We start from the raw sequence: 105415 nt of genomic DNA, 5'->3' as shown, positions 1-105415 counted from the left end.
CCCCAACGCCGCGCAACCCATGCGCGGCACCCCCTCTTTGCTGTCTCCGGCCACCTGACGCGGGTGGTGTTCGCGGCCCCCTCCTCCCCGGTACCTTAGCGCCATACCAGTGGCCGCATACCTTGGCCGAGGCAACCTCCCGCAGACCGATATCCGGAGTCACCCAATGGAAATCAACCGCACCATCTATCGTGACGACCACGAGATGTTCCGTACCACCGTACGCCGCTTCCTGGAACGCGAATGCCTGCCCAGGCAAGCCGAATGGGACAAGGCCGGCAAGGTCGACCGCGAGACCTGGCTCAAGGCCGGCCGCGAAGGCCTGCTGTGCGTGACGCTGCCGACCGAGTACGGCGGCGGCGGCGGTGACTTCGGCCACTGCGCGGTGTTCGCCGAGGAATACGCCCGCGTCGGCCTGAGCGGCGTCGGCTTCGGCGTGCACTCGGACATCATCGCGCCATACATCGCCCGCCTCGGCAATGAAGAGCAGAAGCAACGCTGGCTGCCCAAGGTCTGCTCCGGCGAATACATCCTGGCCATCGGCATGACCGAGCCGGGCACCGGCAGCGACCTCAAGGCGATCCGCACCACCGCTACCCGCGACGGTGACGAATACGTGATCAACGGCAGCAAGACCTTCATCAGCAACGGGCTCAACGCCGACCTGATCATCATGGTCTGCAAGACCGACCCCGCCGCCGGCGCGCGCGGCGTCAGCCTGATCGTGGTGGAAGCCGACCGCGAAGGCTTCCGCCGCGGCCGCAAGCTGGACAAGGTCGGCCAGCACGCGCAGGACACCGCCGAGCTGTTCTTCGACAACGTGCGCGTGCCGGTGGCCAACCTGCTGGGCGAGGAAGGCAAGGGCTTTGCCTACCTGATGACCGAGCTGCCGCAGGAGCGGCTGTCGATCGCCGTCAGCGCCGCCGCCAAGCTGGAGGTCTGCCTGGAGCACACGCTGGCCTACGTCAAGGACCGCAAAGCCTTCAACCAGACCGTGTGGGACTTCCAGAACACCAAGTTCAAGCTGGCCGACATCAAGACGCAGGCCATCTCCGTGCGCCTGATGATCGACCACTACATCGGCGAGCACGTCCGCCGCCGGCTGACGCTGGAAGAAGCCGCCATCGCCAAGCTGCATTCGACCGAAGTGCTGGGCATCGCGCTGGATCAGATGGTGCAGTTGCACGGTGGCTACGGCTACATGATGGAGTACCCGGTGGCGCGCGCCTTTGCCGACATGCGCGTGACCCGCATCTACGGCGGCACCAGCGAAGTGATGCGCGAACTAATCGCCCGCAAGCTGTAAGCACCGCCCACCCACAGACATTCTTCGGAGCACACACATGACTCGCAAGGTATTCGTCGCCGGCGCCGGCATGATCCCGTTCAAGAAGCCGGGCAGCAGCGACACCTATGACGTGATGGGCGCAACGGCCGTGCGCCAGGCGCTGGAAGACGCCGGCCTCGGCTATGAGGACGTGCAGCAGGCCTACGCCGGCTACGTGTATGGCGATTCGACCTGCGGCCAGAAGGCGCTGTACCAGGTCGGCATGACCGGCATCCCCGTCATCAACGTGAACAACAACTGCGCCACCGGCTCGTCGGCGCTGTTCCTGGCGCGCCAGGCGGTGCAGAGCGGCGCGGTGGACTGCGCGCTCGCCGTCGGCTTCGAGTTCATGCAGCCCGGCGCGCTCAAGTCGCGCTGGGACGACCGCGCCCCAGCGCTGGAGCACGCCCTCAACCTGGTGGACGACCTCGTCGACCGCAAGGACCTGCCCAATGCCATCCGCCAGTTCTCCGGCGCCGGCAAGGCCCATATGGACAAATACGGCACCAGGCTGGAAACCTTCGCCAGGATTCGCGCCAAGGCCAGCCGCCACGCCGCCAACAACCCGCTGGCCGTGTTCCGCAACGTGCTGACCACCGAGGACGTGCTGGCCGCGCCGGCACTGTGGGAAGGCGTGCTGACGCGCCTGATGGCCTGCCCGCCGACCTGCGGCGCAGCCGCCGCCATCGTGGTGTCGGAGGAATTCGCCCGCAAGAAGGGCCTGAAGACCGACGTGCTGATCGCCGGCCAGGCGCTGACCACCGACCGCCCCAGCACCTACGACGCTCGCGACATGATCCGCGTGGTCGGCTTCGACATGACGCGCGAAGGCGCGCAGCAGGTGTATGAGCAGGCCGGTGTCGGCCCGCAGGACATCGACGTGATCGAGCTGCACGACTGCTTCGCGCAGAACGAGCTGCTGACCTATGAAGGCCTCGGCCTGTGCCCGGAAGGCGGCGCCGAGAAGCTGGTCAACGACGGCGACAACACCTATGGCGGCAAGTGGGTGGTCAACCCGTCGGGCGGCCTGCTGTCCAAGGGCCATCCGCTGGGCGCCACCGGCCTGGCGCAATGCTACGAGATGGTCCGGCAGCTGCGCGGCACCGCCGACCAGCGCCAGGTCGAAGGCGCACGCCTGGCCCTGACGCATAACCTCGGCCTGGGCGGCGCCTGCGTGGTCACGCTGTACCAGAAGCACGCCTGAGTACACACACACACAGGAGCCCATCCATGATCGACAAGAAACATATCGGCCGGGTGATTGCGGACTTCCGCACCTCCGCGCCGGCCAGCCAGCTGCGCTTTTTCGCCAAGGCCACCGGCCAGACCGATCCGGTCTATATCGACGAGGCCGCCGCGCGCGACGCCGGCCACCCGGGCCTGCCGCTGCCGCCGACCTTCCTGTTTTCGCTGGAACTGGTCAACCCGCCAACTGGCTGGCGCGACGAGCTCGGCATCAAGGTCGAGCGCATCCTGCACGGCGAGCAGTCCTTCACCTACCACCGCATGGCGTATGCCGGCGACACGTTGCACTTCAAGACCACCATCACCGACATCTACGACAAGAAGGGCGGCGCACTGGATTTCGTCGTGCGCGAGACGCGCGTGACCAACCAGAATGGCGAGCACGTGGCAGACCTGCGCGGCGTGCTGGTCCAACGCAACGGCTGAACCGGAGACATCGAATGAGCAACCTGAGCTTTGACCAGATCCAGGTCGGCGACACCCTGCCCCCGCTGACGCTGGAGCCGATCAACCGCACCACGCTGGCGCTGTTTGCCGGCGCCTCGAACGATCACAACGCCATCCACATCGACACCGACTTCGCCCGCAAGGCCGGCATGCCCGACGTGTTCGCGCACGGCATGTTGTCGATGGCCTACCTGGGCCGCCTGCTGACGCTGTGGGTGGACCAGCGCCAGCTGCGCCAGTTCGGCGTGCGCTTTGTCGGCATCACCCACCTGGGCCATCGCATCACCTGCACCGGCCGCGTGGTGGAGAAGCTGGAAGTCGACGGCGAGAAGCGCGTCAAGCTGGAAATCCAGACCGCCAACCAGTATGGCGAAAGCAAGATCCTCGGCGACGCCGTCGTCGCACTGTAAATCTCAATCGAGCGCAACGTCGCACACAAAGGAGTCAAGCATGGGAGCACTTGAAGGCAAGGTGGCACTGGTCACCGGTTCGGGCCGCGGCATCGGCAACGCCATCGCCATGCGTCTGGCACGCGAAGGCGCGCGCCTGGTCATCAATGACCTGGACGCCGAGCCGGCGCAACAGACCGTCGAGGAACTGAAGGCAATGGGCGTTGAAGCCGTAGCCTGCGTGGGCAATGTGTCCGCACCGGACTTTGCCGACCGCTTCATCAACACCGCGATGAGCAACTTCAAGAGCATCGACATCATCGTCAACAACGCCGGCTTTACCTGGGACGACGTGGTGCAGAAGATGAGCGACGAGCAGTGGTACGCCATCCTGGACTGCCACATGACCGCGCCGTTCCGCATCCTGCGCGCCGCTTATCCGCACATCAAGGCACTGGCCGCCGCCGACAAGGAAGCCGGCCGCGAGGTGTACCGCAAGATCGTCAATATCTCGTCGACCTCGGGCCTGAACGGCAATGCCGGCCAGATCAACTACTCCGGCGCCAAGGCCGGCGTGATCGGCATGACCCGCGCCATGGCGCGCGAGTGGGGCCGCTTCAACGTCAACGTGAATGCGGTGGCGTTCGGGCTGATCCACACCCGCATGACCTCGGCCGACGCCAAGGCCGGCGCCACGGTCAATATCGAAGGCCGTGAAATCCGCGTCGGGCTGAATCCCGAGATGCTGAAGTCGCACGCCCAGCGCAATCCGCTTGGCCGCGGGGGCACCCCGGAAGAAGCCGCGGGCGGCGTGTACCTGTTCTGCTCGCCGGATTCCAACTACATCACCGGCCAGGTGATCGCGGTCGCCGGCAACGTGCAGTAAATCCAGCCGCACCGGAACGGGGGCTCGCATTGGCGAGCCCCCGTTTTCTTTTGTGCTTCGCGGGCAGCGTGCCTGCGCCGCGCCTCGCTTGAACGCGTCCCGCTTTCATGCTGAAACGCATTCCAAGTCAATAGGGGCTCTCCTCCTGCCATCAACCGTGCGGCATTGCAACACCCGGCCCCCGATTCACTCCTTTTAGGAGGGGGCCTGACACCACGCGCAAAGGTCTAATGGAACAGAGCCGGGCGTAGCAACCGGCCAGCGCCTTCCATAAAAAACCGACAGGAGACGACTTAGCATGAAGAAATCGATAATCACGCTGGCTGTACTGGGCGCGGCTGCAGGCAGCGCCAATGCACAGTCCGGCGTGACGCTGTATGGGGTCATCGACGGATCGATCGAGTATGTCAACCGCGTGGCCGCATCCGCCGCCACGCCCACGCAGGGCGGCAAGCGCATCGGCATGCCGCAGATCGGCGGCCTGTCCGCCTCGCGCTGGGGCCTGCGCGGCGTGGAAGACCTTGGCGCCGGCAACCAGGCGCTGTTCGTGCTGGAAAGCGGCTTCCAGTGGGACAGCGGCAACCTGCAGAGCGCGCCGCTGTTCAATCGCCAGTCCTATGTCGGGCTGCAGAACAAGAGCATCGGCAAGCTGACCTTCGGGCGCCAGTACACGTCGTTCTTCGACGGCATGGCCAACTTCGCGCCGATGCGCTTTGCCGCCACCTATGAGCCGGGCATCTGGTGGATGGGCCTGAACTACCGCGAAGACAACATGGTCAAGTACACCGGCCAGTTCGGTCCGCTGCAGGCGGCGGCGCACTTCTCGTTCGGCGCCGGCGTGGCGGTGCAGAATGCCGCCATCCTGCTGGCCAACGGCGGCGCGGGCGAGGTGCCGGGGCACTTCAGCGACAACATCGCCTATGGCGGCTCGCTGATGTACCTGAACAGCAGCGGCTTCGGCGCCTCGATCGGTGCCGACGTCTGGCGCCCTGCCGCGGTCACCGGCCAGCCCGGGACCATGACCAAGCTGGGCGCGGCGGCGCTGTATAACACCGGCCCATTCAAGTTCACGCTCGGTTACCGCTACAACAAGGCAGAGTTCGCCAGCGGCGACACGCTGCTGCGCGACGACTACTGGTGGGCCGGCGTCAATTACCAGGCCACGCCCGCGCTGGGCCTGTCGCTGGCCTACTACTACGCCGACGTGAAGGGCGCGCGCGCCACCGCCACGGCCGCCGAAACCAACCCGTCCAACCTGCAGCAGGTCAGCTTCATCGCCGACTATAACTTCAGCAAGCGCACCGACGTGTACCTGTCGGCCGGCTATGCGCGCAACGGCGGCCTGAGCTTCGACGGCGCGGCCACCGCCTTTGCCTTCAGGTACCCGACCATGGCCGGGCAAAAGAGCATGGTGGGCGTGACCGTGGGGATCCGGCAGATCTTCTGATGCCGGAACGGGGCGAGCCGCAAGGCTCCCCCCCGTTGCTGCAGCAGGCGCCTAGCGGCCGCCCGCCGCGATGCTGCCGAAGTGGCCGCTGCTGAAGTCGCGGAAGGCATCGGCGATCTGCTCTTCAGTGTTCATCACGAACGGGCCATGGCCGACGATCGGCTCGTCGATCGGCTCGCCGCTGAGCAGCAGCACCACCGCGTCGGTGCTGGCTTCGATGTTCACATCCTCGCCGGCACCGTCCAGCACCACCATCTCGGCATCCCGCACCGTCGCCTCCGCGTTGACGGTGATCTTGCCGCGCAGCACCACCAGCGCGGTATGCCAGCCCTCCGGCAGCGCCAGCCGCGTGCTGGCCCCCTGGTTCAGGCGCATATCCCACACATGCATCGGCGTGAAGGTGCGCGCCGGACCGGCCTTGCCCGCGTACTCGCCGGCGATCACGCGCGCCGTGCCGGCGCCATCGGGCATCGGCACCACCGGGATATCGCGGTCGACGATGGCCTGGTAGCCGGGCGTGGTCATCTTGTCGCGCGCCGGCAGGTTGACCCACAGCTGCACCATTTCCAGCGCGCCGCCGCTTTGCGTAAAGGCCGGCGAGTGGAATTCCTCATGCAGGATGCCGGCGCCCGCCGTCATCCACTGCACGTCGCCGGGACCGATCACGCCGCCCTGCCCGGTCGAGTCGCGATGCGCGACCTCGCCCTTGTAGACGATGGTCACGGTCTCGAAACCGCGGTGCGGATGCTGGCCAACCCCGCGCGGGCGCTGCGTCGGCGTGAAATCGGCCGGCCCGGCGTAGTCCAGCAGCAGAAACGGGCTCAGCTGCTTGCCGTGGCTCATGTAAGAAAACATCGAGCGCACCGGAAAGCCATCGCCGACCCAGTGCTGACGCGGTGCGCTGTAGACACCCAGAATGCGCTTCATGTCTGATCTCCGAGTATGCCGACCGATAGTGGCAGGCAATGATCCATGGAGCAATGATAGGTGGCGCAGACGATGCGCGGTAGGCGGTGGGATTGCGATGCAGTGTCCTGCGGCTGGAACGATGCCCGGCCGCCCCCCCGTCAGAAGCGGTAGCGCACGTAGCCCATGCTGAAGTTGGTGCCGGGATTGGGGTGCTTGATGCCGGCATTGGACAGGTGCTGGAAGCGGTAGCCGATGGCGAGCCGCTGCGCCTTGCCGAAGGCAATGCCCACGCCAACCATGTCGGAAAACTGGAAAGCCGAGCCCATGCGATGGCCGTCGGCGATCTCGGTATGGCTGAGCACGCGCAAACCCACTGAGGCTTCAACAAACGGCGTCGCGTATTCGCCCGCATAGCTGAGCCGGAAGATCGGTGACACGCCGAACTCCGTCAACTGGCTCGACGGCCGGGACGACAGCGCCCGCCAGTTCGCGACATTGACCTCGCCGTCCAGGGACAGCGCAAGGCGGCTGGACCACTGCCACTGCACGATATCGTCCCAGCGCGCGGCCACTTCGTATTTTTCAACACCGTGGCGGTTGTCGCGGCCATAGCCGCCCTGCATCGAGAAAGTTGCCGCGTCGGCTGCGGCCGGCAGCGCGCACAGCCAGGCCGCAAAGGGAACGGCGGCAGCAAGGTGCGCCAGCCGGCTTGATGAGATTGCCTTCTTCACTGACATCCGCGGATTTCGGGCAGCGTCGGCGTGTATCGCGGCGCTGCCACTTTGTTCTGATCACGGCGCTCGAAGATAGCAGCCCTTCAGATTTGCGGAAGCCTGCCAGAAGCAAACACAGTGTTCCAATGCCGGAACAATGCGCAGTCACGGCTAAAGAATTGGCAAAGCCACGCACAATTGTCGAAACTTGGTAGTACGCGGCGGTCACAGGGCCGCCCACCAGCGGAAGGAAGCCATCATGCGCGCCTGCCGACAAGCCCGCCCTGCCGCCAAAGCCGCCGCAGTCTGGCTGCTGGTGGCGGCCATGGCCACCGCGGCCTGGCTGCTGCCGCGCCTCGCGCAGCCGCCGCAATACCATCGTTATGCCGACCCTTACGTCTGCTTCGGCGCGCCCCACTGCCTCGACATCGGCTCCAATCTGCTGTTCCTGCTCGCGGGCGCGGCCGGCCTGCGCTATCTGGGCACCACGGCCGCCAGCCGCGCCTTTATCGCGCCAGCGGAGGCCTGGCCTTACCGGCTGCTTTTCTTCGCCGTCTTCCTGGTGGGCCTGGGCTCCGCCTATTACCACCTTGCACCGGACAACCAGCGGCTGGTATGGGACAGGGCCCCGCTTGCGTTCGCGCTGATGTGCTGGCTGGGCGCCAATGTGTGCGAGCGGGTCAGCCTCAGGGCCGGCTTGCGGCTGCTGCCGCTGCTGCTGATCGCGGGGCCGGCCAGCGTCGGCTACTGGGCCTGGAGCGAAACCCGCGGCATCGGCGACCTGCGTCCTTACCTGCTGGTTCAGGCATGGGCCATGCTGGTGGTGCCGCTGCTGCTCTGCCTCTATGCGCCGCGCTACACTGGCGACCGGGAGGTGCTGGCCATCACCGGCTGCTATGTGCTGGCCCTGGCTTGCGATGTGCTGGACCACCAGGTCGCCGCGCTCACCGGGCTGGTCAGCGGGCACACGCTCAAGCACGTGTTCGCGGCACTGGCCGTCTATGGCGTCCTGCTTCGGCTGAAGCGGCGCCGCATCGTGGAGGAAGGAACATGACCGTGCCCCAACCGGGTAGCCACGCTCGCGCGCCCCGCATGCCCTCTGCCCTGGGCGTCGATGTACGGCCACGCGAAGTGTGGGCATGGGCCATGTACGACTTTGCCAACTCCGGCTACACCACGGTGGTCATCACCGCGCTGTTCAATGCCTACTTCGTCGCCGTGGTGGCCGGCAATGCGCCCTGGGCCACGCTGGCGTGGACCGCGGCGCTTTCGCTCTCCTATGCGCTGGTGGTGCTCAGCGCGCCGCTGGTCGGTGCCTACGCCGACCTGCGCGCAGCCAAGAAGCCGCTGCTTGCGGTGACGACGGCGGGTTGCGTGGTGTTCACCGCCCTGCTCTATTTTGCGCAGCCCGGCACCCTTGGCCTGGCCATCCTGTGCGTGGTCCTGTCCAACTTCTTCTTCGGCAGCGGCGAAAACCTGATCGCGGCCTTCCTGCCGTCGCTCTCCACCTCCCGCGCCCTGGGCAGGGTATCGGGATGGGGCTGGAGCCTTGGCTATATCGGTGGCCTGGTCACGCTGGGCGCATGCCTGCTCTATGTCAACTGGGCCAGCGCACGCGGCCACGTCGCCAGCCAGTTCGTTCCCGTCACCATGCTGATCACGGCGGCCATCTTTGCCCTGGCGAGCCTGCCGACCTTCCTGCTGCTGCGCGACCGCGGCGCGCCACGGATCGCTGCGTCCGCGCCGGCTGGCGAACCGGTCCGCGGCACGGCCTGGGCCAGGGTATGGCAACGCCTGGGCCAGCTGCGCCAGTTCAGGGACCTGCGCCGCTTCCTGCTGTGCACCCTGTTCTACCAGGCCGGCATCCAGGCGGTGATCACGCTGACCGCAATCTACGCCAACCAGGCCATGGGCTTCACCATGCAGCAGACCCTGATCCTGGTGCTGGTGGTCAACCTGACGGCGGCGGCCGGCGCCTTCCTGTTCGGCCCGGTGCAGGACCGCATCGGACACGTGCGCGCCATTGCCCTGACGCTGCTGGGCTGGATCCTGACCATCCTGCTGGCGCACGCCGCGCGCGAAGCGCCGCTGTTCTGGCTTGCCGCCAACGTGGCCGGCCTGTGCCTGGGCGCCGCCCAGTCCGCGGGACGGGCCATGGTGGGGCTGCTGGCCCCGCCCTCGCGCGCGGCCGAGTTCTTCGGTCTGTGGGGCCTGGCGGTCAAGCTGGCCTCGATCGCCGGGCCGCTGACCTATGGCATGGCAAGCTGGCTGACGGGCGGCGATCACCGGCAGGCGCTGCTGGTCACCGGCAGCTACTTCGTGGTCGGGCTGGGCCTGCTGTGCGGGGTCAACACCGTGCGGGGCCGGCGGACTGCCTTGCGCGCCGAGCGCATGGTCAGGCTCGAGACCGGGTACGGCGCCGCCACTGCCAGCCCTGCTTGCCATTAGCAGCGCGGATGATAGGCTAATGAAACTGCCCTTTGGCGATTGGATCGCCCTTTCGGCTTCCGGACGCTGAAACTCTGGCGACAGCCCATGCCAGCAAACCTCACCCCAGAGTACAAGCAGGCCGAACAAGCCTATCGGCAGGCACGCCAGCCGCGCGAGCAGCTCGAATGCCTGAAGGAAATGCTCCGTGTCATCCCGAAACACAAAGGGACGGAGCATCTGCAGGCCGATATCAAGTCGCGGATCAGGGAACTCACCCAGGCATCTGCGGGCCACGGGAAGGGCGCGCACAGAGGGCCGGCACATGCGGTGCATCCCGAAGGCGCGGCCCAGCTCTGCCTGATCGGCCCGCCCGGCGCGGGAAAATCCAGCCTGCACGCGAGGCTGACAGGATCGGGCAGCGGGGCCGGGCCCTACCCCCACTCTACGCAGGTGCCGGTCCCCGCCATGTTGCCGCTCGACGACATTGCTTTTCAGCTGGTGGATCTGCCACCGGTATCCGTCGACTTCATGCAACCCGGGCTCACTGACATGTTGCGCGCGACAGACGGCGTACTGCTGGTGGTCGACCTGAGCGCGCCAGACTGTACAGAACAGTTGGCATTGATTCTGCGGCGGCTCGCCGAGGCGAAGATCATCCTGTCGGAGCGCTGGCCGGGTCAGGCCGACAGCCCTGGGACGACGGCGGAACCGGTGGCTGACCCGTTCAGTGTTCACCTCCCCGCGCTGCTGCTGGCCAACAAGACTGATCTCGCCAACCCGGAAGACGCGGCCGTGCTCGAAGACCTGCTCGGTGTACGCTTTCCGGCGCTCGCAACCTCGGCAACCGACGGGCGCGGACTGGCCGCGGTCGGTCCGTTCCTTTTCAAGGCCCTGGGGATCGTGCGTGTCTACACCAAGGCACCCGGGAAACCCGTCGACCAGCGTCGGCCTTTTACGATGCGCCGCGGCGACACCGTGCTCGATGTCGCCTTGCGCGTGCACCCCGATCTCGCGCGTACATTCAAGTTCGCCCGCATCTGGGGCAGTGGCAAGTTCAGCGGCCAGCAGGTGGGCGCCGATCATCCGGTAGCCGATCATGACGTGGTGGAACTGCATTCGCAGGCGCATGGCTGACCAAAGCCATGGCGCGAGCGCCGATGGCATAGACTGAAAGACCTGCGGCCGGTTGTTCCCGCATGACTGCCGTGCCGGTTTGTGGAGCAATTTCTTGCACGGAGGTATGCCATGACTACATACGTCATCCTCAGCCGTCTCGCTCCTGATGCGTTCACGGATCCCAGGGACATGAAGCAGCTCGCCGCCACGGTGGCCGAGAAAATCAAGGCCGAATGCCCTGCCGTCACCTGGAAGGACAGCTATCTGACACTCGGGCGCTTTGACGTGGTGGACATTGTCGAGACGGACGACCTGAAGCAGCTCGAGCGTGCGGCGTTGATCATCCGCGGCTATGGACACGCCGCGACCGAGACGCTGCAAGCAACGCCGTGGGACGAGTTCATCGCGGCCCTGTAGCGCCGATCGACGGACCAGGCCGCGCACGCGGCGGCGCAGCCAGATTCAGGTTGACCTGACCGTCGGCTACCCTATACTGAAAGTGCTGACTGAGACACGCTTGAGTAAAGCGAAGGTAGGTCGGCGAAACGATCATGTTTCCTGGCTGATCTGCCAGATGAAGCGTGATCGTGCAGGCGACATATGCCTGCAAGTCCGAACCGGATCATAAGTTGCTGACCCGGTTCGGACGCACCCCGATTGAAGCGCTGGGCACCTGCAGAAGGTGCTCTTTTTATTGGTGGCATGGGGCGATGTTGACCACTCGCCTCGCGTGCGCCGCCATCGAGCGATCGGGTAATGCAAAAGTGGACGGATCGGATCAGAGCCGTACCTGATCCGAACTGAAACAAGGAGTCGCATGCGCGCCCGCTCACGCCCTCCGAACGCCGGCTACCGCTGGCTCTGGCAGCTGTCTGCCGCCGGCTGGGGGCACTGCGGCCTGGCCTATGTCAGCGGCGCGCTGCTTGCACCGCGCTGGTGGCCCGCAAGGGAGGCCATGCCCCTGCGGGACCGGTATTCTTCGCGGCGCACGGCGCTGCTGCTGTACACCTTTGCCTATCGTGGCGGTGGGGCACCCGCCAGCGCCATGCCACCGCGCGATGGCTTTACCTGGCGATACCAGTGCTGGTCCCAAGGGGTTGGGGTGGCCTGATGCCGGAAGCCAGCCACGCGCTTGTCGCCGGCACCGACGATGGCCCATGAGCGGACAAAAAAAATGAGGAGGCTTGCCTTGGCTCATGCCGAGCCCAGGCAAGCCTCCCCAAAGCGCTCCCTCGATCGTCAGGGCGCCATCAGCGCTGCAGGTTGCTGCGCTCGGTCGGCGTCAACTGGCTCAACTGCGCCTCGCTCAACGCCATCTGCCCCAATACCTGCACCGGCCCCTTCGGATCGTAGCTGGCCGGCGCCGCGCTCGCGCCTTCGCGCGGGCGCGGCGTGCCTTCGGCCGGCTCGGTGCCGGTGCCCAGCACCCGCACCGTAAACACCGACGGCAGTGCCTGGCGCGCCGCAGCCCGGTCGCGCTGCACCGCGTCCTGCGCGGCGCTGGCTGCCTGAGAGGCGGCGGCGCTGGCATTGGTCAGGGCGCCGACGTTGACCGCCGCCACCACCGGGATGCCGGTCGACTTGCCCTGCACCTGGATGTTCTCGGCATTGACCACCCGCAGCGCGGCCAGGTTGACGTTGCCCGATACCCGGATGCCGGCCTCGCCCGCGTCGATGGTGCCCAGCGGTGCGATCAGGTCGATGTCGCCGGGCGGAACCTCGGCAATCGGGTTGAGCGTGGCGATGCCAGCGCCGGTGTTCGGCGTGGTCGGCGACAGCGTGACCAGGCCCATCTCGTCGTACACGCGGCGCTGCGGCGTGTAGACCACGGTGGACTTGGAGCCGCGCCCGGCGTTGATGTCGCCCTGCGCCGACCAGCCCAGGATATTGCCGCCGAAGGTGGTGAAGATGCGGCTCTGGCCCAGCAGGATGCTGTCCTTCGCGTACATCTGCACCTCGCCCGCGCCCTGGGTCAGCATCCCCGAGCCCTCGCCCGGAACGAAGCCGCCGTCCACGCCGACCAGGGTGCGCCCGCCCGGCGTCAGCACGCTGATGTCGCCGCCGAAGTTGGTGTGGATGCCGGCGTCGAGCACATCGTAGAAGGGCACCTCGTAGCTTGGGCTGCCCGCGGCCACCCACTCGGCCTTGGTCAGGTACTTCACGCCCGCCCTGGGACGGGTGGTGAAAATGCCGTCCTGGCTGGTGATGCCGCTCATGTAGTACCGCGCGCTGCTGAACATGGTCAGGTCGCCCCGGTAGTCGCGCTTCTCGCCCTGCTGGTCCTGGCCGGGAATCAGCGTGGCGATGGCCTCGCGGCCGCGCAGGTAGCTGCCGGCGCGCGGGCCGCCGGCATCGTTGTATTCACGGCCCGATGCCTTGAGCTCGGCGAAGTACACGTTGCGCAGGTAGGCGCGCTGCTGCTCGGGCGGCAGGGCCGCAAGGAACTGACGCGCATCCATGGTGGCCGGGTCGAAATGCACACCCAGGCCATTGCTGCCGCCGAAGCGGTCGGTCAGCCAGTTGACCAGATACAGCTGGCTGGCCAGCCCGAACTCGCGCGTCAGATCGCGGTTGGCCGCGCTCTCGCCGCTGGACAGCGCCCCTTGCCGCGCCTGGTCCAGCGTGGCCTGCCGGGCGGCCAGGAAGGCCGGCGCGCCGGCCTCGTTACCGTCATAGCCAAACTCCGTGCGCAGCCAGTCGGCCAGCGTCAGCTTGCCGCCGTAGATGGTCACCGCCTTGCCCGGCTGCCCGGCCAGCGCGCGGCCGGCGTCGGCCTGGTTGGCCGGGTCCAGGTAGCGCGCGGCGAAAGCCTGGAAGCCGAGGCCGTCGAGGCCCCTGGCGCCCACCCCGGCGGCCACAGCGATGCCGGCGCCGCTGGAACGGTCGCCCGGCGTCACATTGGCCACCGCGCCGAGGCTCTTGAGCTCGCCCTTGTCGGCCAGGTAAAGATCGCGCCCGGCGGTCACTTCCAGCAGGCCGGATCCGGCCACGTAGAAACTGCCGCCGCGGACATCGCGGCCGGCCGAGACCACCGAGACATCGTCCGCGTTGTTGTGCACTATCAGGTTGCCGCGCGCGCTGCCGGCCGAGATCCGGGTGGGCCGCAGCGGCGCGTCAGGCTCGCCGCTGTAGAACATACCGAACCAGCCCAGCGCCTCTTCCGGCGCCAGCTCGAAGCTGCCCAGGGGCGTGCCGGCATTGACGATATCGCGCCCGGCGCGGATCGCCACCGGGCCGCTGCCCTCGTACCAGGTTTCGTGGCTGCCCGGCGCGCCATTCAAATTGCCGCGGTAGACGATGGTGCCGGTGCGCAGCCCGACGATATCGCCGTCGCTCGCATAGAAGCGCGCGGGCGGCTGGCCGACGCGTGCGTAGCCGGATGCCGTCGGCGGGGTGAGGCTGAACAGCGGGTAGAGCTGCCCGCTCTCCAACGCCTTCACGAACATCAGGCTGGGCGCCAGCGCCTGCGGGTCGAGGTTGCCGACATTGTGCGCCCCGAACCAGGCCTTGCCCACGACGCCGACAAAGGCCGGGTTGAACGGGCTGGGCAATGCGGTGGGATCGGCGCCGGACTGCGTCACCGCATAGCCGGCGGCATAGATGGAATCGCCCGCCAGCAGTTCGAGCGCGCCGGTGCCCTGCACGGCGAAGCGCGGGCTCACCGGCGACGGCGCCAGCACCAGCCCGAGCGGAGACTGGTCCGGGCGGCCGTTGTTCAACCGGCCCGAACTCGCGTTGCCGTAGTAGAGGCTGCCGCTGGGCGCCGCCGCGCGCAGGATAGCCGGCATCACGAAGCGCCCGTCGGTGGCGCTGTGGTTGCTGCGCGTGCGCTGGTCCATCCAGGCCATCGATGGCGTCAGGTTGCCGCCCGCGCTGAACAGGTCGATGGCGGTTGCCGGCGTCCACAGCGAGAACCAGCTCCAGCCTTCGCCATCGTGGGCGGTGCCGCTGAGCGTGAAGGGGGTGCCGTTGTGGAACTGTGGCACGCGGCCGGGATCGCCCACGCCGCCGAGCGCCAGGTCGCCGCGCGCGTCGATGCGCACGCCGGCGTCGCCCGGCACCAGCACCGGCCCGCCGCCCGCGATCGCCGAGGTCGCGACATAAGGCTGGTAGGCGCGCGACTCCATCGGATCGGCACGGTCGTAGCGCAACTCGATGCCGCCCACCGCGCCGGCTTCGAGGCGCATCGCCCCGCGCAGGTTGACAAAGGTGCTGTTCAGGTCCAGCCGCGGGTTCTGGAAGCGGGTCTCGGGCCGGATTTCGCCACCGGAATCGGGCTGGGCGCGGACTTCCGCCACCGGGTTCAGGCCGCCGCCGATGCGGATGTCCAGGTCGCCGCCGCCGGTCAGCGTCAGCTGGCTGCCATCTGCCGAAACGCGGCCGGTGCTGGCCACGGCCAGGTTCAGGCCCTGGCTGCGCGACAGGAAGCCGGCGCCATTGCCCATGCGCGACTCCAGCATGCCGGCATTGCCGCCGGCTTCCAGCACGAGGTTGCCGCCGCCGAGTGTGCCGATGCCGGTGAAGCCCACCAGGAACGGCGCGGTGCCATGCAGCCCACTGGGGTCCGGAATCGCCTCCACATAGCTGCCGAAGTTGATCCACCACGCCGTGGGCACGCCCTCGCCCGCCGCCGCAGCGCTGCCGGTACCCTGGCGCCACAGCCATCCGCCCACGGCGGAGTTGTCGAAGTTGCCGCGCATCACGCCCAGCGCATCGTCCATGCGTTGCGAACCGGGCTTGGTGCCGATCACATCGCCGCGCACGTCCCCCTGGGCCCGCACCAGCACGTTGCCGCCATGCTCGGGATACCAGGCCCGGTAGAGGCTCTGGCTGCCGCCGTCGATAAAGGGTTCGAGGAAGCCGCCGTGGGCGCCCAGCAGCGTGCCCCCGTAGCCGACCGCGCGGCGCTGGTTGTAGGCGGCGTCGACGCCTGTGGCCTGGGTGCCGGCGGTATAGACGCCGAACGGCGAAGTCATGGTGAAGTCGCCGGCGGCGAGCAGGTCCAGGTCGCCGGTGCCGGTGCGCAGCACGCTGAACAGCTGCTGGCGCGCGGGCGTCATCTTGTCGTCGTATTCGGGCGGCGTGCCGTCGGCCACCTTGACCACGAGCACCCCCATTCCCGCGTTGTTAAATTCGGCCACCGACGCCTCGCCGCCCCAGTCGTCGAGGTTGATCGGCGTGCCCGCGGGCTCGCCAAAAAAGGGTTCGGCGTCCGGCCCCCAGACGTACTGGCCCGGCAAGCCGGTGCCCGGCCTGAGGACCCGTTCCGGCCCGGGGCCGTAGTGCGTATCGGCCAGCAGGATCTGCCCGCGCGTGCTGCGAGGCAGCAGCGCGCGCGTATCGGCCGCCGCCGTGTCGGCGCCGCCCACCAGCCGCATCGACCACGATTGCGAGCCCTCGGCCAGCATCGGCGCCAGCGCCCAGGTGCGGCCCTGGTTGCCGCTGGCATCGGCGGGGCGCAGCAGCACGCTCTGGGCATCGCCCGGCAGTTTCACCACGGTTTCGCTGGGGATCATCGCGCCCTTGCGCAGCGGCAGGTCGCCCGCCAGCACCACGCCGTTGACGGGAATCCAGCCGCCCATATCGTTCACGGCGCCGTCGGGGAACGGCAGCGGCACACCGGCCGGCCAGGTCATTGCGGCCACCCTGGCCGCGCCCGGCAGGCGGTTGCCAGCGTCGAGCTGCATGCCATTCGTGAGCGTGAGCGCCGCGGACAATACCGTGCCGGCGGCGTGGATCACATTGCCCGCCGCATCGCGGATGGCGCCGCCCAGCACCGTGCCGGCCGGCAGCAGCAGGTCCGCCGTGAGCGTGGCGCGCGTGGCCAGCTCGGTGCCGGCGCGCAGGCTCATGGCCTGCATCGGCAAGGCGTAGTTGAGTGCGCGGCCGGGATTGAAGAAGGTGCCGTCGGCAAGCGTGACGGTGCCGTCGACCGGCACCACCACGTCGCCGCCCCAGGGCACGCGGCCCTTGAGCAGCATCCAGCCCTGGTCGTCCGGCGTGACCGGCAGCGCCGCGCCGTCGAAGCCGTCCGACACGCTGCCGAAGACCTTGAGGTCGCCGCCGGCGCGCAGCACCAGCGCGCCCGCCTCGCCCGAGCCGCGCGCGGCGCCTTGTTGCGTATGCGGATTGATGCTGGCGTAGCGGAAGCCCGACAGGTCGATATCGCCGTCAAGATGCAGGTCGCCGTCCGGCGTGGCGCTGACGATCTCGACGCCGGGGCGCAGATGGAAGGCGTCCGCGTAGCGGCGCAGGCCGGCCAGCCTGCGGCCCATCAGGTCGCCGTTGGCCAGCGCGTGGGCCATGAAGCCGACGCTGTCGTCGTGCTTCTCGTTCAGGTAGGCCTGGGTGACGGACTGGTAGCCGCGTCCGTCGGCGGTGCCGCCGGTGACCAGCGGCGCATCGTTGTAGGTATGGAAGGCGTTGACCGTGACCGCGCGCGCGCCGTCGATCCGCACCGTGCCGGCCGCGTCGATGTCGATATCGTTGCCGGTAGCGCCGCCCAGGCGGCGCGCGCTCAGCTCCACCGTGCCCAGCGACTGCGCCGCGCCGTCGGTGCCGGCACGCACATCCATGCGCGCGCCGTCTGCCAGCAGCAGCCGCCCGTGGCCGGCGTTGATGTCGATCACGGCGCGGTTGGGCGCCTCGATCAGCTTGCCGTAGCTGTCCACGCGCAGCACGCGGCCGTGCGCGTCGAGCAGCGCCGCGCCACCGATGGTGACGCCGTCGCGCGCGGCCAGGCGGATGCTGCCGACCTGCTCGCCGCCGGCGTCGACCGTGCCGTTCACCACCAGGCTGCCGCCGTCCACCGAGATGCTGATCTCGCGCGCCTTCAGCTCGTCGCCCACCGTCAGGTCGCCCTGCTTGAGCTGGAAGCTGCGGCTGCCGTGCACCTTGCCCTCGTTCAGGCGCTGGTTGAGCCCGGCGAAGTCGGCGATATGCTGGCCGCGGATATCGGCGCCGCCGGCCGCGAACGGCACCAGCGTGCCGCCGGCATCGTAGTGGCCCGTGCTGGCGCCCGCGATGGCGCCTTGCAGGTCCACCGTGCCGGCGCCGCTGCCCACCGCCACGGCGGTGAGCTTGCCGGCGCGGTTCTCCTGCGCGGACAGGTCGATGCGCGAGCCCGCCGCCTGGCGGATATCGCCGGCCCGGCTTTCCAGCACCACGTCGCCGCCCCAGCTGTACTTGCTGACATCGAAGAAATCGATCCTGCGTCCGGCGAGGTCGAGCTGCGCGCGCTCGCCAAGCAGCACGTCGCCCGTGGCCGACAGCGTGAGCTTGCCGCTGGGCAGCGCCACCGCCGTGTCCAGCGCCACGCTGCGCCCCTCGAGCGCCACCTCGGCGCCCAGCGCCGCCGCCAGTTCCTGGCTGGACAGCGGCGCCGCGGCCGCGCCGGCCGGCGCTGCGACACGGATATCCCCGCCCGCGCGAAGCTTGCTGACCGAGCCGGCCTGGCCGGTCAGGAGCGGCGTGCTGACCTGCAGGTTGCCGCCGCTGTACTGGTAGCCATTGGTGGCCGCATCCCATGCGCCGCGCGCCTGGTAGACCGAGAGCGAGCCCTTCTGGTTGGCCGTGATGCGGTCGCTGGCATTGAGCTCCACCTGGCCGAAGCCGAGCACCAGCCGGTCCATGTCATGGATGGTATCGGGCCGCGAGCCCGGACCGTAGCCGAATTCGATCCGGCGGGCGTCGATGGCAAGACGCCCGCTGCCGGTGCCGGCACCGCCGGCTGCGACCTGGCCTGGCGCGCTATTGGCGCCGTTCCAGACCAGCACGTCGGTGCGGATGCGCGCCTGCGCATCGGCATCGCCCAGGCCATAGATGGCCGGCGAGGTCAGCACCAGCCGCTCCAGCGAGGACTTGCCCGTGGCCGCATCGATGGTGGACAGCTCGATCGAATCGTAGAAGTTGACGGCATCGCGCGCGGTCAGCACCAGGTTTTCCAGCGCCGGCGCGCCCGTGCTGGTGTCGCCGCGCAGCAGCCGGTCCAGCACGCCCTGGTTGAGCGTGAGCCCGGGCGCGAGGGCATTGCGCGCCGCCACCGCGGCCAGCGAGGCCTCGCTGCCGACATTGATGCCGCCAACCGCCAGCGTCAGATTGCGCGTGCCATAGCGCGCCGTGTCGCGCAAGTCGAAGCTCTGGTCGGTGACGGCGGCGATGGTGCCTTCGGAGTACAACTGCGTGGTGCCGTTGCACACGGCTCCGGGCTTGCAGGCGCCGATGTCGATGCGGCCCGGGCCACGGTCCGGATCGTTGGAGGCCGTGGGCGCCAGCACGTCCAGCCAGCCGTTGGATACCGCCAGCACCGAAACCAGCCCGGGCTCGTACACATAGCCATTGGTGGAATCCCAGGCTGCCTTGCCCTGGCCCAGCGTATTGATGCCCGCCCCCTGCTCGATGACGATGCCGCCGTGCTTGTTGCTGGTGACCAGGAACACCTCGCCCGCCCTGAGCACCGCGCCTTCGCGCAGCATGATGTTCCTGCTGTTGCTGGAGAAGACCGCAACGTTGTCGCGCTGCGTGCTGCCGGTGGCGCTGACGGCCACCGCGGGCAGGCCGCCGATGCCCAGGCGGTTCGCGCCGATGGCGTTGAGGTCGTCCGCGCGCAGCGAAATCAGGCTCATCAGGCCGGTGCCGGCCACCGGGGTGGGCGCGGCGCCCGCGGCCAGGATCTCGTAGTTGCCGCTGTCGCTCAGGACCACCGCGCTGCCGCCGTGGCCGCCCTGCGGCGTGCCGTAGTCGGTCGAGCCAGCGAAGCGCAGCGGCGGCGCGTCGCCAAGCTTGCCCTTCGACGTATCGGGAATGAAGTCCAGCCTGAGCGTCTTGGCGTCGCGCTCCAGCATGCTGCGCGGCACGCCGTCGCGCTCGGCCCGGGCCAGGCCGAAATCGGCGTAGCTCATCTCGTTGTATTGCGAATACCGGCGCAGCACATCGGCGGACGTCACCAGCGCCTGTGTCGGCAGGGCGTCGCGGATGCCGGTGTTGACCGTGCCGAGTTGCGCGCCGGTGGCATACGAGCCATTGCGCAGGGCCAACGCCTGGCCTGGCGGCACGGCCTTGCTGCCGATGCCGTTGAGCTCGACGCGGAACGCGCCCGGCAACAGGGCGAAGGTCGAGGGCAGCAGGGTATAAGTGCCGGCGGGCAGGCCCGGCACGCCCGCGCCGATGGTGATCTGCCGGCCGATGGCCGGATCGCTGGCGCCCTTCTCCACCACGATCGGCGCATAGCCTGCCTGCACCCCCGGCACGATGGCATAGACCGGATTGGTGGCCAGCCCCGGCAGCGTGAAGCCGCCCTTGCGCGACACCTGCGCCAGCGGATGCAGGCGCGCGTCGGTGGAGCCGCCCCGGCCCGCCAGGAAGGCGGCGCCCTTGAGCTCGCCGCCGCCGCGCAGGTCGAGCAGCGCATCCTTCTGCACGTCGATGGCGTGGCCCGACAGCACGATGGCTGGCCCCGTGCCCACGCGCTCGAACTCCGCATCCGTGCCGTTGTGCATATAGCTCAGGCCGTCGAGCGAGCCGCCGTATGGCATCACCAGCCCGTTGGCGCTGACCGAGGTCACGCTGCCCGGCAGCAGGTTGACCTGGCCGGTTTCCTCGCCATGCAGCTTGGATCCCACAGAGACGGTGCCCAGCGGGGCCCGCAGCACGCCGCCCTGGTTGACCGTGGGGCCGGCGAGGATCAGGCTGCCGAACACCGAATACGGCATCGCGGGCAGCGCCTCGCCCACGCGCTCGATGGTCAGGCTGCGGGCGGGGTCGAAGCCGCGCGCCGGATTGCCCCATTGATCGATGGTGTTGCGCAGGCCGGCCACGACCTTGCCGCTGTCGTGCATGGCCGGGTAGATCTGCGAGGCAGCGAGCGTCAGGTCACCCGGCTGGTACAGCACCGCGGCGCCGGACAGGCGGATATCCGAGGCGCTGCGCAGCGTCATCCGGTCGAACGCCTCGCGCTCCACCTTGAGCGGGTCGCCGGCGTTGCGGATGATCTCGCCGCGCGCGCCGATGCCGAGCTCGCCCACCAGGTCGAGAAACTGCGCATCCGCGATCAAGCTGGAGCCCTCGGCCACCAGCGGCACGCCCAGCGTGCCGGCGGCCGCGCCCGCATTCTTCGAGCCGCGCACCGGGTTGGGCATGATGGTGTTGTCCGCCTGCCTGCGCGTATCGCCAGCCAGCCGCATATAGGGCGCCGCCAGGCTGACGTGCGTGGCGGGCGCGGCCGGGTCCGCCAGGCCGATGGCGCTGGCGGTCAGGCGCAGGCTCTGGCCCATGGCCAGGTTCACATCGCCCTCGAAGCTGATCAGGCCGTTGGCCAGCAGCGCAAGGTTGTCGAAGCCGCCGGCCTGGATGCGGTCCACGCCGATGCGGGCGGTGCCATAGCGCAGCGCGCCGTCGCGCATGCCGGGCCGCAGCCCGGCGGCGAGTCCGCTCTCGCCCTGCACTTGCGCCAGCACCAGCTCGCGCGGCACGCGCACCTCGTCATCTGCCGCCGGGCCCTTCAGGGTGTTGCGGTCCACGTTCAGGTAGACCGGCGTTTCCAGGTTCAGCGCCAGCGTGCCGCCGGCGGCGCCCTGCGCGCCCGCGGCCGCGCGCACATCGCCTTCCAGGTACAGCCCGCGCATCGAGCCGGCCGCGATCACGCCGCCGTTGCCGGCTATCCTGGCCGCGCCCATACCCGGCACGTCCAGCACCGCCATCGCGCCGGACGCGTCGAGCCGCGCGCCCGGGCGCACGATCACAAAGGCATCGGCGGCATCGACCTCGCGCGCGCCTTCGACATGGCGCGCGCCGATTTCGATGGTGCCGCCATCGGCAACCACGCCGTAAGTGCGGCCTTGCGTGTCGCGCGCGGTGACGGCGCGGCCCGCCACATCGAGCGCGGCGCCGCTGCCGATCCAGATCGACTTGGTATCGGGCTGGCCGCTCGGCGCCGCGGTGTCGGGGGTGGCGCCGAGCGCGGTCTGCAGCACGGCGATCTTGCCGCCCCATGCATTGAGCGTGCCGTCGATGGTGATCTGGCCATTGCCGCGCAGGGTCAGCGCGCGGCCCGGGTCCACCGTCACGGTGGCGCCCCGCCCAACCACCACCGGAGCCTGGCCGTACACGTTGCCGCCGGTCAGCACCAGGTCGGCGCCACGCCGCTGGGTCAGCACGGCGTTCCCGGCATCTTCCTCCCAGAGCGGCGGCAGCTCGCGCCACAGCGCCTGTTCCGGCGCGGCCCCGGTGGGTACCGCGTGGGCGCTGGCCTGGTCGTGGCGCAGTACCGGCATGTTCACGTCGATGCTGGCGCCTGCCGCGACCTGTGCGCCTTGCTGGCCGGCCACCTCGTAGCGGCCGAAGCCGGTCTGGAACAGGCTGGCGTCGAGCACCAGCAGCGGCTTGACCGCGACCTCGGCGGACAGCACCACGCCGGCGGGCAGGCGGTCCCCCGCGGCCAGCACGCGGTCCTTGCCGAACGGCGTGCCGGCCTTGATGGTGGTGCTGAATTCCGCCACCGGCATGCCATCCGGAAACACGGTTGCGGGCACGACATAGCCTGGCGCCATATCGCTCTGCGTGCGCGTCAGCACCGTGCCCGCGGGCACCGTCATGCCCGATGAATACCAGCGTCCAGACTCGTCGTAGACCACGAACGGGTTCCAGTTGACGCCCTGCGGCACCACCCAGTCCGCCCCCAGCCTGAGCGTGCGCTCGGCCGTGATCTGGATCGTCCCCGGCGCCATGTCGCCGGGCGCGGCGACATCCGACGCATAGGTATAGTCGACCGGCAGCACCGTGCCTGCCGCGATGGTGAAGGCTTGATCCAGGGTCAGGTGCACCGGCACCGACTCGCCCGCCTTCAGCCGCCCGGCCTCGGCCAGCAGGCCGCCGCCGATGGCCACGCCCAGGCCCGAATCGAGGGTCAGCGTGCCGCCGCCGCGCACGCCGTAGCCGCGCAGCTCGCCGTCCATGCGCAGGGTGCCTGAGCCGTTGCCGTCAATGTCATACTGGTTGGAGCGCAGCGCGATATTGCCGCCGCGCCCGCCTTGCAGCGAGCCGTTGGCCATCAGCGCGGCGCCCGAGGACACGTCCAGCACGCTGCCGCTGCCAAGCAGGACATCGCCCGAACTGCTGAGCGCGATGGTGCCGCCGTTGACATAGGGCAGCCCGCCGATATCGCCCGCGTCCTGCCTGAGGTTGGTCCACAGCCCGCGCGCATCCAGCATCACGCCCGGCGCCACCGTCACCACCGCCTGCCCCGCCGTGGTCGCGGCGATGGGCATGTCGAGCCAGTTGAGCGTGCTGCTCGGCCCCGTCCTGCTGACGATATCGCCCAGCGCAATGGTGCCGCCGCGCGCGGCCAGGCCGGCCTTCACCTCGACCCGGGGCGCGTGCAGTGCCAGCGTGCCGCCCGGCGCCACCGACAGCGGCGCATCGACCGCGATGCCCTCGCCGGCGAAGACCCTGAACGCGCCCAGCCCGAGCCCGTTCAGCCAGCCGGCATCCAGGCGGACCTTGCCGACCAGGTCTTCGGGCAACGCATCGTCAGCCGCGAGCCCCTGCGCGATGCGCTGCACCGCGCCGATATCGACCTGTCCCGCCACCGCCGACGGGTTCTCGCGCAGCATGCCGGTGCCAGTGTCGAACACCGGCACCAGCTTGCCCAGCACCAGCTCCCCGGCCAGCGGCGCGGCCAACTGCGACTGCCGGTAGCCATCGAGGCCGGCGTCGCGCGCTTCGCCCTGGCGCGGCCCCTGGTACACCGTGGCCTGGATATCGCCCTCCAGCACCGCCGTGCCGGTGCCGACCAGCACGCGCCCGGCGTCGCGGCCCACGCTATAGCCGTTCTCCAGCCGCTGCTGCGGCGCGATCAGCGGGTTGTAGAACTGTTCGGTGGCGCTCTTGCCCCAGCGCTTGTGCTCGTTCTCGTAGCCGCGGTACAGGCCCTGGTAGCGGATGTCCGCCGGCGCCGTGGCCAGGTTGTAGAGCTGCCCGTCGGCGCCGCGCAGCCAGCTCTGGCGGATCGTGCCGGTCTGCACGTTGAGCGAGCCGCCCGAGATATTGATGGCCGAACCGGCCTGCGTCACCAGTTCGCCGCCATCGAACCGCACGGTTCCGCCCAGCGCCGCCCATTCGCCGATGCCGTGGCCGCTGGTGTTCAGGTAGCCGCTCACCTCCAGCAGGCCGCCGCCGGTGTACCAGCGGTCGGTGGTGTAGCCGTTGGTGCCCGCCGGCACGCGCACCAGATAGCGGCGGTCGACCCACATGGTGTTGTTGTTGAGGGTCTTGGAGTCGCGGTTGCCGGGCGCGTCGCGCTGCTCGTTGCCCTGGACGTTGATCTCGACGTTATTCGATTCCATCGCCACGTTGACGCCCACTGCACCAGCCACGTCGAGGATGGCGCGGTCGGCCAGCAGCGTGCGGCGCGCGGCCGCCACGCTGACCTGGCCGCCGGTGGCCAGCGCCAGCGAGTCGGCCTCGAACAGCACGTCGCCGGCCGAGGCAATCTGCACCAGCGACTGGTCGCGCCGGTTGTAGCCGCCGTCGCTGACATTGGCGGACTCGCGCAGCAACGCGTCGCGCTGCACGTCGAGCGCGGTGGCGTTGCTGTCATCGAGCAGGATGGCGCTGACACTGCCCGGCGCCAGCACCACCTGGCTCTTCGTGTCGCCTTCGGCGCGCAGGTGCAGCGTGCCGCGCGTGTTGACCGAGGTGCTGGACAGCAGCACGCCCTTTTGCTCGACGACATGGCCCTTGAGCGTGATGTCGCCGGTGGCGGCCTGGATCAGGCCGCTGTTGCTGACGCGCCCGGCCTCGCTGCCGGGCAGGCGCAGCACGTCGACCTCGTTGCCGCGCGTGCTTGAATTCTGGTTGCTGTCGGTCCCGAGCCCGCGCCGGATCACGAAGCTGTCGCCCGCGGCCAGCACGGTCTGCCCGGCCGGGGTCACGATGGTGCCGCGGTTGTGCGCCTCGCGGCCGGCCAGCAGCACGTAGCCGCCGCCTTCGGTGACGGTCTGCGGCTTGCGCGTCTCGATGCGCGCGCCCGCCTCCACCACCACGTCGGCAGTGGCATTGCCATGGGTCACCGCGGTGCTCGACACCGCCAGGTCGTTGGCCAGCGTGGGCACATGGCCGTTGCCCTTGGCCTCGCTGTAGAGGCCCTTGTCGAACTGCGCGTTGGTCATGCCGGCGGCGGCCGCGACCAGGTTGCGGGTGTTGACCTGGCTGGTGCCGGTGAAGACGATGCCGTTGCGGTTGACGATCATCACCGTGCCGTCGGCCTTGATCTGCCCCTGGATCTTGCTGGGCCGCGCCTGCGGATCGTTGACGCGGTTGAGCACGGCCCAGTCGGGGCGCTGCTGGAACTCCACCGTGGTATTGCGGCCCACGTTGAAGGTTTCCCAGTTCAGGATGGCGCGCTCGCCGGTCTGCTCGATGGTGACGTGGGTCTTGCCGTCCACCACCGCCGCGCTTGGCTTGTTCGCATTGATCCAGCCGGCGGTAAGGCTGTTGGTGTCGGCCTTGAGGCCGCCTTCGGCCAGGCCATCGGGCACCGATGGCTCCCGCGCCGCGGCCTGCCGCGCCGCTTCCTGCGCGGCCTGCATGGCGGCAATGCCCTGCGCGGCCTGGCCCAGGTTCTGGATCGAGCGCTGCAGCTGCTCATTGGCGCGCTGCTGCTGCGCCTGCGGGCTGGTCAGCGCCGCCGCGGGGGTGCCGTTGGGCAGGCGGCCGGTGGCGGCCGCGCTGTCCTGCATCATGTTCTTCTGCGCCATCCAGGCGCGGCTGAACGGTGGCGCGGCATGCGCACTGGCCAGCATGCCTCCCGCCGCCACCAGCAAGGCCACGGCCCGGGCCAGCGGCCTCGCCTCCGGTACGGCCAGCCTGAACCTGGCCTTGTGCCGCGCAAGCATGGTCCTGTCGTCAACGCGCATCTGCATGGTGCCCTCAATCCCGTCAAGCAAGTTGGCGGACCAGTGCACGCTTCGGAACGATGCGGCCCGGTCCTGTCGTCATTGCCACCGGCGGCGCCTGCCGCCGGTGCTCCTGGGATCTAGACTTTTTGGCGCGCCCGAATCGGCAAGCTTTTCCTTGAAGATTTCGTGACAGCGCCGCCGGGGCATCACCCGTTCAGGAGAGCAGCACCACGCCACCGGGCAGGTGGCGCGCGCTCAGGCCAAACGACTGCTGGATCTGCGCGATGGCCTTGTCGAGCGCGCGGATCTGGAAGCGGCCCGTCACCGGCCTGGCGGCCAGTTGCTCATTCATCAGCACCAGCTTGCCGCTGCGGTAGCGGTTGAGTTCATCGACCACTTCGCGCAGCGGGGTCTCGGCAAAGCGCAGGTAGCCCTCGCGCCAGGCCGGCATGCGCGCATCGTCGACGCTGACCACGTGCGCCAGCGCGCGGTCGTCGTAGGCCACCTGCTGCCGCGCCGACAGCGTGGCCATGCCGGCTGGATGTGCCACCTGCACCAGCCCTTGCAGGCAGGTCACGCAAACCCCCGCGGTGGTATGGCGCACCTCGAAGCGCGCGTGCGTGGCGATGGTTCGGCCCGCGCCCGCTACCACGGCAAAGGGATGGCGTGCCTCGGCCATGTCGATGGCGGTCTCGCCCGCGATCAGGTCGATGCCGGGCACGCGGCCCTGCTGGCGCACGGCAATGCTGGTGCGCGTATTGAGTTCGACGGTGACATCGCCGGCCAGTGCCAGCCGGCGCTGCTCGCCGGCGACGGTACGGTAGTGGGGGGGGGGGGGGGCGCGCGAACTGCGCGCCGACGGCCACAGCCCAAGCGGCGGGTGGATCAGCGCGGCGGTGGTCGCCGCCGCGGCACCAAGCGCCCCGCCGAGAAAGGCGCGGCGCTGCCAGCGCACCGGCGTGGCCCTGCGTGCCGGTGCCGGCCTGGCATCGGCGCGTGCCGCGTCCGGGTCGCGCTCCAGCACCAGCCGGCCGGCCGCCGCAAGCTGCTCCCAGCGGCGCTGCGCAGAGGCAAAGGCCGCTGCATGCGCGGGATCGGCGCGGCACCAGCGCCGCAGCGCATCGCCGTCGGCGTGCGTCATCTCTCCCGTCGCAATCTGGCGCGCCCAGCGCAATGCTTCGCGCTCGACCCGGCTCAGCCCGCGTGGCTGTTGTAGCGGAGGATTCAAGGTGGATGTCATGGCGTCTCGCAAGCTCCCCGTCCTGTATCGCCTGCATACAAGACGGTTCTGGCACCACGGATCGGCACGGTTTCTTCAGTCATGCTTGTCCATGTGGGCCACGCAGTATTCGTGGGCACGCTTCAGCTCCAGCCCGATCAGCCGCGCCGACACCCCGAAGCGCACCGCCGCCTCCTGGTTCGACAATTCCTCGACGCGCACCGCCAGGAAGATCGCACGCCGCCGCGGCGGCATCCTTTCGATCAGGCTCGCCAGCGCCTCGACCTCGCCGCGTGCGGCCACGGTCTGCGCCGGCCCAGGCGCGGGATCGACGATCTCCGTCATCAGGGATTCGAGCTCGTCCGCACTCATGTAGCGGCGGTCGCGCTGCAGCCGGTCCAGCGCCAGGTTGGTGGCCATGCGCATCAGGTAGGCCGCGGGGCTGGCGACCGGGCCGTTGGCGTCATTGCGGTCTTCCAGGTGGACCCAGGTGTCGTGCAGCGCGTCGCTGGCCAGCTCCGCCGAGCCCAGGCGCCAGGTCAGGCGCCGCTTGAGGTCGTCGTAGCGTTGGGTAAGCAGCTCGCGCAGGCTGGAACGGATGCTCTCGCTCATCGGCTGTCCCGCTGCGCTTCGCAGGGCGAGGCGCAGGCCTGGCCCTGCTCGCACTGCACCGGCCGCACCAGCAGCACGAACGGTTTTTCGGGCTCGGCCGGCGCGCGGCCGATGTCGACCTGGCGCACGGCCTGCACGATCGCGGCATCGCGGCCGCGGTCGCCGGTGGTGTCGAGCAGGCGCGCGCGCCGCACGCGGCCGGCGCCATCGATGTGCACGGCAAGCGCCAGCCGGTAGGTGCCCAGCGCCAGCGCCGGGCGCGCGCATAGCACCTGGCGGACATGCGCCTGGACCAGGCCGTCGTAGGGCCGACGCGCGGACGGCTCGCCCTGCGCATCGGACGACGCCGGTTCCTCGCCGGAAGGCACCAGCACGAAGGCGTCACCGGCGGCGGCCCGGGCCGCAAGCCCCGTGCCCTGCAGCAGGCGGTGCAGCGCCTGCTCGGGCGTCAGCGTGCCATGCACGGCGTGCGAGGTGCGGCCTTCGGCCAGCTCGGATGGATAGAAGACAGACATATTGGTCTGCGCGTCGTAACGCGAAAGCGCCGCCTTCAACGGTTGGGCTGGCAGGTCAAAGGCCATCTCCGCAGCGGCCCTGGCCACGCCAGGCCACGCCAGGCTCGTTGCGAGCGCGATGGCCGCGGCGCAGCCTGTCAGTGCGCGCGCACCGGTGGAGGCAGCCAGACATGCCATGGAGATCGGATGACCTGTTCATAGGGGGTGCGTGCCGGTCCGGCGCAGGCGTTGGGTCCGCCCGGATCCTTCGATGCGGCCGGCGGTGTGGCCGGCGCGATATCGACTGGGATCGTAAAGACCCCGTATGACGTTGGGATTACAGAGCAAAAAGGAGGACAGCGCGCCCCCGGAACACCATTTCCTTCCGCGCCGCCCTCGAAGCCGTGCGCCGGCCTGGCCGCTGCCGCGGTCAGGCCTCGGCGACGGCGGCGGAGCCGGCCGAGGCGGCGGGCTGCAGCCCGTCGGCCCCTTCCGGCGCTTCCGGCCGGTAGTTGCGCAGATGCAGGAAGAACTGGCCCATCATCTGCGTCCACAGCTGCAGCGATACCGACAGGTATTCCGCGCTGACGCCGCCGGTCACCATCACATCCATCTCCAGCACGATGAAATCGCCGTGTGCGGCAACGCGGGCAAAGCGCCGGCTGCGATGCCATTCGGCCAGCAGCGCTTCGGGCAAGGTGCCGCCCTCGACCCGCAGCGGGCAGCTCAGCGTGAAGTCCAGGTACTGGCCCGGCGCCAGCCGGTTGCCCCACAGCACCTGGAAGCCGATGCCGTGGCTGGCGCTATGCAGGCGCGCAACGCCTTCCTCTTCGATGATGTTGACGGCGCAGCCGGCCGCGCGGATGGCCTGGGCCACCTGCTCGGCATTGACGGCGGCAAGCAGGGCCGGTGCGGCAGCTGCGGTGGCATCGGCGGCAACGGAAACGGATTCGGTCATGGCAATTCCTTGAAAGCAAAACGTGGTGCGGCAAGGCAAGTCGTCTTGCCGCGATTCATGTCACAGGCGCGGCGCGGCGGTGCCGGCTTCGGCCTTGGGCTCGGCGGCGGCCTTTGCCGGGGCAGCATCCGTCTGCGGCGCGGCGGACTCGCCGGTGCTGCGCGCGTCGAAGCGGCCCTGGTAGAGCTTGTCGCCGTACTCCTGCGCGATCTGCTCGTAGCGCACGCGGCTCTGCGCCGCGAACGGCTGGCGCGCGGCCAGCACGGTGCCCAGGTCCACGGTTTCGTAGGCACGCAGGATGTCCTGGCCGACCGCGTAGAGCTGGGCGTTGGCCGCCTCGCAACGCGACAGCGCGGTCTGCCGCGCGGTGGCCTCGGCCGCCAGGCGCTGGCGTTCGGCTTCCAGCCCGCGCGCCATGCGCAGCAGCTCGTCGTAGGCGCCGCGGTACTGCGCGATCTGGCTGCCGGCCTTCTCCGCCACGGCCTGGCTGTGCTGCTGGGCCTGGCGGGCGCTGCCGGCCAGCCTGTCGCGCGCGTCGCGCTCGGCGGCAAGCTGGGCGCGCGCGGCGTCGAGCTCTTTCCTGAGCGTCCCGGCATCGCCGCCGCCCGCGCCGCCGCGGGAGGACTGGCCCGCCTTCAGCGCCGCCAGCTCGTTCTGCGCCTGCTGCAGCTGCGTGGTGGTGACGCGCAGCTGGTTGCGCAGGCGTTCTTCCATGCTCTGGCCCTGCTGGGCATGGGCGGCGCCCGCCGCCAGCGCCAGCAGCAGCGCCACGGCCTTCATGCGGCAAAGGAGCGTTGTGGACACGGCATCCTCCTCAGAAGCGCGCATTGACTTCGACCTGCAGGGTATCGATCGACAGCGGCGGGCCGAAGACTTCCTTGGTCGAGATCCAGCGGCCGGTCACCCAGGCGTTCTTGTCGAAGGCATAGGAGCCGCCCAGGTAATAGCCACGGGCATTGGTGCCGCCCTGGTGGAAGGTCGGGTCGTTGTAGCCGTCAGGCATCGCATCGGGCTCGATGCGCTTGTAGCCGGCCAGCACGTTCCAGTCGCCGCGCGCCGCCGGGCTGGGCTTGCCGAAAGTGGCCTGGAACATATAGGCGTTGCCGCCGCTGCGGAAGTCCGCGCGCGTGGTGCCGCCGCTGCCGCCGAAGTTGTTGACGATGCCGCCGTTGGCGCGCGCCCACATCTCGTCTTCGTTGTAGGCCAGGTTGCGGATGTAGTTGGCGTCAAGGCGCAGGCCGTAGCCGGCCACCTTGGTATCCCAGCGCAGGTTCAGGTCGATCAGCTGGAACTCCGAGGCCAGGCCCACGTACTGCGGCTGCGGGGTATTGGCCGGATCGAGCGGGTTGAGCGCGATATTGCGCAACAGCATCAGGGTGTTGCCCTTCTGCATGAAGGCCGGGCGGGTCCAGTCGGTGCTGCAGCCGTCGGCGCCGGCGTACAGCGCACAGGGCTCGGAGACCTTGCCGCTGACATTGCGGAAATCGTAGTAGGCCAGCGCGCCGCGCAGGCGGTTGTCGGTGTTCACCTTCCAGCTGGCGCCGAACTGGGCGCCGAGCAGCCACTTGTTCTCGCTCTTCATCTTCTCCTGGCTATGCTTGGGCGTGCTGTCGGCCGAGTACTCCAGCGGGATGAAGCCAAGCGTGCCGAACAGCGACACATCCTTGTCGGGAATCGCCTTGTCGAACTGCGCCGCGATCCCGTCGAAGTTCAGGTCGTTCGAAAAAAGCGTGTCGCTCGAGACAAAGGGATTGCCGAAACGGCCGCCGGTCAGGTTCACCCACTCCGCGGGCCGGTACGACAGCCAGCCCTGGTCCAGCCACACATCCTTCTTGGCCAACCCGCCGCCCAGTGTCTGGTTGGTCGAGACCGGGCTGTCGTCGTTGCCGGTGGCGATGCGCACGCCGGCCTTGACGCTGTCCGAGATGTCGGCCAGCACGCCCAGGCGGGCGCGCGCACGCCACTGGTTGGTGCGGTTCTGGCGGGTATTGAGCAGCGGCGGCAGCGTCAGGTTGGTGTTCGGGTTGACATCGAAACCGTTGCCGTCGTTGATGGCGGCCCAGTCGATCTGGATGTCGCTGTTGTTGCCCGAGTAGAAGCGCGATTCGTTGCGCACGCGCACATCACCCTCGATATGGATGCGCTTGGTCCATTCCGGCGTCTCGTTGGGCGCGGCCCAGCCTTCGGCCTTGGCCTGGGCCATGACCTCGCCCTTGACCTCGTCGCGGATCTGGTCGCGCACGGTCTCGGGGATATAGGGCACGCGCACGTCGCCCGCAGCGGCGCGCGCGGCACCGGCAGTGGCCGCACCGGTTGCGGCACCAGCAGCGCCCGCGGCGGGCGCCGCCGCCACGCGCTGCGCCTGCTGCGCAGCCATGGCTTCAGTCTGCGCCTGGGCCAGCAGGGCCTCGCCGGTGTTCTTGTCGAGCGCGCCGCTCTGGATCAGGCCGCGGATCAGCTTGACCATGGCACTTTCGGCCGGCGCCGCGGCTTGCGCATGGCTGGCACCCGCGGCGCCGAGCAGCACGGCTGCCACGGCGGCGGCCAGCACGCTGGCGCGGCCCGCATGGCGATGGAGATGGACAAAGTGGTTCATCAGACTTGCTCCGAGAAACCCCGACCTTCAGTGCGGGGAGTGAAAGGAGTGCTGCCGGCAGCAAGCAATCCCAATTTAGAATGACCGGCATGCTTCTCGTCCATCGCTACCGGGTGAAGTCGCTGAACGGCCTGCTCAATCAGCAGAGCCGCGCGGTGAACTACGTCTGGAACTTCTGCAATGACACACAGAAGCACGCGCTCAAATGGGGCAAGAGGTGGCCCACGGGTTTCGATCTGAACGTGTTGACCACCGGCAGCAGCAAGGAACTCCGTATCCATTCCGGCACCGTCAACGCGGTTTGTGAGCAGTACGCCAAGTCGCGTAGCCAGCATCGCCGGCCGTACCTGCGCTATCGCGGCCGCAAGTCCCTCGGCTGGGTGCCCCTCAAGGGGCGAGATCTCAAGCGTTCTGGCGATGCGTTCCGCTTTGCCGGCAATACATTTCGCGTTTTCAGTTCCCGCCCCCTTCCCGACGGCAAGATCATGGACGGCACCAATTTCTCCCGCGACGCGCGAGGCAACTGGCTCCTGAACATCGTGATTGAAGTTGCCGACACCCAGGCCCGCTCCCCGGCATGCGGCGTCGGCATCGATCTCGGCTTGAAGCACCTTGCGACACTCTCTACTGGTGAGAAGATCGAGAATCCGCGTCACTTTGGCCAACTCGAGCAAGCCCTTGCCAAGGCGCAGCGTGCGCGCAAGAAACGACAGGCCACGAACCTCCACGCGCGCATCAAAAATGCACGGCGTGACTTCCTGCACAAGCTCTCGCATCGCATCGTGCGGGACTTCGACTACATCGCGGTGGGTAATGTGAATGCCGCCGGCCTTGCCAGAACCAGCATGGCAAAGTCCGTCCTCGATGCGGGGTGGTCGTCCTTCCGCACAATGCTCGCGTACAAGGCGATTGCGCATGGCGCGTGGTACGAGGAAGTCGACGAACGTTTCACCACCCAGGTCTGCTCTTCGTGCGACGCGATGCCGCCGGAGAGGCCGAAAGGTATCGCAGACCTCGGAATAAGGCAGTGGGTATGCAGTGAATGCGGTGCTGTACATGATCGCGATGTGAACGCTGCGCTAAATATCCTTGCCCGATCGGGACATCGATCGCCTGCAGAGGGAATCTCCTCCCTTTAGGGAGGGGAGGATGTCAACGGTTCGTTCTGAAATCTGTTGGGATGAAGAGAAACGTCGGGCCGGCGCATGGCCAGGCTTTCAGGACATTCATGGCCGCCGGCCCTTGATCGACATGCGCATCGGGAAGCGCAGCGATGCCGGTGGCCGCTCGTCGGCGCGGAAATCGCGCACCATGGCAAGCACCGCCTGATCGGTTGTGGCATTGCCCGAGCTGCCCGCCAGTTCGACCCGGGTGACGCGGCCCTCCGCGTCCAGCCAGAGCTCGATGCGGAGGTCGTCGAAGGCCAGCTGGCGGGTGCGCTGGTCACGCACAAAGGCTTGCTGCAAGGCACTCGAGACATAGGCGGAATAAGACCGGCTGCCCAGCCCGCCGCCACCGCCGGTCATGCCGCCACCACCGCCGGCACGGATGCCGAAGGCATCGGTGCCGGCCTCGGCGGCGCCGTCGATGGTGACCGGGTCGCCCAGGTCCTGCGAGGGGCTGGGCGGGCTGTCGTCCTGCGGCGCTTCGGCCGGCTCCGCGGGCTTGGGCTCGGGCTCGACCACTTCGGGCTTCACCGGCTCGGGCTCGGGCAGCTTCTCCGGCTCGGGCGGCGGCGGCGGCGGAGGCGGCAGCACCAGCGTGGGCGTGGCGGGTGCCTCGCGCCGGGTGGCTGCCGTATCCGACAGCAGGTACCAGACCAGCGAGGCCAGCGCGGCGAACACCAGCGCGCCGGTCAGGAGCCCGCCCCAGCGCCGCCACAGCGCGGCGGCGCGCTGCGCGGGCACGGGCATGGGTTCGCGATGGTTCACGGCTGCGCTCCCTTATGCCGGCTTGCCGGTCACCAGACCGATCTGGTTCAGCTCGATCCGCCGCAGCAGGTCGAGCACCTCCACCACCTTGGCGTACTGCACCGAGGCATCGCCGCGCACGATCACCGGGAAATCCGGCGACAGCGCCTTCTCGGTGCGCAGGCGCTCCTCCAGCTCGGCCAGCGTGACCGGGTAGGCGTCCAGGAACACCTGCCCCGCGTTATCGATGGTGATGGCCTTGGTCTTGGGCTTTTCCAGCGCGACCGAGGCGCTGGCCTTGGGCAGGTCTACCTTGATGCCGGGGATGCTGGCGTTGCTGGTGAGGATGAAGATCACCAGCACCACCAGCAGCACGTCGACAAAGGGCGTGATATTGATGCCGCCCGTGCGCTTCCTGACGCCGAACCTGGTTGCGTTTGCCATGATTGCCGGCCCCGCTCAGGCGCGCTGCAGGACCGGGGCGCGCCGGCCCTCGCCCTGCTCTTCAGCCAGCCGCGTGGCGAACTCGTCCACGAACACGGCCATGTCGGCGCCGATGGCGTCCGAGCGCGAGGCCAGCCAGTTGTAGCCGAACAGCGCCGGAATCGCGACGCCCAGGCCCGCGGCGGTACACAAGAGCGCCGCCGCCATGCCCGGCGCGACCGAGTTGATGTCCACCGCGCCGGCCATGGCCGCCACCACGAACACCAGCATGATGCCGATCACGGTGCCGAACAGGCCCACATAGGGCGCGCCTTCGATGGTGGTGGACAGCCAGTTCATGCGGCTGGCCATGCGCTCGTTCTCGCGCACCATGACGCCGTCCATGGACGCGCGGATGGCGCTGATGGTGGCATCGGTGACCGCGTTCAGGTCGTAGCCAAGCTGGTGCCGGCGGTGCAGCTCGTCCACCGCGACTTCATACAGGCGCCACAGCGACGAATGCTCGCGGACCTCGGCCGGCACCCGGTTGGTCTTGGCCAGGTGGTCCAGCGACACCCCGGAGGCCTCGCGGAAATGCTCCATGAAGGCGGCATTGGCGCGCGAGACCGCGCCGAAGTTGCGGCCCTTGCCGATCATGATGGCCCACGACAGCGCCATCATGATGCCCAGCACGCCCACCACGATCCAGGCGTCCAGCGGCATGGCGGCGAGGATATAGCCGAAATGGCTCTTGCCCGCCTGCTGCTCGTCCGGACCGAACACCACCAGGCGCGAATCGGCGCCCTGCGAGACGGCGTCGGCCAGCAGCAGCGCCGCCGGGCGCGCCACCTTCGACACCCGCACTTCGTCGACGGCACCGGTGAAGGCGCCCTGCCCCGCGCTGTCCGCGCCGATGAAGGCGGGGCTGTTCATGGCGGGCAGCGCCGCCTCCAGCGAGGACGCGGCGCGGCCGGCCACGAACAGGGTCACGGTCTTGCCGTCGGCGTTGAGCGCCAGGTGCGACCACTGCCCGGCCTGCACCGGCTGGCCCGGATTGCTTCGCCGGCCATTGACCTGCACGAAGGGAACGCCCTGGTCGATGCCGACCAGCAGTTCGCCGGCGCTATCGCGGCGGGCATAGACCAACTGCTGCGGACCGAGCTGGTCAGGCCGCACCCATGCGGAAAACGCGAACGGCGCGCCCGCCTGCAGCGCCAGCGAAGGCGAGGCCGGCAGCGCCAGCGCGGCGACGCCAAGCTGCGCGCCCTTGCCGATCACGGTGCCGTCCAGCGACGTCACCGCGGTCTGGCTGTGGTTGCCATAGGCGGTGGTGTCGCGCGCCGGCGCATTGCCTTCGGCAAAGTGGTAGACCAGCGTGAAGTCCGGATCGAAACTGCGCTGGCCGTTGCCGGATGCAGGCGCCTTGGGATTGCCGTAATACATCCACAGCTGCTGCTTGGCGCCCGCCGAGACCGCGGGCACATCCACCCATACCAGCGCGATGCCCAGCAGCGGATCGAACTGCTCGATCTGGTGGTTCAGCACGGTCTTGTCGTCGCCGGCGACAAAGCGCAGGTCGGCGCCGGTCTCGCTCACGCCCTCGAAGCTGAAGTTGCCGGTATGCAGGCGCAGCAGCACCGGGGTGCGGCCGGCATCGCCGCCGATGGCGCCGCCCTGCGGGCCGGCATCGATGGTGACGGGCTTGCGGTAAGCCCAGTCAGGCTGCCACCAGGCCTGGGCCAGGCCCGGCAGGAGCATGCTCGCCAGCGCGAGCAGCAGCAGAAGGGAACGTCGCATGACAATGGTTCTCCGTTGGCTTGTATCGGAATGCAAGGTGGTGAGGCGTGGCGCGCGGCCGCGGCCGTGGTCGTCAATAGGTCAATAGCTCGCGGTCACGCTGAAATTCAGGCGCGGGTCGTGCCGCTCGGTGCGCTGTCCGTCCTTGAGCGGGTAGCCCAGGTCGAGCCGGCCGCTGACGCGCCGCGCCAGCCGGAAGCTCGTGCCCAGACCCACCGAGGCCAGCGAGAAGCGGCTGTCCTGCTCGGGCAGCGGCTCGCGCAGGCGCACCTGGCCGGCGTCGACGAAGGCATAGACGCGCCAGTCCTCGACCACGCCGCCGAAGAAGTCCAGCGGCGGCGAGCGCAGCTCCACCGAGCCCACCACGCCGTAGTCGCCGGTGCTTTCCGCCGACAGGTAGCCGCGCACGGAATTCATGCCGCCGGCCGCGATCTGCTCGCTCGACACCAGCGGCGAATCGGTGATCTGCGCGGCCAGGCGCCAGGCGAGCTGCGCGTTGCCCTTGAAGTTGTAGGTGCCGCTGGTATCGCCCTTGAGCAGCAGGAAGCTGGGCGAGGCCTTGTAGCGCTTGTAGTCGAACTGTTCCCAATTGCTGCCATAGCCCAGGAAGCTGCGCGTGCCGGCGACCAGCGCGGCGTTGATGCCCAGCTGGCCGCGCTCGGTCTGGGTGAAGCCCGCATAGGCAAGCGTGATCGGCGCGTACTTGAGCGGCACGGTGTCGCCGGCATTGCCCAGGCGCGTGACCTCTTCGTTGTCCTTGAAGTCCACGCCCAGGCTCAGCGTATGCCACCATGCCCCGGTGTCCGGCACGGTATAGGTGCCGCGCAGGCCGACGGCGTGGCCCTTGCCCAGCACGCTGGTGCCGTTCACCGTGGCCACGTTGCTGTCGGAAAGATAGCCCGACGCCTCCACGCTCCAGTTGCTGCCGCGGATCGGCGCCACATAGGAGCCGGACCACACCTGGGTCTGGTTCAAATCCTGTGGCGCGCCGAAGAAGCTCACTGAGGCGCTATGGCCCAGCTGCCAGAGGTTGTCGTGGCCCAGCGAGGCGAAGGCGCGCAGCTCCTTCGTATCAGCGCTGTAGTCGTTGTTCAGGCCAACGCTGGCGCGCCACGGACTGCTGTCGTCGACCTTCAGGTCGACGTCCATGGTGCCCGGCATCGCGCCCTGCCGCACCAGCGGCACCACCTGGCGCTTGGCACTGCGGTTCAACGCGGTCAGCTCTGTCTGCGCCTGCGTGAAATCAGGCACCACGCCTTCCGCCAGCGCCGGCACCTGCTCGCGCACCTCCAGCGGCGAGTTGTACTCGGCACCGACCACGCGCACCCGGCCCACGCGGGTCTCGCTGACCTGCAGGATCACGATGCCGTCGGTGACCTGCTGTTCCGGCAGGTCGACGTAGACCGATTGGTAGCCCTTGGCCTGGTAGACCGCCAGCAGCGCATCGCGGGCGCCCTCGATATCCTTCATGGTGCGGGCCGGGCCCAGGAACGGCGTGACCGCCCGCTCGATCGAACGGACATCCAGCACCGTATTGCCGCGCACGATGTACTCGTTCACGTTGACGCGCCGCTCGGCCTCGGCGGCCTGCGCGCTTGCCGGCGCCGCGGCCGCGTGCTCCGCTGCCGCCTGCTGCGCCGCCGCCGTCCCCAGGGTTCCCAGTCCAATCACTGCCAGCCACACCGCCCGCCAGCACGAAGGCGGGCCGCTCTTCTTCACGTCATGCATTGGATTGACTCAAGCTTCTTGTTCGAATCGATTGCCGCCGCGCCCCTGCCGCAACGCCCTGACCAAGGGCACGGCAGGCGCGCATCCGATCGCAGGACATGATGGCGTGCCCTCATGTCAGCATTGCGCACGGTGCCTAGACGGACGGCACTGGCGCCGCCTGTCGTTTGTCACAAAAGATTCATCGAAGAAGAAAGAGGGAGGCGCGGGGACGGCGAGTCAACGGCAAATCCCTGCGCGAGGATGGTTCCCGCTGCCGCAGCATGCTGGCTATACTGCAGCGGCTTCGCCAGCGCCCTGCCTGGCGGCCAACGAAGGAGGGATCGGATGCGGACCTGGCTGACGCTATGCGCCGTAGCGGCGCTTGGACTGGTCGACATCGCACCCGCCGCCGCTGCGGGACCCGCGCCCTGCGTCGAAGTCGAGGTCAACGGCGAGCGCGCGCCTTCGTTCCCGTGCCTGACGCAGAAGCTGCAACCTGCCAACGCAGGCAGGCCGGCACGGCCTGACAGCGGACTGGCGGCCGAGGCAATCGTGCAGCGGCCCTCGAACCAGCTCGGCCTTTATAACGAGGCGGCCACCAGCCATCGCATGGGCAACACCTTCGGCACGTCGGTCTATCCGCAGCGCCCGGCCAGTCCGGCGCCGGCGGCGCCGGTCATTCCGCGCGCGCAGCCTTGAGTGGTTGGCGGCAACGGCGGCACAGCACGCCTTAGCGGCCCATGCGCGCGTCGTAGCTGCGCGAGATGCGCTCGAGCAGACGCGGATCCGACGGGTCGGTGCCGTCGAACTGCACCCGCACCGTGCCGTCGGCCTGGCGGCGCACGCTGGCCCTCACCGGCAGGTTGTTGCGGGTTCCTTCCACCGTCCCGGCCACGGCATCCTCGGTGCTGATCGCCACGCCCTGGTCGCGCATGGCGCCGGCGGCCGCGGCAAAGGCGCGGTCGTAGCGGCTGGGCTGCAGCCCCGGGTAGGTGGTCGGGACCACCTCGGCGGGGTAAGGGTAGGGATAGCATGCCGTCAGCACCGGCACTGCGGCGAACACGGCAACGCCCGCCAGGAGCCCGAGCCCATGCTTCATGGCGTCACCTTGCTCCAGCCAGGGCCGGGATCGAAGGTCTTGGTCGCCGCGGCCTTGCCGGCGCTGTCGGTGCCCAGGTCGCGTTCATAGACCTGGCCATCGTGGCTGACCATGAAGCTCTTCACGCCGGTATCGCCATACCGCACCGGCCAGGCCAGCACGGCGAAGCCGCCGAACAGCTTGCCATTGACGACATAGTTGTACGCGCCGCCGGGTGCGTTGGGGCCCTGGGCCGTCAGCAGCTTGTAGTGATAGCCGTAATAGCCGCCCTGCCCCGGATTGCGCTTGCCGGCCGTCAGGAATGCGGCCCCGAGCGGGCTGGGCGGTGCGCCATCCGATGTCGGCCAGTACAGCCCGTCCTGCTTGCCCGGCGTACTCGCAAGCTTGCCTGCGTAGGCCAGCAGGCCGTCGCCGTCATGGTCGGTCCGGGCGTATTCGCGCTGGGCGTCGTAGATCGCCAGCATGGTCTGGATCACCGAGAGTTCATTGCGGCCGATGCGGCGTATGCGCATCTCGTCGACCCCGGCACGCGTATCGAACTGCCAGCCCTTCGATGTCTTCACCAGCGGCACTGGCAGGGTCCAGCCGTCATTGCCTACGGCGATGCGGACATGGCTGTCGCCCTCTGGCTTGACCGCATGCGAGATCCGCCAGGCCTCGAGAAAGCGGTATCGGATGTCGGCGCCGACTGGCGGGATCAGGTCGTGGAATTTGGCGCCCAGCAGCACCTTCATGGCATCGTCGTCGCTGGCGGCGACTGCCTCGCCAAAGGCGTTCATGGCGGCCTCGGGGGTTTTGAAGGGCTTCTGCGCGTGCGCGGCGTGCATGCCGGCAACGGTCAGCGCGAGCGCAAGCGCCACCGCGCAGGCCGGGCGGCCAGGCAGGGATCGGGCAAGGCTTAGTGGTGACGTCATGATCGAGACTCCCTGGTCCGCTAGCGCCTGCCACCGCGTCCGCCACCGCCACGGCCGCCGCCGAAGCCGCCGCCACCACGGCCCCCGCCGCCGCTGAAGCCGCCGCCTGCGCGGCCTCCGGCCGATTGCATGCTGGCGCGTCCGCGATCAAAGTCGCGCTGCGACGCCGCGCCGCCGCCCACGCCCTGGAAGGCGTTGTCCCGCCCGCCACCGCCGCCGCGGTCGGCTACGGTGGTGGCCCGTTCACCGCCGCCCCGCGACCGGTCGGCGGCCCCCGCGCGGTCCGATGCACCGGCCCGGTCAGATACGCCGCCTCGATCGGAGACTCCGGCCCGGTCAGAGACCCCGGCCCGATCACCGCCCCGTTCGCCAGCGAGATCACCGACCCGGTCTCCCGCCCGGTCTCCGGCCCGATCCCCGGCACCCGGCCGGTCCTGCCCGCCTGCCCGGTCGCGCGCCGCGCGGTCGGACACGCCGGCACCGCCCTCGCGGCCGCGGAACTCATTGCGCCGGTCCCCGCCTGGCACATCGCGCGAGAATTTCTCGCGGGTGGCATTGTCGCGGTAGGCCACGCCCTGGCGGTGACTGGCGTCGTGCTGCCAGCGCCCGCCCGCCTGTACCTTGGTGCGGTCGAAGTTGCGGTCGATATTGGTGGCCCGGTTGACATTGATGTTCACGTCGCCGCCGCCCCAGTTGCAGTTGCCGAAGATCGCCCCGGCGGCGGCCAGCCCGATGCCCCAGGCAAAGCCCGTGGCCAGCGCGGCGCCCGGGTAGTAGGCGGGATAAGGCGGCCAGTAGTACGGCGGGTAGGACGGATAACCCCAGGAACCGTAGACCACGGTGGGGTTGTAGGCCGGGACGTAGATGACCTGCGGGTCGGCCGGTTCGATGCGCACCACGGTCTGCACGCCCGGCGCCGCCGTGGTCGCGGGCTCGACAATGACCTTCTGCTGTTCGGTGGTCTTGAGGTTGCCGGATTGCTGGGCCTTGTTGCGCAGCCGCTGGACCGCGGCCAGCACGTCTTTCTCCTGGGCCAGGAAGGCATCGCCCAGCTTCTGCGTCCAGTCGAGCTTGTCGTTCATCGGCTCAAGCACCTGCGGGAAGGCCACCAGCGACTTCACGCTGACATCCCAGGGCTGGTCGGCCACGGCCTTGACCGCGGCGTCGCCCTTGACCTTGGGATTGGCCTTGACCCAGCGTGCCGCGTGCACGATCTCCAGCGGATAGGTGGAGGCCATCAGCACCTGCGACAACACGGAATCGGGATAGAGCGCGATCGGTGCGACCAGCGCCTCTAGCTCTTCGGGCTTGAAGGTGGGTGGCGGGTTCTGTAAGTCTTGGGCAGCGGCGCCGCCCGCTCCCGCTACCAGCGCGACCAACAGCCATGCGCAGCCGGACCTGAGCAGCCGCCTGACCAGAAAGGCCATGTTCCCTCCTCGCAGCCGGTGACGGAACCATCCGAGGCGTACTGGGGCAGCGCGCCGGGCTGGAGGATGTTCTCCAGCCGCGCGCCATTGCCAGCCGGCATACGGAGCGGATATTGCTCCATACGCGCTACGAAGGTAGTACGGAAGACATTGAAATTCAACCGAATTCCGGTCGCCGCCCGGCAAGGGTTGCGACAGGAAAACGGACCGGCATGAGGATTTCCCCCGATTTTGTTCCTATCGTAGAAACGAGCCGCCAGCGCGCATGCAAGCGGTACGCCCAGGTTTGAAGGTGCATGACCGGACCCTCAAGGCACCGGTACGTCAGTGGAGGAAGATCATGGCCAAGCGAAAAGGGAAGCGCCACGGCGACAACGGGAGCCAGGCGGAGCCGCCGCGCGAACCAGGCCCGGCTGAACGCCTCGATGAAAATCCGGACCAGCAGCAGCGCGAGCGCATGTCGGAGAAGGAATACCAGAAGGCGCTCTTCACCCTTCATGTCGAGCTGGTCAAAGTTCAGCAATGGGTGCAGGCCAGCGGCAGCAAGGTCTGCGTGGTGTTCGAAGGGCGCGACGGTGCCGGCAAGGGCGGCGCCATCAAGGCCATCACGGAACGCGTCAGCCCGCGCATTTTCCGCGTGATCGCCCTGCCCGCTCCGACCGACCGCGAAAAGAGCCAGATGTACGTGCAGCGCTACCTGCCGCACCTGCCCGCCGCGGGAGAAATCGTCATCTTCGACCGGAGCTGGTACAACCGCGCCGGCGTCGAACGCGTGATGGGATTCTGCTCCGAAGCGCAGGCCGACGAGTTTCTGCGCGCCGTCCCACTGGTCGAACGCGCCATCGTGCATTCCGGCATCATCCTGATCAAGTACTGGCTCGAGGTCAGCCCGGAGGAGCAGACCCGCCGCCTGCAGGGACGCATCAAGGACGGCCGCAAGCTCTGGAAGCTCACTGACATGGACTTGCGTTCGTACAGCCGCTGGTACGACTATTCACGCGCGCGCGACGCCATGTTTGCCGCATCCGATACCGACTATGCCCCATGGCATGTGGCCAATTCCAATGACAAGCGCCGGGCGCGCCTGAACATCATCACGCACCTGCTGGCACAGATCCCGTACCAGGCGATCGAACGCAAGCCAGTCAAGCTGCCTGCCAGGCAGAAGGCGGGTGGATACCGGGAGCCCGACTATCCCTATCGGTACGTCGAAGAGCGGTACTAGCTACTTCGGCAGCTTGCGCGACCTCCAGTTGCCGTCCTTCTCCTTGCAGTACCACCCGGTCCAGGCTTCGGTTTCGCCGGCCCGGCGGAATTCACTGCGCAGTTGCCGGCAGCGGTCGCCGTGGTCGCGCCGGGACTGCAATGGCGTGAAGGAACCTTCGACCTGCCGCTCGCGCGTGTCGGGCGGCAGCCTGAACGTCATGCGGGCGCCGTCGGCGCCCTGCTCCAGGGTCCTGCGGAAGACAGCCGTCAACGCCGTGAGCTGGTCCTGGGTAAGCGTGCCGACGATGGTGCCGCCCAGGTAGTGGTCAAAATAGGCAACGGCCAGCCCCGCCGACATTGCACCCGCCAGCATTGCGGCACTGCATGCCAGCGCGTGCAGGATCGTGTATCGCCTGCTCATCTTGCCTCCTCCGCCATGGCACGCCCCCAATCGGGCAAGCGCGGAAGCACCGGATCCACATGCCCGCCAGCCGCGGCAGCGGCCTATTCGAAGCGCTCGGTCAGCACCATCGCGTCCACCTTGCGCTGCTTCCAGAACAGGTGGTTGATGCGCGGCTGCAGCAGCCGCAGCGCGGCCCCATCGACCGAATTGAAATGCAGCGACACCGCCGGGCGGGTGCCGTCTCCCGGAACGCGTTCGATCTCATCGCAGGCCGGGAAGCCGTAGCGACCGATGAACTCCTGGATTTCCTCGTCGGTTGTCGCCGTATCGATATTCACAAGCATCAGCACACTCATTGACGTCTCCTGAAGTCTCGGGATGCCAGACAGCCCGGTTCCGATGCGGCCATGAATCCGCGGACCCATCTCCCCTTCCTATCTTTAAGCCAGGCCGGATCGGAAGGCAAACTTTGATTCCCGATAAGGAGTCCAGGGCAGATTCCGTCACCTGCGGCGGATTCGATCCGGCTGGCGCCGGACCGTGCCGACGCTAGCGCCCTGCCGCGCGGTAGCGCATCGCGAATTGCCACCCCAGTTCGGCCAGCGGCACCGCCTTCCTGCCTGTCTCCACGGCATCTGCCGCGGCGGCGTTGCCGCTCCTGGCACGCTGCCCGATGCCGTGCATGATCGCCGCGAGCCGGAAGAAGTTGTAGGCAAGGTAAAAGTCCCAGTGCTCGAGCGCGTGCGTGCCGTTGGTCTCGCCGTACCAGCGCAGGTAGGTTGCCTCGTCGGGAATGCCCAGCGCCTGCAGGTCGAGCCCTCCGATACCGCGCCACAGGTCGGCCGGGATATGCCAGCTCATGCAGTGGTAGGCCAGGTCCGCCAGCGGGTGGCCGAGCGTCGACAGCTCCCAGTCGAGCACGCCGATGACGCGGGGCTCGGTGGGATGGAAGACGAGATTGTCCATGCGGTAGTCGCCATGCACCACGCTGGTCTGCTCCGCGTCCGGGACGTGCTGCGGCAGCCACTCTGCCAGCGCCGCCAGCGCCTTGTTGTCGCCCATGCCGGTGTCGCGGCACTGGCCGGCCCAGCGCGCGACCTGGCGCGGCACGTAGCCGCCGCTCCTGCCATAGTCCGCCAGGCCGGCGGCACGGTAATCCACCCGGTGCAAGGCGCCGATCACGCGGTTCATCTCGCGGTAGATCGCGGCGCGCTGTTGCGGGGACTGGCCCGGCAGGGACTGGTCATAGACCACGCGGCCCTGCAGATACTCCATCAGGTAGAACGGCGTGCCAAGGATCGCGGAGTCTTCGCTGTACAGGAAGACCCGCGGCACCGGCACGTCGCTGTCGCGCAGCGCGCGCATCACGCGGTACTCGCGGTCGATGGCATGTGCGGACGACAGCAACTGGCCCGGCGGCTTGGTGCGCAGCACGTACTGCTGCGCGCCGCAGGCCAGCCGGTAGGTCGGATTGGACTGGCCGCCGGCAAGGCGCTCCAGGGTCAGTTCGGGCCGGTCGATCAGGCCTTCTGCGTGCAGCAGCGCTGCCAGGGCTGCGCTGTCGAAACCCGAACCGCCGGTGGCGGCGGGAACTGCGAGGGCTGGTTGCATCGGATCGCTCTCCTCGATTGCGGGTGGGCTCACAGCGAGCTGACCGCGTGGCCGCCGTCCACGGGCAGCACCGTACCGGTCATGTAGTCGGAAGCATCCGAGGCCAGCAGCAGCAGCGCGCCGTCGAGCTGGCGGGCCTGGCCGAGCCGGCGCTGCGGAATGCGCCCGATCATGGCCCGGCCGCTGTCGGTCTCGAAGAAGCTGCGGTTGATGTCGGTTTCGAAGTAGCCCGGCGCCAGCGCGTTGACGCGGATCCCGTGCCGCGCCCATTCCAGCGCCAGCGAGCGCGTCAGGTGGATCAGGCCCGCCTTCGCGGCGGTGTAGGCGGGAACCTGCTGCGCCACGCGCAGGCCAAGGATCGACGCGATATTGACGATGCTGCCGCCGCTCCCGGCCTCGCGCATCATCCGCGCCGCGCATTGCGCCACGCGCCAGGCGCCGTTCAGGTTGGTGTCGATCACGCCTTGCCAGGCGTCCTCCCCCACTTCCATGGCCGGCCCGGTGGTGGCGATGCCGGCGCTGTTGACGACCACCTGGACCGGGCCGAGCTGTTGGCGCGCCGTCTCGAACGCCGCACCGACCGATGCCGGGTCCCTGACGTCGAGCGCAACGACGCAGCCTTGCCCGCCCTGCTTGCGCAGGTCCGCCAGCACGGCCTCGCCTTCGGCAACGCGCCGCCCCGCCAGTGCCACCTTGCAGCCGGCGCGCGCCAGCGTCTGCGCAAAATGCAGGCCCAGGCCGCCAAAGGCCCCGGTCACCAGCGCTACCTTGCCCTCCAGGTCGGCAAACAGGCCGAGGTTGCGTTCTTGCTGGGTCATTGCTTGTCTCCTCTGCATTGGGCTCAGGCGGCTTTGAGCATGTCCTCGACCACCTTCTTGGCGTCGCCGAACACCATCATGGTCTTGTCCATGTAGAACAGTTCGTTGTCCAGGCCGGCGTAGCCGGCCGCCATCGAGCGCTTGTTGACGATGATGGTCTTGGCCTTGTACGCCTCCAGGATCGGCATGCCGGCGATCGGCGACTTGGGATCGTTCTTGGCCGCCGGGTTGACCACGTCGTTGGCGCCGAGCACCAGCACCACGTCGGCCTGGCCGAACTCGCTGTTGATGTCCTCCATCTCGAAGACCTGGTCGTACGGCACCTCGGCCTCGGCCAGCAGCACGTTCATATGGCCCGGCATGCGGCCCGCCACCGGGTGGATCGCGTACTTCACGGTCACGCCCTTCTCCGTGAGCGCTTCGGTCAGTTCTTTCAGCGCGTGCTGCGCGCGCGCCACCGCCAGGCCGTAGCCCGGCACGATGATGACCGTCTCGGCGTTGCCCATCAGGAAGGCGGCATCGTCGGCCGAGCCCGACTTCACGTTGCGCTGCGCCTGCTCTGCCGGCCCGCGCGCGGCGGTGGCGTCGCTGCCGAAGCCCCCAAGGATCACGTTGAAGAACGAGCGGTTCATCGCCCGACACATGATGTACGAAAGGATCGCGCCGGAGGAACCCACCAGCGAGCCGGCGATGATCAGCATCGGGTTGTTCAGCGAGAAGCCGATGCCGGCTGCTGCCCAGCCCGAGTACGAGTTCAGCATCGACACCACCACCGGCGTGTCGGCGCCGCCGATCGGGATGATGATCAGCACGCCCAGCACGAAGGCGAGCGCCAGCATGACCAGGAACGGCATCCACGCCTGCGTCAGGAAGAATGCAATGCCGAAGCCTACCATCGCCACCGCCAGCAGCAGGTTCAGCCAGTGCTGGCCGGCAAACACCACCGGCGCGCCCTGGAACAGACGGAACTTGTAGCGCCCGGCCAGCTTGCCGAAGGCGATCACCGAGCCCGAGAAAGTGATGGCGCCGACGAAGCAGCCAATGAAGAGCTCGATGCGGTTGCCGAGCGGAATGTCGTTCGAACCGGCAGTTGTGATACCGAAGGCAGCAGGCTCCGCCACTGCCGCCACCGAAATAAACACCGCGGCCAGGCCGATCAGCGAGTGCATCGCCGCGACCAGCTCGGGCATCTTGGTCATCTGCACCTTCTTCGCCACATAGGCACCGATACCGCCGCCCACCACCAGCGCGGCCAGGATCAGCGCCAGGCCGGTGCCCGGCGCGGACGGGTCCGCCCCGCCGGACAACAACCCACTCTTCAGCTTGAAGATCAGCGCCACCGTGGTCAGTGCCGCGACCACCATGCCGGTCATGCCGAAGACATTGCCGCGCCGAGCCGTGGTCGGGTGTGACAGCCCCTTGAGTGCCTGGATAAAGCAAACGGACGCGCCCAGGTAGGACAGCGTCACCATATTCATCGACAGGCCATTCATTGCGCTACCTCCGCCAGTTTTCCGCCGGGCTGACCCTTGGCTTCAGGCTGCGCCTTGGGTGCCTTCTTCCTGAACATCTCCAGCATGCGCTGCGTGACCAGGAAGCCGCCGAACACATTCACGGCAGCCAGCGCCACTGCCAGCGTGCCCATGACGCTGCCAACATAGCCCTCGGTCAGGCCGGCGGCCAGCATGGCGCCGACGATGATGATGGCCGAGATTGCGTTGGTCACCGCCATCAGCGGCGTGTGCAGCGCGGGGGTGACCGTCCAGACCACGTGGTAGCCCACGTAGATCGCCAGTACAAAGATGATCAGGTTGATCACCGTGTGGCTAACCATTTCCATCGATATCTCCTTGAATGCCGAATCAGCTGGCCAGCGCCAGTTCTTCGCGCCGTGTCATCAGGCAGGCCGCGACGATGTCGTCGTCGGTATTGATCACGAGCTTGCCGTTCTTGTCGAACAGCAGCTTGAGGAAGTCCAGCACGTTGCGGGCATAGAGCGCCGAGGCGTCGGCCGCGACCATGCTGGCCAGGTTAGTGTGGCCGATGATGATGACGCCGTTGTGGTTGACCACTTCGTCGGCCACTGTCAGCGGGCAGTTGCCGCCCTGTGCCGCAGCCAGGTCCACCACCACCGAGCCGGGTTTCATCTGCGCCACGGTGGTTTCCTGCAGCAGCACCGGCGCCTTGCGGCCCGGGATCAGTGCGGTGGTGATGACGATGTCGGCCTGGACCGCGCGTTGGTGCACCAGCTCGGCCTGGCGCTTCATCCAGTCCGGCGGCATCGGGCGGGCATAGCCGCCCACGCCCTGGGCGATCTCGCGCTCTTCATCGGTGAGGAAGGGCACGTCGAGGAACTTGGCGCCGAGCGATTCGATCTGCTCCTTGACCGCAGGACGCACGTCGGAGGCTTCGATCACCGCGCCCAGGCGCTTGGCCGTGGCGATGGCCTGCAGGCCCGCCACGCCCGCGCCCAGGATCAGCACACGCGCGGCTTTGACGGTGCCGGCGGCAGTCATCAGCATCGGCATGAAGCGCTGGTAGTGATGCGCCGCCACCAGCACAGCCTTGTAGCCGGCGATATTGGCCTGCGACGACAGCACGTCCATGCTCTGCGCGCGCGTGGTGCGGGGCGCGGCTTCGAGCGCAAAGGCAGTGATGTTCGCAGCAGCCATGCGCGCGTTGTTCTCGGCATCGAAGGGATTGAGCATGCCGACCAGCACGGCGCCAGGTTTCATCTGCGCCAGCTCGGCCTCGTCCGCTGCGCGCACCTTCAACACCAGTTGCGCGCCCAGTGCCTCGGCGGCGCTGCCGATGCGCGCGCCCGCGGCCTCATAGGCGCTGTCAGTCTGGCTGGCACGCATGCCGGCGCCAGCCTGCAATACGACCTGGTGGCCCTGTGCCACGTATTTCTTCACGGTCTCCGGCGTTGCGGCAACGCGCGCCTCCCCCGCCCGCGTCTCAGTCGGGATCCCTATCTGCATTTCAATCTCCTTTGGTCCCGTGCATTCCGTGCGTCGGGGGTGGACGGGCAACCTGTGTGCCGGGCGCCGCATGCCTGCTATCGAGTTGATGCGGCGCCGGTGTATGGCAGTACTTCTCAGCGGGGCACTTCCCCTTCCAGCGTGACGCGGTTCAGCACGCGGTCGGCGTTGCCATAGTCGTGCACGGCGTAGTGCATGGTGCAGCGGTTGTCCCACATCACCACATCGCCCTCCTGCCACATATGGCGGTAGACGTTGTCCGGCGTCACCGAGTGCTCATACAAAAAGTCGAGCAGCGGGCGGCTCTCCGCTTCGGTCATGCCTTCGATGCACTGCGCGGTGTCGGGGTGGCCGACATAGAGCGCCTTGCGCCCGGTCTCCGGGTGCGTGCGCACGATCGGGTGCACCGCTGTCGGCACCTTGTCCGAACCGGTCATCTTGGCCAGCCGCGCGCCCGAGAAGCGGGCCCGCAGCCCGTCGATCATGCGTTGCATCGCCGGCGACAGGCGCTCGTACGAGACGTACTGGTTGCACCACATGGTGTCACCACCGATGGGGATGGTGACCGCCGACAGGATCGATATCTTCGGCGGCACCTCGGTATAGATCGAGTCGGAATGCCAGGCCTCGGTCGAGGCGGTTTCCTTCGGGATCCTGGTGACCTGAGCCAGTTCCGGGAACTCGGTCAGGCCCTTGAGCAGCGGGTTGCCCTGCACCGGCTTGCCCCAGCGCCGGGCGAACGCGACCTGCGCGGCCGGCTGTAGCTGCTGGCCGCGGAACACCAGCACGCCGTGCTCCAGGAATGCCCGGCGCAGGATCTCGAAGCTGGCATCGTCGAGCGGCTGGTTCAGGTCGACACCGGTCACGGTTGCGGCCACGGAGCCGGTCAGCGGCTTGATCTGGATTGTCATCATGTCTCCTCTTATCTATCGCTTCTCTGTGGAATCAGTCGACCAGCAACACGATCTTGCCGACGTGCTGGTCTTGCTTCATGTACGCGTGCGCGGCGTCGATGTCGGTCATGGCAAAGGTCCGGTCGATCGGCAGGCGCACGCGGCCCGCGCGCAAAAAGGGCAGCATGTCGCGCGCGCAAGCCTGGATGCATTCCAGCCGCTCCTGTTCCGTGCGGGTGCGGAAGGTCACGCCGATCAGCTGCAGGCGCTTGAGCCAGAGCTGCGCCAGGTCGATCTGGGCGGTTGCCGAGCCCAGCCGCGCGATATTCACCAGGCGGCCCTTGACCGCGAGGCTCTTCATGTTGGCCTCGAACACCGGGCCGCCGACGGTATCGATGATGATGTCGACGCCCTTGTTGTCGGTGGCCTGCAAGACCGCCTCGACCTGGTCGTCCCGCGAGGCGTCGATGCCGACATCCACGCCGAACTGGCTGATCTTGTCCAGCTTGGCCGCCGAGCGCGAGGACGCGATCACGGGCCTGGCGCCCATCAGCGAGGCGATCTGGATCGCCGCCATCGCCACGCCGCCCGAGGCGCCGTTGACCAGCACCGACTCGCCCGCCACCAGGCGGCCGTTGGTGACCAGCGCGTCATGCGCGGTGATAAAGACGTTGGGGAACGCCGCAGCATCGATCCACGACAGGCCGTCCGGCACCGGGATCAGCGCCAACGGGTCGGCCACCACATACTCCGCCTGGCAGCCGCGGCCGTGGCCCATCACACGGTCGCCCTTGCGCCAGCCGCTGACGCCTTCACCGACTTCGGCGATCTCGCCGGCAAATTCGACGCCGGTGGTGATGGTGTTGCCCGAGCGCAGTTCCTTCGCCTGGTTGATCTCGCCACGGTTGAGGCCGGCAGCGCGCACCCTCACCAGTACCTGCCCCGCTGCCGCCACCGGCACGGGGATATCCTGCACTTCGACCTTGCCGCCCTCGGGGCCCGGCACTACACGGACTGCCTTCACTGTTGTCTCCTTTTCCTGTCTCTCGACGTGTCTCTTGCTGTGTCTGTACTTGCTATGCGCGTCCCAGCGCCGTCGCGCGGATCAGCGACAGCAGTTCCAGCGCCCGTTCGGCAGCAGCTTCTCCACCCGGATGGTTGCCGCGCACAAACGGCGGCCGCGTGTCCTCGATGGCGGCCAGCGCGTGCAGCGGCTTCTCCGCCGCCACCGCCAGCCGCCGGAATTCATTGACCGTCAGCAGGTAGGTGTGGAACACATCCGCCAGCGGCGACGTCGCGCCCAGCTTGTGCAACAGCGCGTTCAACCAGTGCGTGCCCGCCAGCATCGCGCCTTCGATAGTCATCTCGTAGTCGGCGCTGGTGCACTTCTGCAGCGACGCCTCGATGCTGCGCGCCATCGCCATGTGCTGCTCAATGTCCATGGGCGTCTCCCTCCATGCGCGCTGCCAGCAAGTCCAGGCAGCGGCGCAGCGCGGCATCGCAACCCTCGGCAATCTCGGCGGTGGGTGCCAACCCCTCGCGCAGGCAGGGGTCGCGGTAGTGCTCGATGTGCGCCATCGCTTCCATCATCCCGGTGATATCGGCAGGCACCGGCCCCTCCACTTTCGGGCGGCCGACATGCAGCACGTCGCCCAGCGGCCGGAACGCCGGCTTCAGGCTGCCGTCGGGCTGCGGCACCAGGTAGACGCCGGGTTGCGTGGGGAACCGGTCGTCGTCCAGCGTGATGCCGGCCTGGTGCAGTGCTGCATTGACGGCATGGGTGCCGGCGGTCATGCCTGCCCAGAACCACAGGCCGAAGTCCTGCAGCGGATCCAGGCGTGCGCGCAGGGCCTGCAGCTTCGCGATCTTCTCCTTGTGTGACACGACGTTCATGTCCGCCTTCTCCTTGATTCACTGCGTCGATGCTCCGGCGAAAACCACATCGCCGTTGTCATGACGATAGACAGCGGCCGGACCGATGTCAACAAACTTCTATATAGGACTTTCACTCCGGGAGTAGTGGTTTTCGCTAATCATCCCGATTTATCCTTGACTAAATGCCAGCAGGATCCCTACATTTGATCTCAACACCTATACAGGAGTTGATAAATGCCACGAGCCATCGTACTGAACCCGGCCGACAATGTGGCCACCCTGCTGGACGCCGGCCAGGCCGGCGAGGCCTGCGCGCTGGAAGGCGAGCGACAAGGCAGGCTGGTGCTGCTGCAAGACGTGCCGTTCGGCCACAAGATCTGCATCGCCGACACGGTGGAAGGGGAATCCATCGTGAAGTACGGCCAGGTCATCGGCCGCGCCAGCCGCGCGGTGCGCGCCGGAGAACACATGCATGTTCACAACATCGAGTCGGCGCGCGCCCGCGGCGACCTGCAAAAGGGGTAATGCAGATGACAACAACCTTCCTCGGATACCCGCGCGAGAACGGCGCGGTCGGTGTGCGCAACTGGGTTGCGGTGGTCTCCGTGATGGACAACTGCAACCCCGTTACCCGCACCGTTGCCCGCACCGTGGGCGGCTGCATCCCGGTCACGACGCTGTTCGTGCGCGGACAGTTCGGTGCCGACCTGGATTTCGCATTCGAGTCGCTGGCCGGCCTGGGCCGCAATCCCAATATCGCCGCGGTGCTGCTGGTGGGCCTGGAGGAATCGTCAACGGAAGAGGTCGCGCGCCGCATCCGCAGCACCGGCAAGCCGGTCGAATGCGTGCACCTGCAGCCCGACGGCACGGTCGCATGCATTGCCGAAGGCACGCGCAAGGCCAGCCGTCTGTCGCTGGCCGCGTCGAAGGCGCGCCGCGTGCCATGCCCGGTGTCTTCGCTGGTGATCGGCGTCGAGTGCGGCGGTTCCGATACCACTTCCGGGCTGAGCTGCAATCCGGTGATCGGCCGCATGGCGGACATGGTGGTCGCCGGCGGCGGCACTGTGATCATTTCCGAGACCTCGGAGTTCATCGGCGCCGAGCACCTGTTCGCCGAGCGCGCGGCCGATGGCCGGGTGCGCGAAGCCTTCGTCACGGCGGTGCGCAACATGGAAAACCTGGCGATCTCGCGCGGCGTCGACATGCGCGAGGACCAGCCATCGCCCGACAACAAGCGCGGCGGCCTGACCACGGTCGAGGAAAAAGCGCTGGGCGCGATGGCCAAGGCCGGCACCAGCCCGCTGATGGGCGTGCTGCGCTACGGCGAGGCGCCGCAGAAGAAGGGACTGCATTTCATGGACGCGCCGGCCGCGGCAGTGGAGAATCTCACTGCGCTGGCCGCCGGCGGATGCCAGCTAACCTTCTTCGGCACGGGGGTGGGCAATCCGATCGGCAGCATGGTGGCACCGACCGTCAAGGTGTGCGGCAATGTCAATACCCTGCACACCATGGCCGACAACATTGACTTCGACGTCAGCGGAGTCCTGCAGAACGGGGACAAGATCTCCGACCTCGGCGAGCAGCTGTTTGGCTATGCGATGGACGTCGCATCCGGCACGCGGCTGACCAGCGAGGTGCTCGATATCCGGGAGACCGCGGTCAGTCGATTCGCACTGAGCCTCTGAACAACCATGACCAAACTTCGCAGCGTCTCTGACGCGATCATCCGCTCCATCGAATCCGGCGACCTGCGCGAGGGCGATCGCCTGCCCTCCGAGGGCGAGCTCGCCAGCTTCCATGGGGTCAGCGTCGGCACGATCCAGAAGGCATTGGCGCGGCTGACGCACTCCGGACTGATCACGCGCGAACAGGGACGGGGCACCTTTGTTTCCGGGACGCGCGTGGCGCCGGCGGATGTCCGTTACCTGCGCTTTCGCGATGAACAGGGCAACGAGCTGCCGTCCTACGTCCACGCGCGCTCGGTAAAGCGGATCAAGCGCAAGGGAGCGTGGTCGGAGTTCCTCGCCGGTGACGGCTACGTGCGCATCGAGCGCGTGATCAGCGTCGGCGGCCGCTTCGACCTCTACAGCGAGTTCTGGCTGCGCGAGGAAGACTTTGCGCAACTCGGCGGGCTGGACCGCGATGCCCTGGAGAAGAACCTGCGCGAGCTGATCGGCCAGCGCCTGTCGCTGCCGACGCTGCGCGTGGACCAGTGGATCCGCTTCGGGCCGGCCCCGGCCGCGGCCGCGCAGGAACTTGGTCTGGATCCCGAGGCGCCGGCATTCATCATGGAGTTGCGTGGCTACACGCTGCGTGACCAGCCGCTCTACTACCAGTCGGTCTACGCCGCCCCGTTCGCGGAGCGCCTGATGATCGTGCGGGAGAAATCGACATGAGTATCCGCTGGAACACCAACAGCCTTTCGCGCTGGGCCGCCGCCGTGTTCGAGTCGTGCGGCGTGGCGCCGGACCAGGCCACCGAAGCCGCCGCCGCGCTGGTGCGCAGCGAACTGCGCGGCTACAAGACGCATGGCCTGACGCGGATTCCCTCCTATGTCGAACGCCTGCGTGCCGGCGATTTCAACCCGCGCCCCGAGATGTCGCACAAGGCCTTCCCGGGCGGCGTCGTGCTCGACGCCGACGGCGCCATGGGCCAGATCGCGGGCCCGCGCGCCGTGCAACTCGGCCTGGAGGCGCTGCAGTCGAGCGCGTCGGTGCTGGTTGCGGTGCAATCGTGCGGCCATCTCGGCGCGCTCGGTATCCCGGCATTGCTGGCGGCCGAGGCCGGCGCCTTCTGCATGGTCGGCCAGCGCACGCCGCCCGTGCTCGGCATGGAAGGCTTTGCCCGCGCCGCGATCGGGCACAACCCCATCGCCTTCGGCTGCCCGTTGCCGGGCGCGGCGCCGATCGTGTTCGACGTGGCCTGCAGCGTCGCCGCCCGCGGCCATATCCTGCTGGCCGCGCGTGAAGGCAAGCCGATTCCCGCGGGCTGGGCGCTCGACGCCGACGGCCATCCGACTACCGATGCGCAACGCGCGCTGGAAGGCTCGCTGTTGCCCACCGGCGGGCACAAGGGCATCGGCATCGCCATGATGGTGGAGTGCCTGGCCGGCGCCATGGCCGCCACCGCGGACTCGCTTTCCCCCGCGCGCAACACTGTCAGCGGCGCCGGCGCGGTCGGCCGCCAGGGCGGTTTTGTCTGGCTGGTCAAGCCGGACGCCTTTGCCGGCAAGGAGCTGTTCGCCGACTACATGGCGCAGTGGACCGGCAACTATCTTGCCGCCGGCGGCGCCGACGCCCGGCTCCCCGGACACCGCGGCGAAGCGCTCGAGCGCGAAGGCCGCGAGCAAGGCATCACCCTGCCCGACGCGGTCGTCCGGGCACTGGATACGCTCGGCCGGGAACTCGGCATCCCCCTCCCCGGCTAGCGCCGCTTCCGTCACCAGTATTGCCAGGAATCCGGGTGCCAACGCACGCCGGCAGCCCCCGCTCAACCCTGTTTGCCTGAAACCGCCCTTATGAATGCTCCAATCCTCCCCGACGTTGCCCGGCAGGCCCTGCAAGCCGTGTCGATCGACGACAAGTACGCGCTGGACTCCGGCCGTGCCTACATGAGCGGCGTGCAGGCGCTGGTACGCCTGCCGCTGCTGCAGCGCAAGCGCGATGCCGCGGCCGGCCACAACACCGCCGCCTTTATTTCCGGCTACCGCGGATCGCCGCTCGGCACCTATGACCAGGCGCTGTGGCAGGCAAAGAAGCATCTTGCCGACAACCACGTGGTGTTCAAACCCGGCGTCAACGAGGAACTCGGCGTCACGGCGGTATGGGGCTCGCAGCAACTGGACTTCGAGGCCGTCAGCAAGCGCTACGACGGCGTATTCGGCATCTGGTATGGCAAGGGCCCCGGCGTCGACCGCAGCGGCGATGCGCTCAAGCATGCCAACCTCGCCGGCACCTCGCCGCTGGGCGGCGTGATCGCGCTCGCCGGCGATGACCACGTCTCCAAGAGCAGCACGCTGGCCCACCAGAGCGATCACACCTTCATGGCGTGCGGGCTGCCGGTGTTCTTCCCGTCCAATGTTCAGGACATCCTCGACCTGGGCGTGCATGCCCTGGCCATGAGCCGCTTCAGCGGCCTGTGGGCCGGCATGAAGACCGTGCAGGAGGTGGTGGAATCGGGTGCCTCCGTGACCACCGACTCGGATCGCGTGCGCATCGTGCTGCCGGAAGACTTCGCCCTGCCCGACGGCGGCCTGCATATCCGCTGGCCTGACGATCCGCTCGCGGCCGAGGCGCGCATGATGGAGTTCAAGTGGCCGGCCGCGCTCGCCTATGTGCGCGCCAACCGCCTGAACCGCAACGTGATCGAGGGATCCAACGACCGCCTTGGCATCATCGCCAGCGGCAAGGCCTACAGCGACACGCGCCAGGCCCTGCTCGACCTCGGCCTGGATGACGCCACCTGCCGCGCGCTCGGCATCCGGCTGCACAAGGTCAGCGTGGTATGGCCGCTGGAGCCCGACAGCGTGCGCGACTTTGCGCGCGGGCTGCGCGAGATCCTGGTGGTCGAGGAAAAGCGTCCCGTGATCGAGCAGCAGTTGAAGGACGAGCTGTACCACTACCCACCCACCGCCCGCCCGGCCGTCTTCGGCAAGTACCACCACGCCGACGGCGCCGGCGGAGAATGGAGCCACCGCAAGCCGGCCGAGGACTGGCTGCTGCGCGCCAAGGCCGATCTCTCTCCCGCGCTGGTGGCCAAGGCCATCGCGCAGCGGCTCAAGGCGCTGGGCGTGCCGGCCGACGTGGTTGCGCGCATGGACGTGCGCCTGCAAGAGATCGAAGCCAAGGAACGCGCCACCGCCCAGGGCGATGCGCGCGCCACCGACCGCCTGCCGTGGTTCTGCCCGGGCTGCCCGCACAACACCAGCACCCGCGTGCCGGAAGGCTCGGTCGCGACGGCCGGCATCGGCTGCCACGGCATGGTGGTGTGGATGGACCGCTCGACCACCTCGTGGTCGCAGATGGGTGGCGAAGGCGTGCACTGGATGGGCCAAGCGCCCTTCAGCAAGCGCACCCATATGTTCGCCAACCTGGGCGACGGCACCTACAACCACTCCGGCCTGCTGGCGGTGCGCCAGTCGATCCACGCCGGCGTGAACCTGACCTACAAGATCCTGTTCAACAGCGCCGTGGCCATGACCGGCGGGCAGCCGGTGGATGGCCAGCTCGACGTGCCGGCGATGACGCGCGAACTGGCCGCCGAAGGCGCGCGGCAGATCGTCGTGGCCACCGACGAACCGGACAAGTACAAGGGCGTCAGCAATCTCGCCGCCGGCGTCACCGTGCGCCACCGCGACGAGCTCGATACCGTGCAGCGCGAGCTGCGCGAGGTGGCGGGCGTGACCGTGATCATCTACGACCAGGCCTGCGCCACCAAGAAGCGCCGTGAGCGCAAGCGCGGCACCATGGTCGATCCGGCCAAGCGCGTGGTCATCAACGAGCTGGTGTGCGAAGGCTGCGGCGACTGCTCGGTGCAAAGCAACTGCCTGGCGGTGCAGCCGGTCGAGACCGACTTCGGGCGCAAGCGCAAGGTCAACCAGGATACCTGCAACAAGGACTTCTCCTGCACCAAGGGTTTCTGCCCGAGCTTTGTCACGGTCGAAGGCGGCCAACTGAAGAAGCCCGCCACCACAGCGAGCGGCCGCGCCACGCCGCCGGCCATCCCGATGCCCACGCTGCCGGATGCCGACAAGCCGCAGCGCATCGTGGTGGCGGGGATCGGCGGCACCGGCATCGTCACTATCGGCGGCGTGCTGGGCATGGCCGCCCACCTCGAAGGCAAGGGCGTGATCACCCAGGACGCAACCGGCATGGCGCAGATGGGCGGGGCCACCTGGAGCCACATCCAGATCGCCGCCAGCCCGGATGCGCTGCACGCGAGCCGCGTCGACATGGCCATGGCCGACCTGGTGATCGCCTGCGATACCGTGGTCGCGGCCAGCAAGACCTCACTGGCCGCGATGTCGCCGGCGCGGACTTATGTGGCGCTGAACAGCCATATCACCCCGACCGCCGCCTTTGTCCGCAACCCGGACTGGGATCCGCAGACCGGCGAGGCCGTGGCGCGGATCGCGCAGTCCGTTGGCGACGGCCAGCTCGCCAGCTTCGACGCAGAACAGGTGGCGAAGCAACTGCTCGGCCAGTCGATCTACGCCAACCTGCTGCTGCTAGGCTATGTGTGGCAGAAAGGCAAGGTGCCGCTGTCGCACGCGGCCCTGATGCGTGCCATCGAGCTCAACGGCGTGCAGGTCGACAGCAACAAGGCGGCCTTCGAATGGGGCCGGCTGTGCGCCCACGATATGTCGAAGATACCCGCGCAGCCGGCCGGCTCGCAGGTGATCCAGTTCGTGCGCAAGGTGCCGGTCGAGGAACTGATGAAGAAGCATGCCGACTTCCTGACCGGCTACCAGAACCGGGCTTATGCAGCGCAGTACGAGTCTTTCGTGGGCCGTGTGAAGGCGGCGGAATCGGTCGTCGGCGGCACCCGGCTGACCGAAGCCGTGGCCCGCTCGCTGTTCAAGCTGATGGCCTATAAAGACGAATATGAGGTGGCTCGCCTGCATACCGGCGCCGCATTCCGCCAGCAGATCGCGTCGATGTTCGAAGGCAAGGTCCGGCTGGTCCATCACCTGGCCCCTCCCCTGTTTGCGCGGAAGAACGAGGCCGGCGAACTGGTCAAGGGCACCTATGGCCCATGGATGCGCACCGCGTTCGGCGTAATGGCCCGGTTCAAGGGCCTGCGCGGCACGGCATTCGATCCGTTCGGCTACACCCTGGAGCGCAAGGAGGAGCGGGCCCTGATCGGTGAATTCCGGCGCAGCGTGGAAGCCTTGCTGCCGGCACTTTCCGCGCAAAACCTTGACCTGGCGCTGGAGATTGCCCGGCTGCCGCAGGATATCCGCGGCTACGGCCACGTCAAGGCGCGCAACCTGGCGGCCACGCGCACGCGCTGGGAGCGGCTGATGGCGCAATGGCATCAAGGGAGCGCAAAGCCGGGACAAATCAAAGCTACTGAAGCGGCATAAACCAAAGACTGAACCAACGAAAGCCCCGTCACCTTCATCGGGGCCCGTCAGAGACAGCGAGGAGACAACAGATGAAATCCGTACTGAACCGTTTTGGCCGTACCCTGGGCGCGATCGCACTGGCTGCTTGCGCCACCAGCGCGCTGGCACAAGGCGGCTATCCCAACCGGCCAATCCGCATCATCGTGCCGTGGCCGGCGGGCGGCGGCGTCGATGCCGTCACCCGCACGGTGGCCGAGAAGATGACCGCCAGCCTCGGGCAGCAAGTCGTGGTCGACAACCGCCCCGGGGCGACCGGCAATATCGGTGCCGGCATGGGCGCCAAGGCGGCGCCGGATGGCTACACGCTGCTGGTCGCCAGCGCGCCGATGGCGATCAATGCCAGCCTGCACAAGAACCTGCCCTTCGACATGGGCAAGGACTTCGCGCCGCTGGGGCTGATGGCAAGCTCGCCGTACATGCTGGTGGTCAACCCGTCCGTGGGCGGCTCGGTCAAGGAACTGGTGGCACGGGCCAAGGCGGAGCCCGGCAAGCTCAGCTATGCCTCGCCCGGCCCGGGCACCCAGCAGAACGTGATCAGCGAGGTGTTCAAGGAAACCGCGCATATCAACGTCGTGCACGCGCCGTACAAGGGCGGACCCCAGGCGCTGACCGACATGGTGGGCGGCCATATCCACATGATGTTCCACGGCGTGCCGGCGGTGATGCCGTTCGTCAAGGGCGGCCAGCTCAAGGGCATCGCCGTGGCCGGCAAGCAGCGGCTGCCGTTGTTCCCCGATGTGCCGACCATGGCGGAAGCAGGCTTTCCGGGCATCGAGGCCAGCGAATGGTATGGCCTGGTCGCGCCTGCCGGCACGCCCAGGGAGATCGTTGCGCTGCTGAGCAAGGAAATCGACAAGGCGCTGAATGCGCCAGGTGTGCGCCAGCAGCTTGCCAGCAAGGGCTATGAGCCAGCCAGCCAGAGTTCTCCGGACCAGCTTGCGACGTTCATGGCGGCAGAGCTGAAGAAATGGGCGCTCGCCATCAAGCAGACCGGGTTCCGGCTGGAGTAGCCGGCGCGCGGCGCAACCAGCCTGGACCGTAACGGTTCAGGCTGGCTTGCCGACGTAATCATCCACCGCACTGCCCACCGTGGGGTGGAAGTTCTTGTCGCCAATCGCCTCCATCAGCTCGAAGCGCTTGAGCTTGTCGCGCACCGGGTCCTTCATCTCGGCAAAATGCAGCGCGATGCCGCGCTCGCGCAGGATGCCGCTCAGTTCACGCAGCATGTCGGCCGAGGTGACGTCGACGCTGGTCACCGGTTCGGCCGCCACCACCACCCTGCGCACGGGTGTCGGCGATTCGTCGATCGCTTCCATCAGGCGCGCCTGGAACAGCTCGGCATTGGCGAAGAACAGCGGCGCATCCCAGCGGAACAGCAGCAGCCCGTCGATGCGCTCGGCATCCGGGTAGCGCTTGGTGTCGTGGTAGCCGCGCAGGCCCTCGACACGGCCGAGCACGGCATAGTGCGGCCGCCAGCCGTCCCACAGGAATTCGATCACTGCAAGGACCACCGCCAGGATGATCCCCGGGATCGCCCCGAACACGGCGACCGCGGCAAAGCAGACCATCGACAGCCAGAACTCCCACTGCTGGATGCGGTAGATGCGCTTCAGGTCCGCGAACTCGAACAGGCCGATCGCCGCTGCGATCACGACCGCAGCCAGCGCGCTGTTGGGCAGGTACTGCAGCAGGTTGGGCGCGAACATCAGCAGCACCGCCACGGCCAGCGCGCCGACCACACCGGTGAGCTGGGTCTTCGCGCCCGCGGCTTCGGCCACCGGCGTGCGCGATGCGCTGCTGCTGATCGGAAAGCCCTGGAAGAATCCCGCAGCCAGGTTGGCGGCGCCCAGGCCGACCATCTCCTGGTTCGGGTCGACGCGGGTGTTGGTGCGCGCGGCAAAGGTGCGCGACAGCACGCTGGTATCGGCGAACGAGATCAGCGCGACAGCAATGCTTCCCAGCAGGATCGCAACCAGGTCCGCGCCACTGACCCAGGGTACGACAAAGCCCGGCAGCCCTTGCGGGGTCTTGCCCAGCACTTTCACCCCGTGCTGGTCGAGATCGAACATGCTGACGGCCAGCGTCGCGACGATCACGGCAATCAGGATGCCGGGCACGCGCTCGAAGCGCTTCAGCAACAGGATCAGCACCAGGCTGCCCGCGCCGACCGCAAAGCTGTACCAGTTGGTCTCGCCGGCCAGGATCGCCTGGCCGAGGCTGACCATCTCCCGCAGCGGGCCGGCGTCTTCGATCGAGATGGCGAACAGCTTGGGCAACTGGCTGACCAGCACCGTGAGCGCGATCCCGTTCATATAGCCGTAGCGGATCGGCTTGGACAGCAATTCGGTAATGAATCCCAGCCGCAACAGCCCCATCACGATGCAGACCACGCCCGACACGATCGCCATCATGCTGGCCACCATGACCGCGCGCCCCGGATCGCCGCCGGAGACCTGCAACACCACCGCCAGGATTGGCGCCGCCAGCGCCGAATCCGGCCCCAGCACGAGGATCCGGCTCGGGCCAAGCAGGGCATACACCAGCAGCGGGACCATGGTGGCGTAGAGCCCGTAGACACCGGGCACGCCGGAAGCCTCGGCGTAGGCGATGCCGACCGGCACCAGCATGGTCGTGAGCACCAGACCGGCGGCGAGGTCTTTCGGCAGCCAGGCCGGCTGATAGTTCTTCAACACCAGCAGTCCCGGGAGCCAGCGCAACCATCCGGGTGCCTTGTCGACTTCGCGCTGCGCGGCGGGGGTCAGGTTCTGGGGCTGCATGGGTCGAGTTCTGCCCTGGGCAGGCAAGGAGTATGCATCGACTATAGGAGGTCGCGCTTCGACAAATGTGCGTCGAAGCAAAGAAAAAAAGGATTTTGGATTGCGCTGGCGGCGCCAGGCCGAGGCCCCCGCGAGCCGCTCCGATGCTGCATCGCAACACCTCCTCGTGCTGCCATGCTGCCTGCGCAGGTCTCCGCGCTGTCGACAACCATCAGTTTCTGACAATCCCGCGACGGGCACATATGATGGTTGTCTGGCGGGCATGCCCCGTTTATCCATCACCGGGGAGAGAACGATGCCGATATCCAAGAGATGCCTGGTAGCCGGCCTGGTGGCACTGGGCTGCGCCTCGGCGGCGCTGGCGCAGCGCGCATCGACCGAGGGTGCCGCGAGCGCCATATCGGATGCCGTTCAGGGCGGGACCAATCCCTATCGCCCCCCGTCGGCCGCCACCCAGGATCCCGAAGAGGCCGCACGCGCGAAGTGCGAGGAGCTGAAGGAGCAGTACAACGCCACATCAAAAAGGCGTTCGTACCATTCCGCCCCGGGCACGCAGAACGCGCAGGGCCGGACCATCCCCAAGATCGAACGCGACAAGACGCGCAAGCAACTGCAGCAGGCGTACCGCGACAATTGCACCTAGCCTGGATCTGTCTGAACGGCGTGGTGGAAGTGGCGGACGGTTCGCTGCAGGATGCAAATCGGAGCCTGCGCCCTGCCGGCCAACGTCAGCCCTTCAGTTCGATCAGCAGATCCTTCGCCGCCACGCGATCCCCCTGCTGAACATGGACTGCGGCGATTTCGCAGTCCCGCTCGGCCGCGATATGGGTCTCCATCTTCATCGCCTCCAGCGCCAGCAGCGTCGTGCCCGCGGCCACGCGCTGCCCCGGCTGCACCGCCACCGTCACGATCGAGCCGGGCATAGGCGCGGCCACATGCAGCGGGTTGTCGGGCTCGGCAACCGGACGGCTATGGCGCGCTGCCGCCGCTTGCGTGGCGCTGCGCTGCTCGACCAGCGTGGTGCGCGACTGCCCGTTCAGCTCGAACTGGACCTTGATGACACCCTCTTCGGCATCGGGGTGCGTGCCTTGCAGCGAGACCAGCAGGGTCTTGCCGGCGGCGATGTCGATCGCCACTTCTTCCTGCGGCTGCAGGCCGTACAGGTATGCCGGCGTGGGTACCACCGAGGTGTCGCTGTAGTTGCGCACATGCGCGTGGTACTCGCCGGCCTGCTTCGGATACATCAGGTACGAAGCCAGCTGGCGGTCGTCGAGCGGCTGCTCGCACGCCGCTTCGGCCGCGGCGCGCGCCGCGTCGAGGTCGACCGGCGGGATCTGGTCGCCGGGCCGGTATGGCACCGGCGGCTCGCCGCGCAGCACCTTGCGCGACAGTTCCGCGGGGAAGCCGTCGGGCGGAAAGCCCAGCTCGCCCTTGAACAGCGACACCACCGATTCAGGGAAGGCGGTTTCCTTGGCGGGATCGCACACATCGGCGGCGCTCAGGTCGTTGGCCACCATCATCAGTGCCAGGTCGCCGACCACCTTGGACGTCGGCGTCACCTTGACGATGTCGCCGAACATCTGGTTGACCTCGGCATAGGCGCGCGACACCTCGGTCCAGCGATGCTCGATGCCGAGCGAGCGCGCCTGCTCGCGCAGGTTGGTGTACTGGCCGCCGGGCATCTCGTGGCGGTACACGTCGGCGGTGCCGGCGCGGATTTCGGATTCGAACGGCGCGTAGTAGCGGCGCACCCCTTCCCAGTACATCGACGCTTCGTGCAGGCGCTCCAGGCTGAGGCCGGGATCGCGCTCGCTGCCGGCCAGGGCCGCGGCGATGCTCGACAGGTTGGGTTGCGAGGTCAGCCCGCTCATGGCGTCGAGCGCGCCGTCGACCGCATCGCAGCCGGCCTCGATCGCGGCCAGCGCCGAAGCGGCCGAGATGCCGCTGGTGTCGTGGGTATGGAAATGGACCGGCAGCCCGGTCTCTTCCTTGAGCGCCCTGACCAGTGCCGCCGCGGCCTGCGGACGGCAGATGCCGGCCATGTCCTTGATGCCCAGCACATGCACGCCGGCCTGCTTCAGCTCGCGCGCGATGCCGACGTAATACTTCAGGTCGTACTTGGCACGCGACTTGTCGAACAGGTCGCCGGTATAGCAGATCGCGCCCTCGCACAGCGCACCGCTCTCGCCAACGGCATCGATCGCCACGCGCATGTTGCGCACCCAGTTCAGCGAATCGAACACGCGGAACACATCCACGCCGGCACTGGCCGCCTGGCGCACGAAGAAGCGCACCACGTTGTCCGCATAATTGGTGTAGCCGACCGCGTTGGAGCCGCGCAGCAGCATCTGGAACAGCACGTTGGGAACGCGCTCGCGCAGTTGCTCAAGGCGCTGCCACGGGTCTTCCTTGAGGAAGCGCAGCGCCACGTCGAAGGTGGCGCCACCCCAGCACTCCAGCGAGAACAGCTGCGACAGTTCGCGCGCATAGAACGGCGCGATCGGCAGCATGTCGGCGGTGCGCATGCGCGTGGCGAACAGCGACTGGTGCGCGTCGCGCATGGTGGTGTCGGTCAGCAGCACCTGCTTCTGCTCCAGCATCCAGCGCGAGAACTTCTCCGCGCCCAGCTTGCGCAGCCGGTCGCGCGTACCGTAGGGCAGCGCGCCGCTGGTGTCGAAGGCGGGCAGGACCGGTGCGGGCAGCGGCAGCGATGGCAGCGTGCGGCCGCTCATCTCCGGGTGCCCGTTGACGCTGACCTCGCCCAGGTAGCGCAGCAGCTTGGTGGCGCGATCCAGGCGCTTGGTGAACGCCAGCAGTTCCGGCGTCAGGTCGATAAAGCGCGTGGTGACGTCGCCGGACCGGAACGCGGGATGGTTGATGACGTTCTCGAGGAACTGCAGGTTGGACGCGACGCCGCGGATGCGGAACTCGCGCAGCGCACGGTCCATGCGCCGGATCGATTCGGGCGCGGTCGGCGCCCAGGTGGTGACCTTGACCAGCAGCGAATCGTAGTACGGCGTGATCACCGCGCCGCCGTAGGCGGTGCCGGCGTCCAGGCGCACGCCGAAGCCGGCCGCGCTGCGGTAGGCGGTGAGGCGGCCATAGTCCGGCAGGAAACCGTTCTCCGGGTCCTCGGTGGTGATCCGGCATTGCAGCGCATGACCGTTGAGCGAAATCGCTTCCTGCACCGGCACGCCCGCGGCGCGCACGACGATCTCGCCGTTTTCATTGCGCGTGTTCTCGGTCATGCCGATATGGCCGCCTTCGGTCACGCGGATCTGCGCCTTGACGATATCGATCCCGGTGACCATCTCCGTGACCGTGTGTTCGACCTGGATGCGCGGATTGACCTCGATGAAGTAGAACTGGCCGGAGTCGGCATCCATCAGGAACTCGACCGTACCGGCATGGGTGTAGCCGACTGCGCGCATCAGCCGCAGGGCCGATTCGCACAGCGCGGCCCGGCCGGCATCGTCGAGGTATGGCGCGGGCGCCCGCTCCACCACCTTCTGGTTGCGCCGCTGCACGGTACAGTCGCGCTCATAGAGATGCACGAGGTTGCCGTGCGTGTCGCCGAGCACCTGCACTTCGACATGGCGCGCGTTGCGCACCAGCTTCTCGACATACACCTCGTCGTTGCCGAACGCAGCCAGCGCCTCGCGCCGCGCCGCGGCCAGCGCCCCCTCAAGGTCCTGCTCGCTTTCCAGGACCCGCATGCCGCGGCCGCCGCCGCCCCAGCTTGCCTTGAGCATCAGCGGATAGCCGATGCCGGCAGCCAGGCGCTTGCACGTTTCCAGGTCATGCGGCAGCGGATCGGTTGCCGGCATCACCGGCACGCCCGCGTCGATTGCCGCGTTGCGCGCCGCCACCTTGTTGCCAAGCTTGCGCATGACCTCGGGCGACGGGCCGATCCAGCGGATACCCGCGTCGATCACGGCCTGCGCGAAGTCCGGGTTCTCTGAAAGGAAGCCATAGCCCGGATGAATGGCATCGACCTTCGCCTGCCTGGCAATGCGCAGGATATCGTCGATGTCGAGGTAAGCCGCCAGCGGCTTCTTGCCCTCGCCGACCAGGTAGCTCTCATCGGCCTTGAAGCGATGGAGCGCGAGGCGGTCTTCCTTCGAATAGATTGCCACCGTGCGCACGTTCATCTCGGCGGCCGCGCGCATCACGCGGATCGCGATCTCGGAACGGTTGGCAATCAGCAGGGAGCGGATAGGGGCGTAGTCCATGGGATGCAGGGAAGCGAACCAGCCGCGCGCAACCGCCGCGGCAGGGTCAGGTGATCGGGGATGCAGCACGGGCGCAAGGCTTGCCCGGGCTGCTAGTCGTATTGGGCAAATGGGGCGTGCGAGTCCATCCAGTCATAGTGCGCCGATGCAGCGGCCCACGCCCAGTTGGCACGCTTTGGCAATGGCTGGTTCCGATCGCCATGCTCGTTTCGGTTCTGGCCGGCAAGTGGCTGATCGCCGTCCCCGGCAAGCTCGTGGCTGTGCGCGCGGGCTCCGATTCTTCCGTAGTACATCGTGGTGCCTTCCTCATCAAGACCAGGTTCGCCTGCCCACGACGCAGCGCGATGCAGGGCGACGGCAGGTTTGCAGGCACGATGAAATACGCGCCCGTCCCGTCCTGCTGCCGCAAGAACCGGGCCACGGCCGGTTCAGGCACCATCCCATTGATTTGGCGGAGGATTTTCTTCCGAGGCCGGCCTAACGAATTTCAGAAATGAAATTTTTCATTTCATGGATGCCGCGGCCAATGCGCGATGCAGCACCTGTGGCGCGCGGCAACCGGGAGTGCCGGCGTGGGCAACGTGGCCAGGCTGACGACGCCCGCCCGGCCACGAATGCAGGCCTTCAGCAGGCAGCGGCCTGGGGCGCCGCCAGTGCGCAGTATGCGGGGGTGCCGGCCTTGGCAAGGCGGGCACAGTACGCCGGTTCTTCCGTCCTGGCGATGCGTGCGCAATACGCGGGCTCTTCCGCCCTGGCCATGCGCGCGCAGTACGCGGGCTCGTCCGTCCTGGCGATGCGCGCACAGTACGCGGCCTCTTCCGCCTTGGCCATGCGTGCGCAGTATGCCGGCTCCTCCGTCCTGGCGATGCGTGCACAGTACGCGGCCTCTTCCGCCTTGCCCATGCGTGCGCAGTATGCCGGCTCCTCGGTCCTGGCGATGCGTGCACAGTACGCGGCCTCTTCCGCCTTGGCCATGCGTGCGCAGTAAGCGGCCTCGTCGGCCGCTGCCCGGGCGCAATATGCGGCAGACGTCAGCGGGCTGCCGAATTCGCGCATGCTCAGCGCATCGCTCGCAGCGGCCATTTGCAGGAGGCGGGCCTCGTCTTCCGGACCGTCGATGCCGACGTAGGGGTCGTGGTGAAGGACATAGCCGAAGATGCGCTCGCAATCGCTGGCATAGCGCCTGGTGTCCAGGATGTGGGCATGCCAGAAGGCATCCACCTGCTCGCTGGGGACGGCGGGCGTGTCCGGATGCTTCGCCGCCAGCTTGAGGAATTGCCGGTAGCCGCTCTCCGCCTGCTCCAGCGATTCCGGCGACCAATGCGCATGCTTCTGATGCAGCAGCTTGGCCTTCATCCTGGAAAAGTCCAGGGCGTCGATGGCCTGCCACATGATTTCAATAGTACGGTCCTGCATGATCTAGCTCCCTGTTATTGGACTGCTTAAGCACGCACCGGACTGACGGGCAGTCAGGCGCGCATCGGTTGCGGTCCATGCTCGAGAGCGGGACCGTTCTCCATGCGGCTGGCCAGGAAGGCAGTGATCTTCGCTGGCGGCAGCGGATGGCTGAAGTAGTAGCCCTGCACTTCGTCGCAGCCTTCGCGGCGCAGGAATTCGAGTTGCACCTCGTTCTCCACGCCTTCGGCGACCACTTCGAGGCCAAGCCGGTGGCCAAGGCCGATCACCGCGCTGGTAATCTGCGTGTCGCTGCGGCTTTCCGGTATGTAGCGGACGAAGCTGCCGTCGATCTTGACCGTATCGATCGGGAAGCGGCTCAGGTACGCGAGCGAGGAGTAGCCGGTGCCGAAGTCGTCGATTGCCAGCCGGACACCGGTGCGCTTCAGGCGCGAGAGCCAGCTGGACGCCTGTTCGGCATCGCGCATGACCATGCTCTCGGTGAGTTCAAGCTCCAGCAGGTTGCCGGGCAGCCCGGCTTGCCGCAGGGCATCGATGATGGTCAGCCTGAGCGACTTGTCGGCGAACTGCCGTGCCGAAAGATTGACTGAAACACGCACCGGCGGCAGTCCCTGCGCGCGCCATGCGGCATTCTGCCGGCACGCTTCGCGCAGGGCCCAGGCACCGATCTCGACAATGGCGCCGCTCTGCTCCGCGAAGGGAATGAAATCTCCGGGCATGACCAGGCCGAGTTCCGGGTGGCGCCAGCGGATCAGTGCCTCGACCGCCGTGCACGCCCCCGACGCGAGCGCAATGCGCGGCTGGTAGTAGAGGATGAATTCGTCCTGTTCGAGCGCGCGGTGCAGGTGCGACTCCATGTCGATGCGCCGCTGCAGCGACGCGCTCATGCCCCGGCAGTAGAACTGGTAGCCGTTCTTGCCGAGCTGCTTGGCACCGTACATGGCCAGGTCGGCATGCTTGAGCAGGGTCTGCCAGTCGCTGCCGTCCTCGGGGAAGGAGCTGATGCCGATGCTTGCCGTCATGCGCAGTTCCGACTCGTTGACGACGAAGCCTGGCGCGAGCGCAGCCTGGATCCGGGCGATGGTCCGGTCCAGGATCGTCGAATCTCCCTTGGGGTCCAGCAGCACGACGAATTCATCGCCGCCGAAGCGGGTGATCAGCTCCACCTCCTCCAGGCTGCCGCGCAAGCGGTCGGCCATCTCGCGCAGCACGATGTCGCCGGCGTTGTGGCCGATGGTGTCGTTCACGACCTTGAATTCGTCCAGGTCCACGAAAATGACATGCAGGGCCTGGCCGCTGGCGCGGGCACGGGTCAGCGCCTGCTCGAACTCGGCCTTGAACATGAGGCGGTTGGGCAGCCCGGTAAGGGCATCGTGATTGGCGATGAAGCGCAGGTTTTCCTCGGCCTGGCGCCGCAACAGGAAATGCCCGGTCTGATTGGCAATGCCGCTCGCCATCGCGAGCGCATGCGTATCGGGGCTGCGCTTGCTGCGGGAATAAAGTTCGACCACGCCGAGCGTCACGTGGCCCCGGCTCAGCGGGAAGGCGAACACCGTCCGGATGCCGCCGGCGTCGAGCCACCTGGCTTGCGGATGCCGGGCCATCGCGCTCCGGCTTGCATACCATTGCGGCGCCTGCAAGACCACGGCGCCGGCCGGCAATGCGGGGCGCTCGGCGAGCCAGGGCTGCAGCGTCTTGACGCGGGCCAGGTAGACCGGCGGCAGCTTCAGCCCCTGGCTGTCATCGCCAGGCCAGAAGGTACCGGCCTCCCAGTCCATGCCTTCGAGCAGCGTGTGGACGATCTCCTCCAGCACCTCGATCTCGCTGGTGGCGGTGGCCAGGTGCAGGGCAATCTGGTGTTCCTGCGTCCTGGCCTGCTCGGCGGACCTGCGCTGGCTGATGTCCTGCGCGGTGCCCCGCAGCACGGCGCTGTCCGCCGCCCCATGCGCGTGGCCGATCAGGTGCAGCCAGCCCCGGCGTCCGCGCCGCGACCGGTAGGGGCACTCGAACTCGAACGGCTGGCGATCCTGCAGGGCTGTCCGCATCCTTTCCCGCAGCACGGCGCGATGGCCGGCGTCGATCGCCTGGAACAGCGCTTCCGGAGTCGGCTTGTCGCCGCGCAAGCCTAGCAGGCGCGCCATCTCCTGGGAAAAGTGCGCGCTGTCCTGGTCCAGGTCGATGCGCCAGTCGCCCAGGTGGGCAATCTGCTGTGCCTCGGCAAGCGCGGCCTGGCTGTCGCGCAGGCTGTGCGTCATCTGGTCGGCCACGGCCACGGCGCGAGCGCGCGAACTCGACAACGCGTAGGCCAGCCACCCCAGCAGCACGCTGATGATCGCGCCGGAAATCACCACCAGCCCCGGCAGGTAGCGCTGCGGACCACTGATGGCCTTGGCATCGGCAGCAAATGCAATCATCCAGCGCCGTCCGCCGAAATTCCGCACCACGCTCTTGGCCAGGTCATGCTGGCCCGGGGCCGCCTGGCCGTCCGCCAGTACTGTCGCGCCATGCGCGGCACTGGCGTGGACGGCGCTGCCGCCGGCAACCCGGCTGCGTTCCCTGGCCGCCAGGCCGGTCACGCTGTCATAGAGCAGGTTGGCTGCGGAAGGCGGAACCGCAGCCTGCGCGAAGTCTCCGGCATCATGCACGCGGAACCGGATCCGGCGCAGGTTCTCATTGCTGACCAGGTCCTTCAGCAGGTCATCCACCCGGATCCCCGCGCCAACCGAGCCGACATAGGCGCGCCGGCGCGCTTCCACGGAATCCAGCTCGGGCACCTTGCGGTACACCGGCAGGCGCAGGGCGATGCCCACATGCGGGTTCTTTGCCTCGCTGAAGATCAGGCGCCCGCTGCTGACTGACTGCCCGGTATCGCGCGCGCGTTCCAGCGCGGCCAGGCGGCGTGGCTCGGCGCCGATGTCGATGCCGATCGACGCCAGGTTGAGGGCGAGCGGTTCGACATAGGTCAGCACGAAATGCCCCGGCCGCTGGCTGGGAGGGCGGACGTTGAACGTCACGCCCGCCTCGCGCAGGATCGGATCGCTGCGCTGCCGGGCGACAAAGGCGTCGATCTCGGCCGCCGGCACGTAGGGCGCGTAGTTCAGCGTCTGGAAACCGGGATAGCGCTGCGGCAGGTTCAAGCCGCTGACGAAATCGCGAAACTCGCCGCGCGAGACATGGTCGCTGGCGCCGAACAGCGCCTGCATGGTCACCAGTACATCGGTATAGAGGCGGATCCGTGTATCGATCTGCTGGATCACGTCGCCGGTATCGTTCTCAAAACGCAGGCGGACGTCCTTCTCAAGCAGGTCGGTGCAGAATGCATAGACGACAGCCGTCGTCATCAAGCCAAGCAGCAAGGTGCCCGCGGTGATGGTGCGCGACCCAAGCCGTCCAAGCGGGCGCAGCGCGCGCGCAAGCGTCTGGCGCAAGATTGTTTCCCCCCGGATGTCGATGGCAACCATGCGGCCGAACGTCCGTCACCAACGACTGATGCTAATAGTGCACTTATTGGCTGGGGTTTCTATTCGAAACCCGCGCTCTTATATGTCTTAACAATCTATAACAAGCGGGGAAAAACGGGCCCTGATTATCGCGACGTAAACACCCGACTTAAGTGGGGTTGCAGTTTTGCGAGATGCGGATCAGGACGACGGCTGCGGCACGGCGTGGCCCAGCGCCACCGCCAGCAGGAACTGCTCCTGCGATGGATCAAGCCCGAGGACGTCGTTCAGAAGCGTGTCGAAGACGCCGCCGAACGGGCGCGCGCTCAGCCCCAGCGCGGTGGCGGCAAGAATCAGGTTCTGCGACAGATGGCCGGACTCAGCCACCAGCATGCGATAGCCCCCCTCGCCATACTTGTACTCGTGCCGGGGAAAGTACCCGGTCAGGCAGATCAGCGCGGCACAGCCCGAGATCATTTCCCGTTCCGCCGGCAACATGGCTTCGATCAGGCGCTCGCGGGGCAGCGGCCGCACGCATTCCAGTTCCCCCTCATCCGGGCAGAGGTGATAGATGGCTGGGGGGAGCCCTTCCACATTGAGTATGACCGGGTAGATTTCGACCGCGTAGAGCCCTCCGCTTGACGGATAGGCGCGTAGCGTGGCGTCGCGCGAGGCTCCGCTCAGGATGCCGGTCGCGCCACAAGCGATCTGGAGCAGCGCGTCGAACGGCTGGCGGGAAACCGGCAGGCCGGTATAGGCGCGCTGCGAACGCCGGGCCCGCGTGATGGCATGGAAGGCCTCGAGCTCTGCGGGGACGGATCGCCCGAGCGTCGTTCTTGGCGCGCCAGGATAAGCGCGATGCCCACCGTCAGTTGCCAGATGCAGGACGGCATCGCGGTCCAGGCCGCCGCCGGCAAGCACACCCTTTTTTGTGAGGGTATGCAACAGCCGGCCGGCGGCCCTGCCCGAGAGGTCGATCACGCCGGCGTCGGCCAGCGCGCGCAGCAGGGCATCCCCGACGCCGCGGTCGGGAGGGGATAGCCGGTCCAGCAGCTGTGCGACAGTGTGCCCGCCGTCCATGGCGCGTAACAGGCCAGCCAGCACCGCGGCCGCACCAGCCACGGCGACTTCGCGCCGTGTGGCGCGCATCAACACGCAGCCCGGCTGTGGCTCAAATGCCGGCTCCTCGCAACGCAGGGCGAAGCGCGTGGTGCTGTCTGCGTCGGCCCAGCTGCGTGCAAAGGGAACAAGCGTCGGGCATAGGGCGCCGACGTTTGCTCCGCCGGCTGGCGTCCAGGTGGTCTGCCGCCTTTCAGGCACCCCGTCTATCAGCAGGCCAGAATCGAAGACATACGAGACCGCCGTCTCATCAAACATGGTCAACCTGAAGCCGGCGGATTCAGGCATTGGGCCAGGCGCCGGCACGGCGGCCTCTGCTGTGGCTGCTGTCGCTGCTGTCGCTGCTGTCGCTACTGTCGCTACTGTCGCGCCGGCGCGCCGTGTCGCGTCGGCGAGCCGGTCACGCAACACCGTCTGACCGGCTAGGTCCCGCGTTGCCTTGCAGGCGGCCAGACCGGCCTCGTAAGCTTGGCAGGCCGGCGCCGGCCGATCGAGCGCCAGCAGCGCGTCGCCCAGGTCGCGTTGCAGCATGGCCGCCAGCCCCGTGCGGCTGGCGCCCTCCGGCGCCTGTGCAAGCGTCCCAAGGGCCTGCTCAAGGAAACGGACCGACTGCTCGAGCCGATGCGCCAGCCGCAGTGAGTGCCCGAGCCGGCCGAGCACGACGGCGGCGCCGAAGGACTCTCCCTGGCCCAGCGAGGCCAGCGTGGCGAACAGTTGTGGAACACGCAGGTGCAGTCCGTGGAAGAGCAGATACTCCGCCCGCGGCGCGGATGCCGTCGCAGCGTCGCTCGCGGCGTCGGCCTGCATGCCAGCCACGTCTGCCAGGACACCAAAGGCATGCCAGATCTCGGGCGCATCCGGATCAAGTGCAACGGCAGCGTCCAGGGCATGCTGCACCAGGCGGCGGATATCCGCCGCCGGTGCCGACCCGACCAGGAGCCGTGCCAGCGCACATGTGTGCTGAAGCCGGCGCCGCGACGGGACGGCGCGCACATCGAGCTCGAGTGCCTCTCGATAGCATGCGATCGCCTCGGCTGGCCTGGCGGCGCGCGCGAGACATGCGCCCTTCTCGCCGAGGACCTGCGCTGCCCGCGCGCAATCGCCCAGCGCACGGAACGCGCTTGCCGCCTGCGCATAAGACAGGCTCGCATCGGCGTCACGCTGCAGCGATGCGTCGAACTTGCCAAGCCGATGCCAGGCCTGGGCCACAAATCCCGCATCGCCCGCGTTCCTCGCGGCGGCCAGCGCGGCTTCATAGGACTGTCTTGCCTGCTCAATGTCGCCCGAGGCGCGGAACCCGTCCCCTAGCGCGGCATGCAGCATGTAGACAAGCCGGCCAACGGCCCGCGCGGGTGCGAGCCGTTGCGCCAGCGTGAGCGCGGCGTGCAGCTGCGACATCGCCGCGTCGAAGCGTGACGCCCCAAGCAGGCACTGTCCAATCCGCTCGAGGACGACAGCGCGCTCGAAAGCGCGCGCCTGCGGCAGCCGGGCTTCGATGGCCTCGAACAATTGCCGGGCATGATCCCAGTTCTGCGCCTGCAGCATTTGCTGCGCCCGCTCGCACGCGGCCGGATACCACGCGCGGATGTCCTGGTTTTTCGATACGCTCCGACTACCGGCGCTAGCGCCCTGTGTCCCTGAACTGGCCATTGGTCTCATCCGACAGATCTCCGCGCCGACAATGTGGCAGGCAAGCCCGCCCGGAGCCCGAGCGGTCGTCCGGACGCAGCTTGCGACAGCGGGACTTTATATTACGGCGCTACGCGGATGAAATCCGAACGCTCCCGCACCTCGAGCATCGGCGGCCCCACGGTGTACCACGTCTTGTGATGCGCTGTCTGCGCATGCGCTTCGATGGCGGCCTGGTCCCGATAGACTTCGTAGTACATGATTCGGGTGGGATCTTCCGGGTCGACCAGCACGTCGAACTGCAGGCAACCCGGCTCGGTCGTTCTTGCCGCTTCGGCATTCGCGTTCAGCGCTGCCATCAGTTCCTCCACCTTGCCCGGCTTGATGCGGCAATTGACCACCAATACGACGTTTCCTTCACTCATGAATCTCTCTCCTTAGTCACCGCCGCTGATCCGCACTTCGGCTCGAACGGCGTTTGTTGTGGGTCATGGCAGCATCCCGGATCGCACACAGTGCTACGATCCTAATGCTATTATCATTATACTTATATAGACCAGCACAGCAAGCCAACTTCGCGGCAATCGACTATCGTTGCAGCGCACGAACCAACAAGGAGAGGCGATCTAGTCTCCTGTGCGCGCCAGTGATCGTTATGTTGTATAATATTTTTATTATGTTCAATGCAACAGCCGTTCGCCGCCGGCAGGAATATCCTACCCATGGAAACCAGTCATTTCAGCCGCAAGCTTCCGCTCTGGTACCAGGCTTGTGAGTCGATCCGCGCGGAGATCTACAGCCGGCTGCGTTCCAGCGAACTCCGCCTCCCGCCCGAGAGCCAACTTGCAGAAGAGCATGGCGTCAGCCTGATCACCGTCCGGCAGGCATTGACGGTACTGGAGAGCGAGGGCCTGATCACGCGGACTCGCCGCCGTGGCACCGTCATCAATCCACTCGAAGCGCAGCCAAGGAAGGAGATGAAGGTCCTGGGAACACTGGCGACAGTGTTCAATCACGACTCGGCTGCGGAACTCGACCTGCTTGAGAAGCTTCTGGTCGTCACCCCCGAGGACCTGAAAGCGACCTTCCGCGACGCGACGCACCTGACCTATATGCGCCGCCTGCGCCATGACAAGAACGGCCCGATCAACTACGCGGTCAATTACATGCTTCCCGAGTTCGGTGAGAACATCACCGAGGCGGATATGCAGAAGATGCCGATTCCGCGGATCCTGCGGGACAAGTTCAATGTCAATGTCATGCGCATCGACTACAGCGCCAGCGCAATGGAAGCCTCCGCCGATATTGCGAGCCACCTCCGGGTGCCGCCGAAAAGTGCAATCCTGAATCTGGTGGCGACGGTCTTCGATCATACGGAGCGCGTGGTCGATGTCGGGCGGATCTATTGTCCCGCGGGCAAGTTCTCCTTCGATATCTCGATCGACATGTCATAGCGGCCGCGCATGCGCGGCCGGCGCGCCCGCTCTCAGAATCTGTGCTTGATGCCGATCTCGCCGCCGAAGTGTTTCGGCCTGGCATTGCTGTCGTGCACGATGTCGGCATACAGCGAGGTGCGCTTCGATAGCGAGTAGTAGTAGGCGATACCGGTCTTTTCCATCAGCGTCCGATCAGAAGTGGTATCCCTGAGCTTGCCGTGGGAAATGTGGATCTGGCTGTTCCGGATCGGAATCGTGGCGCCCAGGATCAGGGACACGCGCCGGTTCCCCGTATCGGTCATGCCGCCGCCCATCGAGGCGCGCAGCGTAAATGCCTGCGTTTCATAGACGCCGGTGACCATGTGCCAGATGGCCCTGTCGCCGCCAGGCCGGTCGTATCCATAGGCTGCGAGGACGGAACCGGCCCGGTAGGAAACGGAGAAGGAAACCGGACGATGCGGCACCTTGTTGCCCTCGGCCTCCGCGACCTGGCCAGAGAACGTCAAGCCGTCGACATCAAACTGATAGTTAACGGATTTGTCGTTGTATACTCTACCGATGCCGCCGGTGCTGATCAGGAACATCGACATCAACGTGCTGTTGTAGAGCGGATCCGCGGGAATCTGCACGTTCCAGCTCGCTGGCGTGTATTCCCGCCCGACCCAGAACCGCCCGAACCGGCCGAGAATGCCCACCATCGAGCGGTCATTGAACAGCCGGGTCGGATCCCGCATGGCACCCGTGTCCCCGGCAAAGCGGTTCTCCACATTGAAGAAGGCCTGCATGCCGCCCCCCAGGTCCTCGGTGCCCCGCAGACCAAAGCGGTTGCCCGATCCGTTCTGCATTGCCCAGGCGCCCTTGCCCGGGTTCTTTGCGATCGCAATATCGATCACGCCATACAACGTCAGCGATTGTCCCCACGCGGTACTGCAGAGGACGAAAAGCAGGAAAGAGACTAACAATTTCATCGGACCACGCTCCCCCATCTGTTGCCTTTGGCACTTCAGGCATATTTATTAAGAATATTTATAAATCTATTGGGCGGGACAGCCTCCTCGCTACACCGCCGGGTGGTCCCTCACATCATGTCTTCAAAGGAATTGATGGACATCTGCGTGCCGCGCAGAACACCGCCGGCGTCGAACTGGAAATGAAATACCGCGATCTGCGTCACATACTGGAAGCGGTAGGACCAGATTTCACGCTTCTGCAGCGCGTAGTACTGGATCGGCAAGCGGGGCTTGCCGAAACGCGCCACCACATCCTGCTTGGCCCACGCGCCCGGCCTGGCCTGCTGCAGCTCCTCCATCGTCAGCATCTGGCGATAGTCGACCAGAGCGCCATCCGTATCGAAATCCGCGGCATAGACGAAGAGTCCGAGCGGCTGGCCCGAGTACAGCCAGCGGCTGCGCCCGTCATGCAGCCGAACCTTGTCGGTGGGTTCTCCTATCCTGGCCTGCAGCGTCTGCGCGGAAATGCCGCGCACCTCCTGCAGTTCAACCATGGTCGGCGCAGCGGCGCAACCGGCCAATGCAAGCGCGGCACCGGCACTTGCCAGAAAACCGCCGAGCGCACTCAATCGGTCTATTTCCTTTTTCATCAGCGATTCCCAGAGGGGTGAGGAATCCCCGGGATGAATCCACGGGGCAAATGGGGAACAGGAATTCCCGCAGACAGAGGCTGACGGCGCAGGCCCTGCCTGCGCCGCTGATGCCGTCAGGCGCCCAACCTACGGCCTGAGCACGTAAGCCGGCGCGGTGGCGTTCTGCCCGATATAGGAAGTCGATCCCAGGAAATTGGGCCGATACGGTTCGGCATGGCTGTTCAGGCCCGCCGGCAGGGTGCCGACCAGCGCCGGGCCGTTGATGCGCGCCAGCACGCGATCCCTCGCCCGGGTCACGTCCCTGAGCAGCTTCTGCACGTCCCAGCCGACCAGTTTCCTATCGCGGTACACGATCTTTCCGGCAATGACCACGTCGCGCACGTTGCGCGACTCCATCAGCGTGACCACGGTGCCGGGAACGTTGTTCATGGGCGCGGTGTTGAGCGTATTGGCGTCGAGCACGACGATGTCGGCCTCTTTTCCCGGTGTCAGCGTGCCGACCTTGTGAAGCAGTCCTGAGCCCGCGGCGCCGGCAATGGTCATCATCTCGATCACTTGCCGGCTGGTCACCAGCTGCGGCGCCTTCAGCCCCTGCGGGTCGCTCAGCGGGAACACCAGCTCGTTCGCCAATGCCCGTTGCAGCGTGAATGCGGAACGCATCATCGAGAACGGGTTGGTCGTCATGTTGGTTTCCGTGTCCGGGCTCAGGCTGGGCAGGATGCCGTAGTTCAGCGCAAGCTGGAACGGCGGCATGCCGTGGCGCATCTGCATTTCCACCAGCGGCGAGATCGAAACGTGCGCGCCCCGGTCGGCAACCAATTGCCAGGCGCGCGACCTGACGTTATCCACGCCGATCTGGGCGACCGGCTCGTCCTGCCACAGCGTGCAGTGAACCAGCGTGACATCGGACCAGTCGGCGCCGTTGCGCGGATCCTGCGCAATGCCCTCGACGACTGCGCCGTGCGCCGCGTGGTTGTTGATCCAGGCGCCGAACTCCCGCGCGAGTTGCCAGCCCGTGTAGTTCTGCTTCTCGCGCGTGCGCGGATCGACCACCGGGTGCCAGTCCAGCATCGCGCCCAGCGTCACCAGCTGGTCCTTCGAGCTGAAGTACGTCTTGGCCAGCCGGCCCAGCCCGAATGACGTATCGCCGCTGCGGCCGGGGTATTCATAGGACTGCTCCGGGAACTGCGCCGAGCGGTCATTGCCCCATCCGTAAGCGTAGACCGCGCGTTGGCCCGAATCGAAGAGCGCCTGGATCATTGCGTCGGTATGGTCCGGCGTGTGCGATGACTGCGAGGTATCCGTGATCGTGGTGACGCCCTGGGTGATCTGGCTGAGGGACGACACCAGCTCGGCGATGTAGCAGTCCTCCGGGTCCATGGGCGGGCGCCCGAGATCCCAGATGGGCGGCTGGCCCGGAACGGGCGGATTCGGCATGAATCCCGGCGTCCAGACCTCCTGGATGGTGGTGGTATAGAACTCGCCCGGCCATTTGGCGACCGGCTGCTGGCTATTGGCCGGTATGGCGCGGATATGGATGCCATCGGACAACGCACTGCGCATCAGCGTCTGGTACTGATGCTGGTGCGTGCTGATGAAGCCGGGCATCACGATGGTTCCGCTGCAATCGATGACCTGCGCGTCGGTCGCTTCCAGATGCGGGGCAATGGCCACGATCTTCTTGCCCTCGACCAGGACATCCGCCTGTTCGAAGTCTCCTACCTTCTCGTCAAGCGTGAGGACCGTGCCGCCTTTCAGCAGCAGGCGCGCGCCGCGGTTCCCGCCGACTTCCGGGCTCCGATACGCCTGGCTGTATGCGCTGCGAGCCGATGCCTCGCTGACCGCGTTGTCGGCTCGATTCTCCTGCCCTGCTGCATCCGCCGGCGGCCATTTACCGACTCGCCCGGATTCGCCTTGCTCATTCATGCTCCGACTCCAGATATGAAGGAAATATTTCCCTGTGGCTGGCGCCTGGACCTGGCGCCATGCCTGCATGCGACTGACGCCTGGCTAGGCTGCAGGCCCAATGCGCAGGTCAATGCTGGCGACGCCTGCGACCACGCCGTGCAGGCTGTCGCCGGCACGCACCGGCCCGACGCCGTGGGGCGTTCCCGTATAGATCAGGTCGCCCGGCCCGAGGCGATAGTATTTGGAGAGATCGGATACCAGCTCCGCCACGTTCCAGATAAACATCGAGATATCGCTGTCCTGCTTCGTCTCGCCATTCACCGAGACCGCGATCCTGCCGCTTTGCGGGTGACCGATTTCCGAAACCGGCACGATCTCCGAGACGATCGCGGACTCCTCGAAATCCTTGCCCACCTCCCACGGCCGGCCCTTGTCGCGCGCGGCGAGCTGCAGGTCGCGCCGCGTCATGTCGAGCCCGCATGCGTATCCGAACACGCAGTCCCAGGCCTCGGCGGGCGACACCCTGAACGCAGGCTTTCCGATCGCGGCAACCAGTTCGATCTCGTGGTGATAGTTGGCAGTGGCCGGCGGATACGGAACGACCGAGTCCGTGTGCGTGATGGCGAAGGGACTCTTGGTGAAATAGAAGGGCGGCTCAGGCGAGACTTCCCTGCCCATCTCCCTGGCATGGTCGGCATAGTTCAGCGCGACGCAGAAGATGCGGCGCACATGGTAAGGCTGGGCGCTGCCACGAATGGGCACACGCGGCAGCACCAGGCTTTGCGGGTCGAATTCAAGTGAGGTGTTCATGTTCGGCTTGATAGTGGTGTTAAGCGGCGGCTCAGGGGACGACGCGATTCAGCAGTGCCTCGGAAGGCTCCCCGCCCCACGGCGAGACAAAGCCCTGGGCGATGTCAACGCGCTTGCGTCCCGAGCTTGCGTTCAGCAGGTCGCCATGCGCGTAGTGTTCGTGAACCATCCCCCAGGGGCCGCCCCAGTAGTCGAACACCTGGTTTCCGAGCAGGTGGCGTCCAACGCCATAAAGCGGCTCGTACCTTCCCTTCGCTTGCAGGTGCTCGTGGCCGGTGAAGACGTCGTCGAGGTCAACCACCTCGAAGGCGAGATGGTTCAGGCCCGCGGTGGCATTGCTGAAGAACATCGCCACGTGGTGGTCGACGAACTCGTCGCCGCAGTCGCAGCGGTTGAACGACCCCAGCACGTTGTCCGGGCTGCCCTCGTACACCTCCTCTGACGGCAGCAGGCCCAGCACATGCCAGTACCATTCCAGCGTCTCCTGCAACCGGGGGGTGAAGATGACGGCATGGCCGAAGCTCCTGACCCGGGCGGGCCCCATGTGGATCCGGTCCAGTACGCCGACCGTCCGGCCTTGCTCCGGATGGCGATGCGTAATCGGAAGCTCAGGCAGCGGCGCGATGCCGTGGACGACTTCGATCAGGTAGCCGTCGGGGTCGCGCAGGCGCACGCGCTTGCCGCCACCGGGCGCGTCGATCGGCCCCACCGCGGAGGCGCCAGGCACCCGCGTCAGCTTCTCCAGGTCTGCCTCGCTGCCCGCGCGGTAGGCCATGCCCAGGAAGGCAGGGCTGCCCTTTTCCGTCACATGGATGTATTGCGCGGGCCCGGTGCCGCGCATGTACAACGTATTCTCGTTGCGCGCGACGCGCACCATGCCGAAATCGAGCAGGAATGCCTCCATCCTGTCCAGATCCGGTGCGCGCAGCCGCCCGTATGCAACGCCGGTTGCCTTGATGATGCTCATCATGTCTCCAGGTATTGGCTGGCCGCTCGTGGGCGGCCGAGCCTTGTGCCGATTGTTGCTAAGCCGCCTCGGTCTCGGCTTCGAGCGTGCTGAAATTGCCCGGCGAAATGACCTCGAGGCATTCGAAATCGGCCGACCAGTCCAGCGCGCCGTGCGTCAGGCCGCCAGGCTGGTACATGCAGTCGCCGGCCTTGAGCGTGACTTCGCCGTGGCCCTCGTGCCAGAGCTTCATCCATCCCTTGAGCATGTAGACGACCTGCAGGTCTACGATGTGCCGGTGACCGCCGATGGGCGACTCCATCGACGCGGTGGCACGAATCAGGTGCACCAGGTAGCGGCCGCTGGTCGCCTTGCGCATGCCGAGATCGCAATACTCGAAGAAGCCCCGCCTTCCATCGCTTTCCCAGTTCAGATCCTCGCCTCTGAGGATCGTCAGTTTCTCCACGTCTTCCATCATGTCTCCTTGTCCAGTTTCCAGAAGATTTGCGCCCGTGCGGGTTGCCGTGCCGGACCCGCAGCCCGCCCGGCGCTATGCCACCGGATTGGCCAGCGTGCCAAGTCCGGCGATCTCGATTTCGATGCGGTCCCCTCGCTTGAGATAGACCGGCGGCGTGCGGCCGGCGCCAACGCCTTCCGGGGTGCCGGTGCTGAAAATGTCGCCCGGCTGGAACCGGTACCATTTCGAGAAATACGAGATAAGCCTGGGAATCCGGCAGATGAGATCGCTGGTGCCGCTGTCCTGCATGACCTTGCCGTTCACGCGCGTGGTGATCGCCAGGTCGTGGGGATCCGCGATCTCGTCAGCGGTAGTCAGGACTGGACCGCATGGCGAAAAGCTGGGCAGGTTCTTGCCGAGGATGTTCCGGTCCCATGCGCGGATGGACTGGAAGCGCTCGGTCGAGGAGAACACCTCGGCTACCCAGTTGCGCGCCGACACGTCGTTGACGATGGTGTAGCCGGCGACATACTGCATCGCCGACGCTTCGTCGACGTTATGGCAGGTCCGTCCGAACACGAAGGCGAACTCGCCTTCGAAGTCGACCTGGTCCGGAAACTGCGGCGGAATCAGGATTGGCTTCTCGTGGCCCGTCAATGTGTCGGCAGGCTTGATGAAGGCGGTAGGATTTTCCGGCAGCGGCACGTCCGGATACTCGCGCATATGGCGACCGTAGTTGCCGGACGCCGCCAACAACAAACGCGGCTCCGGGATCGGGGCCAGCAGCGGCGTGCCATGGAACGACACCAGTGCCCCAGTTTCGCTGAGCTGGGCACTCGCGTGGTCGCTCATTTCCTCGACGGCACGCCGGCACTGATCGGCCAGCGCCAGTGCGGGAGCGCCGCCTTCGAGAATGCCGCGCACATCCGCAGGGATAAGCCTCGCCACACCAAGATGCCGGCGCAGCAAGATCAGGTCGAGGATATTCCCATCGCTCATCAGCAGGCCGGGGTGGCCCTTTTCCCCACAGTCGATAGTCACGAATTTCATCTTGCTGTCTCCTTATGCCTGCGCCTTGCCAGTCGGTATGGACGCCCACCCAACCATCTGCCAGCCGAAGGAAGCCAACACCCATACGCTCTGGAAGAGGCTGTCGATCAGCCGCTTCTCGCCACTGGACATGCCCTGGATCGCAATGTGGCCATGAACCACCGCGGTATCCCCGTACACCTGGACCGCTGCCGCCGTGCGCTTGATGTCGAGGTACTTCACCGCCCCGCTCGCGATGGAGGCGAGGTATTGCTGCTTGTCGTCCTGCCTCGCGCTGCCGTGGATGTAGACCAGGTCGCCGCCCAGCAGGCGGTCCAGGCCTGCCATGTCACCGCCGATCATCGCGGCATGCCGCTGGTCGTCGGCATTGAGGACCGAGGTGATCTTGCTTTTGGTTTCGTCTTTCATATCGATTCTTCCAGGCCATCGGATGAAGGCTGACATCCGATGGCTATTTTTTGCTTATATCAATAGATTTAATGTGCGGACCATGGCCGCCGGTTATCGCGTCATTGCGCCATGGAATCCGCCACCGATCCGCCTGTCTTCGGATCCTTCAACGCGCGGCTGCCGGCGCCTGACTGGCCGGGGGCATGGGCAGGAATCAGCCAGATGGCGAGCGCAGAGATCGAGCAGATGGCAGCCATCACCATCAGCGGCGCCGTCAGGCTTCCGGTCCGCTCCTGGCCGATCCCCATCAGGTAAGGCCCGATGAAGGAACCGAACGACGCAACCGTGTTGACCAGGGCCAACCCGCACGCGGCGCTCTGCCCGACCAGCAGCGTGGACGCCAGCGCCCAGGCGGGCGGAAAGCACGCGAACAGGAAGGCGCAGGCAACGCTGAGACCGGCTATGGTGACGTAGATGTTGGTGCTTGCCTGGACGCTGATCACGAAGCCCAGCGCTCCCAGGAGGACTGCGAAACAGAAATGTCCGCGACGCTCCTGGAAATAGTCGGACGAGTAGCCGAGCAGCAGCGTCACCAGCACGGTGCCAATCCAGGGAATGGAGGCGATCAGGCCGATGTTGCGGAAGCCGCTGACGCCGGCCGACTGCACCATCGTGGGCAGCCAGAAGACGATGCCGTACAGGCCGAGATAGCCGCCCGCCATGATTGCGCCGAGTGCCCACGCGCGCCAGTCCTTGAACGCCAGGAACCAGCCGCCCGACTCATGCCTGGAGGCACGATCCCTTGCGATTGCGTCGAGGACGACGCGCTTCTCATGTGGGCTGAGCCACTTTGCGTCCTGGGGCTTGTCCGCGACCAGCAGGAAGAACACGAAGCCCATCAGGATCGCCGGGATGCCCATGACCACAAACAGCCATTGCCACCCGGCCAGCCCGGCCGTGCCGGACATCGACTCCAGGATCCAGCCGGACAACGGGCCAATGAACAGGTTGCTGATCGGGAACACCAGCAGCAGCAATGCCATGACCCGGCCAAAGCGCGCCCGCGGGAACCAGCCGGACAGGTAATAGACGATGCCGGGGTAGAAGCCAGCCTCCATGAGGCCCAGCAGGAACCGGGCCATATAGAACTGCTCCGGCGTGCGCACCAGGATCGTCCCGACCGTGACGATGCCCCAGCTCACCATGATCCTGGCAATCCATTTCTTCGCACCCACGCGCGCCAGGATGACGTTGCTCGGCACTTCGAACAGCAGGTAGCCGAGCGAGAAGATCCCGGCCCCAAAACCGTAGGCCGCGGCTGACAGGCCGAAGGCCTCGGTGATCTGCAACTTGGCGAAGCCGACAATGAAACGGTCGAACAGCGCAATCATCGAACAAATGAACAGCAGCGGCAGGATGCCTCGCGTCACGCGCCGAAATACCTTGTCCTCTTCTTCCTTGCCGATCTCCGCCGGCAAGCTTGTCCTGATAGTCGAATCAGAATTGATCATGGTGAACCCTTCTCTTTCTGGATGAGCCAGCCCTTGCCGAGACGCCGGCAAGGGACGGTGAATCGCGTGGCAAGACCCAAAGACCGGCATGCCAGCCCCGGGACAGCCTCCGCCTCAGGGCGCGACGCGCTCGTAGATCGCCAGGTCGTGCTCGGCGAACAACGGGATGCCTTCCTGCAGGAATCTCTTGAAATGCGGCGTCTGCTGATGCGCCTGCAGCGCCGCCAGATCCCGGTAGACTTCGTAGACGACAATGCGCTCGTCGCCGTCCTCGGCGGTCGTCACATCGAACTGCAGGCAACCTGCTTCGGTCTGCAGTGCCGCCATGCGGTTCTTCTCCAGCTCATCCAGCAGTTGCTGCCGCTTGCCGGCCTGCGCCTGGCAGGCCACCACCACCACTTGCTTTCTCTCGCTCATCAGTCTCCCCTCTTGCTTGTTGTGTATTGCTTCGCTGCGCCGGGCGGGCGACCTGTCGCGTGCCGGCCGAACCGCCTCAGCCGCGCCCGGTCACGGTGCCGTGCGTGACAGCCGCACCGGCTGCCGCACTTCGAGAAGCGGTGCGCCTTCGGTCACCCATCGCTTGTGGTGAGCGGTCTGCGCGTGTGAATCGATCGCCGCCTGGTCCCGGTAGACCTCGTAGTACATGATCTTGGTCGGATCGTCCTTGTCGACGCTGACGTCGAAATGCAGGCAGCCCGGCTCCGCGCGGGAGGCTTCCGCATTCGCCAGCAACTCCGCCATCAGTTCCTTCACCTTGTCGCTCCGGATCCGGCAGCTCACTGCCAGGACCACGTTCCTTTCGCTCATCGCTTCTTCCCCTTCAGTAGATTGATCTGCTCGCAGACCGTACTGCCTGGCGCAGGCGCGGCCAGGCACGAACATCCATCACGCGGACGTAAACGCTTGCGGCACAGAGGCCCAGGCCGCCATTTGCCATTGCTTGTCCGACCTGACCCAGACGCTCTGGAACAGGCCGGTCATGCCCTTGCGGCTGCCCTCGCGCAACACACTGAGTGAAAGCTGTCCGTGCATGACGGCGGTTGGCCCATAGACCTGCACGACTGCCTCCGACCGCTTCAGCTCGACGTATTTGACGAGGCCGCTCGATACCGCCTTGAGATAGGCAGCCTTGTCTTCCGTACGCGCAGTCGCATGCGTGTAGACCAGGGAATCCGCAAGCAACGCATCCAGCGCGGCCACGTCGCCGGCCAGCATGGCCGCATATCGCGCGTCATCCGCCGCCATCACCGCCGCAATGTCGGCGCTCATCTTCTCGTTCATCTCCACCACCTTTTCGAGTTTTCAGGGTTGCCCCGGACAATCTTCGGAGCCTCAAAACTAATGATAATATTTATATACTTTTATGAGGCAAGATCAATCAGGGATTCCCCGCGCGACCCGGTCTCGGGCGGCGCGAGCCTCACATATTCGCCTCGCCCGGCAACTGAAATTCGACGGCCAGCGCTCGCGAATCAACAACTTCGATACAGCCACCTCGTCAATTCTCATGGATATCAAGCAACTCCGTGCATTGCTGGCCGTCGCAGAGACCGGCAGCACGACCAAGGCGGCGGAACGCCTGCACATCGTCCAGCCCGCCGTCTCCCGCCACATCCGGCTTCTCGAGGAGGAGCTGGGCGTCGAACTGTTCGAGCGCGAACGGCACGGCATGCTGCTGACCGATGCCGGCAAGACCCTCGCGGAGTACGGCCGGCGTGCGCTGCGCGAACTGGATCGCGCCAGGGCTGAGATCCAGCCCGCCGCGGGCCTGGTCTCAGGCACGGCGGACATTGGCCTCCTTCCCAGTTGCGGCGAACTCCTGGCGCCGGAGCTGGTTGCCACGCTAAGGGACCGGCATCCGCAGCTGGGCGTCCGCCTGACGGTAGGCTATGCCGGGCATTTGCGGCAGTGGCTCGAGTCGGGCGAGGTGGATGCCGCGCTGATGTATGACGACAAGTCGGTCACGGGCCTGCAGGTGCAGGCCCTGCTCGACGAGCAGCTGTACCTGGTGGGGCGGCCAGGCACGCTGCCACAGGCCGGGCCGCTTTCCGTCATGGACCTGGAGGGACTGGCGCTGGTGCTGCCGAATCCGCCGCATGGCCTTCGCAATGTGGTGGAGCATGCTTATGCCGTTTCCGGTATTGACCTCGTTATTGCCGCCGAAACCAATTCGCTCAGCGTGCAGAAGTCGCTGGTAGCGAAAGGCTTCGCCCATACCATCCTGCCAAGTTCCGCCATCTCCGACGACCTGGCGCGTGGCACCCTGGCCGCCGCGCCCATTGCCTCGCCGGCCCTGTCTCGCCGCATCCTTCTTGCGCGGCTTGCCACACGCACCCAATCCACCGCCGCCTCCTGTGCGACCGCCGCGCTCGTGTCGCTGATGAAGCGCCTGGTGCAGGACGGCATCTGGCGCGGTGCGACATGGATCGGCGCGTAAAAAAAATCGCCATGGCATCGCGGCTGCTCACGGGGTGCCAGCGGATCGCGAACGGATTGGCCGGCGGCGCCTCCGTAATGATCCAGACACTCCTGGCCTGCCTGGCAAGAGGTTCGGACCTGGATTTGTCATCGAAAAATGCAAGGCATTCGCTTCGGTGGATCAGTGGTCATGATGTTAGAACTGATACTCATCGAAGGTGAAATTCAACTTGCTGATCTGAAGGATCAGTTAACGTGATACCGGGCGCCGCGACGCAATCCGGTATGTCAGGGACGATTTGGCAAGAAGGCCGGATCGCCGCACCAGGACAGCGCGGTTCAGCGCTTGGATGTCGTCGTCGGACCAGCCGCGGCCAATGCCTTCAGCTCGCGGGTGTTGAAGAAGTGCTCGCGCACACAGGCGCCGTCCCTCGACGTCGAGGTCTGGTGGTCGGCGTCGATGCATTCCATCGTCCGCCGCGCCAGGATGCCGGCCTTGTCGCCATTCACCGCATGATCCATGCCCCGCATCACGCCAGGCGCGCCCGGGCATCAAGCCGGATCCAGGACGTCCGACCTCGGCTGGAACCGGTGGATATGAATCGTCTGCCAGACGCCGGCCTGATAGAACGGATCGGACCGGTTAAAGGCGATCACGTCCTCCTTGCTCCTTGCCCGGACCAGGAACAAGCTACCGATCATGTGCTCACCCCCGTCGGACATCAGCGGGCCGCGCAGCACGCATTCGACAGGCGCCGCGGCCAGGTAGGCACGGTGCGCGTCATGGCTTGCCAGCCGGCGCGGCAGCGCGTCGGCATGGTCCAGGCAATGGATGATGAAGTACGTGTCGTCCGGGTCCATCGGTGCTGCTCCGCATGCTGCCATCAGGAGACTCCTGGCACGGGCGGCGCGCTCGCGGCCGGCATCGGCGTCGAGGCCCAGGCCAGCATCTGCCATGCGCCCTGATGGCGCCTCCACACGCTGAGAAAGCGGTTGTCGAGCGTGCGCTCCGCCCCGTCCACCACGGCCCTGAGCAGGGCCTTGCCCTGCATCACGGCCAGGTCGCCGTAGATCGCCTGCCCCACCTCCGCCAGGCTCGCATGCAGGTAGCGCACCCGCCCGCTGCGGATCGAGCCAAGGTACTCCGCCTTGCTCTCGCGCAATGCCGAGGAGTGCGTATAGGAAAGCTCGTCAGCCAGCAGGGCATCGAGCGCAGCCAGGTCGCCGGACAGCATGGCGCGATACCGCGCCTGATCGGCTTGCGTGAGTGCGGCAAGGTCCGCGGGTTCGCCCAATGCCATCGTCGTGGTCTCCAGGTCAGCCATGAAGGTAAGCCTTCACCAGGGTCTTGTCGTTCAGCAGCGCCTGCCATTCGCCGCGCCGGACTTCATGGATCACGCGCCCCACTGACAGCACGTAGGCGCGATCCGTCATGTCCGCGGCGATCGCCACGCTTTGTTCGACCAGCAAGATGCTCAGCCCACGCGCGCGCAGCTGGTTCAGCACCGCCAGAATCTCCTTGACGATGCGGGGCGCCAGGCCGGTGGTGAGTTCATCCATGATCAGGAGGTCGGGCTGGAGCAACAGTGCGCGCGCGATCGCCACCATCTGCTGCTGCCCGCCGGACAGCAGCCCGACCGCGCTGTCGGCACGTTCGCGCAGCAGCGCAAACAGATCGCATACATCGTCATAGGTGTAGCGCAGCGCGCCGCCGCGGGCGCGCTTGCCGGCATGCTCGGCCAGGCGCAGGTTGTCGCGCACCGACAGCTCGGCGAACAGGTTGCGGTTTTCCAGCACTACGCCGATGCCATGCCTGAAGCGGCGATGCCCGGGGACATGGCCGATCTCCGCCCCGTCCTTGACGATGCTGCCGGCCATCGGCCGGATCAGGCCGGCCAGCGTGCGCACCAGCGCGGTCTTGCCGGCGCCGTTGGCGCCCACCACCGCCACCGCCTCGCCCGGCGCGACCGTCATGTCGACATCGTGCAGCACCGGCACCGCGCCGTAACCGGCGCGCAGGCCTTTCACGTTCAGCATGGTCAGACTCCCAGATAGGCTTCACGCACGCGCGGATCGGCCTGCACCTCGTGCAGCGCCCCGCTGGCGATGATTTCACCGTAATAGAGGACATGGGCCGTGCCGCAGATCGTCATCAGCCCCATGTCGTGCGAGACCAGCAGGATGGTCATGCCCTCCTGGTGCAGGCGCACGATCCATGCGCGCAGCAGTTCGATCTCTTCGCTGTTCAGCCCCGACGACGGCTCGTCCAGCAACAGCAGTCCCGGATTGCCGATACAGGCACGCGCCAGTTCGACGATGCGCCGCTGGCCGGCCGGGAGGGTGCCGGCCCGGAGCTGCAGCAAGCGCTCCAGCCCGAATTTCCCGGCACATGCCAGCGCCGCATCGTGCATGGCCGCCAGCTCGCGGCGCGACGCCGGCGTGCGCAGCATCGCCTGCAGCACGCCCGCGTGGGTGGCCTTGTGGCAGCCTGCCATCAGGTTCTCGAGCACGGTCATGTGCTCGAACACCTGCGGCGTCTGGAAGGTGCGCACCAGGCCGGCGCGGCTGCGCTGCTGGACGGTGTCGGCGGTGATGTCCCGCCCCGCCAGCGACACCTTGCCCCCCTTCGGGCGCAGGAAGCCGGAGACGATATTGAAGCAGGTGGTCTTGCCGCTGCCGTTCGGGCCGATCAGGCCGACGATATGGCCGGCCGGCACGTCGAAGCTGACATTGCGCAGCACCTCCAGCCCGCCGAAGCTGTGCGCGACCGCGTCGAGGCGCAGCAATGCCTGCGCCGGGCGCACGGCTTGTGGCGCCGTGCCAAAAGCAGGAACGGGATGGTTCATCTTGCCTCCTTCAGTCCAAGCATGCGCTGCAGCGCACCAGCGATGCCGCCCATCATCCCGCCGGGCATCAGCGTGACCACCAGCACCAGCACCGTGCCGAACAGCACCTGGTGGAAATCCCCCAGCCCGCTCAGCAGTTCCGGTACGAGCGAGACGAACAGCGCGCCAAGGATCACGCCATAGGTCGAGCGGCCCCCCGCCACCACCGGCACCAGCAGGAACACGATGGAACGCTCCGCCGTAAAGCTCTGCACGCTGACGAACGACACGTAGTGGGCAAACAAGGTTCCGGCCAGCGAGCCCAGCATGGCCGACAGCACGAACATCGAGGTCTTCAGCCGGTGCATGTCCACGCCCAGCACCTGCGCCGCCGGCGCGGCATCGCGCATCGCCCGCATGGCCAGGCCCGGGCGGCCCTTGACCAGGTTGTCGACCAGCCACAGCAGCACCGCGAGCAGCGGCCAGACGAAGTAGTAGTAGCGCTCCGGGGTGTCCAGCACATAGCCGAACCAGGACAGCTTGGGAATGCCGCCGATTCCCAGCGTGCCGCCGGTCAGCCAGTCCCACTCGAAGAACAGCACGTTGGCGATGCTTCCCACCGCCAGCGTCGCCAGCGCCAGGAAGAAGCCGCCCAGGCGCAGCACCGGCACGCCGATGGCCGCAGCCAGCGCGGCGCTGATGACCAGTCCGGCAGCCGCACCGGCCAACGCCGGCCAGCCCAGCGCCGTGGTGCAGTACGCCGAGGCGTATGCGCCGATGCCGTAGAACGAGGCCTGCGCCAGATTGACGATGCCGCACTGCCCCAGCAGCAGGCCCACGCCAAGGCCGCCCACGGCCAGGATGGCGGCGAAGTTGAGCAGATCGACGTGATGCCGCGACAGCAGCTGCCCGGCCGCCACCCACAGCAACACGCCAGCCAGGATGAACGCGCGTGACGGGTTCATGGTTATCCTCCCTTGCGCCCGGCCCGGCCCAGCACGCCGTTGGGCAGCAGAATCATGATGACGATCAGGATCGACAGCGCGATCACGTCGCGATAGCCAGACGGGAAACCCACCACCGCCAGCGATTCGGCCAGGCCGAGCAGCAGGCCGCCCGCCACGGCCCCGAGCGGATTGCCCAGGCCGCCGAGAATGGCCGCGGCGAAGCCCTTCAGCGTGAGGCCGATGCCCATCTGGTAGTTCATCGACAGCAGCGGCGTGACCAGCACGCCGGCGATCGCGCCGAACCCGCCGCCGAGCAGGAACGTGTACGTGCGCATGCGGCGCACGTTGATGCCGGTGGTGGTGGCGCCATCCGGATCGAGCGAGGCAGCGGTCATGGCCAGGCCCGCCAGGGTCCTGGTGTAGAACAGGCGCAGCGCACCGACCAGCAGCACCGCAATGCCGGTCAGCGCCAGCGCATGCACGGGCGTGGTGGCGCCGAACAGCTCCACCACCCCCTCCCCGCCAATCGCCGGCAGCAGGTGCGAATCCCGGCCGCCGAAGTAGAGCGCCGCGGCCGACAGCGCAAAGGCCAGGCCAATGGTCAGCAGCAGGAAGCTCTCTTCGCCGGCGCCGCGGCGCAGCATCGGCCGCACGAACAGCACGTCGATGGCCAGGCCGCTGGCGGCACCGGCGGCAATGCCGCCGGCAATCGCCAACGCATATGGCAGGCCCAGCGCCTTCAGCGCGAACACCGCCACCAGCGCGCCGATCACCGCGAACTCGCCCTGCATCGCATTGACGATGCGCGTGCCCTTGAAGATGATGGCCATGCCCACGCCGATCAGCGCGTAGACAAAGCCATTGGTGATCCCGGACAGGATCGCCTGGAATACGAGGGTGGTGGACATACCAGCTCCTTTCCCGCGACCGTCGCAGGCTATGGTTTGGCCTTGTAGGGCAGCCGCTCGAACTGGCCCTTCTGCAGCTTCGAGTACGTGAAGCCGGCCAGCGTCATGCCGCCCATATCGGGCGCGGCGAAGTCGTAGCCGCTGGTGACGCCCTGGTAAGGCCGGCGCAACGCGCTGCACAGCTTGTCGCCCGGCGCATCGGCACCGGCCGCCTTCAGGCCCGCGGCCAGGGCCATGACCGCATCCCAGCCCACCGCCGAGAAATGCTTGGGCAGCTTGCCGTACTCCTTGCGGAAGGTCTCGACAAATTCCTTCTGCCCGGGCAGCGGGTCTTCGGACACGATGAACTCGGGATGGATGATGTTGTCCGCGGCCTCGCCCATGGCCTTGACGGTCTCGTAGGTAGCCGTGCCATGCACGGAGATGATGGGAACGCCGACCTTCAGCTGGCGCACGTTGCGGAACGGCGCGGGCGAGGTCGAGATGACGATGATCGCATCCGGCGTGGCCGCCTTGATCTTGGCCGCCTGGGTGGTGACATCGGTGGCGGCGATCTCGAACTTCTCCACCTGTATGAAGCTGACGCCGTACTCGCGGTCCAGCGTCTTCAGGCTGGTCCATACCACCTGCCCGTAGCCCGAGTCATGCAGCACGCCGACGCGCTTCAAGCCGTTGTCGCGCGCATAGGCCAGCACGGCACGCGCGTTGAGCTCCTGCGACGGCGTCAGGTGGAACACACAGTGGCGTTCACGCTCCACCGCGGGCCCCAGTCCCGAGAACGAGAACAGGGGCACCTTCTGCGCCTGTGTGATGCCGCCGATTGCAACCGTCTGTGCAATGCCCGATGGCCCGACGATGGCGCGAACCTTGTGCGTATGGAGCAGCGCGTTCGCCTTGGCGACGGCGGAATCCGGGCTGGAGCCGTCGTCTTCGACAATCATTTCCAGCGGCCGCCCGCCAATGCCCCCACGGGCATTGACGACCTTCTGCGCCAGCAGCGCGCCTTCGCGCTCGGCCTGGCCCACGGCGGCAAGGCCGCCGGTGATCGAGAACAGGCCGCCGATGCGGACCGGTTCGGCGCCGGGCTTGCCCTGGGCCAGCACCGGCGGCATCGCCAGGGCCAGGGCAAGCCCGGCGGCGACGAACAGGGCGCGTGGCGCCCGGGTGATCGGGTTGTGTTTCATGTCTCCATCCTTCTTTATAGCTATCGGGTTGGCCCGATTACACTGCGCCGGGCTCGCCTGCCCACTCGAGCACATCGGCCAGCGCGGCGATGTCGAGATGGTCCTGCCGGCGCTGCTGCATCAGCGCCAGGTATTGCCGCACCAGCGACGACATCGGCAGCGCGACCGCGTTGTCGCGGGCCACCGCCAATGCCAGGTCGAGGTCCTTCACCACCAGCGAGATCGGGCCGACGGCGGCGTAGTCGCGCTGCTTGAGCTGCTCTGCCTTGGTGCGGTAGTGGGCGCTGCCGACGATGCTGTCGTTGATCGCATCGACCATCAGCGCGCGGTCCAGCCCGGCGCGCGCGCCGAATGCCAGCCCTTCGCCGATCACCGCGGTGCTCATGAACACCATCATGTTGATCATCAGCTTGATGACGCGGGCCTCGTCCGCGCCGCCCACGTAGGACTGGCGCGCGGTCAGGCACGCCAGAATGGGCTGCACCGCGTCGAAGGCCGGCCGCGGCCCGGACACGAAGCAGCTCAGCTGCGCGCTGGCCGCCAGCGATACCGTGCCCGACACCGGCGCGCGCAGAAAAGCGGCGCCGCGCTGCACGAGCGCGGCGGCCACCTCGGCCGAGGCGTCGGGCGAGACCGTGCTCATGTCGACAAAGACCTTGTCCGCCGTTGCGGCCCCGGCAACGCCGCCAGGGGCCAGGAACAGGTCGCGCAGCCCGCCATCGTCGAAGATCGTCGAGAACACCACATCGGATTCCGCCACCAGTGCCTGCGCGGACGGCGCCACCGCGGCCCCGGCAGCGGCCACCGCCTCGCACTGCGCCGGCACACGGTCGAAGACCTTGAGCAGGTAGCCGGCTTTCAGCAGGTTCAGGCACATCGGCCGGCCCATGGCGCCAACGCCGATCCATCCAAGCCGCGGTGATTGCACCGTGTGTGCGTTGCTTGTGTTGGTCATGGCCCGCCCCCTACTCGACCCTGACGCCGGACAGCTCGACCAGCTTGCGGGTCTGGCGGGTCTGCGTCTCGATGTACTGCGAGAACTGCGCCGGGCTCAGCTTCATCGGCACCATCCCCTGCGCGGCGAAGTGCTTCTCGACGAAGTCCTTGTCGTCCAGGATCTCGCGGATGGTGGCATTCAGCTTGTCGACCACTGCGCGCGGCACCTTGGCCGGGGCCAGCACGCCGTAGACGGCCGAGATATCCATGTCCTTGTAGCCGGCTTCGGCAAAGGTCGGCACCTGCGGCAGCGCGCGCGTGCGCTTGTCGCCGCTGACGGCGAGCACCTTGAGCTTCTTTGCCGCAACAAAGCTCTGGATCGTCGGCAGCGCCGGGAAGGTCATCAGGATCTGGCCGCCGACGACGTCTGCCACCGCCGGCGCCGAGCCCTTGTACGGCACGTGGACCAGGTCGGTGCCGGCCAGCTTGTTGAACAGCGCGCCCATCAGGTGCGGCTGGCTGCCGCTGCCGAACGAGCCGTAGCTGAGGGCTTGCGGGCGGCCCTTGGCATACGCGGCCAGGTCCTTGACGCTGTCCACCGGCAGGCTGCCCGAGACGGCCATGACCAGCGGCACGTAGCCGATCGTTGCCACCGGGGCAAAGTCGCGCGCGACGTTGTACGACACCGACGGCAGCACCACCGGGTTGAGCACGAAGGTGGCATCGTTGGTGAGCAGCAGCGTGTAGCCGTCGGGCTGCGCCTTGGCCACCGCGTCGGCGCCGATCACGGTATTGGCACCGCTCTTGTTTTCCACCACCACCGGCTGGCCCAGCTTCTCAGACATGCGCTGCGCCAGTTGCCTGGCGATGATGTCGGTGGTTCCGCCCGGTGCGTAAGGCACCACCATGCGGATCGGCTGCGTGGGATAGGTCTGCGCCAGTGCGGCGCCCGTGCCTGCCAGGCAGGCCAGGCCGAAGGCTGCGGCACGCAGCGCGTGAATCGTATGAAATTGCCAGGACATAAGGTCTCCATCCATTGTCTGTGTCGACGGTGCCGGCTCGGACGGCCGGCTGCCGTCAGGGGATCATTCAGTCAAAGAGCCAGGGCTCCAATTGCCGCCGCGCCTGTTCGTAATCCCGGATCTGCCCGGCATGGCGCAGCGCCAGCGCGATATCGTCCAGGCCGTTCAGCAGGCAGTGCTGCTTGAACGGATCCAGCGTGAAGGCAATGGCCTCACCCGACGGCGTCACCACCTGCAGCGCGGCGAGGTCCACCTGCAGCCGGTAGCCCGGCGTGGCCGCGGTCTCGGCGAACAGGCGCTCGACCACGTCCGGCGCCGCGACGATCGGCAGCAGGCCGTTCTTCAGGCAGTTGTTGTAGAAGATGTCAGCAAAGCTGGGCGCGATCAGCGCGCGCAGGCCGAAGTCCTCCAGCGCCCACGGCGCATGTTCGCGCGATGAGCCGCAACCGAAGTTCTCGCGCGCCAGCAGGATCGAGGCGCCGCGGTAGCGCGGCTGGTTCAGCACGAAATCCGGGTTGAGGGGCCGGCTGCTGCAGTCCTGTCCGGGCTCGCCGTGGTCGAGGTAGCGCCAGTCGTCGAACAGGTAGGGGCCGAAGCCGCTGCGCCGGATCGACTTCAGGAACTGCTTGGGCAGGATGGCGTCGGTATCGACATTGGCTCGGTCCAGCGGCGCCACCAGGCCGTCCAGCGTGGTAAAGGCTCTCATTGCTCGGTTTCCTCCGGTGGTCTACAGCGAACGCACATCGATGAAGTGGCCCGCCACCGCGGCCGCGGCCGCCATCTGCGGGCTGACCAGGTGGGTGCGCCCGCCCGGCCCCTGCCTGCCTTCGAAGTTGCGGTTAGAAGTGGAAGCGCAGCGCTCGCCGGCCGCCAGGCGGTCATCGTTCATGCCCAGGCACATCGAACAGCCCGGTTCGCGCCATTCGAAGCCGGCGGCGATGAACACCTGGTCCAGCCCCTCGGCCTCGGCCTGCGACTTGACCAGCCCGGAGCCCGGCACCACCAGCGCCTGCCTGATGCGCGGCGAGACATGGCGCCCGCGCAGCACCGCCGCCGCGGCGCGCAGGTCTTCCAGGCGCGCATTGGTGCATGAGCCGATGAATACCTTGTCCAGCGCGACCGCCTCGATCGGCGTATTCGGCAGCAGGCCCATGTAGTCCAGCGCCTGCTCGATGCTCTTGCGCCGCACCGGGTCGCGCTCGTCGCGCGGATCGGGAATGCGCTCGCCGACGGCCACCACCATTTCCGGCGAGGTGCCCCAGGTCACATGCGGGCGGATCGCGGTGGCATCCAGCTCCACCACGGCATCGAAGGCGGCGCCCGGATCGCTGCGCAGCGTGCGCCAGTAGCCGGTGGCGGCGTCCCACATCGCACCGGCCGGTGCCTGCGGGCGACCGTCCAGGTAGGCCAGCGTGGTTTCATCCACCGCCACCATGCCGGCGCGCGCGCCCGCTTCGATCGCCATGTTGCACACGGTCATGCGCGCCTCCATGCTGAGGCCGCGGATCGTGCTGCCGGCAAACTCGATCACGTGACCGGTGGCGCCGGCGGTGCCGATGCGGCCGACCAGCGCCAGCGCGATGTCCTTGGCGGACACGCCACGGGGCAGCTCGCCCTCCACCCGCACCAGCATCGACCTGGGCTTCTTCATCCACAGGCATTGCGCAGCCAGCACCTGCTCGACTTCAGAGGTGCCGATGCCGAAAGCGAATGCCGCGAACGCGCCGTGCGTGGACGTGTGCGAGTCGCCGCAGGCAATGCTCATGCCGGGCAAGGTGGCGCCGCGCTCCGGACCGACCACGTGCAGGATGCCCTGGCGCGGATCGTCCATGCCGAAGTTGACGATGCCGGTGTCTGCGCAGTTCTGGTCCAGGGCCTCGACCTGCGCGCGGCTGACGGGATCGGCAATGCCCAGCTTGCGCGCGGTGGTCGGCACGTTGTGGTCGGCCGTTGCCAGCACGGAAGCGGCGCGCCACACCTTGCGCGCGTTCAGGCGCAGGCCTTCGAAGGCCTGCGGGCTGGTCACCTCGTTGACCAGGTGGCGGTCGATATAGATCAGCGCGGGTCCGTCCGGCTCCTGGTGGATCACGTGGCTGGCCCAGAGCTTGTCGAGCAGGCTCGCCGGGCGGTCGGGTTCAGTCATGGGGGTCTCTCCTTGTATTTCTCGTGGCGGATGCGGGTTACCTTGCGCCCACCCACTCAGGCACCGGATGCAGCTCGGTGCTCTTGCCGGCCTTGACCACCTGCCCGGAAATATCGTGTCCGACCAGCGCCGGCAGCTCGCGCGCCGCGCCAAGCAGCCGGTCCAGGTCGACACCGGTGTCGATGCCGGAAGACTCCAGCATGTGCACCAGGTCTTCCGTGCAGATATTGCCGGTCGCGCCCGGCGCAAAGGGGCAGCCGCCCAGCCCGCCCAGCGACGCATCGAAACTGTCCACGCCCGCCGCCAGACCGGCCAGCACATTGGCCAGGCCCATGCCGCGCGTGTTGTGGAAATGCAGGGTCAGCGGCACGCCCGGGAACCAGCGCAGGAACGCCTCGACCAGCTTGCTCACCTGGCGCGGGTCGGCCATGCCGGTGGTATCGGCCAGCGTGATGCTGTCCATGCCCAGTTCCAGGTAGCGGCCCGCGGCCCACTTCACCCGTTCCGGCGCGATCTCGCCTTCGAACGGGCAGCCGAACGCGGTCGCCACGCAGCCGCTGACAGCCAGATCGGCCGACTGAGCCAGCTGCATCACGCCGCGGAACTGCTCAAGCGACTGTTCGCAGGTCATGCGCATATTGGCCAGGTTGTGCGTCTCGCTGGCCGACATCACCAGGTTGATCTCGTCGAGATCGCACTCCAGTGCGCGCTCGCAGCCGCGCGCATTGGGCACCAGCGCGGTGTAGACCACGCCCGGATGGCGGCGGATGCCTTTCGCGACCGCCTCGGCATCGCGCAGGTTCGGGATCGCCTTGGGCGAGACAAAGGAGGTGATCTCGATCCTGGCCAGGCCGGTTTCCGAGAGGCGGTCGATCAGCGCGATCTTCTGTTCGGTGGGGACGAATTCAGGCTCGATCTGGAAGCCGTCGCGCACGGACACTTCATTGATGCGCACGCGCCGGGGGGCATTAGGAAGCCACATGGTTCTTTCCTTTCTTTCCTTTTTGTAGGGGGCGGGCCTCAGACCACGCCGGCGGCGCGCAGCGCGCGCAACTCGTCGCCGGCAATGCCGATGCCCGCCAGGATCTCTTCGGTGTGCTGGCCCAGTTCGGGGCCGATCCACCTGGTGCGCCCAGGCGTTGCGCTGAGCTTGGGCACGATGCCGGACAGCTCCAGCGGCGAGCCATCGGGCAACTGGTGCGGCTCGATCATGTCGCGCGCGCGGTAGTGCGCGTCGCTGCTGATCTCCGCCGCGGTGTAGATCTTTCCGCAGGGCACGGCCGCGGCTTCCAGCGTTGCCAGCACCGTGTCGAGGTCATGCGCGGAAGTCCACGCGGTGATGGCGTCGTCGAGCATGGCGTTGTGCTGCACGCGCCCGTCGTTGTGCGCCAGGCGCGGGTCTTGGCCCAGGTCGTCGCGGCCGATGGCGGCCATGAAGCGCCGGAAGATGGCGTCGCCGTTGCCGGCGATGATCACGTACTGGCCGTCCTGGCACGGATAGGTATTCGACGGCGAGATGCCCGGCAGGCTGGCGCCCGAACGCTCGCGCACGTGGCCGAACTTGGCGTACTCCGGCACCAGGCTCTCCATCACGGCAAACACCGACTCATAGAGCGCCACGTCGACAAACTGCCCTTCGCCCTGGTTGGCGCGCAGGTGGTGCATGGCCAGCAAGGCGCCGATGACGCCATACAGCGACGCCAGGGTGTCGCCGATGCTCACGCCCGAGCGCACCGGCGGCCGGTCGGGATAGCCGCTGACATAGCGCAGCCCGCCCATCGATTCGGCAATCGCGGCAAAGCCGGGGCGGTCCTTGTAGGGACCGGTCTGGCCGTAGCCGGAGATGCGCACCATGACCAGCGCGGGGTTCACCTTGCGCAGGTCTTCCCAGCCCAGGCCCCATTTCTCGAGCGTGCCGGGGCGGAAGTTCTCGATCACGATATCGGCTTCGGTGACCAGCTTGCGCACGATCTCCTGGCCCTGCGCCGAACGCAGGTCCAGCGTCAGCGACTTCTTGTTGCGGCTCTGGCTATACCACCAGAGCGAGGTGCCTTCATACAGCTTGCGCCACTTGCGCAGCGGGTCGCCGTCCTTGGGCGATTCGATCTTCAGCACTTCGGCGCCGAACTGCGCGAGCAGTCCGCCCGCATACGGGCCTGCGATCAGCGAGCCGAGTTCGATCACGCGGACGCCCTGCAGCGGCATCGTTCCGTTGTTCGCTTCGTTAGCCATGGCGGTTTGCTGCTCCTGTGGATACGGTGGTCTGTGATGCAAGATTGGAAGAACCCGCGCGCACGGTAAAGCAACCATTGGCGAGCCCGCCATCGCAAAAAACGATGGCAGCGCTGGCGCGCTATTCGTCCTCGCGCAGCCGGTCCACCAGCAGCCGCGCCACCGCGGACAGGCCCTCATACGCACGCACGCCGATCACCAGCTGGCGCGCGGCCCACGCTTCATCGAGCGCGACGGTGCGGATGCCAAGGGTCTGCTGGTAAGGCCCGGCGCTGGACCTGGGCAGGATCCCCAGGCCCAGTCCCGCCTGCACCATCAGGCACAGCGCGTCGTAGCCGGGCACGTGGATGCGCGGCTTGAACACGCGGCCCGCCTCGCTGGCGGCCTTGGCCAGCTGCAGGTGGATCTGGCTGCCTGCGTGCAGGCTGACAAAGTCGTAGTCGAAGGCCTCGCGGATGGTCACCGAGTGCCGCCCGGCCAGCGGATGCGCGCCGGGCACCACCACGACCAGTTCGTCGCGCCGGTAGGGGAACGTCTCCAGTTCCGCACCCACCGCACCCGCGGTGAAGATGCCGATGTCCGCGGCATTCTCGGCCACCGCGCGCACGATGGCGGTGCTGACGCGCTCTTCCAGGTGCACGTCGATCAGCGGGTACTCGGCCAGGAACGACTTGAGCTGCGCCGGCAGGAACTGCGTGATGGCCGAGATATTGGCCATCACCCTCACCTGCCCGCGCAAGCCGCCGCCGTAGTCGCGCATGCGCACCAGGATGTCATCCAGGTTGTGCAGCACGCCGCGCGCCAGGTGCGCCAGCTCCATCCCGGCCATGGTCGGCTGCACGCCCTTGTTGCTGCGCATCAGCAAGGCCGTGCCCAGCCCCTGCTCCAGTTCGCTCACGCGCTTGCTGACCGCGGCCGCGGCGAGGTGCGCGTGCTCCGCCGCCGCGGCGATGGAGCCGGTTTCGGCCACGGCGACAAACAGGCGCAGCGAAGTGGGGTCGAGTCTCATGATGCGGTGTCTCCCGGATCCGGTGGCCTGCGGTGGCCCCGGTCCTTGTGTTGCAGGCGGTCTGTTGCAGCTAAAATGCGGTCATGACCTCCGCCGCCAAACCATCCGCCCCCGTCGACAACGACACTCCGCCGAAGCTCGAGGAAGGCCACCGCGACTACGTCGCGGCGCTGGCGCGGGGCCTGGCGGTGATCCAGGCCTTTACCGAGACCACGCCGGAACTGACGCTGAGCGAAGTGGCGCAGGCCACCGGCATGACGCCCGCGACCGCACGCCGCGCGCTGCTGACGCTGCAGGCGCTGGGCTATATCGGCGCCAACGGCCGCCGCTTCGTGCTGCTGCCCAAGGTGCTGTCGCTGGGCGCCGCCTTCCTCAGCTCGATGAACCTGCGCGACATCGTGCAGCCGTTCCTGCAGGAGGTGGCCGAGCGCTTCCGCGATTCGGTCTCGCTTGCCATCCTCGACGGCGACAGCGTGGTCTACCTGGCACATGTGCCCAGCCGCAGGCGCATCGCCTTCCGCGCTTCGGTGGGTTACCGGCTGCCGGTCCATTGCACCTCCCTTGGCCTGGCCTTGCTGGCGCACGCGCCCAAGGCCCAGCAGAACAAGATCCTCGACAAGGCGCCATTCCAGAAATTCACCCCGCTGACGCTCAGCGATGCCGACGCGCTGCGCGCGGCGCTGGCACGCGCGCTCGAGCAGGGCTATGCCATCCAGGACAGCCAGCTGGAGCTGGGCGTGCTGTCGATCGCCGTGCCGGTGCGCGACCCGCAACAGCGCGTGATCGCCGCCATCAACTGCTCCACCGAAACCGAGCGCACCAGCCCCGACGAACTGGTCGCCACCCGGCTGCCGGCGCTGCGCGAAGCCGCCGCGTCGATCGAGGCGGCGATCCGGCGCGCGCCGGCGCTGGCGCACTCCATTACCGCCGCCTCCTGAACCGCCTCGCGCGCCGGCTTACTGCGCCGCTTCAGGCTGCAGCACGATATCCAGGTTGACCAGCTGGTAGCCGTCGCGCTCCGGGTGCGGCAGCGCGTCGACGATGTGGTCGTCGATGGTCGAGAAGATGCAGTCGACCGGATTGGCCGGATCACCGGCGAAATACAGCTGCGACGTCAGCGTCCGGTAGCCCGGCTGCATCACCCGGTAGTGGATGTGCGGCGCGCGCTGCCGGTTGCGGCCCAGCCGCTTCATCAACACGCCCACTTCGGTATCCTCGCGCCCGATGATGTAGCCACCCGGCCGGATGGTGAACACCTGGAAGCTGCCATCCGCCTCGCAACGCAGCTTGCCGCGCAGGTTGTCTTCGGACTGCGAGTCGTCTTCGTTCTCATAGCGGCCGAACTGGTTGGGCTGCCATACGATCATCATCGCGCCCGGTACCGGCGTGCCGGTGGCGGCATCCAGCACGCGGCCGCGCACCTCTAGCCGCTGGCCAGGCTCGTCGTCGGTGGCGATATGGCACGGGTTGGAGCCTTCGGCGATCTCGTCCTTGGGGAACGGGCCGGTCACGTTCTGCGGCGTGGCGTGGTCATCGGTGCGTGCCAGGTCCAGCGCGCGCATGGTCAGCCCCATCATGTCGCACAGCATGATCAGCTCATCCTGCTGGGCCACCTTGCCCATCCAGGTGGCGATCCGGTAGAGCTGCTGGTCGGTCAGCTTGAGTTCGTCCAGCATGGCGTGGAAGTGCTTCAGCGCCACGCGGAACTGCGCCTGCAGGACCGGGTCCGCGCCGGGCGCATCGCAGCACATGGCATCGAAGGCGCGTTGCAGGGTGTAGTTGTCGGGGTTGTTCATCGTTGTCTCCGGTGATTCTGTGTCAGTGGCCGGCGGCGGCCATGTCGATGGCGCGGGCGAACAGGGTTCCATCCGCTTTCAGCTTGTGCTTGGCCGGCTTGTGCGTCGGGGTGTGCGGAATGGCATCCACGGCGACGACATAGCGCGGCAGCTTGTGCACGGCCAGCCGGTCCCGAGCCCAGGCGAGCAACTCGCCCGGCTCGACCGACTGCCCGGGACGGAACTGCACCGCCAGCAGGATCTCTTCTTCGCCCAGGTCCGCCGGCACGCCGATGGCCGCCGCTTCCTCGACTGCGGGGTGCTCGCCGAAGATCCGGTCGAGCTCGGCGCCGGACACGTTCTCACCCTTGCGGCGGATCACGTCCTTCTTGCGTGCGACGAAGACGTAGTAGCCATCACTGTCCTGGCGCACCAGGTCGCCGGTGGCAAACCAGCCGTCGCGGAACGCGGCCTCGGTCTGCGCGGCGTCGCGGTAGTAGCCCTGCATCAGCGTCGGGGTGCGGATCAGCAGTTCGCCCGCGGCGCCGGGTGCCACGTCGTGGCCGTCGTCGTCGACGATGCGCGCCTCGGGCACCGGCACGGCCGGGTCCGGGTGCGGCGAGATCAGGCCCATGGTGCCGAGCTTGTGCGGGCCGTTGAACGGATTGGCGATGACGCCGGGGATTTCCGTCATGCCGTAGCACTCGATCAGGCGCGGCACGTGGAATTCCTGCTTCATCACCCGCACCATCTCCTGGGTCTGCGGCGCAATGAACATCTTGGTGATGCGATGGCCCGGCACGAATTCCGCGCGCGGGCGCCGCGCCAGGATGCTGCCGGCAGCAGCCACCAGATTGACCTCGGTCGCGCCGCTCTCGGCCGCGAAGCGCCAGAACGACGACGCCGAGAAGCGGCGCATCAGCACCAGGCAGCCGCCGCAGGCCAGCGCCCCGCCCACCGAATACATCAATGCATTGATATGGAACAGCGGCATCACGCACATCACGCGCTCGTCCGGCTGCAAGTGCAGGCGGCCGACAAAGGCCTCGGCCGTCAGCACGTAGCCGCGATGGCTGTGCATGGCGCCCTTGGGAAAGCCGGTGGTGCCTGAGGTGTAGATGATCAGGGCGGTGCTGCGGTCGCTGTCGACGCCCGGCGCAGCGTTGGCCGGCTGCACCGCATGCGCCGCGATCGACGCGGCCAGCGTCGGCACGCCGTGATCGCCATCCTCGTTGGCGCGCAGCCAGACGTCACCGCCCAGGTCCGCGGCCACGGCCGCGCCGGTTGCGAGCGTGCCGGGCGCGCAGACCAGGCCGCAGACCTGCGCGTGCCGGAATACGTACAGCGCCTCGTCGAGCCGGTATTCGGGATTGGCCGGCACCATGGTCGCGCCGATACGGGCCAGCGCGAACATCAGCACCACGGTGGACGGATGGTTGGTCGAGAGCACGCCGACACGGTCGCCGGGGCGGACTTGCATCGCCTGCGCCAGCCAGTCCGCGGTGAGGGCGATCCGTTGGTCGAGCTGGCGATAGCTCCAGGTCTCGCCCTCGAACACAAGCGCCGGCTTGGCCGGGTGCGCCGCCACGCGGGCGGCAAGGAAACCAGTGAGTGTGGCATCGTGGGCGCGGTACTGCCTGAGCACATCGAGCGGCGCCACCAGCGCGTCGCCGGCAGGGAGTGCGGGCGGCTTCATGATGCTTGCGCCGGCGCGGCGCTGTAAGTGATGGCGTGTTCGGCGGCGTCGGCCAGGATAAAGCCGATGGGTTGCGCACGCTCTTCCTGCAGGTGGGCGATCAGGCTCGCCACGCGGGCCAGCATCGGCACACCCTTGAGCGCGCTGGCGGGATAGCCGGCATCGAGCAGCACCGCGGGGATCGCGCCCGACACATTGAGCGGCAAGGCCTTGCTGTAGTGCTCGGGAACCGCCGCGGCCACCGCCTCGAGCGCGGCGACGTGGTCGCCCGCGATGCCGAGTTCACGCGCGAACGCCAGCAGGCGGTGCGCACGCGGATCGCCCTGCTTGTGCGTGGGGTGGCCAAAGCCCGGCAGCGGCTGCCGTGCCTGCCGCAAGGCCCGCACCACCGCGTGCGCGCTGTCTGCCAGCGTGCCGGCGTCGCGGCCGGCCAGCACTTGCGCCAGCATCTGCCCGGCGGTTTCCGAGGCCCCCAGGATGACCGAGCCGCAGCCCAGCACGCCCGCGGCCACCGCGCCCTGCAGGGCGTCGGGGGCGGCGGCGAGCGTCATGCGCGCGGCCTGCACCGACGGCACCAGTCCGTGTTCGGCAATGGCGACCAGGCAGGCATCGGTGATGGCCACCAGCTTTTCGTCCGGCTGGCGGCCGGTAAGCAGGAACAGAAAGTAGGCCGTAAAGCCGATCTTGCCGATCAGTTCCTGGCTGAGATCCTTGCCATGCACCGACACCCCGTGGAGATCCACATGGGCAATGGCGGTGTGGCCGGTGCGTTTGGCATCCGTCACGTTGTCTCCTATTTTTGCGCTACGCGCAATCTAATGCGATATACGAATTATTTTAGGGCGTGCCACGATGCATTGCAAGGTCGGGAATACCTGCACCGGGAGCCAGCCGGCACTGCGCCAGACGCAGCGCCGGCACATCATCAGGCACGGTCCGACGGATCGGTCTCCCCGATCCGGGCGAGCGCGCCATCGGTGAAGGGATCGACTTCGCGTACCGCGCCGTCCAGATACGGATCGACCTTGCGCGCTGCGACCTTGCGGAACTGCTCGTCCACCAGCCGGCCCGGCTGCGAACGCTGCGCCGACGCGGCCGAGGGGATCGAGCCATGTGCCGCACGCGCACCATCGGCATAGACATCGGGCGACCGCACCGCGGCCTGGGCCGCCGAAGCCATCACCAGCACGACTGCTGCGCCAAACATTGCCGTTTTCATCACTTGCTCCTGTTAAGCATCGAAGAGAAGAGCGCCGGTTCTGGCCGGGGTCTGGGTTCCAGTCCTTCAGTGCGTCGCTCATGGTGAGCAAATATAGTTAAAACCGTACCGTACGGTATTTTACAATTCGAAATGAGTCGTTCTGATTTTTTGAAGCCATGAGCCTGTCACATTGGGAAACGCAGCAGCCTGCCGGCTTTTGGTAGACTGCGCAGAGTCTCCCCCGGCATGGGGCGCGACGCCACGCCTGCACCAGATGAGCTCTCCAGAAAGCGCTTCCCCCCCTGTGGTCCACCACCCGCCCGTGCGCATCACGCGCCGCGGCGAAGAGAAACGCGCGCTGATCCTCAGCACCGCCGCGGACATGTTCCTGGAACATGGCTATGACGGCGTCAGCCTGGATGACATCGTCAAGGCGTGCGGCGGCTCCAAGACCAACGTGTACAGCTATTTCGGCGGCAAGGATGGACTCTTCGTCGCGGTGGTGGAGCGGCTATGCGACCGCTTCCTGGAGAAGACAGAGAAAGGACTGGACCTGTCGCGCTGCAACGCCGCGCAGGGCCTGCACAGGATTGCCCACAGCTTCCTGCATTCGCTGCTGGAAGAACGGCACCTGGCGTTCCTGCGGCTGATCTTTGCGGAGTCGCGGCGCTTTCCGGCGCTGGGCAATGCCTGGTACACGCGCGGCCCGGAGGCAACGTGCGCCTATATCGCGGCCTTCCTGTCCGCGCAGCAGGCCAACGGCATCCGTCTTGCGGCAAGTCCCGAGGCCAGCGCCCGGCTCTTCCACGGCATGGTGCTGGCCAGCGTGCTGCACCGGACGCTGGCCACCGGCATGCGGCCGGACGAAAGCGAGACCGGTGCGCTGGTCAACAACGCCATCGCGGTGATCGTGCCGAAGGACTGAAATCGCAGCGCGGATCGCTCATCGCGCCGGGATGTCCGAGATGCCTTGAATGCGCCATCCTCTGACACAAGGCATCTGATGGGCCAGAAAAACAAAAACCCCGGAAGACCGCGATCTTCCGGGGTTTCGCCGCCATGACTGGCGGAGACGGAGGGATTCGAACCCTCGATCCAGGTTTTGGCCCAGATGCTCCCTTAGCAGGGGAGTGCCTTCGACCTGTATGCCTTGCTGCGCAAGGCTTTGCGGCTCGTTGCACTCGCCGCTCCCTCGACCACGTCTCTTGTCAACTCTTACACCACGCAGTCCGCGTGGAAGGTTTTAGTGTAGCACTTCCCCTGATTCCCGAGGCCATGTAGCGCGAGCATAATTCGCCGACCCGCCTCCAATGGCGTGGCCTCACAACCTGCACCGAGGAACGGGGCGGAAAGCACCAAGTACCGTGCATCCACTTGCAAGGATGACGTACATGGGCACCATCATCGAGCGCCGCTCAAAGCGCGGTATCGCCACATTTCAAGCAAAGATTCGCTTCACCGGCCTGCGCATTGTCTCGCGCACTTTCCTCGACCGCGAGGAAGCGGAGGCTTGGCTCCGCGCCACCGAGCCAGAGCTGAAAGCCCGTTCGCTAGAGACAGCGAGGGAGCAGGCCCACGCGAGGCTGGTGAAGGAGTTCAAGGAGAGGCCGCGCATAGTGACTGATCTGCTACACCGGAACCTACGCGAGGAGACAGTCCGAAAGAAGGGAGCAGAAGCCGAGGCCCATCACACACGCAGCATCCTCAAGTACCCGCTTGCCCGCATCCATCTTGAGAATCTGAACCGGCGGGACATCAAGGAATGGGTGGAACAACGGCTTCAGGACGTTGCACCCAGCACAGTCAATCGAGAACTGAACATCCTCAACGCGGCGTTCAAGCTGGCGGCCAATGAGTGGGATGTAGCGTTCTGCAAGAGCGTTCTCATCACGGTACGTCGCCCACGGAATCCCCCAGGGCGCGTGCGTAGACTCTCATCCGAGGAGGAGAGTGCCCTGCGCCATGCGGGTGAGGAGACACGGAACCCATACGCTATCCCAATTTTGGACTTGGCTCTGGAGACGGCGATGCGGCGAGGCGAGATTCTTGGGCTGGAGTGGGAACGCGTCAGCTTCGAGCATCGGTCGATCCAGCTTATCGAGACGAAGAATGGCACTCCGCGTGGCGTCCCCTTGTCGAGGCGGGCGATGGAAGTACTGCTCACCCTGCGGCGCGTCGCGGCCTACGAACTCGGCCACGAAGGTGAACTCGATTCCGGCCCCGTCTTCCCCGGCCTTACGATCAACGCGTTCAAGCTAGCGTTCACACGCATGGTGAAGCGTGCCGGGTTGGAGAACTTCCGATTCCATGACCTGCGCCACGAGGCCACTTCCCGCCTGTTCGAGAAGGGACTGTCGCAAATGGAAGTGGCGACTATCACGGGCCACAAGGACCCGCGAATGCTGGCCCGGTACACGCATCTGCAAGTCAGCGACTTGGCGCGCAAGTTGGGCTGATTCGCTTATGCGGCGCGGGCCAGCGTGACCTTACAAAGGGGGTAGTTACCGCACCCCCAAAACG

The 105415-nt window shown here is 67.3% G+C and carries 91 protein-coding genes; 27 read left to right on the top strand and 64 right to left on the bottom strand.

All coding sequences use genetic code 11. The annotated features are described in order from the left end of the window. Nucleotides 1-166: 166 nt before the first annotated feature. The 6 genes from AC3WON_RS11100 (at nucleotide 167) to AC3WON_RS11075 (ending at nucleotide 5741) form a co-directional block, all read left to right on the top strand. Entirely contained in the window at nucleotides 167-1306 is a 1140-nt protein-coding gene (locus AC3WON_RS11100) for an acyl-CoA dehydrogenase family protein (protein WP_492321042.1), read from the top strand. A 37-nt stretch (nucleotides 1307-1343) separates the two neighbouring features. Next, nucleotides 1344-2531 carry a lipid-transfer protein gene (locus tag AC3WON_RS11095; RefSeq protein WP_492351828.1) on the top strand — a complete coding sequence of 396 codons (1188 nt, stop codon included), beginning with the start codon at nucleotides 1344-1346 and terminating at the stop codon, nucleotides 2529-2531. 26 nt (nucleotides 2532-2557) lie between these two features. Continuing rightward, entirely contained in the window at nucleotides 2558-2998 is a 441-nt protein-coding gene (locus AC3WON_RS11090; RefSeq protein WP_492321040.1) for a MaoC family dehydratase N-terminal domain-containing protein, read from the top strand. A 14-nt stretch (nucleotides 2999-3012) separates the two neighbouring features. Then, a complete protein-coding gene (locus AC3WON_RS11085) occupies nucleotides 3013-3429 on the top strand; it encodes a MaoC family dehydratase (RefSeq protein WP_492351827.1) in 417 nt (138 codons plus the stop codon). Nucleotides 3430-3469: 40 nt separating this feature from the next. After that, a complete protein-coding gene (locus AC3WON_RS11080; RefSeq protein ID WP_010808912.1) occupies nucleotides 3470-4294 on the top strand; it encodes an SDR family NAD(P)-dependent oxidoreductase in 825 nt (274 codons plus the stop codon). Between the two features lie 298 nt (nucleotides 4295-4592). Continuing rightward, nucleotides 4593-5741, top strand: a complete 1149-nt coding sequence (locus AC3WON_RS11075; protein ID WP_492351826.1) for a porin — start codon at nucleotides 4593-4595, stop codon at nucleotides 5739-5741. Nucleotides 5742-5792: 51 nt separating this feature from the next. Here AC3WON_RS11075 and AC3WON_RS11070 read toward each other — a convergent pair whose 3' ends face one another. Both AC3WON_RS11070 and AC3WON_RS11065 read right to left on the bottom strand, forming a co-directional pair. Further along, nucleotides 5793-6668 carry a pirin family protein gene (locus AC3WON_RS11070; RefSeq protein ID WP_492321036.1) on the bottom strand — a complete coding sequence of 292 codons (876 nt, stop codon included), beginning with the start codon at nucleotides 6666-6668 and terminating at the stop codon, nucleotides 5793-5795. Nucleotides 6669-6808: 140 nt separating this feature from the next. Beyond that, on the bottom strand, nucleotides 6809-7387 hold the full coding sequence (locus AC3WON_RS11065) for an acyloxyacyl hydrolase (RefSeq protein ID WP_492321035.1): 579 nt from the start codon (nucleotides 7385-7387) through the stop codon (nucleotides 6809-6811). 235 nt (nucleotides 7388-7622) lie between these two features. Between AC3WON_RS11065 and AC3WON_RS11060 the strand changes: the two genes are divergently transcribed. The 5 genes from AC3WON_RS11060 (at nucleotide 7623) to AC3WON_RS11040 (ending at nucleotide 12020) form a co-directional block, all read left to right on the top strand. Next, complete coding sequence (locus AC3WON_RS11060) at nucleotides 7623-8417, top strand: hypothetical protein (RefSeq protein ID WP_492351825.1); 795 nt, start codon at nucleotides 7623-7625, stop codon at nucleotides 8415-8417. Further along, a complete protein-coding gene (locus AC3WON_RS11055; protein WP_492351824.1) occupies nucleotides 8414-9811 on the top strand; it encodes an MFS transporter in 1398 nt (465 codons plus the stop codon). The genes AC3WON_RS11060 and AC3WON_RS11055 overlap by 4 nt, the downstream gene beginning before the upstream one ends. 87 nt (nucleotides 9812-9898) lie before the next feature. Further along, complete coding sequence (locus tag AC3WON_RS11050; protein WP_492351823.1) at nucleotides 9899-10927, top strand: TGS domain-containing protein; 1029 nt, start codon at nucleotides 9899-9901, stop codon at nucleotides 10925-10927. Nucleotides 10928-11038: 111 nt separating this feature from the next. Continuing rightward, nucleotides 11039-11326 (top strand): GYD domain-containing protein, encoded by a 288-nt coding sequence (locus tag AC3WON_RS11045; protein WP_492321031.1) that lies wholly within the window; start codon nucleotides 11039-11041, stop codon nucleotides 11324-11326. Between the two features lie 400 nt (nucleotides 11327-11726). Further along, on the top strand, nucleotides 11727-12020 hold the full coding sequence (locus AC3WON_RS11040; protein WP_492351822.1) for a hypothetical protein: 294 nt from the start codon (nucleotides 11727-11729) through the stop codon (nucleotides 12018-12020). A 139-nt stretch (nucleotides 12021-12159) separates the two neighbouring features. Here the strand turns inward: AC3WON_RS11040 and AC3WON_RS11035 are convergent, their stop codons facing one another. The 7 genes from AC3WON_RS11035 to AC3WON_RS11005 form a co-directional block, all read right to left on the bottom strand. After that, nucleotides 12160-25827 (bottom strand): filamentous hemagglutinin family protein, encoded by a 13668-nt coding sequence (locus tag AC3WON_RS11035; protein ID WP_492351821.1) that lies wholly within the window; start codon nucleotides 25825-25827, stop codon nucleotides 12160-12162. Nucleotides 25828-26017: 190 nt separating this feature from the next. After that, on the bottom strand, nucleotides 26018-27043 hold the full coding sequence (locus AC3WON_RS11030) for a FecR family protein (protein ID WP_492351820.1): 1026 nt from the start codon (nucleotides 27041-27043) through the stop codon (nucleotides 26018-26020). Between the two features lie 75 nt (nucleotides 27044-27118). Continuing rightward, nucleotides 27119-27634, bottom strand: a complete 516-nt coding sequence (locus AC3WON_RS11025) for an RNA polymerase sigma factor (RefSeq protein ID WP_492321027.1) — start codon at nucleotides 27632-27634, stop codon at nucleotides 27119-27121. After that, on the bottom strand, nucleotides 27631-28149 hold the full coding sequence (locus tag AC3WON_RS11020; RefSeq protein WP_492351819.1) for an STN domain-containing protein: 519 nt from the start codon (nucleotides 28147-28149) through the stop codon (nucleotides 27631-27633). The genes AC3WON_RS11025 and AC3WON_RS11020 overlap by 4 nt, the downstream gene beginning before the upstream one ends. A 409-nt stretch (nucleotides 28150-28558) precedes the next feature. Then, entirely contained in the window at nucleotides 28559-29086 is a 528-nt protein-coding gene (locus AC3WON_RS11015; RefSeq protein ID WP_492351818.1) for a YbjN domain-containing protein, read from the bottom strand. Between the two features lie 60 nt (nucleotides 29087-29146). After that, complete coding sequence (locus tag AC3WON_RS11010) at nucleotides 29147-29890, bottom strand: hypothetical protein (RefSeq protein ID WP_492351817.1); 744 nt, start codon at nucleotides 29888-29890, stop codon at nucleotides 29147-29149. Nucleotides 29891-29900: 10 nt separating this feature from the next. Next, nucleotides 29901-31682: a putative porin gene (locus AC3WON_RS11005; RefSeq protein ID WP_492351816.1), complete on the bottom strand. Its 1782-nt coding sequence runs from the start codon at nucleotides 31680-31682 to the stop codon at nucleotides 29901-29903. A gap of 89 nt (nucleotides 31683-31771) precedes the next feature. Here AC3WON_RS11005 and AC3WON_RS11000 point away from each other — a divergent pair, with 89 nt between their 5' ends. Then, entirely contained in the window at nucleotides 31772-32821 is a 1050-nt protein-coding gene (locus AC3WON_RS11000; protein WP_492351830.1) for an RNA-guided endonuclease InsQ/TnpB family protein, read from the top strand. An 87-nt stretch (nucleotides 32822-32908) separates the two neighbouring features. Here the strand turns inward: AC3WON_RS11000 and AC3WON_RS10995 are convergent, their stop codons facing one another. The 4 genes from AC3WON_RS10995 to AC3WON_RS10980 form a co-directional block, all read right to left on the bottom strand. Next, nucleotides 32909-33613 carry an energy transducer TonB family protein gene (locus AC3WON_RS10995; RefSeq protein ID WP_492321022.1) on the bottom strand — a complete coding sequence of 235 codons (705 nt, stop codon included), beginning with the start codon at nucleotides 33611-33613 and terminating at the stop codon, nucleotides 32909-32911. Nucleotides 33614-33625: 12 nt separating this feature from the next. Beyond that, nucleotides 33626-34036 carry an ExbD/TolR family protein gene (locus tag AC3WON_RS10990; protein WP_316149055.1) on the bottom strand — a complete coding sequence of 137 codons (411 nt, stop codon included), beginning with the start codon at nucleotides 34034-34036 and terminating at the stop codon, nucleotides 33626-33628. Between the two features lie 15 nt (nucleotides 34037-34051). After that, nucleotides 34052-35812 carry a DUF2341 domain-containing protein gene (locus tag AC3WON_RS10985; protein ID WP_492351815.1) on the bottom strand — a complete coding sequence of 587 codons (1761 nt, stop codon included), beginning with the start codon at nucleotides 35810-35812 and terminating at the stop codon, nucleotides 34052-34054. Nucleotides 35813-35893: 81 nt separating this feature from the next. Next, nucleotides 35894-37540, bottom strand: coding sequence for a ShlB/FhaC/HecB family hemolysin secretion/activation protein (locus AC3WON_RS10980; RefSeq protein WP_492351814.1), 1647 nt, complete (start codon nucleotides 37538-37540; stop codon nucleotides 35894-35896). 327 nt (nucleotides 37541-37867) lie between these two features. Here AC3WON_RS10980 and AC3WON_RS10975 point away from each other — a divergent pair, with 327 nt between their 5' ends. Then, complete coding sequence (locus AC3WON_RS10975) at nucleotides 37868-38221, top strand: hypothetical protein (protein WP_492351813.1); 354 nt, start codon at nucleotides 37868-37870, stop codon at nucleotides 38219-38221. A 31-nt stretch (nucleotides 38222-38252) separates the two neighbouring features. Here the strand turns inward: AC3WON_RS10975 and AC3WON_RS10970 are convergent, their stop codons facing one another. From AC3WON_RS10970 to AC3WON_RS10960, 3 genes are read right to left on the bottom strand one after another with little or no spacing between them, the layout of a single operon-like run. Next, nucleotides 38253-38621, bottom strand: a complete 369-nt coding sequence (locus AC3WON_RS10970; RefSeq protein ID WP_018315177.1) for a hypothetical protein — start codon at nucleotides 38619-38621, stop codon at nucleotides 38253-38255. After that, the gene (locus AC3WON_RS10965) at nucleotides 38618-39535 is read right to left on the bottom strand and encodes a DUF2950 domain-containing protein (RefSeq protein WP_492351812.1); all 918 of its coding nucleotides are present in this window, start codon (nucleotides 39533-39535) and stop codon (nucleotides 38618-38620) included. Before AC3WON_RS10965 ends, AC3WON_RS10970 begins: the two co-directional genes overlap by 4 nt. 20 nt (nucleotides 39536-39555) lie before the next feature. Continuing rightward, complete coding sequence (locus AC3WON_RS10960) at nucleotides 39556-40962, bottom strand: DUF3300 domain-containing protein (protein WP_492351811.1); 1407 nt, start codon at nucleotides 40960-40962, stop codon at nucleotides 39556-39558. A gap of 340 nt (nucleotides 40963-41302) precedes the next feature. Between AC3WON_RS10960 and ppk2 the strand changes: the two genes are divergently transcribed. Continuing rightward, nucleotides 41303-42187 carry a polyphosphate kinase 2 gene (gene ppk2 / locus AC3WON_RS10955; protein WP_492351810.1) on the top strand — a complete coding sequence of 295 codons (885 nt, stop codon included), beginning with the start codon at nucleotides 41303-41305 and terminating at the stop codon, nucleotides 42185-42187. Here ppk2 and AC3WON_RS10950 read toward each other — a convergent pair whose 3' ends face one another. The 11 genes from AC3WON_RS10950 to AC3WON_RS10900 all read right to left on the bottom strand — a co-directional run bounded on the left by AC3WON_RS10950 (nucleotide 42188) and on the right by AC3WON_RS10900 (nucleotide 50767). Continuing rightward, on the bottom strand, nucleotides 42188-42589 hold the full coding sequence (locus tag AC3WON_RS10950) for a hypothetical protein (protein WP_492351809.1): 402 nt from the start codon (nucleotides 42587-42589) through the stop codon (nucleotides 42188-42190). Nucleotides 42590-42672: 83 nt separating this feature from the next. Continuing rightward, entirely contained in the window at nucleotides 42673-42927 is a 255-nt protein-coding gene (locus AC3WON_RS10945) for a hypothetical protein (protein WP_010808930.1), read from the bottom strand. A 193-nt stretch (nucleotides 42928-43120) separates the two neighbouring features. Next, the gene (locus AC3WON_RS10940) at nucleotides 43121-44182 is read right to left on the bottom strand and encodes a phosphotransferase family protein (RefSeq protein WP_492351808.1); all 1062 of its coding nucleotides are present in this window, start codon (nucleotides 44180-44182) and stop codon (nucleotides 43121-43123) included. A 29-nt stretch (nucleotides 44183-44211) separates the two neighbouring features. Next, nucleotides 44212-45000, bottom strand: coding sequence for an SDR family NAD(P)-dependent oxidoreductase (locus tag AC3WON_RS10935; RefSeq protein WP_492351807.1), 789 nt, complete (start codon nucleotides 44998-45000; stop codon nucleotides 44212-44214). Between the two features lie 23 nt (nucleotides 45001-45023). Continuing rightward, entirely contained in the window at nucleotides 45024-46493 is a 1470-nt protein-coding gene (locus AC3WON_RS10930; RefSeq protein ID WP_492351806.1) for an NAD(P)(+) transhydrogenase (Re/Si-specific) subunit beta, read from the bottom strand. Further along, nucleotides 46490-46840, bottom strand: a complete 351-nt coding sequence (locus tag AC3WON_RS10925; protein ID WP_492351805.1) for an NAD(P) transhydrogenase subunit alpha part 2 — start codon at nucleotides 46838-46840, stop codon at nucleotides 46490-46492. Before AC3WON_RS10925 ends, AC3WON_RS10930 begins: the two co-directional genes overlap by 4 nt. 22 nt (nucleotides 46841-46862) lie before the next feature. Further along, nucleotides 46863-47981: a Re/Si-specific NAD(P)(+) transhydrogenase subunit alpha gene (locus tag AC3WON_RS10920; protein ID WP_492351804.1), complete on the bottom strand. Its 1119-nt coding sequence runs from the start codon at nucleotides 47979-47981 to the stop codon at nucleotides 46863-46865. Between the two features lie 116 nt (nucleotides 47982-48097). Beyond that, nucleotides 48098-48892: a TauD/TfdA dioxygenase family protein gene (locus AC3WON_RS10915; RefSeq protein WP_492351829.1), complete on the bottom strand. Its 795-nt coding sequence runs from the start codon at nucleotides 48890-48892 to the stop codon at nucleotides 48098-48100. A gap of 34 nt (nucleotides 48893-48926) precedes the next feature. Beyond that, nucleotides 48927-49898 carry a zinc-binding dehydrogenase gene (locus AC3WON_RS10910; RefSeq protein ID WP_492351803.1) on the bottom strand — a complete coding sequence of 324 codons (972 nt, stop codon included), beginning with the start codon at nucleotides 49896-49898 and terminating at the stop codon, nucleotides 48927-48929. A gap of 52 nt (nucleotides 49899-49950) precedes the next feature. Further along, the gene (locus AC3WON_RS10905) at nucleotides 49951-50316 is read right to left on the bottom strand and encodes a hypothetical protein (protein WP_492351802.1); all 366 of its coding nucleotides are present in this window, start codon (nucleotides 50314-50316) and stop codon (nucleotides 49951-49953) included. Continuing rightward, entirely contained in the window at nucleotides 50306-50767 is a 462-nt protein-coding gene (locus AC3WON_RS10900; RefSeq protein WP_492351801.1) for a hypothetical protein, read from the bottom strand. The genes AC3WON_RS10905 and AC3WON_RS10900 overlap by 11 nt, the downstream gene beginning before the upstream one ends. Before the next feature lie 216 nt (nucleotides 50768-50983). On the opposite strand from AC3WON_RS10900, the gene AC3WON_RS10895 reads away from it, so the two are divergent. The 6 genes from AC3WON_RS10895 to AC3WON_RS10870 all read left to right on the top strand — a co-directional run bounded on the left by AC3WON_RS10895 (nucleotide 50984) and on the right by AC3WON_RS10870 (nucleotide 58885). Further along, complete coding sequence (locus AC3WON_RS10895; protein ID WP_492351800.1) at nucleotides 50984-51274, top strand: UxaA family hydrolase; 291 nt, start codon at nucleotides 50984-50986, stop codon at nucleotides 51272-51274. Nucleotides 51275-51279: 5 nt separating this feature from the next. Then, nucleotides 51280-52434 (top strand): UxaA family hydrolase, encoded by a 1155-nt coding sequence (locus tag AC3WON_RS10890; protein ID WP_492351799.1) that lies wholly within the window; start codon nucleotides 51280-51282, stop codon nucleotides 52432-52434. A gap of 6 nt (nucleotides 52435-52440) precedes the next feature. Beyond that, nucleotides 52441-53145: a GntR family transcriptional regulator gene (locus AC3WON_RS10885; protein ID WP_492351798.1), complete on the top strand. Its 705-nt coding sequence runs from the start codon at nucleotides 52441-52443 to the stop codon at nucleotides 53143-53145. Further along, entirely contained in the window at nucleotides 53142-54176 is a 1035-nt protein-coding gene (locus AC3WON_RS10880; protein WP_492351797.1) for an Ldh family oxidoreductase, read from the top strand. The genes AC3WON_RS10885 and AC3WON_RS10880 overlap by 4 nt, the downstream gene beginning before the upstream one ends. 90 nt (nucleotides 54177-54266) lie before the next feature. Beyond that, a complete protein-coding gene (locus tag AC3WON_RS10875) occupies nucleotides 54267-57833 on the top strand; it encodes an indolepyruvate ferredoxin oxidoreductase family protein (protein WP_492351796.1) in 3567 nt (1188 codons plus the stop codon). 71 nt (nucleotides 57834-57904) lie between these two features. Then, on the top strand, nucleotides 57905-58885 hold the full coding sequence (locus tag AC3WON_RS10870; protein WP_492351795.1) for a tripartite tricarboxylate transporter substrate binding protein: 981 nt from the start codon (nucleotides 57905-57907) through the stop codon (nucleotides 58883-58885). A 36-nt stretch (nucleotides 58886-58921) separates the two neighbouring features. Here the strand turns inward: AC3WON_RS10870 and AC3WON_RS10865 are convergent, their stop codons facing one another. Next, complete coding sequence (locus tag AC3WON_RS10865) at nucleotides 58922-60652, bottom strand: SulP family inorganic anion transporter (RefSeq protein ID WP_492321013.1); 1731 nt, start codon at nucleotides 60650-60652, stop codon at nucleotides 58922-58924. Nucleotides 60653-60947: 295 nt separating this feature from the next. On the opposite strand from AC3WON_RS10865, the gene AC3WON_RS10860 reads away from it, so the two are divergent. Beyond that, entirely contained in the window at nucleotides 60948-61295 is a 348-nt protein-coding gene (locus tag AC3WON_RS10860) for a hypothetical protein (protein WP_010808933.1), read from the top strand. 85 nt (nucleotides 61296-61380) lie between these two features. On the opposite strand, the gene AC3WON_RS10855 is transcribed toward AC3WON_RS10860, so the two are convergent. Continuing rightward, nucleotides 61381-64884: a pyruvate carboxylase gene (locus tag AC3WON_RS10855; protein ID WP_492351794.1), complete on the bottom strand. Its 3504-nt coding sequence runs from the start codon at nucleotides 64882-64884 to the stop codon at nucleotides 61381-61383. Nucleotides 64885-65084: 200 nt separating this feature from the next. Between AC3WON_RS10855 and AC3WON_RS10850 the strand changes: the two genes are divergently transcribed. Beyond that, nucleotides 65085-65381, top strand: a complete 297-nt coding sequence (locus AC3WON_RS10850; protein WP_492351793.1) for a hypothetical protein — start codon at nucleotides 65085-65087, stop codon at nucleotides 65379-65381. Nucleotides 65382-65508: 127 nt separating this feature from the next. Here AC3WON_RS10850 and AC3WON_RS10845 read toward each other — a convergent pair whose 3' ends face one another. The 4 genes from AC3WON_RS10845 to AC3WON_RS10830 form a co-directional block, all read right to left on the bottom strand. Beyond that, the gene (locus tag AC3WON_RS10845) at nucleotides 65509-66300 is read right to left on the bottom strand and encodes a UCP032817 domain-containing protein (protein WP_492351792.1); all 792 of its coding nucleotides are present in this window, start codon (nucleotides 66298-66300) and stop codon (nucleotides 65509-65511) included. 53 nt (nucleotides 66301-66353) lie between these two features. Further along, nucleotides 66354-69761, bottom strand: coding sequence for a bifunctional diguanylate cyclase/phosphodiesterase (locus AC3WON_RS10840; RefSeq protein WP_492351791.1), 3408 nt, complete (start codon nucleotides 69759-69761; stop codon nucleotides 66354-66356). Between the two features lie 180 nt (nucleotides 69762-69941). Further along, entirely contained in the window at nucleotides 69942-72404 is a 2463-nt protein-coding gene (locus tag AC3WON_RS10835; protein ID WP_492351790.1) for a SagB family peptide dehydrogenase, read from the bottom strand. A gap of 206 nt (nucleotides 72405-72610) precedes the next feature. Continuing rightward, a complete protein-coding gene (locus tag AC3WON_RS10830; RefSeq protein ID WP_492351789.1) occupies nucleotides 72611-72913 on the bottom strand; it encodes a putative quinol monooxygenase in 303 nt (100 codons plus the stop codon). Nucleotides 72914-73210: 297 nt separating this feature from the next. On the opposite strand from AC3WON_RS10830, the gene AC3WON_RS10825 reads away from it, so the two are divergent. After that, complete coding sequence (locus tag AC3WON_RS10825) at nucleotides 73211-73942, top strand: GntR family transcriptional regulator (protein ID WP_492351788.1); 732 nt, start codon at nucleotides 73211-73213, stop codon at nucleotides 73940-73942. A gap of 32 nt (nucleotides 73943-73974) precedes the next feature. Here AC3WON_RS10825 and AC3WON_RS10820 read toward each other — a convergent pair whose 3' ends face one another. The 12 genes from AC3WON_RS10820 to AC3WON_RS10765 form a co-directional block, all read right to left on the bottom strand. Further along, nucleotides 73975-74892, bottom strand: coding sequence for a porin (locus AC3WON_RS10820; RefSeq protein ID WP_492351787.1), 918 nt, complete (start codon nucleotides 74890-74892; stop codon nucleotides 73975-73977). Between the two features lie 110 nt (nucleotides 74893-75002). Further along, nucleotides 75003-75428: a hypothetical protein gene (locus tag AC3WON_RS10815; RefSeq protein ID WP_492351786.1), complete on the bottom strand. Its 426-nt coding sequence runs from the start codon at nucleotides 75426-75428 to the stop codon at nucleotides 75003-75005. 225 nt (nucleotides 75429-75653) lie between these two features. After that, nucleotides 75654-77453 (bottom strand): amidohydrolase family protein, encoded by a 1800-nt coding sequence (locus AC3WON_RS10810; RefSeq protein ID WP_492351785.1) that lies wholly within the window; start codon nucleotides 77451-77453, stop codon nucleotides 75654-75656. A gap of 84 nt (nucleotides 77454-77537) precedes the next feature. Next, nucleotides 77538-78245: a fumarylacetoacetate hydrolase family protein gene (locus AC3WON_RS10805; RefSeq protein ID WP_436226094.1), complete on the bottom strand. Its 708-nt coding sequence runs from the start codon at nucleotides 78243-78245 to the stop codon at nucleotides 77538-77540. A 31-nt stretch (nucleotides 78246-78276) separates the two neighbouring features. Beyond that, complete coding sequence (locus tag AC3WON_RS10800) at nucleotides 78277-79215, bottom strand: VOC family protein (protein ID WP_492351784.1); 939 nt, start codon at nucleotides 79213-79215, stop codon at nucleotides 78277-78279. 55 nt (nucleotides 79216-79270) lie between these two features. After that, nucleotides 79271-79669 carry a cupin domain-containing protein gene (locus AC3WON_RS10795; RefSeq protein ID WP_436226092.1) on the bottom strand — a complete coding sequence of 133 codons (399 nt, stop codon included), beginning with the start codon at nucleotides 79667-79669 and terminating at the stop codon, nucleotides 79271-79273. 72 nt (nucleotides 79670-79741) lie between these two features. Continuing rightward, nucleotides 79742-80698, bottom strand: coding sequence for a fumarylacetoacetate hydrolase family protein (locus AC3WON_RS10790; protein WP_492351783.1), 957 nt, complete (start codon nucleotides 80696-80698; stop codon nucleotides 79742-79744). Between the two features lie 12 nt (nucleotides 80699-80710). After that, nucleotides 80711-81106: a nuclear transport factor 2 family protein gene (locus AC3WON_RS10785; RefSeq protein WP_492351782.1), complete on the bottom strand. Its 396-nt coding sequence runs from the start codon at nucleotides 81104-81106 to the stop codon at nucleotides 80711-80713. A gap of 101 nt (nucleotides 81107-81207) precedes the next feature. Next, nucleotides 81208-82599: an MFS transporter gene (locus AC3WON_RS10780; RefSeq protein ID WP_492351781.1), complete on the bottom strand. Its 1392-nt coding sequence runs from the start codon at nucleotides 82597-82599 to the stop codon at nucleotides 81208-81210. Nucleotides 82600-82713: 114 nt separating this feature from the next. Continuing rightward, a complete protein-coding gene (locus AC3WON_RS10775; protein ID WP_492351780.1) occupies nucleotides 82714-83016 on the bottom strand; it encodes a putative quinol monooxygenase in 303 nt (100 codons plus the stop codon). A 90-nt stretch (nucleotides 83017-83106) separates the two neighbouring features. Next, nucleotides 83107-83406 (bottom strand): putative quinol monooxygenase, encoded by a 300-nt coding sequence (locus tag AC3WON_RS10770; RefSeq protein WP_492351779.1) that lies wholly within the window; start codon nucleotides 83404-83406, stop codon nucleotides 83107-83109. 78 nt (nucleotides 83407-83484) lie between these two features. Further along, nucleotides 83485-83880: a nuclear transport factor 2 family protein gene (locus AC3WON_RS10765; protein ID WP_492351778.1), complete on the bottom strand. Its 396-nt coding sequence runs from the start codon at nucleotides 83878-83880 to the stop codon at nucleotides 83485-83487. 226 nt (nucleotides 83881-84106) lie between these two features. Between AC3WON_RS10765 and AC3WON_RS10760 the strand changes: the two genes are divergently transcribed. Further along, complete coding sequence (locus AC3WON_RS10760; RefSeq protein ID WP_492351777.1) at nucleotides 84107-85036, top strand: LysR family transcriptional regulator; 930 nt, start codon at nucleotides 84107-84109, stop codon at nucleotides 85034-85036. 320 nt (nucleotides 85037-85356) lie between these two features. Here the strand turns inward: AC3WON_RS10760 and AC3WON_RS10755 are convergent, their stop codons facing one another. From AC3WON_RS10755 to AC3WON_RS10685, 15 genes are all read right to left on the bottom strand, one after another. Then, a complete protein-coding gene (locus AC3WON_RS10755; RefSeq protein WP_492321054.1) occupies nucleotides 85357-85539 on the bottom strand; it encodes a hypothetical protein in 183 nt (60 codons plus the stop codon). Between the two features lie 30 nt (nucleotides 85540-85569). Then, on the bottom strand, nucleotides 85570-85878 hold the full coding sequence (locus AC3WON_RS10750) for a YciI family protein (RefSeq protein WP_492321006.1): 309 nt from the start codon (nucleotides 85876-85878) through the stop codon (nucleotides 85570-85572). A gap of 23 nt (nucleotides 85879-85901) precedes the next feature. Then, nucleotides 85902-86342: a nuclear transport factor 2 family protein gene (locus AC3WON_RS10745; RefSeq protein ID WP_492321005.1), complete on the bottom strand. Its 441-nt coding sequence runs from the start codon at nucleotides 86340-86342 to the stop codon at nucleotides 85902-85904. Continuing rightward, a complete protein-coding gene (locus tag AC3WON_RS10740) occupies nucleotides 86335-87054 on the bottom strand; it encodes an ABC transporter ATP-binding protein (RefSeq protein WP_492321004.1) in 720 nt (239 codons plus the stop codon). Before AC3WON_RS10740 ends, AC3WON_RS10745 begins: the two co-directional genes overlap by 8 nt. Before the next feature lie 2 nt (nucleotides 87055-87056). After that, the gene (locus tag AC3WON_RS10735) at nucleotides 87057-87863 is read right to left on the bottom strand and encodes an ABC transporter ATP-binding protein (RefSeq protein WP_492321003.1); all 807 of its coding nucleotides are present in this window, start codon (nucleotides 87861-87863) and stop codon (nucleotides 87057-87059) included. After that, entirely contained in the window at nucleotides 87860-88807 is a 948-nt protein-coding gene (locus tag AC3WON_RS10730; RefSeq protein ID WP_492351776.1) for a branched-chain amino acid ABC transporter permease, read from the bottom strand. The genes AC3WON_RS10735 and AC3WON_RS10730 overlap by 4 nt, the downstream gene beginning before the upstream one ends. Nucleotides 88808-88809: 2 nt before the next feature. Then, nucleotides 88810-89697 carry a branched-chain amino acid ABC transporter permease gene (locus tag AC3WON_RS10725; protein WP_492321001.1) on the bottom strand — a complete coding sequence of 296 codons (888 nt, stop codon included), beginning with the start codon at nucleotides 89695-89697 and terminating at the stop codon, nucleotides 88810-88812. Between the two features lie 29 nt (nucleotides 89698-89726). After that, on the bottom strand, nucleotides 89727-90881 hold the full coding sequence (locus tag AC3WON_RS10720) for an ABC transporter substrate-binding protein (RefSeq protein ID WP_492321000.1): 1155 nt from the start codon (nucleotides 90879-90881) through the stop codon (nucleotides 89727-89729). 37 nt (nucleotides 90882-90918) lie between these two features. Continuing rightward, nucleotides 90919-91836, bottom strand: a complete 918-nt coding sequence (locus AC3WON_RS10715; RefSeq protein ID WP_492351775.1) for an NAD(P)-dependent oxidoreductase — start codon at nucleotides 91834-91836, stop codon at nucleotides 90919-90921. Between the two features lie 10 nt (nucleotides 91837-91846). After that, complete coding sequence (locus AC3WON_RS10710; protein ID WP_492320998.1) at nucleotides 91847-92839, bottom strand: Bug family tripartite tricarboxylate transporter substrate binding protein; 993 nt, start codon at nucleotides 92837-92839, stop codon at nucleotides 91847-91849. 67 nt (nucleotides 92840-92906) lie between these two features. Next, nucleotides 92907-93545 (bottom strand): 3-isopropylmalate dehydratase small subunit, encoded by a 639-nt coding sequence (leuD, locus tag AC3WON_RS10705; RefSeq protein ID WP_011614948.1) that lies wholly within the window; start codon nucleotides 93543-93545, stop codon nucleotides 92907-92909. A 21-nt stretch (nucleotides 93546-93566) separates the two neighbouring features. After that, nucleotides 93567-94982 (bottom strand): 3-isopropylmalate dehydratase large subunit, encoded by a 1416-nt coding sequence (gene leuC / locus AC3WON_RS10700; RefSeq protein WP_492351774.1) that lies wholly within the window; start codon nucleotides 94980-94982, stop codon nucleotides 93567-93569. A gap of 37 nt (nucleotides 94983-95019) precedes the next feature. After that, nucleotides 95020-95964 carry a hydroxymethylglutaryl-CoA lyase gene (locus tag AC3WON_RS10695; RefSeq protein WP_492320995.1) on the bottom strand — a complete coding sequence of 315 codons (945 nt, stop codon included), beginning with the start codon at nucleotides 95962-95964 and terminating at the stop codon, nucleotides 95020-95022. A 38-nt stretch (nucleotides 95965-96002) separates the two neighbouring features. Next, nucleotides 96003-97214, bottom strand: coding sequence for a CaiB/BaiF CoA transferase family protein (locus AC3WON_RS10690; RefSeq protein ID WP_492320994.1), 1212 nt, complete (start codon nucleotides 97212-97214; stop codon nucleotides 96003-96005). A 121-nt stretch (nucleotides 97215-97335) separates the two neighbouring features. Continuing rightward, nucleotides 97336-98223, bottom strand: coding sequence for a LysR family transcriptional regulator (locus AC3WON_RS10685; protein WP_010808952.1), 888 nt, complete (start codon nucleotides 98221-98223; stop codon nucleotides 97336-97338). A gap of 83 nt (nucleotides 98224-98306) precedes the next feature. Between AC3WON_RS10685 and AC3WON_RS10680 the strand changes: the two genes are divergently transcribed. Continuing rightward, nucleotides 98307-99161 carry an IclR family transcriptional regulator domain-containing protein gene (locus tag AC3WON_RS10680; protein WP_492320992.1) on the top strand — a complete coding sequence of 285 codons (855 nt, stop codon included), beginning with the start codon at nucleotides 98307-98309 and terminating at the stop codon, nucleotides 99159-99161. Nucleotides 99162-99179: 18 nt separating this feature from the next. On the opposite strand, the gene AC3WON_RS10675 is transcribed toward AC3WON_RS10680, so the two are convergent. From AC3WON_RS10675 to AC3WON_RS10660, 4 genes are all read right to left on the bottom strand, one after another. Continuing rightward, on the bottom strand, nucleotides 99180-100019 hold the full coding sequence (locus AC3WON_RS10675) for a dioxygenase family protein (RefSeq protein WP_492351773.1): 840 nt from the start codon (nucleotides 100017-100019) through the stop codon (nucleotides 99180-99182). Between the two features lie 22 nt (nucleotides 100020-100041). After that, nucleotides 100042-101694, bottom strand: coding sequence for a class I adenylate-forming enzyme family protein (locus AC3WON_RS10670; protein WP_492320990.1), 1653 nt, complete (start codon nucleotides 101692-101694; stop codon nucleotides 100042-100044). Beyond that, entirely contained in the window at nucleotides 101691-102479 is a 789-nt protein-coding gene (locus AC3WON_RS10665; protein ID WP_058696897.1) for a citryl-CoA lyase, read from the bottom strand. The genes AC3WON_RS10670 and AC3WON_RS10665 overlap by 4 nt, the downstream gene beginning before the upstream one ends. Before the next feature lie 140 nt (nucleotides 102480-102619). Next, a complete protein-coding gene (locus tag AC3WON_RS10660) occupies nucleotides 102620-102913 on the bottom strand; it encodes a hypothetical protein (protein WP_492351772.1) in 294 nt (97 codons plus the stop codon). A 256-nt stretch (nucleotides 102914-103169) separates the two neighbouring features. Here AC3WON_RS10660 and AC3WON_RS10655 point away from each other — a divergent pair, with 256 nt between their 5' ends. Both AC3WON_RS10655 and AC3WON_RS10650 read left to right on the top strand, forming a co-directional pair. Beyond that, a complete protein-coding gene (locus AC3WON_RS10655) occupies nucleotides 103170-103820 on the top strand; it encodes a TetR/AcrR family transcriptional regulator (RefSeq protein ID WP_492351771.1) in 651 nt (216 codons plus the stop codon). 466 nt (nucleotides 103821-104286) lie between these two features. Beyond that, nucleotides 104287-105351, top strand: a complete 1065-nt coding sequence (locus tag AC3WON_RS10650; protein WP_492351770.1) for an integrase — start codon at nucleotides 104287-104289, stop codon at nucleotides 105349-105351. The last annotated feature ends 64 nt before the right edge of the window (nucleotides 105352-105415 follow it).

It is taken from the genome of Cupriavidus sp. FW305-46, from assembly GCF_058787075.1.
The sequence above is the reverse complement of the archived record's forward strand: the minus strand, read 5'-3'. Positions and strand labels throughout refer to the sequence as shown.

Coding starts and splice junctions, on each gene's coding strand:
- AC3WON_RS11100 (WP_492321042.1), top strand. CDS start 167: ATGGAAATCAACCGCACCATCTATCGTGACGACCACGAGATGTTCCGT.
- AC3WON_RS11095 (WP_492351828.1), top strand. CDS start 1,344: ATGACTCGCAAGGTATTCGTCGCCGGCGCCGGCATGATCCCGTTCAAG.
- AC3WON_RS11090 (WP_492321040.1), top strand. CDS start 2,558: ATGATCGACAAGAAACATATCGGCCGGGTGATTGCGGACTTCCGCACC.
- AC3WON_RS11085 (WP_492351827.1), top strand. CDS start 3,013: ATGAGCAACCTGAGCTTTGACCAGATCCAGGTCGGCGACACCCTGCCC.
- AC3WON_RS11080 (WP_010808912.1), top strand. CDS start 3,470: ATGGGAGCACTTGAAGGCAAGGTGGCACTGGTCACCGGTTCGGGCCGC.
- AC3WON_RS11075 (WP_492351826.1), top strand. CDS start 4,593: ATGAAGAAATCGATAATCACGCTGGCTGTACTGGGCGCGGCTGCAGGC.
- AC3WON_RS11070 (WP_492321036.1), bottom strand. CDS start 6,668: ATGAAGCGCATTCTGGGTGTCTACAGCGCACCGCGTCAGCACTGGGTC.
- AC3WON_RS11065 (WP_492321035.1), bottom strand. CDS start 7,387: ATGTCAGTGAAGAAGGCAATCTCATCAAGCCGGCTGGCGCACCTTGCT.
- AC3WON_RS11060 (WP_492351825.1), top strand. CDS start 7,623: ATGCGCGCCTGCCGACAAGCCCGCCCTGCCGCCAAAGCCGCCGCAGTC.
- AC3WON_RS11055 (WP_492351824.1), top strand. CDS start 8,414: ATGACCGTGCCCCAACCGGGTAGCCACGCTCGCGCGCCCCGCATGCCC.
- AC3WON_RS11050 (WP_492351823.1), top strand. CDS start 9,899: ATGCCAGCAAACCTCACCCCAGAGTACAAGCAGGCCGAACAAGCCTAT.
- AC3WON_RS11045 (WP_492321031.1), top strand. CDS start 11,039: ATGACTACATACGTCATCCTCAGCCGTCTCGCTCCTGATGCGTTCACG.
- AC3WON_RS11040 (WP_492351822.1), top strand. CDS start 11,727: ATGCGCGCCCGCTCACGCCCTCCGAACGCCGGCTACCGCTGGCTCTGG.
- AC3WON_RS11035 (WP_492351821.1), bottom strand. CDS start 25,827: ATGCAGATGCGCGTTGACGACAGGACCATGCTTGCGCGGCACAAGGCC.
- AC3WON_RS11030 (WP_492351820.1), bottom strand. CDS start 27,043: ATGACATCCACCTTGAATCCTCCGCTACAACAGCCACGCGGGCTGAGC.
- AC3WON_RS11025 (WP_492321027.1), bottom strand. CDS start 27,634: ATGAGCGAGAGCATCCGTTCCAGCCTGCGCGAGCTGCTTACCCAACGC.
- AC3WON_RS11020 (WP_492351819.1), bottom strand. CDS start 28,149: ATGTCTGTCTTCTATCCATCCGAGCTGGCCGAAGGCCGCACCTCGCAC.
- AC3WON_RS11015 (WP_492351818.1), bottom strand. CDS start 29,086: ATGACCGAATCCGTTTCCGTTGCCGCCGATGCCACCGCAGCTGCCGCA.
- AC3WON_RS11005 (WP_492351816.1), bottom strand. CDS start 31,682: ATGAACCACTTTGTCCATCTCCATCGCCATGCGGGCCGCGCCAGCGTG.
- AC3WON_RS11000 (WP_492351830.1), top strand. CDS start 31,772: ATGCTTCTCGTCCATCGCTACCGGGTGAAGTCGCTGAACGGCCTGCTC.
- AC3WON_RS10990 (WP_316149055.1), bottom strand. CDS start 34,036: ATGGCAAACGCAACCAGGTTCGGCGTCAGGAAGCGCACGGGCGGCATC.
- AC3WON_RS10985 (WP_492351815.1), bottom strand. CDS start 35,812: ATGCGACGTTCCCTTCTGCTGCTGCTCGCGCTGGCGAGCATGCTCCTG.
- AC3WON_RS10980 (WP_492351814.1), bottom strand. CDS start 37,540: ATGCATGACGTGAAGAAGAGCGGCCCGCCTTCGTGCTGGCGGGCGGTG.
- AC3WON_RS10975 (WP_492351813.1), top strand. CDS start 37,868: ATGCGGACCTGGCTGACGCTATGCGCCGTAGCGGCGCTTGGACTGGTC.
- AC3WON_RS10970 (WP_018315177.1), bottom strand. CDS start 38,621: ATGAAGCATGGGCTCGGGCTCCTGGCGGGCGTTGCCGTGTTCGCCGCA.
- AC3WON_RS10965 (WP_492351812.1), bottom strand. CDS start 39,535: ATGACGTCACCACTAAGCCTTGCCCGATCCCTGCCTGGCCGCCCGGCC.
- AC3WON_RS10960 (WP_492351811.1), bottom strand. CDS start 40,962: ATGGCCTTTCTGGTCAGGCGGCTGCTCAGGTCCGGCTGCGCATGGCTG.
- ppk2 (WP_492351810.1), top strand. CDS start 41,303: ATGGCCAAGCGAAAAGGGAAGCGCCACGGCGACAACGGGAGCCAGGCG.
- AC3WON_RS10950 (WP_492351809.1), bottom strand. CDS start 42,589: ATGAGCAGGCGATACACGATCCTGCACGCGCTGGCATGCAGTGCCGCA.
- AC3WON_RS10945 (WP_010808930.1), bottom strand. CDS start 42,927: ATGAGTGTGCTGATGCTTGTGAATATCGATACGGCGACAACCGACGAG.
- AC3WON_RS10940 (WP_492351808.1), bottom strand. CDS start 44,182: ATGCAACCAGCCCTCGCAGTTCCCGCCGCCACCGGCGGTTCGGGTTTC.
- AC3WON_RS10935 (WP_492351807.1), bottom strand. CDS start 45,000: ATGACCCAGCAAGAACGCAACCTCGGCCTGTTTGCCGACCTGGAGGGC.
- AC3WON_RS10930 (WP_492351806.1), bottom strand. CDS start 46,493: ATGAATGGCCTGTCGATGAATATGGTGACGCTGTCCTACCTGGGCGCG.
- AC3WON_RS10925 (WP_492351805.1), bottom strand. CDS start 46,840: ATGGAAATGGTTAGCCACACGGTGATCAACCTGATCATCTTTGTACTG.
- AC3WON_RS10920 (WP_492351804.1), bottom strand. CDS start 47,981: ATGCAGATAGGGATCCCGACTGAGACGCGGGCGGGGGAGGCGCGCGTT.
- AC3WON_RS10915 (WP_492351829.1), bottom strand. CDS start 48,892: ATGACAATCCAGATCAAGCCGCTGACCGGCTCCGTGGCCGCAACCGTG.
- AC3WON_RS10905 (WP_492351802.1), bottom strand. CDS start 50,316: ATGGACATTGAGCAGCACATGGCGATGGCGCGCAGCATCGAGGCGTCG.
- AC3WON_RS10900 (WP_492351801.1), bottom strand. CDS start 50,767: ATGAACGTCGTGTCACACAAGGAGAAGATCGCGAAGCTGCAGGCCCTG.
- AC3WON_RS10895 (WP_492351800.1), top strand. CDS start 50,984: ATGCCACGAGCCATCGTACTGAACCCGGCCGACAATGTGGCCACCCTG.
- AC3WON_RS10890 (WP_492351799.1), top strand. CDS start 51,280: ATGACAACAACCTTCCTCGGATACCCGCGCGAGAACGGCGCGGTCGGT.
- AC3WON_RS10885 (WP_492351798.1), top strand. CDS start 52,441: ATGACCAAACTTCGCAGCGTCTCTGACGCGATCATCCGCTCCATCGAA.
- AC3WON_RS10880 (WP_492351797.1), top strand. CDS start 53,142: ATGAGTATCCGCTGGAACACCAACAGCCTTTCGCGCTGGGCCGCCGCC.
- AC3WON_RS10875 (WP_492351796.1), top strand. CDS start 54,267: ATGAATGCTCCAATCCTCCCCGACGTTGCCCGGCAGGCCCTGCAAGCC.
- AC3WON_RS10870 (WP_492351795.1), top strand. CDS start 57,905: ATGAAATCCGTACTGAACCGTTTTGGCCGTACCCTGGGCGCGATCGCA.
- AC3WON_RS10865 (WP_492321013.1), bottom strand. CDS start 60,652: ATGCAGCCCCAGAACCTGACCCCCGCCGCGCAGCGCGAAGTCGACAAG.
- AC3WON_RS10860 (WP_010808933.1), top strand. CDS start 60,948: ATGCCGATATCCAAGAGATGCCTGGTAGCCGGCCTGGTGGCACTGGGC.
- AC3WON_RS10855 (WP_492351794.1), bottom strand. CDS start 64,884: ATGGACTACGCCCCTATCCGCTCCCTGCTGATTGCCAACCGTTCCGAG.
- AC3WON_RS10850 (WP_492351793.1), top strand. CDS start 65,085: ATGCTCGTTTCGGTTCTGGCCGGCAAGTGGCTGATCGCCGTCCCCGGC.
- AC3WON_RS10845 (WP_492351792.1), bottom strand. CDS start 66,300: ATGCAGGACCGTACTATTGAAATCATGTGGCAGGCCATCGACGCCCTG.
- AC3WON_RS10840 (WP_492351791.1), bottom strand. CDS start 69,761: ATGGTTGCCATCGACATCCGGGGGGAAACAATCTTGCGCCAGACGCTT.
- AC3WON_RS10835 (WP_492351790.1), bottom strand. CDS start 72,404: ATGCTGCAGGCGCAGAACTGGGATCATGCCCGGCAATTGTTCGAGGCC.
- AC3WON_RS10830 (WP_492351789.1), bottom strand. CDS start 72,913: ATGAGTGAAGGAAACGTCGTATTGGTGGTCAATTGCCGCATCAAGCCG.
- AC3WON_RS10825 (WP_492351788.1), top strand. CDS start 73,211: ATGGAAACCAGTCATTTCAGCCGCAAGCTTCCGCTCTGGTACCAGGCT.
- AC3WON_RS10820 (WP_492351787.1), bottom strand. CDS start 74,892: ATGAAATTGTTAGTCTCTTTCCTGCTTTTCGTCCTCTGCAGTACCGCG.
- AC3WON_RS10815 (WP_492351786.1), bottom strand. CDS start 75,428: ATGGTTGAACTGCAGGAGGTGCGCGGCATTTCCGCGCAGACGCTGCAG.
- AC3WON_RS10810 (WP_492351785.1), bottom strand. CDS start 77,453: ATGAATGAGCAAGGCGAATCCGGGCGAGTCGGTAAATGGCCGCCGGCG.
- AC3WON_RS10805 (WP_436226094.1), bottom strand. CDS start 78,245: ATGAACACCTCACTTGAATTCGACCCGCAAAGCCTGGTGCTGCCGCGT.
- AC3WON_RS10800 (WP_492351784.1), bottom strand. CDS start 79,215: ATGATGAGCATCATCAAGGCAACCGGCGTTGCATACGGGCGGCTGCGC.
- AC3WON_RS10795 (WP_436226092.1), bottom strand. CDS start 79,669: ATGATGGAAGACGTGGAGAAACTGACGATCCTCAGAGGCGAGGATCTG.
- AC3WON_RS10790 (WP_492351783.1), bottom strand. CDS start 80,698: ATGAAATTCGTGACTATCGACTGTGGGGAAAAGGGCCACCCCGGCCTG.
- AC3WON_RS10785 (WP_492351782.1), bottom strand. CDS start 81,106: ATGAAAGACGAAACCAAAAGCAAGATCACCTCGGTCCTCAATGCCGAC.
- AC3WON_RS10780 (WP_492351781.1), bottom strand. CDS start 82,599: ATGATCAATTCTGATTCGACTATCAGGACAAGCTTGCCGGCGGAGATC.
- AC3WON_RS10775 (WP_492351780.1), bottom strand. CDS start 83,016: ATGAGCGAGAGAAAGCAAGTGGTGGTGGTGGCCTGCCAGGCGCAGGCC.
- AC3WON_RS10770 (WP_492351779.1), bottom strand. CDS start 83,406: ATGAGCGAAAGGAACGTGGTCCTGGCAGTGAGCTGCCGGATCCGGAGC.
- AC3WON_RS10765 (WP_492351778.1), bottom strand. CDS start 83,880: ATGAACGAGAAGATGAGCGCCGACATTGCGGCGGTGATGGCGGCGGAT.
- AC3WON_RS10760 (WP_492351777.1), top strand. CDS start 84,107: ATGGATATCAAGCAACTCCGTGCATTGCTGGCCGTCGCAGAGACCGGC.
- AC3WON_RS10755 (WP_492321054.1), bottom strand. CDS start 85,539: ATGGATCATGCGGTGAATGGCGACAAGGCCGGCATCCTGGCGCGGCGG.
- AC3WON_RS10750 (WP_492321006.1), bottom strand. CDS start 85,878: ATGGACCCGGACGACACGTACTTCATCATCCATTGCCTGGACCATGCC.
- AC3WON_RS10745 (WP_492321005.1), bottom strand. CDS start 86,342: ATGGCTGACCTGGAGACCACGACGATGGCATTGGGCGAACCCGCGGAC.
- AC3WON_RS10740 (WP_492321004.1), bottom strand. CDS start 87,054: ATGCTGAACGTGAAAGGCCTGCGCGCCGGTTACGGCGCGGTGCCGGTG.
- AC3WON_RS10735 (WP_492321003.1), bottom strand. CDS start 87,863: ATGAACCATCCCGTTCCTGCTTTTGGCACGGCGCCACAAGCCGTGCGC.
- AC3WON_RS10730 (WP_492351776.1), bottom strand. CDS start 88,807: ATGAACCCGTCACGCGCGTTCATCCTGGCTGGCGTGTTGCTGTGGGTG.
- AC3WON_RS10725 (WP_492321001.1), bottom strand. CDS start 89,697: ATGTCCACCACCCTCGTATTCCAGGCGATCCTGTCCGGGATCACCAAT.
- AC3WON_RS10720 (WP_492321000.1), bottom strand. CDS start 90,881: ATGAAACACAACCCGATCACCCGGGCGCCACGCGCCCTGTTCGTCGCC.
- AC3WON_RS10715 (WP_492351775.1), bottom strand. CDS start 91,836: ATGACCAACACAAGCAACGCACACACGGTGCAATCACCGCGGCTTGGA.
- AC3WON_RS10710 (WP_492320998.1), bottom strand. CDS start 92,839: ATGTCCTGGCAATTTCATACGATTCACGCGCTGCGTGCCGCAGCCTTC.
- leuD (WP_011614948.1), bottom strand. CDS start 93,545: ATGAGAGCCTTTACCACGCTGGACGGCCTGGTGGCGCCGCTGGACCGA.
- leuC (WP_492351774.1), bottom strand. CDS start 94,982: ATGACTGAACCCGACCGCCCGGCGAGCCTGCTCGACAAGCTCTGGGCC.
- AC3WON_RS10695 (WP_492320995.1), bottom strand. CDS start 95,964: ATGTGGCTTCCTAATGCCCCCCGGCGCGTGCGCATCAATGAAGTGTCC.
- AC3WON_RS10690 (WP_492320994.1), bottom strand. CDS start 97,214: ATGGCTAACGAAGCGAACAACGGAACGATGCCGCTGCAGGGCGTCCGC.
- AC3WON_RS10685 (WP_010808952.1), bottom strand. CDS start 98,223: ATGAGACTCGACCCCACTTCGCTGCGCCTGTTTGTCGCCGTGGCCGAA.
- AC3WON_RS10680 (WP_492320992.1), top strand. CDS start 98,307: ATGACCTCCGCCGCCAAACCATCCGCCCCCGTCGACAACGACACTCCG.
- AC3WON_RS10675 (WP_492351773.1), bottom strand. CDS start 100,019: ATGAACAACCCCGACAACTACACCCTGCAACGCGCCTTCGATGCCATG.
- AC3WON_RS10670 (WP_492320990.1), bottom strand. CDS start 101,694: ATGAAGCCGCCCGCACTCCCTGCCGGCGACGCGCTGGTGGCGCCGCTC.
- AC3WON_RS10660 (WP_492351772.1), bottom strand. CDS start 102,913: ATGAAAACGGCAATGTTTGGCGCAGCAGTCGTGCTGGTGATGGCTTCG.
- AC3WON_RS10655 (WP_492351771.1), top strand. CDS start 103,170: ATGAGCTCTCCAGAAAGCGCTTCCCCCCCTGTGGTCCACCACCCGCCC.
- AC3WON_RS10650 (WP_492351770.1), top strand. CDS start 104,287: ATGGGCACCATCATCGAGCGCCGCTCAAAGCGCGGTATCGCCACATTT.